The sequence below is a fragment of the Streptosporangium sp. NPDC006930 genome, from assembly GCF_040635605.1.
Lineage (GTDB): Bacteria > Actinomycetota > Actinomycetes > Streptosporangiales > Streptosporangiaceae > Streptosporangium.
This window is the reverse complement of the sequence record NZ_JBEYID010000006.1, coordinates 1-115,343: the sequence shown is the minus strand read 5'-3', so window position 1 is coordinate 115,343 and position 115,343 is coordinate 1. Positions and strand designations below refer to the sequence as shown.

Genomic DNA, 115,343 nt, shown 5'->3' with positions numbered 1-115,343 from the left:
CGTCATGGTGATCACGCTAGGGAGGGGTTAGGACAGGACCGGTCCTAGGAGTACGGCAATCTGGGGGCATGTTGGAGACATCGGCCCGGTTGCTCAGACTGCTCTCGCTCCTGCAGACCCATCGGGAGTGGGCGGGCGCGGAACTGGCGGAGCGGCTCGGCGTGACCACGCGAACCGTACGCCGTGACGTCGGGCGGCTGCGCGAGCTGGGCTATCCCGTGCACGCCACCGCGGGCGCGCCCGGCTACCGGCTCGGCGCGGGCACGGACCTGCCGCCGCTGCTGCTGGACGACGACGAGGCGGTGGCGGTCGCGGTGGGGCTGCGAACGGCGGCCGGGAGCTCGGTGTCGGGGATCGAGGAGACCTCCGTGCGGGCGCTGGCCAAGCTGGAGCAGGTGCTGCCGTCCCGGCTCCGGCAGCGCGTGCACGCGCTGCGGTCGATGACCGTGCCGATGGGACGGGCGGGTTCGGCGGTGGACCCGGCGTCCCTGAGCGCGATCGCCGCCGCCTGCCGCGACCACGAGACCCTGCGGTTCGACTACCGGACGCACGACAGGCAGGAGAGCGTCCGCGCCGCCGAGCCCTACCGGCTCGTCCATTCGGGGCGGCACTGGTATCTGCTGGGCTGGGACACCGGCCGGGCCGGCTGGCGCACCTATCGGATCGACCGCCTGAGCCTGCGGACGCCGAACGGGCCGCGATTCGTGCCTCGCGACCCGCCCGACCCCGACCTGGCGGCCTACATGTCCCGGTCGATCTCCAGCGCGCCCTATCGGTACCAGGGTCGTTTCACGATGTACGCTCCGGCCGAGGTCGTCGCCGAGCACATGCCGGCCACGATGGGAGCGATCGAGCCGATCGACGAGCGGTCCTGCACGTTGTCCAGCGGCTCGAACGACCTCGACGAGCTCGCCGTCTGGGTCGCGCTGATGGACATCGGCTTCGAGGTGCACGAGCCGCCCGAGCTCGTCGACCGCATCCGCGCCCTCTCCACCCGCCTCGCCGCCGCCACCCCCACCTGATGGGAGTCGGCTCACTGTAAGCAGCCCGTTATCGAAGTCCCCCGGCTCGGCGGGGTCCGCGATCTACCCTGGTGCACAGCCACGCAGACCCCCACTGCCTTGGAGATCCTTAACGTGCTAGAAGGCCGTTGGACCACGATCACGCCTTCCCAGTACCAGCACGAGCGCGAGGCCCTGGAACACGTCCGCTCGGGGCTGCCCGACATGGATCCGTACCGTGCCTGGTCGAACTTCACCTTCACCGCCAACACCGGGCACGTCCGCGAGGTCGACCTGTTCGTGGCCGCGCCCGCCGGGCTCTTCCTCATCGAGATCAAGAGCCTGCACGGGCGGCTCGGCGCGAGCGGCGCCAACTGGGTACAGACGACCGGCAGCCGCACCCGCTATTTCGACAACCCGCTGCACCTGGCCGACTCCAAGGCCAAGCAGCTCAAGTCGCTGCTGCAGCAGGCCGCCGGGCACCGGGTGCGGATCCCCTACATCCACGCCGCCGTCTTCCTCTCCGTGCCCTCACTGGAGGTGGAGCTGCCCGACCAGCACCTCACCGGGGTCTACGGGCCGGAGAACGGCCGGCTGCCGAAGATCCTGTCGGACCTGCTCACGGCGGCACCCCGCGACCAGCGCCGCCGCATCACCCCGGAGATCTCCCGGCCGCTCGGCGGCTGGCTGCACAAGGTGGGGATCGCCAAGAGCCGCTCCCACCTCCAGGTGGGAGCCTGGGAGCTGGAGCCGCGCCCGTTCGACGCCGGGCCCACCTGGGAAGACCACCTGGCCACGCACCGCGACATCGACGCAGAGAAACGCCGCATCCGCATCTACCTGGTCGAGCGCAACGCCGACGAGGACATGCGGGCCAGCATGGGCCGGGCGGCCCGCCGCGAGGTGCTGGCCCTGCACGGCATCAGTCACCCGGGCATCGTGCGGGTCGACACCCTGGAGCAGCACGAGATGGGCCCGGCGCTCATCTTCCGGCACGACCCGCGCGCCATGCGCCTGGACCACTACATCGGCGAGTACGGCCCGCGCCTCGACCTGCTCACCCGGCTCAACCTGATCCGCCAGCTCGTCGAGGCGGTGTCGTACGCCCACGGGCGGCACCTGCATCACCGGGCGCTGTCGGCGCGCAGCGTGCTGGTCACGCCGGGCCGCGCGCCCAGGGACGCGCGGGAGCAGGGCTGGCTCAACCCGCAGCTCCAGATCAGCGACTGGCAGACCGCCACCCGGGGTGAGGGCACCGACGGCTCGACCCCGGGGATGAGTTCCAGCAGCCATGTCGGCCAGCACATGGAGGCGTCCGCCCAGGCGTACCTGGCCCCGGAGCTGAACACGCCGAGCCCCGACCCGGTGGCGCTCGACGTGTTCGGCCTGGGCACCCTGTCCTACCTGCTGCTCACCGGCCTGCCCCCGAGCGACCGTCGGGCCGACCTCCTGGCCCGGCTGTCGAAGGAGAACGGCCTGCGCCCCTCGACGGTCGCCGACTCGGTGACCGGGTTCATGGACGAGCTGGTCCAGGCCGCCACCGCACCGGTGCCCGTACAGCGGCTGACCAGCGTGGCCGAGTTCCTGGAGATGTTGGAGGTCGTCGAGGACGAGGCGACCGCCCCCGAGTCGGTGCACCCCGCCGACGAGCAGCCGGGAGACGACCTCGATCCGCTGGAGGCCAGGCAGGGCGACGTGATCGGCGGCGAGTGGCGGGTGGAGAAGCGGCTCGGCACCGGCTCCACCTCCCGTGCCCTGCTGGTGACGAACCTGCGGAGCGAGAAGCTGGAGGTGCTCAAGGTCGCCCTGTCGGACGAGAAGGCGGCGAGGCTGGACCACGAGGCGTCGGTGCTGCGCGACCTGCGCGACGACTCGCGCGTCATCAAGCTGGTCCGCCCCGAGCCGGTCCGGATCGGCGACCGTACCTGCATCGTGCTGGAACACGCGGGCGAGCACACCGTCGCCCGCAAGATCCGCGAGCAGGGCGCGCTCACCCCCGACGAGCTGGAGACCTACAGCGACTACCTGTTCGGCGCGCTGGACTTCCTGGAGGGCGAGGGCGTCACCCACCGCGACATCAAGCCGGACAACATCGCGATCAGGGTCCGCCCGAACCGTACCCGCCAGCTCGTCCTCTTCGACTTCTCGCTGGCCGGCATCTCGGTCAGGGAGATCGAGGCGGGCACCCCGTACTACCTCGACCCCTTCCTCGGTACGGCGAAGCGGACCGTCTACGACGCGCACGCCGAGCGGTACGCGCTCGCGGTGACCCTGCACCAGATGGCCTCCGGTGAGCTGCCGGCCTGGGGCGACAACGCGACCGAGCCCCGTTACACCGAGGGCCCGCCCACCCTGGCCGCCGAGGCGTTCGACCCGTCCGTCAGGGAGGGGCTGGTCGAGTTCTTCCTGCGGGCGCTGCACCGCGAGGCACGGCAGCGGTTCGAGTCGCTCAAAGACATGCGCAACGCCTGGTTCCAGGTGTTCCGGCGCTCGGACGCGGTGCCGCCGGTGGGTTCCGGGCACCCGGGCGACCTGCCCGCCGAGGAGGTCACCGCGGAGGAGGCGCGGGACGCCGCCGCGCTGGCCGCCACCCGCGCGACCGTGCTGGAGACCGCCGGGCTGACCTCCCGCGCGGTGTCGACGGCGCACCGGCTGGGCGCCACCACGGTCGGCGACCTGCTGAGCCTCCCTTCCAAGACCCTGTTCACCCTCCCCGGTCTCGGCGCCAAGACCCGCCAGGAGCTCCAGCGCCGGATCCGTGACTGGCGGACCCGGCTCGACGAGAGCGAGCCGATCACCACCGGCGAGCGGGTCGCCGCCCGCGAGGAGGCCGCCGCGCTGGACGGCGACGACGAGGTGGTGCTCAGCCGGATCGGCCTGGACACCGTCGCCGCCCTGCTCGTCCCCGAACGGCACAAGAACGGCCGCAACGCGGGCGAGGTGGAGGCCATCCGGCTGCTGCTGGGGCTGCCCGACTCCACCGGTGCGCTGCCCGGCCTTCCGCCGTGGCCGCGTCAGGAGGCGGTGGCCACGGCGGTCTCGGTGACGAGGGGCCGGGTCGCCCAGATGCTCACCCGGCAACGCGACCGGTGGTACACGGAACCGGTGATCCGCAGCGTCCGGGACGAGGTGCTGGAGCTTCTCGCCCAGAGCGGCCGGGTGATGGCGGTGGCCGAGCTGGCCGAGGCGGTCCTCGCCGCCCGGGGTTCCAGCCGCACCGATCCGGCGCTGCGCCGGGCGCTCGCCCTGGCCGCCGTACGGGCGGCGGTGGAGATCGACCCGGTCGTGAAGGAGCCCGAGGAGCCCCGGCTGCTGCTCCGCCGCCACGACGACCGCCACGGTGACCACAGCGGTGACCGCCGCGGTGACCGGCAGGGCGAACGGGCGGGTGACCGGCTGATGGTGGCGCTGGAGGTCGGGGCGGACGACTCCCCCGACACCCCGGCGGCCACGGCACTGCTCGACTACGCCGACGCGCTGGGCGAGGCGGCCGACCGGCTGGCCGCCCAGGAGGTGCTGCCGACCTCGGCGGCGGTCCTTCGCGAGCTGCGGGCGGTACCCGTTCCCGGCCAGGCCCCGGTGCTGGAGGACCGCCGCCTGGTCCAACTCGCCGCCGCGGCCTCGCTGCGGGCCGCGGCCACCTCCCGGCTGGAGATCTATCCGCGCGATCTGGACCCGGTGCGGGCGCTCCGGCTCACCCAGGCGGGCGTGATACCGCTCGGCGGGGGCGACGGGCATCCCACGGGGCTCAGACCCGAGCAGGTACGCGAACGGGTGCGGGCCCGTTTCCCCGCGCTCGCCCCGCTTCCCGGCCATCCGCGCCTGGACACGCTGCTCCGCGACGCCGGTTTCGACATCCGCTGGCGGGACGGCCGGTACGTCCCGCCGCAGTCGCCGGACTCGGTCTCCGGCACGGTCATCCGGCGCCGGTCCACCCGCACCGGGGCGTCGCGCTGGACGGCGGCCACCCCCGAGCTGGCCGAGGCGCTCCGCACCGAGGAGCGGCTCACCTCGGCCGGGCAGGGCGGCTTCCGCGCGCTGACCGTGGGCCTGACCGGGTACGAGCGGGGCCGCCGTGAGCTGATCGGCCGCTTCGCCGCCCTGCCGGTGAACGTGACCGGCCTCTTCGTCGCGGCACTGCACGAGCTGATCGATCCCCGGCCGCTGCCGACGTGGCAGACCGTGCTCGGTGCCGACCTGGCCGAGCCGGGCAGCAGGGGCGCGCTCAAGCTCGCCGAGTACGCCCGCGACGCCTGGGCACTGGTCGCTCCGCGCCTGGACGCGCTGCTGTCGGACACCCCGTTCCCCGACGCCCCGCCTCCGCCGACCTCGAATCCGGATTCCGGGCGTCGAGAGGCCGGGCACGCCGGTCCTGGGCCCTCCGGCTCCGGGCGCGCCGCGGGCCCGCTGTTGCTGCACGACGCCGCTGCCGCCGCCAGGTACGACGGGCTGGGGGTGATCCGGCGCCTCGCCGGCCGGGCACGGGCCGGTGGGTCGCCGATCTGGCTGCTCTGCCCGATGACCGACCCGAACCGCTCGCCGAACCTGGACGGGGCGCTGACCCCGGCCCAGCTGCCGAACGAGTGGATCAAGCTGCCCGACGCCTGGGTGGCCAACCAGCACCGAAGTGGAGCGAGAGCGTCGTGATCGACCGCAAGGCACTGCTGGCCGACCTGCAGAAGCAGGTCAGGGCACTGGAGAAGGACCTGCGGGACCAGGTGGAGACCGCCTCGGAGATCGTCGGCACCGGTGACGGCACGGCGAGGAGGGTCCGCGACCGGCTGGACGCCGAGTACCGGCTCGCGTTCCGGCTGGGCCGTACGGCGGCGACCTGGGCCGCGTGGCGGGACGAGCGGGTCACCCAGGCCGCGGCGGCCTGGGTGCTCGGCACGGTCTTCGTCCGGTTCTGCGAGGACAACGGGCTGCTGACCTCGCCATACCTCGCCGGTCCCTCGCCCGAGCGGATGGTGCTCGCCGAGGAGGCGCAGGAGGAGTTCTTCCGGGTCAACCCGGCCGAGACCGACCGGGGCTGGCTGCTCGCCGCGTTCGCCGAGATCGCGGACTCCCAGGCCGGCGCGCTGCTCTTCGACCGCAGGCACAACCCGCTCTACCAGATCCCGATCTCGCACGACGCGGCCAAGGAGCTGATCGGCTTCTGGCGACGGCGCGGCGAGGACGGGGTGCTCGTCCACTCCCTCGCCACCGAGGACTGGGACACCCGCTTCCTCGGCGACCTCTACCAGGACCTGTCCGAGGCGGCCCGCAAGACGTACGCGCTGCTGCAGACCCCGGAGTTCGTCGAGGAGTTCATCCTCGACTACACGCTCACCCCCGCGATCGCCGAGTTCGGCCACGACGAGATCCGGATGATCGACCCCACCTGCGGGTCCGGTCACTTCGTGCTGGGCGCCTTCCACCGGCTGCTGGACGAGTGGACCCGGCACGCGCCGATGCGGGACAGGCGCGAGCTGGTACGGCTGGCGCTGAAGGCGGTCCACGGGGTGGACCTCAACCCGTTCGCCATCGCGGTCGCCCGCTTCCGGCTGTTCATCGCGGCGCTGCGGGCCTCGGGCTTCACCACCCTCGCCGAGGCTCGAAGCTACGAGTTCCCGCTGAACCTCGCCATCGGCGACTCGTTGATCAAGGCCCGCCAGCTCGCGCTGCCCACCATGGAGTCCGACGCCGCGATCCTGCACGGGGTCAGCGAACAGGGCAGGCTCTTCGCCGCCGCCAACGAACAGGGTGACCTTTTCTCACAGACCTACGAGGAAGAGGTCGCCGACCTCCCGAGAGACGAACTGGCCGAGTTCGCGTATGCCACTGAGGACGTCCACGAGTTCCCGGGCATTTTAAGGGAAGGCAGCTATCACGTCGTGGTTGGCAATCCGCCCTACATTACAGTTGGAGACAAAAAGCTCAGCAAACTGTACAAAGACCTGTATGACACATGCTCGGGCGAGTATTCCCTTTCCATTCCATTCATGCAGCGCTTCTTCGACTTGGCTCAACGCCAAGGCCCAGACGGCCGCAGCGCGGGATACGCCGGCCAAATTACAGCCAACTCGTTCATGAAGCGCGAGTTCGGCGAAAGGCTCGCAAAAGATTTTTTGCCCGACAGGGTTGAATTGACTCATGTCATAGACACTTCAGGCTCTTATATTCCAGGACACGGAACACCCACTGTCATTATAGTAGGTCGGCGAGCCAGCAAAAGCCGTCGATCGACCGTTAGATCTGTTAGATCCGTGAACGGCGAACCAGGAGCGCCGGAAGTCGCTAGCAAAGGTTTAGTGTGGCGCGCAATTGTTGATCAAATTGAGGAGCCAGGATCATCCAGCGAATGGGTTAGCGTCGGTGACCTAGACAAGAAAAGATACTTTCGTCGCTTTCCGTGGATTCTTCAAGATGGAGGTCTAGAACTTATAGAACTCCTAGAGAGTGCATCGCGGAAGCGACTGGGAAAACTGGTCGCGAGGATCGGATTCTTCGGGGACACGCACGCAGACGAGGCATTCAGTCTACCTAAAAGAATCACTAACATCGCAGCCGAAGAAGAATTTATGGCGATCCGGACCAGCCGAGGAGACGACGTCCGCGACTGGGTGATCAACGACCATGAGTACATAATATTTCCTTATGACGACCAGAAGGAGCTAATTAGCTCTAAAGACTTTCCGGCACAGCTTAATTACCGTCTTTGGCCCTACAGAGCAGTACTGGAAGGGCGGACCATCGGAAGCGGATCAACCTACCAAAAAAAAGGGAAAGCTTGGTGGTCTTGGCACCAACTCCCCAAAGACAGTGACACGCATGAATGGTCCCTCCCGTTTGCGTGGGTCGTAACTAACAACCAGTGGACACTAGACCGCACCGGTCAAGCATTTTATCGGTCCGTTCCCGTGATCAAGCTCAGCAAGAAGGCCACTGAAGAAGAGCACGTGGAGTTATTGGCGATCCTCAACAGCTCTACCACCTGTTTTTGGCTCAAGCAAGTTAGCCAACCCAAAGGCGGGAGTGGCATTGGGAGGGGCGTGCAGGACGAGGCTTGGGAAAACCGGTTTGAGTTTACGGGAACAAAGCTGGAAGAATTTCCAATTCCACCTATACCGCCAGTGGAACACGGGCGATTGCTGGATGTCCTAGCTCAACAACTTTCTTCAGTAAGTCCAGATAAGGTAGCGGCAAAAACACCGACTCGGGAGCGGTTAAGGCTCGCACGCGATGAGTGGCATTCAATCCGAGCGCAGATGATCGCTTCCCAGGAGGAGTTGGACTGGAAGGTCTACTCGCTCTACGGGTTGCTGGACGACGAGATGGCCGCTCCGGCGGAGGTCGTGCCGAAGTTGAAGCTTGGCGAACGTGCCTTTGAGATCGTGCTGGCTCGGAAGATGGCGCGAGGGGAAGCAGAGACGCAGTGGTTCGTGCGGCATGGTTCGACGCCGATCACCGAGTTGCCCGAGCACTGGTCGGCCGAGTACAAGGCCGTGGTGGAGAAGCGGATCGCGCTGATCGAGACGGATCGGAACATCGGGCTGATCGAGCGGCCCGAGTGCAAGCGCCGCTGGGCCACCGAGGGATGGGACTCCCTCCAGGCGAAGGCCCTGCGCAACTGGCTGCTGGATCGGTGTGAGGCGCGGGAGCTCTGGTTCCACTATCTGGACGGGATGGAGCAGCCTCGGATGCTCAGCACCGCGCAGCTCGCCGACCTGCTCCGGCCCGATGTGGACTTCGTCTCGGTCGCCGAGCTGTACGCCCCCGGCAAGGACCTGGAGAAGGTGGTCGCCGAGCTGGTCGCCGACGAGCATGTCCCCTACCTCTCGCAGCTCCGTTACAAGGACTCCGGCCTGAGCAAGCGCGCCGACTGGGAGGACGTCTGGGATCGGCAGCGCCGGGAGGACGCGGCCCAGGCCGTCGCGGACACGGCCAGGCAGGCGGCCGAGGAGCAGCACAAGGTCATCGACGAGATCGAGAAAACCGAGCGCGAGCGGGCAGCGGACGAAAGGGCGGGCGAGGGAGCGGAGCGCGAGGCGAGCGGGGTCGCGAGCGAGACGGAGCGGGAGCGGGCCGCCGCCGAGTGGGCCAGGCTCAAGGCCGAGCAGGCCAGGGCCGAGGCGGAGGTGAAGAGAATCCGGGACGCGATTCCGGTGCCGCCGAAGTACGGTTCGGGTGACTTCCTCAAGGTCTCGTACTGGCGTAACCGCGGCAAGCTCGACGTGCCGAAGGAGCGGTTCATCTCCTACCCGCACGCGGGCCGCGACGACGACCTGGTGCTCGGCTGGGCCGGCTGGGACCACAAGGAGCAGGCTCAGGCTCTCGCCACCGTCATCGTCGACCGGGAGCAGAACCACGGCTGGGGCGCCGACCGGCTGACCCCGCTGCTCGCCGGGCTTCGCGAGGTGCTGCCCTGGGTGCGCCAGTGGCACGACGAGTTCGACTACGTCTACGGCGCCAGCCCTGCCGACATCTACGAAGGCTTCCTCACCCAGACCCGCGACCGCCTGCACCTCGGCGACGACGACCTCACCACCTGGCGCCCCCCGAAGACGACCCGCCCTCGCAAGCAGCCCTGACCAGGCTCACGGGAGATGAGACATCGGTACCTCTCGTCCGCCGGCCACGGCCGAGAGTCCTCCCATGTTTCGCAGGTGTAGTTAGAAGTCGAACTCGCCCTTCTTGGCCCCGTCCACGAACGCGTCCCACACGCTCGCACTCACCACGAACGGCGCCCGCTCCGGAGCCTCGGTGTCCCGCAGCCCCACCCGACCACCCGACAACGGAGCCACCTCCAGGCAGTCACCCTGATTGGACCCGCTCTTGGTCGCCTTACGCCAGGCCGCGCTCTTCAGCTCATCACTCAGGTTCACGGTCTCTCCGCCTCTCCACTGCGGATAACGGTGCACGGGGAAGCTCCCAGCAACGACCGGGAGCTTCCCCTACGGCAGGGAGCGAGGATCAGAAGTCGAACTCGCCCTTCTTGGCCCCGTCCACGAAGGCGTCCCACACACTCGCACTCACCACGAACGGCGCCCGCTCGGGGGCCTCGGTATCCCGCAGCCCCACCCGACCACCCGACAACGGAGCCACCTCCAGGCAGTCACCCTGATTGGACCCGCTCTTGGTCGCCTTACGCCAGGCCGCGGTCCTCAGTTCTTCGCTCAGGTCCATGATTTCTCTGCCTCTCTAATCAACGCGATGGACAGATGCTGAGGTTGCGCCTCAGCTCGCAGGGCGTCGTATCTGCTGTGTATAGCTTCAACGTCTTCCGGGCGATCTGTCACGTGACCGTCGGTCGCAGAATCGATATATACCGTATCCGCGCTTCCCGGGAGATGTGCGATCACGAATCCGCCGAGAATCCCTGTCGTCACCCCCAGTTCTGTGGGAACGACCTGGATACCGATTCGCGGGGACTCTACCGCCTCCACGAGACGTTCGAGTTGGCGACGCATGACCTCCTTGCCACCGATAGGACGATGAAAAACATTTTCATCCAATATCGCACGAAACAACGGCGAGTTGGCGCGAGTGAAGATTTCCTGCCGCTCCATGCGAGCGACGACAGCCTTCTCTACCTGCTTGTCAGTTATGCCGGGCTCTCCGCGAATAACCGCTCGCGCGTATTCCTCTGTTTGGAGGAGTCCTGGAACGACGAGCGGTTGCCAGGTGTGCAGCGTGTGCGCCTCCTGCTCGATGTCCAGCCACCCCCGGAACCACCGAGGGCTCGCCGAGCGGGTGACGTGCTCCCAGAGCCGGACGAGCTCCCCGCCCGCGCCCACGGCCTCGTCGTAGTGCTCCATGAAGCTCCGGCCTGCCCTGCGCTGCCCTCGCTCGATGAAGCCGATCAGACTCGCGCTGAAAGGGATGACCTCCGCCAGGCGCTCTATGGAGACGCCGGTTCTATTTCGGTATTTGCGAAGTTCGGCCCCCAAAAGAACCAGAGGCTTTGCAGAAGGGTCGGGTTCATAGAAAGCGGACATTTCAGCTCCGTCCTGTGGGGGCGCTACTCCGCCAACACAAAAAAACACAGTCCACTACAAAGTGTCCTGGAGGTGTGTAGGGAGTTTCGATACCCAACGTAGCCGGTCGAGGGCACCCTGTGAAGAGAACGGAAGGCGCGAGAAAACCATCGGATAAGCCCTCTTACCACATGCACCAAAAGACCTCGGCAAACCTGTCGCCAAAATAACGGGCTATGTCCGGAAAAGAAGGCGAGAAATGACGCCGAGGTGCCGGATCATGCGACATCGACAGGTAGTTCACGCATCCGCCGGATACAGACCTGTCACCACTCAGCAAGCCCTGACCGGACGGCCGGAAGTCGCCTGACGCAGGGATGAACGCCGGGGCAACACCGCTCCCGCCCCGGAAACACAGTCCTCACCCCAGAAACGAAAGCGGGACCCGCCACGGCATCGCACGCCGGGACGAGCCCCTCGACCGGACAGTGGAGGTCCGATCTGATGCATCACCCTAGAGGAAACCCCCGCCCCATCAGGGTCCGTTGGCACGCGGACCGGCCGCCGATGCCGCTCGGTTGCCGCTGGTGCGGTCATCCCCCGTACGCGCACGAGGCCGCCAGCCTGCCGCACCGCGCCCACCACCACTGGGAGCAGCCCACCCCCGCGCAGGTCCACGCCCGGATGACCGTCCGCCGCCGCCTCAACCTCTCCAGCCGCCCACCCGTCTCAACGCCCATCCGCACGATCCCCGGCCCCACACCTCCCGTCGTTTCCCCGGTGCGGCTCCCGGAGGTCTCCCCCGGCCGACACCGGCGGCCTGAGTCGTCCGGCGTCACGGTCGCCGCGGTGCCGTACCGGCGAGGACGGCCGCCGGGTCCCCGCACCCCCGGCAAGCACACCCCGTACCGACAGGGGGCGGCGGTATGAACGGACGCGAGCCACAGCCGCAGCCCCGGCAGGGCGGGAGGCACCGGCGCGGGGCCGTCACCGAGCGGGTCTGCTCCCGCCCCTGGGATCCGGCAGAACGCGCCGCCGCCGAGCAGCTCGACCAGATCGAGCCCGCCTGGATCGTCTGGTACGGCACCGGCACCCGGGACTTCCACGCCGTCGCCGTCTGGCCCGTCGCCGAACCCCTGATCGTGCGGGCCCGCACCGCCGACGAGCTACGCGCCCTGATGCGTGAGGCCGAAGACACCACACCGCCGTCCCGAGGAGAGGCCATGCCCGAGACCCCTGACACACCGCACCCCACGGACGACCCGCGCACCGTCTACTGGGACCTGCCGCACGACCTGCCGATCGTCGGCAAGGCCCGCGCCATGGCGAGCGAGACCCTCGCCGCCTGGGCGCTGCACCACCTCGTCGACGACGCCGTCCTGGTGGTCGGCGAACTGCTCGCCAACGCGATCGTCCACGGCGAGCCCGTGGTCCGGCTCTCCCTGTGGGCCGACGCCGACGAGTTCCAGATCCAGGTCACCGACCGGGGCCCCGGACAGCCCCGCCACCTCACCCTGGACCCCGAGTCCCTGCACGGCCGCGGGCTGGCCATCGTCAAGGCCCTCGCCCACGACACCGGCGTCACCCCCCTCCCCAACCGTCCAGGCAAAACCGTCTGGGCCCGCTGGCGTCTCTCCGTCGGCGACCGCTGAGAGCGCGGCCCCGAGCCCGAACGACCTCCGCCCGCCCGGCCGGCCCGCCGCGGCCCGCCGGGGCCGATCGCGGTCACCTACGCCTGGGCGGAGAGGCGCACGAATACCGACCGACACATAAGACATCTCTACCTATTAACCAATAAATGCGACAGCGTTTGATCTCGCACAACGAGGCCATGATGTATCATCGGCCGATGACCGAAACGGTTGATCTTGTAAATGGCGAAGGGCACGTGGTCAAGCGAGCAGTTCCGCGCCAGGACGCCGGTCGTTACGAAGGTCTTTATCTCTCGATTGTCATCGTGGTCATATTCAACGGAATCGGCCAGATACTCATTCATCGACGCTCCCTGTCCAAGGATGTGAATCCGGGGGACATCGACCATGTCTGCGGTGCGGTGGTCTCCGGAGAGACCCCTCACCAGGCCGCACACCGGGAGACCCGCGAAGAGCTCGGAGTCTCACTGCACAGCCTTCACGTGCTGCACCGGGGAATCAATCCATACGATCGTTACCGATATCTGTTCATAGGCGAGACGAACGAGAGTCCGCGTCGGGACGAAATAGATCCGGCAGAGGTCGATTGGGTGGGTTATGAGCATCCGGCGGCGCTCATCGCCAAACGAGAGTCGGGCGAGCTCACCTTCATCGACGGTTTCTTCGACGATCTGGACGTCGCGCTGCGATTCTTCGCCGAGCGTCGTGCCCCGCAGGCCGTTCCCGTGCCCGGAGCGCTCGACTCCCGTCCGTCCTCTTCCATCCGGACGCGTGACGGTGCGACACGGTGGGGGGCGCCGGACGTCACGGCCCCGTCGATCGTGCACGACCGCCTCCACAACGATGTGTTCACCGGTCGTTGAAGGGCCGTCTGCTCGAAGGGGCGGCTGGTTACACTTGGGCCGTGATCCCGCCCATCCCGTTGGAACTCGTCGAATCGGTCCAGAGCGGGGATGTGGTCGCTTTCTGTGGTGCGGGACTTTCCGCCCTCGGCGGCCTGCCCACCGGATCCCAGCTGGCACGCGCCCTCGCCTCCCGCCTGGACGATTTCGACGGCAACCCCGATGATCTGACGGAGGTTTCCACCACCTACTCCGCCCTGCGGGGGAGACACGCTCTCCTGTCATTTCTTCTCGATCGTGTCGAGCATGTGCCGGCCGCCCCCACCGGCACGCATCGCACACTGTGCGGGCAGCCGTTCGCCGCCTTCGTCTCGACGAACTGGGATCATTTCATCGAGCAGTCGCTCAGCTCACTGGGCATCGCGCACAGCGTGGTCGTCACCGACAGCGAGTTGCCCTTCATCCGTTCCGGGTCGGTGCCGGTGCTGAAGATCCACGGAACGCTGACCCGGCCGGACACGATCGTGGTCACCGATCGCGACTACTACGACCTGTTCTCCGTCCAGCCGGGAATCGCATCGGTGCTCAACGGCTACTTCGCCACGAAGACGCTGCTGTTCCTGGGCTACGGACTGAACGACCCCGATTTCAAGCGGCTCTACTACACGCTCGGCCGCCGCTTCGGCCCGCTGCAGCGGCGCGCCTACGCGGTTCAACTGCGTCCTGCCGCGACGGCCGTGAGCGTCTGGCACGAACAGCGGCTCGATGTCATCGACCGGGACGCGAAGGACTTCGCCGCCGAACTCGCCAGGGCGACCGGACTGCCGTCATAGGACGAACCCCGCGGAGTTTCGTGGCACGTCCGCGGGGTGAAGAAACGCGGACACGGCGTTGGTCAGCATGAAGGCGTCCTCGGAAAGCGCGATCATGCCCGTCCGCTCCTCCAGCACTCCTGACCGGCAGAGACGGCGCGTCTTGTCCCGAAGCTCCCCGAGCCGGAGGCTCTCCACGGCACCCGCCTCCACCAGGGGCACGGGCGTCCCCGAGCGAAGCCCCACGATGATCCGGCGGATCTCGACATCCTCGGCCGTCAGCCGGAACACCGTGTTCAACCGATCGTCGATCTCCGTCCAGGAGACGTGAGGCGCCGACAACACCCGTTTGTAGCCGTCGACGTCCCGTCCGCGCTGGACGAACCCACCCGGCAGGAAGGAGTAACTGCCCGAACCGAAGCCCAGGTGGCGAAACTCCCTGCACCTGTGCACCGTCCAGCGGTGCCGGTGCTCCTCGCCGCGGACGAACGTGGTCCCCGCCCCCGGAACGTAGCCCATGCCGTAAAGCCCCTGCTGGATCGTCCAGAGTGCTTCGATCACCGCGTCGGCACTCGGCATCTCATACTGCCTGCGCCGCAGCACGGGGATCTCCTCCACGTCCCACAGCTGGTAGACGCTCACACTCGGAAGTGAGAACCCCAGCTCTCGAAGGTCGTGGACAGCCTCCAGGATCTCCATGGCCTGGCCCGCCACCGTGCACTCCTCCCGCGGGTAGCCCAGGATGAAGTCGACGTTGTAACTGGGAAGAAGGCCGTCCGCGGCCCTCAGCAGCTCGATGACCGCCTGCTTCGTGCTACCGCGTCCCATTCTTCGCAGCGCGTGGTCTCTCCACGCCTGTACGCCGACGCTGATCCTGGTAATGGGCAGGCGGGTCCGCGTGGCGAGTGCCCCCAGGAACGAGGTCCAGTAGGCGGCATCACGACCGGCGTCGGGGGCACACTCGATCGTGGCCTCCACCGGTACGCCCCGCGGCGCGAACACGGCGGCCCGGTCAAGGAGCCTGTTCAGCTGCTCGACCCGCAGAACGCTCGGCGTCCCGCCTCCGATGTAGAGGGCGGACATCCGCGGAGACCCCAGAGTCCCGAGGTGGTCACCGAACTCGCCCAATTCCCTGAGCAGCGCCGAAAGGTAGCTCTCCAGTTCCTCGTCGTCACGAAGGAGACTCCTGTGCAGGCTACAGAAATTGCAGTTGATCCGGCAGAAGGGAATATGCAGGTACATGCTGAAGTCGGCGAACTCACCGAGGACACGGCGGTCAAGGCCCCCCGGGGTGCTCAGTTTGCGAGCGAAATAGGGAGGAGGGTAGGTGTAGGTGAAATTGTGGAACGACGGAGCGACGGCCGATGAGATTTCGCGCAGTTGATCTCTATGCCACAACCGATTCTCCGCTCAGGGCTCCTGAACATCAATCGTCGCCCGCGGGCTGTGTGGCGTCAAGGGCGTATGGAGACCGGTAACCGGAGAAAAACGGAAGGGATTCCCTGGCGAACGTGAGAGTCATCTCCGGCCACAGACCGCTCAATAGTTTTCGGTGGCCACCACCGGTTCCCAGAGATCACGAGATCGCGCGTCCGACTTTCCCGGACACCAGCTCTCGAAGACACACCGATTCGGGGTGGGGAACGCCAGGTAGGAGTGAAAGGAGTCGTTCTCGACCTGTCGGCTCACGCAGAGCGGGGCGTTCCTGCAGCAGCTGCGAGCGTGTGCCCACAGCAGCACGTCGAAATCAAACATGGGCATACCCGCGAGCCCCGGCAACTCGCTGCACACCCGCATCGAAACCTCCCGGACGACCGTTTCCACGGCGGGGCTCACCGTTTGCTGGTCGCGGAGCCGACGGGCGATGTCGTCGTCCAGAACCGTGATGCAGCCCGTACGGAGCAGGATTCGCATCCGGTGGTAGTCGATCATCGGCAGAATATTGTGCTGATCCGCTATCTTCCATCGGCCGGAGAAGTGAACGGTCATCAGGAAGGCACTGCTCTTTTTGTGCAGGGGATCCCGGAAGGCGGACAGCCGCGCCAACAGGGCGTAGACGCCGCTGTCACCGCCGACGGTGTGCTCGGCCTCCTCAAGCAGGAGACTCACGCTGCCCTCGAAGGCACGCAGCAATTCCGATGAGGTGGTGCGGAGTATCTCCGCACGTCGGGACAGGTCGGCGAGCTTGACCTCCGCCTTTTCCGCATGCTCGACGAGGATGGCCGTGAGCCCGGCCTCCGTGATGTCCTCCATCGCCTCGGGGCTCAGCGTTCCCGGGCTCTCGGCCGCCTGCCGGGTGAAGGCCCTGAGCAGAAAGTCCCAGCCCTTGTAGTAGTGTCCCGAGAAATATCCCGCCAGGCCGCCCTTCGTGGCGTGGCATATGGCGGACGCCCATAGATACGCCAGAAAGGCGGTCTCGTCCTCGACCTCCACCCGCGGGGTCAGCTGCGCGGAGAAGTCCGCGGCCAGCGGTAGCCGCCCGAGAGTTCGGGCCAGGAGCCTGATCCTGTTCTCATCGATGACGACAGTGCCCGTCTCCATTGCATGCGCCATGAGTGGCCTCCCAGTTCACGCTAGGCTGATTCCGGACGATCGCCCTCGGTTTTCAAAGGGAATACGCCATGCGGAATCCCACGTATTCGTTACGGGTCTCCGGGGCGAGGGAGTATTTATTGCTGACCGCGCTGGCCCCTTCCGCGGAGCCCGCCCACGAGCCACCGCGGGCACATTTGTGCTCTCCCTGCTCCGGACCGGCCGGATTGTGTGTCCGGTCGATGTCATGCTGCGGCGCCCACCAGTCCTGCACCCAGTCGAAGGTGTTTCCACACATATCGGCGACCCCGTAGGGACTGTCACCACCCGCCGGGGAGTATTGCCCGATCGGAGTGGTTTGCCCGGGGCCTCCGATTCGCGTGTTTCCTTTCTTCGGGTCATGGTCGTCGCCCCACGACCATAGTCGTTTCACCTTGCCAACGGGATCCCAACCTGCCGCCATCTCCCACTCCGCCGCGGTCGGAAGCCGGACGGAAATTCCGGATTCACCCCTGTACCAGCGACAGTAGGAATTTGCCTCGTGCCAGCTCACCTGGGTCACCGGATGCTCCGTGATGCGTTTCGGCGGCGCCTCACCGCGCCAGTGTTCCGGCGAGCGGAGCCCGGTGGCCCGGATGAATTGGAAATATTCGAGATTGGTGACGGGAAAGCGCTGGATGGCGAAAGGCGATACATAGGCACGATATTCCGGCCGAGAATGCTCGAATCTACCGTCGTCCGTACCGAACACGAACTCCCCGCCCGCTATCGTGACGAACATGTCGACCACCGGCGGTGGATGCTCCTCCGTGGCGAGCATCCTGGCGGCGGTACGGCGGGTCGCCGGATAGTCACTGTTCAGGGCGCGCTTCAGAAGTTCGTGTCCTGCGGGGGCCGGCGTTCCGGACAGCCAGTGCAGCACGGCCAGCTGAAGCCCGGGATCGGGGGCCGCCACGATCCGGTGAAACTCCTGCCAGATGTCGAGGCCGGAGGTGACGGCCCTCTCGGCCCACCAGCCGACGTCCTCATCACGGTCGAGAGCGGCCAGCAGCATCAGCCGTGCCTGGCCGGGTGTGAGGTCGAGCTCCTCCCGATGTCTCTCGATCGTGGTCCACTGGATCTGGCCCGGCAGGACTCCCAACCGGTCGAAGTCCATCACCGACTGATTCAGGATCTGCCGGGCGTATTTCCGCTCCACGTCCTCGGGCTCGATCCAGGCCCAGATCTTGCCGGCCAGGATGTCGTGGGCCAGTTCGTACAGCCGGTCACGTCCGTGGATCGGCCGGACGACACGCCTTTTCGTGAGCTCCTGCAGGGCGTCCTGCAAGGTCTCGGCGGAGATGCCGAGGCGACGCGTCATGGTGTCGCGTTCGATCTCCTTGGCGGTCATCGCCGTCTTGGTCTTGTCGGCCGAAACCATGCACTTCAGCACGGCCTTCGCCGTCTCCCTGCGGTCAGGATCGAGATCCTCCAGCGTGTGGTCGAGGTATTCGGCGAGAATCCCCGGGGTTCCGCCCAGCCGTTCGTAGGTGGCGAGCCGGAGCACGCCGGAATCCGGAGAACCGGCCCGGTGGAGCATGTGGCAGACGATCTGGAGATGCGCCGGATCGACCCCACCGTCGTCCAGGTCACGGAGAAGCCGGTCGAGCAGGTCGGCCTCCGTCCCTATGCCGAAACGCCGCTCCGTGGCCGAGAGAAACTCCGTGGCCTGGGCGTGGGACAGCCGCCGCACCCAGTAGCGATTCTTGAAAACGGCGTCCATGGGTGGTTCGAGTTCCAGCAGGCAGTGCAGGAAGTCCTCCCTGATGACCACGACCACGCGGAGGTCGAGCAGGTCACCGGTGAGGCATTCGTCGAGCTGCCGGGCGAACTCCGCGCGTGAGTCCGGGCCCACCCGGATGAAGAACTCCTCGAACTGGTCGATGACGACGACCGTCGGCCGGTCGCGAAGCACCGCTCGCAGCTCGCCGTACAGGTTCTTTCCCTCCGAGGAGTCGTCATCCCGAGGGCGTATGGCGGAGAGGATCTCCGTCGCCGGATGCTGGAGTGCCCGGACGGTGTAGGTGTCGAACCCCTGGGCGTGCAACCTCGGCACCAGGCCCGCGTTTATCAGCGAGGTCTTCCCGACACCGGACACACCGGTGATGAGCACGAAAGGGCTGCTCGCGACCATCGCCGCGATGAGCGCGGAATCCGCGTCGCGCCCGAAGAAGACCTCGGCGTCCCCTTCCGTGAAGTAGTCGAGGAACTTGAACGGTTTCGTCCGTGTCCGGGGCTGCTCAGCGGTCTGTACCCGGAGCGAGCGTCCACGCGGGGCTCCCTCCTGCGCCAACCGCGCCAGTGACCGGCGCACCGGACCTGAGACGAGGTCGTACCCGCGGTGGCGCCACACCGCGGCCGACGCCTCCGATTCCTCCTCGGCCAGGATGTACCGACGCCGGGAGTATGTCGGCGAGGTCTGCAGCAGGGTGTGGACCATTTCCAGAAAGGGATCGTCCAGGCGGTATCCGACGAAGAGCAGCGTCTTGGTCACCAGGATTCCTCGCACGATGATGCCGACCTGGTCGATCGCCGTCGAAAGCCACATCAGCCGGTCCTGACTGACGACGAGTGAATCCGGCTGGGAGACGCAACCGGCGAGTTTGATGAGCCAGGGAGGGTGATCGTCTGTCGCGTAGGCGGCGTTGACGGGATCGGCGATCACGGTGTGCTGATTGCGACCGGCTGCACTCAACGCCATTTCAGCGCTATACGAGACACTTGTGGATATAAGTGCCTCTGTAGCCAGTTTCGCGGCGAGTACGAGTTCCTCACCGACTTGTGGGTTCGTGACCCCCAGTTCCTCTCGAATCAGCCGGCCCAAGGCATGTCGCCCGCGCAGCGCCTCGTATTGCGAGGCGAGGATCGGAAGGTCGCGGTGGGTGAGATGCCGAGGCGCATCGCCACCGAGCCTGCGGGCGAGTGCCGTCACCATCTGCTCAGGAGTGGCCGGCCCCCTGGGTCGCCCCGTGTTCAGCCCGTCACCGACGACGGGCACGACCTCTCCGGCGGCTGCGGCCTCCAGGAGTTCCGCCGGAAATCTTCGCATATGACACCACCGGCCCGTCAGTACGCGAAAGTTCACAAACCGCACTACAGCGACAAAGTCCCTGCTCCGGATAGTTGTGAGGTGCACACCCGGCGACGATTCTGACTAGGCGCACGATATCACCCGCTCTCTGGGAGTTACCGGCAACCGGACATAACACTCCAGCGAATGACCTTCCCCGCGGCGTCATCCCACGGATACCTTAATGAGTTCAAGAAATCGCCTGTCGCAGGTCAAAACAAGTGAGGGACATGACAACGCCACACCAGCCGCCGTTGCTTCGGGAGTTCATCGACATTCCCGAGGGGATGAGCGACAGCGATTTCGTGCTCAAACTCGCCGAAGGGGTGACCGACGCCGAGTCGACGCTTCGCGACTACGTCATCACCGAGGACCTGGTCGCGAACTTCGATCGAGCTCTCGGGCTGATCAAGGCGGCGGTCACCGGGCACAGCTCGAAGGCCGCCTACCTGCACGGGTCGTTCGGCGCCGGTAAATCCCACTTCATGGCCGTGCTGCACGCGCTGCTGCGCGGAGAGAAGACCGCGCGTGAGCGGGTGGAGTTCGCCGGGCTGCTGGCCAAGCACGACTGGCTGATCGGCAGGCGCTTCCTGCTTGTACCGTTCCACCTGCTCGACGCCAAGTCGCTGGAGCACCGGGTGCTGGGACGCTACGTCGACTACGTCCGCTCCCTCGAACCCGACGCGCCCATCCCCTCCGTACACCGCACCGACGCCCTGCTGGCGCAGGCGGCCCACCTGCGGGCGCGGATCGGCGACGAGGCGTTCATCCAGGGGCTCCCCGGTGGCGACGAGGTCGACGAGTGGGGCGACCCCAGGCCGTCCTGGACCTCCGAGCAGCTCGACTCCGCCTTCGCCGGGTCCCACGTCGACGCCTCCGACGGCCACGACGAGCATCCGATCGTGCTCACCGCCGAGGACGAGCTCCGGCGCAAGCTGGTGAACGAGCTGCTGCAGACCTGGAACACGGGGTTCTTCACCAACGCCAAGGAGGACGCTGAGGGGTTCGTCTCCCTGGACCGGGGTCTGCTGGAGATCAGCAGGCACGCCAAGGACCTCGGCTACGACGCGCTCATCCTCTTTCTCGACGAGCTCGTCCTCTGGCTCACCAACTCGGTGGGCGATCCGAAATTCGTGTCCCGCGAGGTACAGAAGATCACGAACTTCGTGGAGTCCGGCGACGCGACCCGCCCGATCCCGGTCATCAGCCTCATCGCCCGCCAGCGCGACCTGCGCGACCTGATCGGCGAGGAGGTGGTCGGCGCCGTCGAACTGGGCTTCCAGGACACCCTCGACCTGGCCAAGAGCCGTTTCGACACCATCACGCTGGAGGACCGCAACCTGCCGGTGATCGCCCAGCAGCGGTTGCTCACCGCGAAGGACGACGCGGCCGCCGCCGCACTGGCCCGCGCGTTCGACCAGACCAGCAAGGTCAGGCGCGAGGTGTGGGACACCCTGCTCGGCTCCGGCAACGCCACCGGCGCCGACATCGACGCCTTCCGCAGGACCTATCCCTTCAGCCCCGCCTTCATGGACACCCTCGTCCACATCTCCAGCGCTCTCCAGCGCTCCCGTACGGCGCTGAAGCTGATGCGGCGGATCCTCATCCGCCGCCGTGACGACCTGCGGCTGGGCGACCTGATCCCGCTCGGCGACCTCTACGACGTGATCTCCGAGGGCGGCGACGAGCCGTTCACCCAGAAGCTCAAGGTCGAGTTCGAGGCCGCGCAGAAGCTGTACGACACCAAGCTCCGCCCGTACCTACTGGGCCGCTACGGCGACCTCACCGAGGACGAGATCGCCAGGGTGCGGCGCGGCACCGAAACCGAGCCCCGGCTGGCCGGGCGGGTGCGGGCGTTCACCGGCGACGACCGGCTGATCAAGACGCTGCTGCTCTCCGCGCTCGCGCCGACGGTGCCCGCGCTGCACAACCTGACCGCGAGCCGCCTCGCCGCCCTCAACCACGGCAGCGTCACCAGTCCGATCTCCGGTGGCGAGGTCGGGCTGGTGGCACGCAAGGTCGAGGAGTGGGCGGGCCAGTTCAACGAGATCAAGTTCGCCAAGGCCGACGATCCGGGGGTCGGCCTCGAACTCGTCGGCGTCGACATCGACTCCATCCTGGACAACGCCCGCAACGCGGGAGCCGACACCACCGGCACCAGGAAGAACCTGATCATGAAGCTCCTGTACAGGGAGCTGGGCGTGACCGAGACCGAGCAGTACGGCGGCGACCGGTTCGACCTCGCATGGCGCGGCAGCAAGCGGTCCGTGGAGGTCGTCTTCGGCAACATCCGCGACCACGACGACCTCAGGGACGACGCCTTCCACCCGGCCGACCCGACGAGCTGGCGGGTCATCGTCGACTACCCGTTCGACGAGGGCGACTACACCCCCGCCGACGACCGCAACCGGGTGCAGATCATGTTCGCGAACGGCTTCCGCGACCGCACGCTCTGCTGGGTGCCCGCCTCCCTGTCCGCCGAGCGCACCCAGGACCTGCGCAGGCTGGTGACGATCGAGTACGCCCTGCACGGCAAGCGGTTCGACGAGGTCGCCAAGGATCTCAACCCCACCGACCGGCACCGGGCCCGCCAGACCCTCACCGGCCAGGGCGTCGTGCTCTCGAACAAGCTGGCCGAGACACTCCGGCAGGCGTACGGCCTGACCGGCAAGCAGCAGGGCGACGTCGTCACCGGCTTCGACGACCACCTGCTCTCGCTGTCGGAGGAGCTGAACCCCCGCCTGCCCTCCGGCGCGTCCCTGGCGGACGCGATGGCCGGCCTGGCCGGGCAGATGCTGACCTGCCAGTTCCCCGCCCACCCCGACTTCGACCCCGACCACGTCGGCGGCGCCGCCGTGGTCAAAGCGGCCGACACCAGGCTGGTGCTCGACTACGTCCGCAAGGCCGTCGAGGCGTCCGACGGGCGGGTGGAGGTCGACAAGCCGCATCGCGCCACGATGCGCCGCATCGCCAACCCGCTGCTGCTCGGCGAGATGCACGAGGCCGCGTTCGTCCTCGGCTCGCACTGGCGCGGCCACTTCAACCGGTGCGCGGCACAGGACCGGGTGACCGGCGACCTCAAGATCCCTGTGCTGCTCGACTGGATCGACCGGCCGGAACGGCGTGGCCTGGACCGGCTCGTCGCCTACCTGGTCATCGCCTGTTTCGCCGAGCAGACCGACCGGTCCTGGACCCAGCACGGCGGCCCGGTCAATCCGGAACTCGCCCAGATCAGGGACGACATGGCGCTCCGCGAGGAGAGCCTGCCCGACGAGAAGGTCTGGGAGACCGCGCGCCGGCGGGCGATGGAGATCTTCGGCCGGAACCCTCCCGCCGCGCGCCGGGCACGGCTGGCCGGGCTCTTCGCCCGCGAGCTCTCCGACGACGCGCGCCGCCACCGCGACGCGGCGCACACCCTGGTGGCCGAGCTGGAGAACCGCGGGGACATGCTCGGACTCGACCTCGACGCGAGGGAGGGGCGGCTGCGGACCGCCCGTCAGGCCGCCGACCTGCTCGACGGGCTGGGGTCGCGACACGGCAAGCTGGAGATCATCGAGCAGCTCGCGTCCGCCGACGTCGGCGAGGCCCCGCAGCGGGTGGGCAAGAGCATCAAGAGCGCGGCGGCGGTGGTGACCGCCCTGCGTACCGCCCGCTGGGACAACTTCGCCCACCTCGCCGACCTGGGCGAGCCGTTCAGTGCCAGGGCAGAGCTGATCGTCGGCGAGCTGCGCCAGGCGGCTCTCGCCGACGAGCTGACCCTCCCGCTGGCCCCCGCGCTGGCCCGGGCGGGCTCGGCCGCGGGAGACCTGATCCGCGAGGCGATCCGCCGCCGTGACCCCGTCCCGGACCCCGTCGGTCCCGGCCCCGTCCCCAACCCCCCGCCCGGCCCTCGTCCGGAGGTCATCTACAGCGGGCCGGTCTCGCGGCTGGAGGAGCGGTTGTCGCGGCTGCTCACGGACGCCCGTACCCTCGCGGAGGCGAACCCCGACCTGGAGCTGAGACTCACCGATCTGCTCACCCAGGCGCGCGCCCTCGCGAAGGCGGATCCCGGCGCCGACGTCGAGATCTCCATGCGATCGGTCCCCCGCCGGTGAGCCCGGCCTCGGTCGCCTCACGGCCGCTGCCCATCACGATCGCCGCTCTGGAGCAGGAGGTCGCCCGGCTGCTGCGCAGGTACGCCAAGAGCGACCAGCGGGTGCTGCTCATCCGGGCCGCCCCCGACTGGGCGGGTGCGGACGAGATCACGCTGAACGGCCGGACCGTACGCATCGCCGCGTGCGTGTCGCCCCTGGCGGTCATGGAGCAGGTCACGGCCCACCTGGATCGCGACGGCGGCGAGGGCGACGGCGACGACGGCTCTGTGCTGGTCGTGCTCACCGACGCGGAGGAGAGCACGCTCGGAGTCGGTCTGCTGAGCAGGGTGATCCGGCAGCGGATCTTCGTCGTGGAGCCCTGGCGGCTGGTCGAGGAGAGCTTCGGCGCCCAGCGGACGGACCCCCGGCTGGTGGCGGAGGGCTGGGCTGCCGAGGCCCTGATCGACGCGATGCCCCCCGGCGGGTGGCCACGACTGACCGGCGCCATGCTGACCCGGGAGATCGCGCTCGGGCAGCTCGCGGCCCGGCGGCTCCGCCTCGACCGGCTGGGCATCGGCGCCGACGAGCTGAGCGCCGCCGCGCTGCTGCTCTGGAGTTCGGACCCCGCCGCGGTGGAGGCGTTCTGCGGCCTGCGGGAGACCGAGCGCGAGGGTCTGCGGTCGTGGCTTCGTGAGACCACCGGCAGCACCGTCGACGTGCTGTTCCAGCTCGTGGACGGCGGCCACGCCGCCGACGCCCTCGCGCTGGGCCTGGTCTGCGGCGCGCTCTGGAACCCCTCAGCGGAGGGCGTCGCGCAGCGTGCCCAGGGAGGCGCGCTCGCCTACATCTCGGCCGTGAGCGCGGACACGTCCGCGCGCGGTGGCCCGCACCCCTCGGTGGAGGACGCGAGCATCCGCGCCTTCGCCGCCACCGCCGAACGTTTCGTGGCCTGGCTGCTCCGCGACGGGGGTGACGCGGGCGAGGCACGCCTGGCGCACGCCACCCTGGAACGGGCCGAGGACCTCGTCGTCCAGTTCGGCGCCAGGGCCGCCGCCCGGCACAGCGACCTGCTCGGCTCCGGCTTCGAGGACAGGCTCGACGACGTCGCGTCCGCGCTGTCGGCGGCGCTCGAAAAGCGCTCCGCACCAAGCCTGGCGGTGCTGGCCGACACGGTCGCGGGACTGCGGACGCACGTGCTCGCCAGGGCGGAGAGCCACCGGGTGCGCCGCGCCGAGATGGCTCAGCGACTCCTCCAGTGGCTGGTGCGGCCACATGTCACGGCCGAACGGGTCAGCGGCGTCGGCCCGGCCGTGCAGGCACAGATCGACGAGTGGGGCTGGGTCGACCGTGCCCGCGACGACCTCTGGCTCGGTGAGCCGCACCACAGACCTCTGAAGGAGGCGTACCGAAGACTCCACGACCTCGTCCGCACCCGGGGACACGAGCTGAACAGGGCGTTCGCCGCGAAGCTCTCCGCCTGGACCGCCACGGGACCCGGTGACCTGCTCACCGTCGACACCGTGCTCCCGCGCGTGGTGGCGCCCCTCGTCGCGGACAGATCCGACCGGGGCCGTCCGCTGCTGTTCGTCGTCCTGGACGGGATGAGCGCCGCCGTCGCCACCGAACTGGCCGAGGAGCTCCGCGAGCGGAACTGGGAGGAGTACGACCCGGTTCCGGACTCCGGAGGCCGGGCACGCAGGCGCGCGGTGGTGGCGGCGATCCCCACCATGACCAGGGTCTCCCGGGCCAGCCTGTTCGCCGCCCGCCTCGTCACGGGGGACGCCGCCGAGGAACGCAAGGCATTCGAGAACCACCCGTTCTGGAAGGGCCGGAAGGTCCGGCTGTTCCACAAGGGCAGCCTCTCCGGCTCCGCGGGCGAGTCCCTGGGAGAGGAGCTGACCACTGCGCTGGAGGACGTGTCGACACATGTCGGCGTGGTGCTGAACACGATCGACGACACGCTGGACAAGGGCAGGGGGCGGATCGACGACGCGTGGGGGGTGGCCGACGTCGGCATCCTGCGTACCCTGCTGCACCACGCCCGGCTCCAGGGCAGAGCGGTCATCCTGACCAGCGACCACGGTCACGTACTGGAGCGGGGCGGCACGCTGCGTACCGTCCCCGATCCCCGCTCGGCCCGCCACCGCGACGCCGGAGCGCCGGTCGGCGAGGGCGAGGTGGAGCTCGCCGGTCCGAGGGTGGCGGGTGGGCGTCTCGTCGCGCTCTGGGACCCCTACCTTCGCTACCTGCCCGGTAAGGCCGGTTACCACGGCGGTGCCTCGCTGGCCGAGGTCACGGTCCCGCTGCTCGCGTTCCTCCCGCTCGGCTCCTCGGTGCCCGACGGGTGGCGGGCCCTGCCCGACCAGCGTCCCGAATGGTGGTCGCTGGAGGCGGCACCCTCGCCACCCTCGCCACCCCCGCCACCCTCGCCGTCCCCGGTGCCGCAGGCCCCCGCCGGACCCCGTACCAAGGGCAGGAAGGCCCCGCAGGTCGCACAGGGCCCGACGCTGTTCGACGACTTCCAGGACTTCGAGGAGGTGGCGGGCTCGGCCGCGGTCGACGAACCCGCGGCCTCGAACCCGAACGAGACCCTGGTGACCGAGCTGCTCGCGACCGAACTGTTCGCGGCGCAACACCAGATGACGCCGCGCAGGGTGCAGAAGGCGAAGATCCACGCCGTGCTGCTCGCCCTGCTGGACACGGGCGGCCCGCTCCCCCTTCCCGTCGTGGCCCAGAGCGCGGGGGAACACACCGTGCGGGCGGCGGGGTTCGTCGCCACGCTCCAGCGGATCCTCAACGTCGACAACTATCCGGTGCTCTCCATCACCGACAATGGCCGGAGCGCCCGGCTCGACGCACATCTGCTGAGAGAGCAGTTCGGGCTCGGAAACCCGAGGAAGTGAGAGGACGGCCGTCGTGACAGCAGACGTGTCGGTGAGTGCCGTCCGGCGGCGCGAGGTGATCGACGCGCTCCGGCAGGGTGCCGTGCCACAGGCGGGTCTCGACCTGCTCGCGGTCGGCCTCGGCCGGTTCGGCGACACCGTCGGCGACGAGCTGGACACCCTGGCCTCCGGCGGCTCGGTCTTCAAGGCGGTCAGGGGTGAGTACGGCTCGGGGAAGACCTTCTTCACCCGCTGGCTCGCCGAGCAGGCCAAGCGCAGGGGTATGGCGACGGCCGAGGTCCAGGTTTCCGAGAACGAGACCCCGCTGCACCGGCTGGAAACCGTCTACCGGCGACTGACCGAACGCCTCTGCACGGCGAGCTACCCGCCCAGCGCCCTGCGGCCCGTCGTGGACGCGTGGTTCTACGTGCTCGAAGAGGACGCGCTCACCGCGGGCGCCGACCCCTCGGAGCTCGGGCAGGCGGTCGAGGACCTGCTCGCCGAGCGGCTGGCCGGGGTGAGCCGGTCGGCGCCCACCTTCGCGGCGGCCCTGCGCGGCTACCGGGGCGCCTCGGCCGCCGGGGACGCGGCGACCGCCGACGCGATCCTGGCGTGGCTGGGCGGCCAGCCGAACGTCGCCGCCGCTGCTCGTCGCACGGCCGGTGTCCGAGGCGATCTCGACCACTTCGGCGCGCTGGGCTTCGTCCAGGGGCTGCTGACCGTGCTGCGCGACTCAGGTCACCCCGGCCTGGTGCTTGTGCTGGACGAGGTCGAGACCCTGCAGCGGGTGCGGTCCGACGCCCGGGACAAGGCGCTCAACTCGCTGCGGCAGCTCATCGACGAGGTCCACTCGGGCCGCTTTCCCGGCCTCTACCTGCTGGTCACCGGGACGCCCGCCTTCTTCGAGGGACCGCAGGGCGCGCAACGGCTGGCGCCCCTCGCTCAGCGGCTGGCCACCGACTTCACCGGAGATCCGCGCTTCGACAATCCCCGGGCCATCCAGATACGGCTGCCCGGCTTCACCCTCGGCTCCCTCGGCGAGCTGGGAACCAGGGTCCGTGACCTCTACGCCGCCGGAGCCTCCGTACCCGGCCGGATCGTCTCGGTCGTGGACGACGGCTACCTGGCGGACCTCGGCCGCGCGGTGACGGGAGAGCTGGGCGGCCGGGTGGGGGTCGCGCCGCGCCTGTTCCTGCGCAAGCTCGTCGACGTGATGGACCGCGTCGACCAGTTCGAGGAGTTCGACCCCCGGCGGCACTACGCGCTCACCCTGGCCGCCTCGGAGCTGACCGAGGTGGAGCGGAACGCGATGTCGGCGGACAGTGTGGAACTGGACCTGTGAGCGATCCGGTGCGTCCCCCTTCGGCCCTCTCGGAGCCGACCGACATGGAAACAGAGCCGTGAGCGACCCGGCGCCTCTGCACCCCACTCTGGTGCACCATCTCGTCAACACGCTCGGGTGGCCGTCGCTGCGCCCCCTCCAGCAGCAGGCGCTGGGGCCGCTCGCCTCGGGGCAGGACGCTCTGCTGCTCGCGCCGACGGCGGGAGGCAAGACCGAGGCGGCCGCGTTCCCGCTGCTGTCGGCGATGGCCGCGCAGCACTGGACAGGCATCTCGATCCTCTACGTGTGCCCGATCAAGGCGCTGCTGAACAACCTGCTGCCCCGGCTGGAGCGGTACGCGGAATGGCTGGGGCGCCGGGTCGCCCTCTGGCACGGCGACGTCACCTCGTCCAGGCGGGCCGCGATCCTGCGCGACCCGCCCGACATCCTGCTCACCACGCCGGAGTCCCTGGAGTCGATGCTCGTCAGCACCAAGGTGGACCACCCGGTGATCTTCGCCGGGCTGAGGGCCGTCGTGGTGGACGAGGTACACGCGTTTGCAGGTGACGACCGGGGCTGGCATCTGCTGTGCGTCCTCGAACGACTCACCCGCATCGCGGGACGTCCGATCCAGCGTGTCGGTCTGTCCGCGACGGTCGGCAACCCCACCGAGTTGCTGGCCTGGCTCCAGGGATCGAGCCGCGGGAACCGTACGGGAGAGGTCATCTCGCCATCCGGCGAACCGTCCGGGAACTCTCCGGATTCGATCGCCCCGTCCCCGCCCACTCACGACCCGTCCGCTTCTTTCGGTCCGTCCTCAAGCCCTCCGACCTGTCACGACTCCCTTTCCGTCCCGCCCGGGGGTTCTCCCTCCCTCGCCGATCCGTTCGGAGGCTCCCCCGGCGGCCCGCCTCCGGGTGATGTCGAGCTCGACCACGTGGGCTCCGTCGCGAACGCGGCCAAGGTCATCGCCGCACTGCACCGAGGGGAGAAAAGGCTCGTCTTCTGCGACTCCCGGCAACTCGTCGAGGAACTGGGCACCCGGCTGCGTACGCTGGGTGTGACGGTGTTCCTCTCCCATGCCTCGCTGTCCGTCGAGGAACGCCGCCGGGCCGAGCACGCCTTCGGCGAGGGCCGGGACTGCGTCATCGTCGCCACCTCCACCCTCGAACTGGGCATAGACGTCGGCGACCTGGATCGGGTCATCCAGATCGACGCGCCCTCCACCGTGGCCTCCTTCCTTCAGCGTGTCGGCCGTACCGGGCGGCGCCCCGGCTCCACGCGCAACTGCCTCTTCCTCGCCCTCGACGAGCAGGGACTGCTCCGGGCCTCGGGACTGCTCCGCCTCTGGGGACGACACTGGGTCGAGCCGGTCACGCCTCCGCCCGAACCTAGGCACATCGTCGCGCAGCAGTTCCTCGCCCTGTGCCTGCAGGAGTATCGGATCGGAGACCGTACCTGGCCCGAGTGGTGGCCGGGCCTCGAACCCTTCGGCGCCGAGGCGGCACCGATCCTGCGGCACCTCGTCTCGGCGGGGTTCGTCGACACCGACGGCGGCATGCTCTTCATCGGTCCGGCCGCGGAAAAGGCGTTCGGGCACCGCCATTTCATGGAACTCACCACCGTTTTCACGGCGTCACCGCAGTTCACGGTCCTGCACGGCCGTGCCGAGATCGGCCGCGTCGACCCGTCGCTGCTCTGCGACCACCGCGAGGGACCCCGGCTGCTCCTGCTCGCCGGCCGGAGCTGGCAGGTCACCTGGATCGACTGGAGACGCCGCCGTTGCTTCGTCGATGCGGCGGAGCACGGCGGGCGCGCCCGATGGCAGTCGGGCGGCCTTCCACGGGGGACGTCCTTCCAGCTCATGCAGGCCATCCGGGAAGTGCTCCTGGGCGCGACCCCTCCCGTACGGCTGACCCATCGCGCCGTCGACGCGCTGGCCGGCGCGCGGGAGCGGCATCTGGACGTCGTCCACCCCGGCGGTTCGGTCATCGTGCGCGGGGACGACGTGCGCTGGTGGACCTGGGCCGGGTATCGCGCCAACCTGACCCTGCGGAGCACGCTCGCCTCGGTGGCCGACCCCAAGCAGCAGGTAACCGACGCCTGGTTGCGCCTTCGGACAGACGTATCCAAGGAAAGCTGGACCTCCGCCCTGCGGGACTCGGCCGAGGGACTGTGCCTGCCGGAACCCGACCCCGGAGCGCTGGAGGGCCTGAAGTTCAACACCGCCCTGCCCGCACGACTCGCCGAGCGCACCCTGGCCGCCCGCCTGGCGGACTTCGACGGAGCCCGCGCCATCTTGAACCAGCGGCACCGTTTCTCCGTCTCCAGCGGTTGAGATGTTGCGGCAACGGGTGTTCCGACCGTCGGCGGTGATGACGATCTGGTCACGGGTCTGTTCACCGAGCACCACCGTAAGTACGACGTCGAATGCCGCGGCGAGCGCGGCCGGACGATCCTCTTCCGGCCCATCGGGACGACAGGGCCGCACACCGCGAACCCACCCGGAAAATCATCACTATATGTCCATAAATGTCCTAATAGCGAGCATTAGTCAATGGATGCGTTGACTACTGGTTGATTAAAACTGAAACACATGGTTCGAGAGTGACTGTCTGTTCTTGACCGTAGCCATGGTGCTACGGTGTCTGCCTGTTCACGCTCTGCTGTTGAAACGGCACCGCATGGCCGTCCCGCCCGACAGGGAACAGCAGGTTCGACGCGGCCTTGTCATGCCCTGCCGCCACCCCCGAGGACGCCGATGTCAGTAGATGTACCCCACCGGGCGCGGAAAAGGTTTTCACCGAGGGAACTGGTGGTCCTCGCCGCTCTCGGCACCATGGTCATTACGGCCTGCGCGTGGTTGTGGGCGATATACGCCGCCCCCTATGAGGCCAGAGGGCTGATGGCGCTCGTCGGCGGGGTCTCGGCTCTGCTGCTGTCCGGCGCCGTCGCCGCCGCCGTCCACTACGCCGGCACCGGTCGCCGGCTGCGTGAGCAGGCCGAGTGGGCCGGCGCGCGGTTCACCTGGCTGGAGCGGGAAACGCTGCGAATGGCCGAGGAGTCGCTGCCCTCGCTGGGACGTCAGGTGCGCGACGGCGCCTCGGTCGCCGACGCGCTCTCCCAGATGCCGCAGCCTCCGGAAGGCCCGCTGCGGCACCTGCTCGGCTCGGCCGGGCACGAGCTCGAACTGCTCGAACGCGAGCGCGCCGTCGCCCAGGCCTCCCGTGAGACGACCGAGGACGAGATCTCCCGGCTGATCGACGAAACGCTGCCGGAACTGGTCAGGCGGATCCAGACGAACCGGATGGCGGTGAACTCCGCGCTGGCCGAGATACACCAGCCGGAGCACGAGCCGCTGCGCGACCTGCTGCGCGAAACGGCGCGGCAGCTCTCCGAGAGCGAGCGCAGGGGCACCGCCGTGATGGCGGCGTGCGCCGGGGCTGCGGCCCGGGTACAGGCACAGGCCACCAGCCTGCTCGCCCGGCTGCGCGAGCTGGAGGAGCAGTACGGCGAGCACGAGGAGGTGTTCGCCGACCTGCTGGACCTGGACCACCGCATCTCCCAGGTGAGCCGGCTGGCGGACAACGTCGCGCTGCTGAGCGGCGGCCGTTCCGGGCGGCGATGGACCCGGCCGATCGTCATGGAGAGCGTCCTGCGCGGCGCGATGGGCCGCATCGGCGGCTACCGGCGCATCCGGCTGCACTCCACCAGCACCGCCGCCGTCGCGGGATACGCGGCCGAGGGCGTGATGCACGCACTGGCCGAGTTGATGGACAACGCCGCCACGTTCTCGGCGCACGGCACCGAGGTCCACGTGTACGTGGACGAGGAGGACGCCGGTGTGGTGATCACGATCGAGGACAGTGGCCTGGGGATGCGCCCGCGCGAGCGGCAGCACGCCGGCAGGATCGTGTCCGAGCCGCTCGACATGCGGACGCTGTCCGGTACCCGGCTGGGCCTGGCGGTCGTGGGACGCCTGGTCGACAAGTACGGGATGACGGTCAGCTTCCGGTCGTCCGCCCGCGGTGGCATGGGGGTCGTGATGCTGATCCCGCGCCTGCTGATCACGCAGCCCCTGCCGGTCACCGTGCCGCCCGACGCCGAGGCGTTGATCCGCCGCCCCGTGCGGGCCACCGTACAGGCCACTGCGCAGGCCGCCGTGCGGACCACCGCGCAGGCCACGGCGTCGGCTACCGTGCCGGCACCGGCCGTACCCGCGCAGGAGGGGCCGGCCGACGAGTCAGAAGATCTGCTGCCCAGGCGGCGCCGGGGGCAGACGCTGGCCGAGGCGACCAGGGCTCGGCAGGCGTCGCCGGCCAAGCCCGTGCGCGAGGGGCGTGACTCGGCTGCGAGGTTCGCCGCGTTCCGCCAGGCCGGCGGCCGTGGGCCTACGTCCCCTCCGGCCCCTTCCCCGGCCCCGGGCGACTCTTGACACGTGTCCGCCGACCACCGGACATCTTTGGATTCACAGATGAGGAGGCAGGGGCCGTCCCTCCCGGGCCCGCGCCGAAGGGGCACCCCGTCGTTTCTATGAGCACAACCGACGCTTCGAACACCACCGATCGTGACTTCGACTGGCTACTGGAGAACCTCAAGAAGAAGACCCCGGGGATCAGGCATGTGCTGGTGCTGACCAGGGACGGCCTGAAGATGAGCTTCACCGCCGGTCTCGGCCGGGACGGGGCCGACCAGCTCTCCGCCCTGGCCGCCGGGATCCAGAGCCTCTCGCTGAGCGCCTCCGCCGAGTTCGGGGACGGCATCGGAGCGGGGCAGGCGATGGTGGAGTTCGCCGGCGGACTGCTGCTCATCGTGCCGGCCGGGGACGGTGCCCACCTGGCCGTGGTCGCCGACGAGGACGGCGAGGTGGGGCTTATCGCGCACAACATGAACGAACTGGTGGAGCAGATCGGGGTCTACCTCACCGCGGCACCGCGGCAAACGCAGAGTGGCGACGACCGCGGATGACACGGCGAGCCATCGACCGCGAAGACCCCGACCGGCTCTACACGGTCACCGGAGGGCGTACCAGCGCCGACGAGAAGACCTTCGACTCCGTCTCCCTCATCGTCAGCGAGTGCACCCCCACCCCCGGTATGCAGTCCGAGCACATCAAGATCCTGCGGATGGCCCAGCGGCCGACGGCGGTGGTGGAGATCTCGGCGGAACTGCGACTGCCGGTCAGCGTGGTGAAGATCCTGCTATGCGACCTGCTGGACACCGGTCGCATCACCGTCCGTCATCCGTCGACCGCCGTACAGGCCGGACGACCGGATCCAGAAATCCTGAGGCAGGTGCTCGTTGCACTCCACAACCTCTGACCAGATGGCGGCCGCCGTGCGAACGCCACTACGCACCACCGCCGCGGACGCCCTGAAAATCGTGGTCGTCGGCGGGTTCGGGGCGGGAAAGACGACCTTGGTCGGCTCGGTGAGCGAGATCCGCCCGCTGAGCACCGAGGAGGTCATGACCCAGGCGAGCGTGGGCATCGACGACGCCAGCCAGGTACGGAACAAGTCGACCACCACGGTGGCCTTCGACTTCGGCCGGATCACGCTGAACGCGAGCAAGGTGCTCTACCTGTTCGGCGCGCCCGGTCAGCAGCGGTTCTGGTTCGTGTGGGACCAGTTGTTCGCCGGCAGTCTGGGCGCGGTCGTCCTGGTGGACGCCCGCCGCCTGGAGGACTCCTGGTACTCCATCGACCGGCTGGAGCACCACCGGACCCCGTTCGTCGTCGCCGTCAACCGCTTCGCCGACGGGCCCACCCTGGATGCGGTGCGCGAGGCGCTGGCACTGTCGCCCGAGGTCCCGCTCATCGACTGCGACGCGAGAGAGCGGTCCTCGGCCAAGCACGTGCTGATCACGCTCATCGAGCACCTCACCCGCACCTACGACCAGTCGCCCGCCCGAGAGAGCATGCCGTGACGAACTCCCCTCCCCTGCCCGACTCCACAGACCCGTCGGCCGCCTCGCCCGGATCGCAGAATCCCGAGCGGAGGCGGGAGTTGCTGGAGGGATACGCCGACCACGCCAATGCCGTACCCCTGTACGGGGCACTGATCGGCGACGACCCGACCGCGCTGTTCCAGGAGATGCGCCGCGAGCACGGCCCCGTCGTCCCCGTTCTCCTCGACGGCATCCCCGTCTGGTACGTGATCGGTTACCGCGAGCTGCACCATGTCGCCAGCCAGCCGCAGTTGTTCGGCCGCGACTCCCGGCGCTGGAACCTGAAGGATCACCTCCCCCCGGACTGGCCGTCGCTCCCGCAGGTGACATGGCAGCCGTCCGTGATGTACTCCGAGGGGGCCGAGCACCAGCGGCGGATCGGCGCCGTCAGTGACGCGATGGACGCCGTCGACCGCACCGAGCTGGCCATGATCTGCGAGCAGATCGCCGACCTCGCGATCGACGAGTTCGCCGGGGACGGCGAGACCGACCTGATCTCCCGGTACGCCTACCGGATCCCGGCTCAGGTCATCACCCGGCTGTTCGGGCTGGCGGAGACCGACCTGCCGGAACTGGTCGAGGACGTCAACTACGTGTTGAGCGGAGGTGAGGAGGCCCCCTCGGCGATTGCCCGAATTCTGGACAAGCTAGGCCGGCTCATCGCCGACAAGCGCACCCTGCCGGGCCACGACATCACCTCGCGCGTACTGGCACACCCCTCGCGGCTCACCGACGAGGAGATCGTCATGGATCTGATCGTCGTGATGATCGCCTCCCACGACAGCACAGCCAACTGGATCGGCAGCGCCCTGCGGCTGATGCTGGTGGACGACCACTTCTCGATGAGCCTGCAGGGCGGCCGCAGCAGCGTCGGCGAGGCGCTGAACGAGGTGCTGTGGAAGGACCCGCCCACGCCGAACCTGCCCTCACGCTGGGCCGTGCAGGACTGCGAGCTGGGCGGGCGGCGCATTCGCCGGGGCGACATGCTGGTGCTCGGCGTCACCGCGGCCAACGCCGATCCGCAGGTGCGACCGGCCGCCCATGCCGACTCCGGCGCCAACCGTGCGCACATGTCCTTCGGCCACGGCGAGTACGGTTGTCCCTTCCCCGCGCCCGAGCTCGCCGAGATCATCGCCAAGACGACCGTGGAGGTCCTTCTCGACCGGTTGCCCGACGTCTATCTCACCGTGAAACCGGACGCGCTGCGATGGCGCCCTTCGCTGTGGGTTCGCAGCCTGGAGGCCCTGCCCGTACGGTTCAGCCCGATCGTGCCGACCGGCCACCTCACCTGAGAGGCTCCCAGGTGAGGCCGACGGACGGGATCTCCGCCACGGCGAGCCAGGCGAGGCCGACGGCGACAAGGCCGAGCAGCAGCCAGGCGACGGGGTGTCCGAGGTTGAGCGTCCAGCTGGAGGAGCCCAGGCGAGCGTGGACGAGAAGGGCGGGGTCGCGCCGGTTGGCATAGATCGTGCCCGCGAGGAACCAGTGCCGGTCGTCGTCGCGCTGCGCCATCCCCGTGTCCTCCTCCTGCTCGCCGGGCAGGGCAGGCAGGCGGTGTCCCGCCTGGCCTACCCTCGTCTCCCACACCAGCCATCCGCCCAGCACGGCGACCAGCGGCAGGCCCCCCGCCACCAGCCACACGACCGTGTCCGCGACGATCCCCCACTGCCGCAACGCCCAGACGAGCAGGCTCAGATTGAGGCAGGCGGCGGACAGCAGCGACAAGGCGGCCACGCCGCGCAGGTAGACGCGGTAGCGGCGAGCCGAGGACTTGGGCCGGGCCGCGTCGAGGTCGGGCCGGGCACGCAGGACGATCAGGATCACGACGACGACCAGCAGAGTGGCCCCGGCCTGGAACAGCACGGGTTCGAACCATCCTGCCGGGGTGCCGGACGACCACCGGCCGATCCCCGCGGTGAGCAGCACGACGGCGAGGGCGGGCGATCCCCAGGCCCACGGCACGCGGACCGGATCTGTGCGGAAGGTCGTGTCCATGGTGATGCCCTGACGCCGCTCGCCCGCCCATCCTCCGCCGCTCTTGGCGGCGCGGACCTTGAGATGCGCGCGGTAGTACAACAGCAGATCGGCGACGACCAGTGCCCCGAGTGCCGCCGCGGACCACCCTGTGAGGATCGAGACCGCCGCGGCGACGGCGCCTCCCACGAGGACCAGGCGGGTGTAGGTGCGCCGCTGAGTGACGATCGCCGGGTCGCCCGCCCGCTCGGCGGTCACCCGTACCCCGAACGGCAGCGTCGACCGCGCCAGCGCGGGCAGCACCAGCATGAGGCAGGTGGCCAACATCATCAAGGCCAGGTCCGCGGCGAGAAAAGGCGTCATGGCCGTGTCCCGAAGCCGGCGACGATCGCCTCGCAGCGTCGGATCACGTCGTCACGGTCCAGGCCGTGAACGGTGGCTTCCGCCAGGAGTACTCGCATTCTCTCTTCCCAGTCTTCGGTGAATCCGGCCTCCGGCGGGCCGGTGTCGGCATCCCTGCGGATGACCGCGCCGCTCTTGCGGTTGATCCGGATGACGCCCTGCTGTCGTAGCAGGTCATAGGACTTGTTCACAGTATGGAAGTTGATGCCGAAGTCCGCGGCGAGCTGCCGCGTCGACGGTAGGGGGTCGCCTTCGCGCGCCTGCCGGCGGGCGATCGCCTCCACCACACGGTCCCTGATCTGCTGGTAGATCGGGATCTCGCTGTCCAGGTCAAGGGTGAGGTGCACATCGACATACTATCTGATATACAACTAATAGAACAGATACAACTTGTCGAGGAGGCACCATGATCCAGATACGGATTCACGAAGGAACGCTGAGCGTGCGCTTCGCCTCGTGGGCGCGACCGTTCGTCAGGACCGACCAGGTGGACGTGCCCCTGGAGGCGATCGCCGACGTGCACCACCTCGACCGGCCGCTCGGCGCCGCCAAGGGGCTGCGCTCAGGGCTGGTGGTCAGCGGCTACGTCAAGGTCGGCACGTGGACGTCCTTCGGCGGCGTCAAGCGGTTGGTGGCCGCCCGCCGAGGCGTTCCCGGCGTGCGGGTCGTCCTGAAGCACAGGGTGGCGGGCGTCGACGAGCTGATCCTCGGCGCTCAGGACGCCCAGGAGATCCGGCGCCGGTTGACGCGGGTGCGGCGATGAGCATCGAGGTACGCGGCCTGACCAAGGCGTTCGGCCCGGTGTCCGCCGTCACCGACCTCACCTTCCGGACCGCCCCCGGCACGGTGACCGGCTTCCTCGGGCCGAACGGCGCAGGCAAGACCACCACCATGCGGATGATGCTGGGGCTGGTCACACCCACCTCGGGCACCGCCACCATCGAAGGAAAGCGCTACGCCGACCTGACCAGGCCGTCGGCGACCGTCGGCGCGGTGCTGGACGGCTCCGGCTTCCACCCCGCCCACACGGCCCTGCACCACCTGCGGATCTACTCCCGGATGGGCGGGTATGGCAGAGCCCGCGCCCTGCGGGTCGCCGACGTGACCGGGGTGTCGGCCTTCGCCGACCGCACCACCGGCACCCTCTCCACCGGCATGCGCCAGCGTCTCAGCCTGGCCACCGCTCTGCTCGGCGACCCCCGTGTGCTCCTGCTGGACGAGCCGGGCAACGGCCTCGACCCGGAGGGCATCGCCTGGCTGCGCGCTTTCCTGCGTGACCTGGCCGCCGAGGGCCGCACCATCCTGATCTCCAGCCACGTCCTCGGCGAGATCGAGCGGACAGCCGACCACATCGTGGTGATACGTCAGGGACGACTGGTCACCGCGGGCCCCATCTCCGAGCTGTACGGCAAGGCGGCCGTGCTTGTCCGGTCACCGCGGGCGGACCTGCTCAGAAGTCACCTCACGGTCCCCGCCGAGGTCCTTGGACCGGACACCCTGCGCATTCACGACATGACCGCCGCGCAGGTCGCGGCCGTCGCGGCGGATCACGGCATCGCCCTGCACGAGATCACCCCCGAACGCCCCACCCTTGAGCAGACCTTCCTCGATCTCACCGGAGACCATTGATGATCGCTCTCATCGCGGCGGAATGGAGCCGCCTGACCGGCACCAGACTATGGCTGTGGGGGCTGCTGGCCGCTCTCGGCAGCGGTGCCTTCACCGGGATGCTCGCGTTCGTCGGGCCGGAGAACTTCACCCCGCCCATGCCGGGCCTGGAGACGGCCGAAGGCGTGCACATCGTGCTCGGCCTGCTCGGGTTCACCATGTTCGTCCCCGCGCTGCTCGGAACGGCCGCGGTGACCGCCGAGCATCGGCACCGGACCATCACCACCACGGCGCTGTTCGCCCCCCGGCGATGGACCTGGCTGGTGGCCAAGCTCCTCACCTACACCGGAAGCGGACTCACCTACGGTCTCATCGCCTGCACCGCCGCCGCCGGTGCCCTCTTCTCCGCGGCGGCGCTCAGGGGTGTCGTACTCGGCCTGCCCACGAGCACCGTCCTGGCACTCCTGGCCCGTATCGCTCTGGCCATGGCCCTCTACACCCTGCTCGGAGCCGCGGTGGGGGCGATCCTGCGCAACCAGGTGGCGGCACTCGTCACCGTCGGCGCCTACCTCTACATGATCGAGATCGTCCTCATGCTCATCCCGGGCGTCAAGGCGGCCTACCCTTACCTGCCCGGTGGCGCGACCGCCGCGCTGACCGGATTCACCTACCTCGCCGACGCCATCGCCGACCAGACCGATACATCGGCCGCCGTGTTGCTCTCCGCGCCGGTCGGCGCCGCCGTACTGCTCGCCTATGCCCTGATCGCCACCGCCGTCGCCGTCGCGGCACCACTCAGGCGAGACATCACCTGAAAGATCTACCGGAACACCTGGTGATCCATCCGCCCGCACCCCTGTCCGCTCGCACCTGTTTACATCTGTTTACGCCCATGCATTCCGGTCAGAAAAAGGTGACCGATCACTGAAATCCATTGGATATGTCGCGAATCATCGTCGGGCACTCGCGATATAGGCCTACAAAGGATCGTGGTGCGGGCGTAACCTGATCGCCAGACGATCGGCCGGACACTGACACGAGCAGGTGGCGCGTTGAGTGACGAGGCGACTCGCGTGGCAGGGAAACTCGCAATGTGGCTGTCAGGGCTATTTGTGATCGTTGCGCTGCCCGTCGGAGTCATAAACCTGTTTCTCCCCCGGCCGATACCCGTACCACTCGATCTCGTGGCCGGATATCTCCTGGGCACCTTGGCGACCTTCATCGGGTATGTCTACGGGCGCCTCGAAAACATCCGCGACAGGCAGGAGAGGCTGCTCAGGCAACCGGCGAGGGGAATCGAGGTCTTCACCACCAGCGAGGAGTTTCTTGAGAAGCTGGTCGGCATCACCGTCGGGGCCACCACCGTCAGCACCCTGAACCTGTCGCCGCCCAAGGGAGAACATCCCGGTCTGGACAAGTATTTCACGGAGGTTCACAACAGCATAAAAAGTCGCCGGAGCCCGCTCAAGAGTTTCCGCAGCATAGCCAGTGTGGACACCCTGCAGAAGTCGTTGTGGCTCGCCGAGCGGAGTTGCGAGTTACTCGCCACCGGGCGGGTCTCCTTCGCGGTGTTCGACCAGGACTACATCGGCCCTCTGCCCCATCCACTCAGCCTGCACATCACCTACAAGGAGGGCCGGGTGAACGTTTTCATATTCCCGCCGGTCGACCTGACGGGATCGATGGATTCGGTGCTGATCTCCGATCCGGTGCTGGCGAAGATCATGCTCGACTACTTCAACATGCTGTGGCATTTCTCGCCGAAGATAAACGAGGGAAAACAGGTCCGGGCAGCCGGTCTGGAGCGATTGGTCAAACTCAATCCCGACATTGAGCACAGCGTTCACTACCAGACACTCAAGAAGGCACTCAACTCGTGAACAACCTCAGAAGCAGACTGGACTCACAGGACGTCCTGCTGGGCACTTTGATCACTCTGGATTCCCCGGAGGTGGCACTGCTGCTCCAGAAAGCCGGGTTTTCCTGGTTCTTCCTTGACCTCGAACATTCAGCCATACTCGATCTGAAGAGTACGCAGAGAATCATCGAGGTGCTGCAGCCCGCGTCATATGCCGTGATCCGGGTTCCCGACGACTCGGAGACATGGATCAAACACGCGCTGGACACGGGTTGCGACGGAATCATCGTTCCCCATGTGTCAACCGCCCAGCAGGCCAGAATCACCGTGGAGCGAGCGAAATATCCCCCTGCGGGCAGGAGAAGCGTCGGCATAGCGAGGGCTCACGGTTACGGAACGAGTTTCGCGAGATATCTGGAGACCTCGGGCGAGAGCGTGGCCGTGATCGCTCAGATAGAAGACACGGAGGGCGTCGAGAACATTCACGACATCCTGAACGTACGAGGCATCGACGCGGTCTTCGTCGGACCGTACGACCTCTCGGGCAGCATGGGGATCCTCGGTGACCTCGCCAACCCCCTGCTCACCGAGATGATCGACCGCGTCCGCACCGCGTGCGAGGAGAGCGGGGTCCCCCTGGGCATCTTCTGCCCGAGCACCGCCGCCGCGAGAAAAGAGGTCGATCACGGCGCGACGCTGATCGCCGTCGGGTCGGACACCGGCTACGTCTTCGCCGGAGGTTCCGCCGCGTTGACGGAGCTACGACAGAAGGGGTGACCACTTGTTGATCAGATCGCCCTCACTGGAGCAATCCCTGGGAGACCTCCTGAGTGATCCGGCCGTGCTGGCCCTGCAGGTGCCTTCCTATGTATCGGACCGGATATGCGAACACGCCCGATTGAATGCGATCCCATCGGTCCTGGAGAGTTCGCTCCAGAGAATATACAGAAGTCAGGTCAAGGCCTTCTCCGAGACCGTGAGCGGTGAGGCCGACGGCTCGGAGGAATACCTGAGGCGGTCCCGGTCGGTCCTGCGCTCGCTCAGGGAGGCGTTTCTTCCCTTCGCGAATCCGGCGGACGTGTTCAGGGCGGAGATCGACGAGATCTGGCCGGGTGGCGCGGGTCTCCTGAAATATCATGACCAGCCCCTTGTCTTCGGAATGATGAGAAGCTGGGAGGCGGGAATGTCCGCCTTGCCGCACTTCGACATCATCGGCGAGGCCGGCCCGACCCTCCGCGGCAGGTTCCGGTTCACGGAACAGTTCGGGGTGAACCTGTATCTGGAGGCCCCGGAGGACGGCGGAGAACTACATGTCTGGGACCTGACCTTCGAAGGGGTCAAATCTTGGAATATCCCCTCCATATCAGGGACGTATGGCTTCGATGCAGAAAGCCTGCCTTCGCCTGACATCACCATAAAGCCAGGCGTCGGCGACCTGGTCATCATCAGGTCAACACGACTCCATGCGGTGAAAGAGACGACACAGGGGCGGCGTGTCAGCATTTCAGGATTCTTGGGGAGGGAGCAGACGTCGGATATCCTGCGCCTCTGGAGCTGACCTCATGAAGCCACGGCACCAATCGATGGGCAATTCATGTATAACAGTCATCACGGCCTTTCCGCAACGATGTCGGCGCACGATCAGAATAATTCATGGAGCCTGGACGATATGGCTCCAGCCAGCCTGTTCGACATGAGCGGAAAAGTCGCCCTGATCACGGGAGCCGGTGGCGGGGTCGGAGGATGGTTGACCGCGGGGCTCGCCGCGGCGGGGGCACGTGTCATCGTCAGCGATGTCAGTGTGGAACGCTGCGCGGATCTCATATCCCTGCTGGAGGCGGGGAAGGCGGAATTCGCGGTGGCGCCGGCCGATCTGCGGGACCCACGCGCCCCTGAGAATCTCGCGGACGCGGTGAAGAAGGAATTCGGCGCCCTCCACGTGCTGGTGAACGCCGCCGCCATCAACACCAGAGAGCCCATAGCGAACGTCACCCCCGAACTGTGGACCGAGATTTCCGATGTGAATCTGAAGGCGGCGTATTTCCTCGCCCGCGAGGCGATGCTCGTCATGCGGGCGACGGGGGGCGGCTCCATTATCAACGTCACGTCGATCAACACGGAGATCGGGCTCGAAGGTGTCTCCGTCTACGGCGCGAACAAGGCCGCCCTGGCACAGGTGACCAAGACGATGTGCATCGAATGGGCCCGATACAACATCAGGGCGAACTGCATATCCCCCGGGTTCCTGATGACCTCGCTGTCCCGGCCCCTCTGGGAGGACGCCGACCGCGCCTCCTGGATCCTGGAGCGCTGCCCCCTGCGCAGGCCGGGGATGCCCTCGGAACTGGTCGGGGCGTGCCTGCTTCTCGCCTCGGACGCGGGGTCCTTCATCTCCGGGACGAGCATCCGCGTCGACGGCGGGCTCGTCGCCGGAAGCCCGTGGAAATCCGTGCCCGGCTGAGCACCGCCCCGTTGAGTCCGAGTCCTCCGTACGCCACCCGGAACGTGCCTGGGAAGGCGGGAGGATGGAAACTTTCATCGAAGGGGGCGGGGGCATCCGTACTGCTTTCGGCACCAAAGGTGTTTCTCACCTGCGGGAAACCGCCATGGAAAGGAAAGCGTACGTCGGACGCGAACCCGCATCTCCACTCTGTGATTGAAAATTTCGGCTAACAAATTTAACTTTCGGCGACAAGCGTAAGACGTCGAACGCCGGGGCCACGACGGTCAGGGGGCTCCGGCGATCGGCCATGGCCGAAAGGAGACCGACGATGTCCGACAGCGATGTTCCACGCCGGACCGACCGGGGGCCGGGGAAGAGTCGGATGAGGACGGCCCTGCGAGTGGTGTGCGCGGTCCTTCCCCTCCTGCTCGGCTTCGCGCTCACGACCTCGCCCGCGTCCTCCGCCTCCCTGGTGGAGGTCACCGGCTTCGGGACGAACCCCAGCAACCTGCGGATGCACCTCTACGTCCCGGACCGGGTGGCGCCCCGTCCCGCCATCCTGCTCGCGGTGCACTACTGCACCGGCTCCGGCCCAGCCTTCTACTCCGGCACGCAGTTCGCCTCGCTCGCCGACCAGTACGGGTTCATCGTGATCTACCCGTCGGCCACCCGCAGCGGAAACTGCTTCGACGTCTCCTCCTCCGAGGCGCTCAGGCGCGGCGGCGGGAGCGACCCGGTCGGGCTGATGTCGATGGTGAACTACGTCCAGCAGCGTCACAACGGCGACCCCTCCCGGGTCTACGTGACCGGCGCCTCCTCAGGCGCGATGATGACGGAGGTCATGCTGGGCCTGTACCCGGACGTGTTCAAGGCCGGGGCGGCCTTCATGGGAGTGCCCTTCGGCTGCTTCGCCAGCTCCTCCGGATGGAACAGCGAGTGCGCCAACGGCACGATCGTGAGGACCCCCCAGGAGTGGGGCAACCTCGTACGGGCCGCCTATCCCGGATACACCGGCGCCCGGCCCCGCGTCCAGCTGTGGCACGGCACCGAGGACTCCACCCTGCGCTATCCGAACCTGGGCGAGGCGGTCAAGCAGTGGACCAACGTCCACGGTCTGAGCCAGACGCCGACCTCCACCGACACCCCCCGGCAGGGCTGGAACCGCAGCCGCTACGCCGACTCCACCGGCACCGTCAAGGTCGAGGCCTACAGCCTGCCGGGTGTCGGGCACAACCTGCCCCAAGGCGGGATGGCCGAGTCCGCGATCCAGTTCTTCGGCCTGAACACCCCGACCCCGACCCCGACGCCCACCCCCACCCCGACGCCCACGCCCACGCCCACTCCGACCCCGACCCCGACGCCCACCCCCACGCCCGGCGGCGCCTCCTGCCGGGTGACCTACAGCGCCAACAGCTGGAACACCGGCTTCACCGCCAACCTGACCGTCACCAACACCGGCACCTCGACGATCAACGGCTGGGAGCTGAAGTTCACCTTCCCCGGCAACCAGCAGGTCACCCAGGGCTGGAGCGCCACCTGGTCGCAGTCCGGCCAGGTCGTGACCGGCCACAACGCCTCCTACAACGGCACCCTGACCCCCGGGCAGTCCGCCGGAATCGGCTTCAACGGCGCCTACAGCGGCACCAACGCCGCCCCCGGCTCCTTCACCCTGAACGGCTCGACCTGTAGCTGACCTCGGGGACACGACATCGGCTGCCTCCGGAACCCGGAGGCAGCCGATGTCGCACATGTCACCGGTTGAGTAGGGGACTACTCACGACACGAACCCCCACGAGCCCTACCTTCGCCGCAAGAACGGACGATGGGGGGACACCATGCATCTCGTTCCGCTGGCGCCAGACGCGCTGGACAGGCTGGAGGCACGCTTCCACGAGCTGAGGATCGCCGGGATCCTGCCCGAGCACCTGACGTTCGAGGACTACTACGCGGTGTGGCGCTCCGAGCGTCGGGGACCGCGCGCGGCGGGGCTGGACGACGGCAGCGTCACCCCACAGGCCCCCGACGCGAGCCTGATCAGCCGGCCGCCCAGGAAGCTCAGGGGCGTCGTCAGGACCCTGGTGCTGCTCGTCGACTTCGACGACCGGCCGCACGACCCCGCCCACGACGCGGCGCACTTCGAACGGCTGCTGTTCGGCACCCAGCCGGGCAGCATGCGCGACTTCTACCGGAAGGTGAGCGGCTTCGACGGCGGCCCGGAAGGGCGGGGCATCGACGTGCAGGGCGAGGTGTTCGGCTGGTTCCGGCTGCCGCGGACGCTCGCCTTCTACGCCAACGACAAGTCGGGGATGGACGAGCGCAACTTCCCGCGCAACGCCCAGGGCATGGCGCGCGACGCCGTGCTCGCCGCCCTGGAGGCGGGCGTCGTCTTCGACCCCTCCTACGACGCGCTCGGCGAGAACCGGGTCACCGCGCTCTTCGTCGTGCACGCGGGTCCCGGCGCCGAGACCTTCTCCGACGCCGCCGGGCTGCAGTTCATCTGGAGCCTGAAGTGGACCGTCGGCGAGCAGCCGATCACGGTCGGGCCCGGTCTCCAGGTGAGCACCTTCCTCACCGTTCCCGAAGACTGCAACGTCGGCGTCTGCGCCCACGAGTGGGGGCACCTGGCCGCGCGCTGGGCCGACTACTACGACACCGACCGGGCTCAGACCGGCGTCAAGTCGCACGGGCTGGGCAACTTCTGCCTGATGGCGGCGGGGTCGTGGGGCAACGGGGGCGTCACGCCCGTCTTCCCGACCAGCATGCTGCGCATGTTCCACGACTGGGTCACCCCGCGCCTGGTCACCGAGACCACCCGCGGCATCACGCTGCGGCCGGCGGCCGAGGGCGGCGACTTCGTCGTCGTCCACAACGACCGGACGATGACGAGCACGCAGTACGTCGTCGTGGAGTACCGCCGCCGGCGGGGGCAGGACGAGTTCCTGCCCGACCAGGGCATCGCCGCCTACGTGGTGGACGAGGCCGTTCCCAATGTCGACGACGAGCGGCGCCTCGCGATCGAGCTGATGCAGGCCGACGGCCTGCGCCAGCTCGCCAGGCCGGGCAGCCTGGGCAACAGGGGCGACGCGAACGACCTGTACCCCTCGCAGGGCAACGCGAGGATCGGCAGGGACACCTCACCGGCGCTGAACCTGCCCGAGGGCAGGTGGACGGGCGTGACCATCGAGGTCTCCGGCACACCGGGCGACGACGAGATGACGATCGACGTCATCGTCGCCTCGTGGCCGCGCGACTCCGTGACCACGTGGCCCGCCATGGCTCTGAACGTGGATGAAAGCCCACAAAAACCAACAACGTAAACCAAAAGTGCAATACGCCTTTGGACCCGCCGAGAGACTCACCGATCGCTACTCTTCGCAAGGAAAAGTCAACGGTGAGTAAAGAAGGTGCTCATGGGGCGAAGACTGATGGTGATGGCGGTCGCGGGGGCGGGGGTGGCCGTCGTCGCCGGGGCGGCGCTGTTCGTCTCCGGCGAGCAGGGGTCGCAGGCCGCGGGGGCCGCCCTGCGAGCGCCCGCGCGGGAAGACCCGCTGACCGGCCAGGAGGTCGCGCAGGCCACCACGATCGCGTCGGCGGGATCCAGATCACACATGGCCGCCGGCCGGATCAAGCTGCTCTACGTGGAGCGCGACGACGACAAGGACGCCTCCGACCGGCGCCGCGCCGACGCGTACCTCTACGACTACGGCAGCGACAGGCTCATCGTGCGGACCGTCGACCTCGGCCGGGGCAAGGTCGTACGGGAGACCGTGGCGCGGGGGGTGCAGCCACCGCCGTCGAAGGAGGAGGAGACGACGGCCGCCGCCCTCCTGCTCGCCCACCCGGGATACGGCAAGACCGTGCGCGAGGCGTACACCAAGGCAGGGGGCGGACCGCTGAGGTCGGCGGCGGAGCTGGGGCTGCGCGGGCTGATCTTCACCCCGTACGGCGAGCGCGGGTCAGCCAAGGAGTGCGACGTCCACCGGTGCCTGCGGCTGTTCGTCCGGTTGCCCGACGGCACCTGGCTGGACACCAGCCGGATGGTCGTCGACCTGTCCGCCAAGAAGATCCACACCCTGGAGTGGTAATCCGTGTTCCTCCGCCTCACCCTTTCCTGCGCCCTGCTCGCCGGAGGGCTCGCCGCACCGCCCTCCGCGCCGAGAGCACCAATACCGCCGCTGCCGCCACAGCTCACCTCCTCCGGCGCGGCGCCGCCCTCCGGCCCGCCGACGGCACCGGCGGCGACGGGGACCGGCGCGCGGCCCGCGGCGGCCCCCTGCAACGCGCCGTACCGCGTCGACAAGACCCTGCCCAACGGGGCACGCTGGCAGCTCTGCTGGGAGATGCGCAACGTCGAGGGCCTCACCCTGACCGGGATCGTCTACACCCCGAGAGGCCATCGGCCGATCACCGTGCTGCGCAGCACCTCGCTCGCCCAGATCCACGTGCCGTACGACAGGGGCAGGCCCCGCTACCACGACATCGGCTCGCTGGGATATGCCGCCATCCCGCTGCGGGCCGCGGACTGCCCGCTGGGCGAGCGCCGCGAGCAGTTCGTCTGCGTGACGACGAGGGCGCGCGGCCACGCGTACCTCAAGGCGGTCCCCGATCAGCTGAACATGACGGCCCAGGGGCGTGACCTGGTGGTCTTCGCCGCCTTCCAGGTCGGCTGGTACACCTACCTCGCCGAGTGGGCCTTCTCCGACGACGGCGCGATCACCCCGCGCGTGGGGGCCACGGGGTCGCTCGCCGGGTTCACCACCACGCCCGAGCACGGCTGGCCCATCGGGGTGGGCGCCACCGGGTTCGAGGCGAACCACACCCACAACATCTTCTGGCGCCTGGACTTCGACGTGGCGGGCCGGGCGGACGACGTCGTGGAGCAGTACGACTTCGGCGGCTCCGGCACCGCGACCCGCAAGATTCAGCGGACGGTGTTCGGGACGGAGACCAAGGCCGTCAGCAGGCCGATGCGCTGGTGGCGGGTGGTCGACAGGAAGGTGCGCAACGCCGACGGGCACCGTGTCTCCTGGGAGATCAACAACTCCGACACCGCCCAGTACCGGGGTCCGGCCGACGAGGCCTTCACCCGGGCCGATCTCTACGTCACCGACTACCGCTCCTGCGAGCGGCTCGCGACGGTCAACCCGTCTCCCGGGTGCGCCCTGTCCGTCGACCGCTACACCAACGGGGAGCGGCTCACCGATCCGGTCCTGTGGGTCAACGTCGGCTACCACCACGTCCCCCGCGACGAGGACGCCGACCCCATGCCGAGCCACTGGCAGGGGTTCCGCATCACCCCCCGCGACGTCACCGCCAAAAACCCGCACTGAACTGCTACTTTCTGCTGCTTTATGCAGTTTTTGATCGCACGGAGCGGCACCGGGTGGTGTTAGGTGACGTGATCATTGGAATCGGCCGGTTCAACCGGGACGCCGCCGCCGATGATCGGATACGGTCGGCGAACAGCGTTGTGATGGCCCCCACATGACCGACAATCGTGACTTTTCCCTCCTTTGGCTCCGCACGTTTCCCAATACGCATGGTGATAGCGGACATGGGCATGGGTTCGGTCACCCGAGTAGGGCAAGGTAGGGGCTATCGATCTACGGGAGTAAAGCCATGAGCGCGCACTTGGACCTGGACCGGCTCGCGGGCGGAGCACATCATGATCCGCACTCGATCCTCGGGTCGCACCTGGGTCCCGAGGGCGTGACGATCCGGACGCTGCGCCCCATGGCGCAGCAGGTCCAGGCGCTCGTGGACGGCAAGTCCCACGACATGAAGCACGTCGCCCACGGCGTGTTCGCGGTCACCCTGCCCGGAGTCGACAAGATCCCCGACTACCGCCTCCGGATCGCCTACGCCGGCGCCGAGCCGTACGAGACCACCGATCCCTACCGGCACTGGCCCACCCTGGGCGAGATGGACCTGCACCTCATCGGCGAGGGACGCCACGAGCGGCTCTGGGAGGTCCTCGGCGCGCGGGTGATGCGGCACGAGGACGTGGACGGCACCGCCTTCGCCGTCTGGGCGCCCAACGCCCGCGGCGTGCGGGTCATCGGCGACTTCAACCACTGGGACGGCGCCGCGTACCCCATGCGCTCGCTCGGCGGGTCGGGCGTGTGGGAGCTGTTCGTCCCCGGCCTCGGCCCCGGCGACCGCTACAAGTTCAGCATCCTCGGTGTGGACGGGGTCTGGCGGGCCAAGGCCGACCCGATGGCCCGGCGCACCGAGCTGCCCCCCGCGACCGCGTCGGTGATCGAGAAGTCGGAGTACGTCTGGCGGGACGACGAGTGGATGCGGCGCCGCGCGGAGGGTGACGCCCTGCGGGAGGCGATGAGCGTCTACGAGGTGCACCTCGGCTCGTGGCGCCCCGGCCTGTCCTACCGCGAGCTCGCCGTCGAACTGGTCGACTACGTGGTGGACATGGGCTTCACGCACGTGGAGCTGATGCCGGTGGCCGAGCATCCGTTCGGCGGCTCCTGGGGTTACCAGGTCACCTCCTACTACGCCCCGACGTCGCGTTTCGGCTCCCCCGACGACTTCCGCCACCTCGTCGACGCCCTGCACGAGGCGGGCATCGGGGTGCTGGTCGACTGGGTCCCCGCGCACTTCCCGATGGACGACTGGGCGCTGGCCAGGTTCGACGGCACCCCGCTGTACGAGCACGCCGACCCCGCGCGGGGCGAGCACCCCGAGTGGGGCACCTACATCTTCGACTTCGGTCGCAGGGAGGTGCGCAACTTCCTCGTCGCCAACGCCGTGTACTGGCTGCGCGAGTTCCACATCGACGGGCTGCGCGTCGACGCGGTCGCCTCGATGCTCTACCTCGACTACTCGCGGCGCGAGGGCGAGTGGACGCCCAACGAGTACGGCGGCAGGGAGAACCTCGACGCGGTCGCGTTCCTCAAGGAGATGAACGCGGTCGCCTACCGGGAGGCGCCGGGCATCGTCACCGTCGCCGAGGAGTCGACCGCCTGGCCGGGCGTCTCCCGCCCCGTGCACCTGGGCGGGCTCGGTTTCGGGTTCAAGTGGAACATGGGCTGGATGCACGACACGCTCGCGTACCTCAGGCACGAGCCGGTCTTCCGCCAGTACCACCACCACCAGATGACGTTCTCGCTGATGTACGCGTACTCGGAGAACTTCGTGCTGCCGCTCTCGCACGACGAGGTGGTGCACGGCAAGGGGTCGCTGCTCGGCAAGATGCCCGGCGACGAGTGGCAGCGGTTCGCGAACCTGCGGGCGCTGTTCGCCTTCATGTGGGCCCATCCGGGCAAGCAGCTGCTGTTCATGGGTGGTGAGTTCGGCCAGGGCTCCGAGTGGTCGGAGGAGCGCGGGCTCGACTGGTGGGTGCTCGACTTCGACGGGCACAAGGGGGTGCAGCGGCTGGTGCGCGACCTGAACCGGGTCTACAAGGAGTCTCCGGCCCTGTGGAGCGTGGACGCCTCCCCCGACGGCTTCCGCTGGATCGACGCCGACGACGCGCTGGGCAACGTCTTCTCCTTCCTGCGCCACGCCGAGGACGGCTCGGTGGTGGCGTGTGTGGCCAACTTCTCCGGCGCACCGCACGAGAACTACCGCCTCGGGCTGCCCTTCCCCGGCGAGTGGGAGGAGGTGCTCAACACCGACGCCTACGACTACGCGGGCAGCGGCGTGGGCAACCTCGGCGCCGTCCAGGCCACCGAGGAGCCGCGCCACGGTCTCCCGTACTCGGCCACGATGCGCGTCCCGCCGCTGGGCGCCCTCTGGCTGCGCCACCCCGGTGCGCTCGAACCCGCCGCGGACCAGCGCGCGGAGGAGATCGTCGAGGCCGCGGAGCAGGAGGTCGCGCGGGAGCAGCGGCTTGAGGTCGTACGGGAGGCGGCCGAGACCACCGAGTCCGAGGGACCCGGGGAGCGCCGGGAGGCCGAACCGGCCTGACCGAACTCCCCCTCCGCAGAGCCCAACAGACCAGGTGAGAACGGGCCGGTCGCGCGATTCGCGCGACCGGCCCGTTTTCGCGCTCTATGCTTCCGGCACCCTCGCCACAGCTCGTTCGGCCGAAAACCTTAAATCGGCCTTATATCAACGAACAAGGCATTGACCGTCGGCGTACGAGAACCTACGCTCAGGTAATTAATAGGAAACTTTCCTATGAATACGGGGACTCGGCACTCTCTGACCTGGAGCGACCCTTGCGACGAATTACCATCGGCTCCTTCATCGCGGCGGCGGCGCTGCTGGTTCCCCTGGGGATCGGCACCGCGACGGCCGCCACACCCGCCACCGCCACCTACACGACCACCTCGAACTGGGGCTCAGGCTTCGAGGGCAAGGTCGTCGTGCAAGCCGGGACCAGCGCGCTGACCAGCTGGAAGGTCGAGTTCGACCTCCCCGCCGGGACCTCGATCACCACGTCCTGGGACGCCGACCTGACGAAGAGCGGCAACCACTACACCTTCGTCAACAAGTCGTGGAACGGCGCGCTCGCCGCGGGCGCCTCGACGAGCTTCGGTTTCAACGGCGCGCCCGGCGGGATCACCAGCGTGCTGAACTGCAAGCTCAACGGCGCCGCCTGCAACGGCACCGGGCCGACCGCCACCCCGACCCCGACCCCGACGGTCACGCCCACTCCCACGCCGACCCCGACCCCGACGGTCACCCCCACCCCGCCTCCCCCCGGCGGTAAGAAGATCGTCGGATACTTCACCCAGTGGGGCGTCTACGCCCGCAACTTCCACGTGAAGAACCTGGTCACGAACGGCTCCGCGTCGAAGCTCACCCACATCCTGTACGCCTTCGGCAACACCACCGGCGGCCGGTGCACCATCGGTGACTCCTACGCCGACTACGAGAAGGCCTACACCGCGGCCGACAGCGTCGACGGCGTCGCCGACACCTGGGACCAGCCGCTGCGCGGCAGCTTCAACCAGCTCCGCAAGCTGAAGAAGGCGTACCCGAACATCAAGGTCATCTGGTCCTTCGGCGGCTGGACCTGGTCCGGCGGCTTCACCCAGGCCGCGCAGAACCCGGCCGCGTTCGCCGACTCCTGCTACAACCTGGTCGAGGACCCGCGCTGGGCCGACGTGTTCGACGGCATCGACATCGACTGGGAGTACCCCAACGCCTGTGGCCTGACCTGTGACAGCAGCGGCCCGAACGCCTTCAAGAACATCATCTCCGCGCTGCGCACCAAGTTCGGCGCCAACGCCCTCGTCACCGCGGCGACCACGGCCGACGGCTCCAACGGCGGCAAGATCGACGCCGCCGACTACGCCGGCGCGATCAACAACCTGAACTGGCTCATGCCGATGACGTACGACTACTTCGGCGCGTTCAACCCGCAGGGCCCGACGGCTCCGCACTCGCCGCTCACCTCCTACACCGGCATCCCGCAGGCCGGGTTCAACTCCGACGCGGCGATCCAGAAGTTCAAGGCCAAGGGCATCCCGGCGAGCAAGCTGCTGCTGGGCATCGGCTTCTACGGCCGAGGCTGGACCGGCGTGACCCAGGCGGCTCCCGGCGGCTCCGCCACCGGCGCGGCCCAGGGCACCTACGAGGCCGGGATCGAGGACTACAAGGTCCTCAAGACCAAGTGCCCGCCCACCGGCACCGTCGGCGGCACCGCCTACGCCTTCTGCAACGGCAACTGGTGGAGCTACGACACCCCCTCCACCATCACCGGGAAGATGACCTACGCCAAGAACCAGGGTCTGGGCGGGGCGTTCTTCTGGGAGACCAGCGGCGACACCACCAACGGTGAGCTCATCACCGCGATCTCCAACGGCCTCAAGTAATATTTCGACCACTCGGCCCTCCGAGCGCGCTACGCCGCGGGGGGCCGAGCTTTTCTCCACTCGGCCCTCCGTGCGCGTCGCGCCGCGAGGGCCGAGCTTTTCTCCGAAGATCCTCCAAATCTGGGGCAAAGTATTCACTTGGCGCATACGGCTGCTTAGACTCCGAAACGCCCTTTTGATCCCCCCGGAGGACGCGTGCGACTTCGAGCTGTCGTGGCCATGGCGTTGGTCTTCACCCTCTCGCCCGCCATACCCGCCCTCGCCGAGGACGTACCGGCGCCCCCAGCGGTCTCCGCGAGCGAGAGCCCACCCGTGGCCCCGGGCGACGGATCCGGAACCGAGCCCGGAGCAGGGGAGACGGGCGGTCAGGAGCCCTCCGCCGACACGCCGATCTCACCCCCCGCCGACGCGACGCCCCCGCAGCCGAAACTGGAGGAGGGACTCGCCTCCGACACCGACGGCGCCCGGGTCATCGTCGAGCTGGCGGCCCCCGCCGAGGCGGCCCCGGTCGCCGGGGAGGCACGGCAGCTGCCCGACGCCGAGGTCGTCCTCGAACCCGCGGACACCTCGTTCATCGTGGTCGAGGGCACCGGCGAGTCGCTCGCGAAGCTGGCCGAGGACCCGCGCGTCCTCTCCATCCGCCGCGACCGCGTCTACTCCCCCACCTCGCTGGGCTCGCTGAGTTCCGGCTCGCTCGCCACGAGCCTGCAGGTGATCGGCGCGGACAAGGCGCACGCCACCGGCACCAAGGGCGCGGGCCAGACGATCGCGATCATCGACACCGGGATCGACGCCGGCCACCCCGACTTCGGCGGCAAGGTCGTGGAGCAGGCCTGCTTCTCCGCCACGGACGAGGGCGCGCAGTCCCTGTGCCCCAACGGGCAGACGAACGACCCCGGATCCGCCGACGCGAACACCCCCGCCTGCGTCCACGAGAGCGTCAACCTGTGCGACCACGGCACCCACGTGGCGGGGATCGCCCACGCCGTCGCGCCCGACGCGGACATCGTGGCGATCCAGGTCTTCAGCAGGTTCAACAACTGCGACGACGAGGGCGGGGTCTGCCTGAGCGCGTTCGAGTCCACGCTCCTGCTCGCCCTGGAGCACGTCGCGAAGCTCAAGGACGGCGGCAGGAACATCGCCGCGGTGAACCTCAGCCTCGGCGGCGGCCTGTACGAGGGAAGCTGTGACGCCGAGCCGGACCTGGCGGCGATGAAGAGCCGCGTCGACGACCTGCGCGCCAAGGGCGTGGCCGTCGTGGCCGCGGCCGGCAACGAGGGCGTGCCCGGCGCCGGGGCGCCCGGCTGCTTCTCCGCCCCGGTGACGGTGGGCGCGACGGGCGACGACGACACCGTCCCCCACTGGTCCAACTACGGCTCCGGACTCGACCTCTTCGCCCCCGGCCTGGAGATCGAGTCCGCGGTGCCGGGCGGCGGCCACCAGGTCTACAGCGGGACCTCGATGTCCACCCCGTTCGTCACCGGCGCCATGGCGCTGATGGCCCAGAAGGCCCCGAACACCCCGGACGCGCTGGAGGCCGCGCTGAAGACCGCGGGCCGGCAGGTCACCTACGACGGCGTGACCACCCCCCGCCTCGACCTGAACGCCGCGATCGCCGGAGGCACCCCGGGTGACCCCGTCACTCCCCCCGGCCCCGAGGTTCCCAGCGACGACCCCGGCCCGGAGACCGGCACCGACCCGAGCCCGGAACCCAGCCCAGAACCCAGTCCCGAGCCCAGCTCCGGTCCCCCTCCGTCGGCGCCGCCGAACGACCCGGTGCCGACGCCGATCCCGCTGCCGACGGTGACGGTCACCGTGACCGTGACCGTCCCCCCGCCGGCGACGCCCACGGTGTGCACGCGCGGCAAGTCCACCAAGACGCTGAGCGCCGCGCAGTGGGCGGTTGAGGTCACCCGGGGCAAGGGCAAGATCAAGGACGCGACGGTGAGCTGCTACCTCGGCCTGGTGGCCAAGGCGAGCAAGGTCTTCTCCGAGGTCACGCCCGCCTCCACCCTGGGCGGCGCGTACAAGGTGCTCAAGCCCGCCAAGAAGACGGCGCGGGCCAAGCTGGAGAGCGAGCTGCTCGCCGCCTGGCTGAACTGGGCGAACGGCGGCGTGAACTTCACCGCGAAGATCAAGGAGACGGCCACGCTGAAGACGGTCCTCACCTCGGTCGAGAAGGCACGCCTGAAGGGCTCCTCCCCCGCCGCGTCCACCACGATGCTCAAGAAGCAGGTGAACGCCCGCCGAGCGTGACCCCGGTAATCCAGGTAGGCCCCGCAGGCACCGGACCTGCGGGCCTACCTGGACCGGAAGGCCCGTGGACCACACCGGCGGACCCGCAGGCCACGCAGACCCCTCGGGCTCCACGGTCCTGTCTTATGCCAGAAAGCGGGCGAGAACCCGACGAGCCGCATAAGCCCGGTATGTGTCGCTTAGGGTGAAGGGCATGGACGCGACCAAGGTGATCATCGATAGTGTCGAACGGTTCAAGCAGCGGCGTACCGCTCCCCTGATCCTTGAGCTCGACCTCACCGAGGGCCTGACAGACGGCAGTCCTCCGGCCGACCCGCTGAGCGCCATCATGGCGATGCGCAAGACGAGCCTCACCGACGTGCTCGCCGGACTCAAGCGCGCCAGGAAGGACGACCGGGTCAGGGCACTGATCGTCAAGATCGGCACCCAGCCGCTGGGCCTCGCGATCGTCCAGGAGCTCCGCCAGGCTGTGATCCACTTCCGGGCCTCGGGCAAACTGACCGTCGCGTTCGCCGAAACCTTCGGCGAGATCGGCGGGGGCACCGTCCCCTACTACCTGGGCAGCGCCTTCGAGCGGGTCTACCTCCAGCCCTCCGGTGACGTCGGGCTGACCGGCGTCGCGATGGAGCAGCGCTTCCTGCGGGGTGCCCTGGGCAAGATCGGCGTGGAGTACCAGATCGGCCAGCGGCACGAGTACAAGACGGCCGCCAACACCTTCACCCAGGACCACATGACCGAGGCCCACCGCGAGTCGATGAGCCGCATCACCGAGTCGATCACCGAACAGGTCGTGGCGGGCATCGCCGAGGGGCGCGGCCTGGAGCCGGCCAAGGTACGCGAGCTGATCGACCAGGGCCCGTTCATCGGCGCCGAGGCCGTCGAGGCGGGACTCGTCGACCGGCTCGCCTACCGCGACGAGGTCTACGACGAGGTCAAGGAGTCCGCCGGCGACGGCGCGCTCCTGCTGTACGTCGGCCGCTACGCCAAGTCGCTGTCCGCGAAGAAGCTCCCGCACCCCGGCGAGCAGGTCGTCGCGCTCGTCCGCGGCAACGGCGCGATCCGGCTCGGCCGCAGCGGTCGCAGCCCGCTGGGCGGCGGTGGCGCGATGGGCTCCGACACCATCTGCGCCGCCCTGCGCGCGGCCCGCAACGACGACCATGTCAAGGCCGTCGTCTTCAGGGTCGACAGCCCCGGCGGCTCGTACACCGCCTCCGACGCCATCTGGCGCGAGGTCGTGCTCACCCGCAAGGCGGGCAAGCCCATCATCATCTCGATGGGCGACCTCGCCGCCTCCGGCGGCTACATGGTCTCGATGGCCGCCGACGTCATCGTGGCCCAGCCGGGCACGCTCACCGGCTCCATCGGCGTTTTCGGCGGCAAGGCGGTCATCGGCGGGCTGCTGGAGAAGATCGGCGTCACCTCCGAGACCGTCGGCGAGGGCGCCAACTCCGGGATGTTCTCCCCCACCAACGCCTTCTCCGAGGCGCAGTGGGCGCGGATCAACGCCTGGCTCGACCGGGTCTACGACGACTTCGTGAACAAGGTCGCCGAAGGTCGCGGCCTGTCGCGCGAGCGCGCCCACGAGCTGGCCAAGGGCCGGGTCTGGACCGGCGCCGACGCCCTGGAAGGCGGCCTCGTCGACGAACTCGGCGGCCTGGAGGACGCCCTCGCCATCGCCCGCAAGAAGGCGGGCCTCGCCGTCGACGCCCCCGTACGCGTCTACCCCAAGCTCAACCCCCTGGAGCGGCTGCGCCCCGCGGAGTCCAGCGAGGACAAGGCCGCCGCCCTGGCCAGGGTCCGCCTGGAGTCGTGGGGCCCCCTCGCCCACCTCGCCGGCGAGCTGGGCCTGCCCTCGTACGGCCCGCTCATCCTGCCGGGCACCTGGACGATCCGCTGATCTTCCTCGTCCATCCCCGTGAGAGCCGCCCCGTCCGAACGGGGCGGCTCTCACGCGTACGGAACCTGTGAGAAAGGAGCGAGCGGGATCAGCGGTAGCGGCTCCGGTAGCGCGCCAGCGGCAGCACGGACGCGTCGACGTACTCGACCCCGAGGACCTTCGCGATGAACAGCGTGTGATCCCCGGCCGGAACGACCTTCACCGTCTCGGCCTCCAGCGCGGTGACACCACCGTCCACCACGAGGGCCTCACTCAGCGCACCCCGGTGGTGCGGCGTACCCGCGAGCAACAACCTCGCACCCGGACGGCCCGCCGTGGCGAACCTGCTCGCGATCGCCTTCTGCCCGGCCGACAGCACACTCGCGGCCCAACGGTCCCGCCTGAGCAGCAGCTCGTTGAGATATCCGGTGCTGTCCAGGCTCACCATCACCAGCCGAGGTTCCAGCGACAGCGAGGTGAAGGTGGAGACCGTCACCCCCACGTCGTCGCGATCGTCCTTCACGGTGACGATCGTCACCCCGGTCACCACCTGGGCCATCGCCTCGACGAACTCGTTCATCCGGCCATCATCCCGGACCCCGAACGACCACCTGGCCCGGCCCCATGTCCTCCGGATCGCATCCCCCACGACCTCCCCGTCGCCGCCCTCCACTCGCGAGACGCCGACCGGCCCGGAGACGAGCCCCCTTTCGAGCCACCCGGCACGAGACCGCCGGACAGGCGCCCGAACGCTACGGGTCGGCGCCCGAACGCTGCCGGTCGACGCTCGATCCGGTGCCGAGTCGGCCGGACGGCCGCCCCCTGGCATCATGGTCATCGACCGACGCGACGGGAGCGGTTCCACATGCATGTCGAGACACACGGTCCTGCCGACGCCCCGCCCGTGCTCCTGCTGCACGGTGGCGGTGTCGCCGGTTGGATGTGGGAGCCGGTGCGTGAGCGTCTCGCCCGCGACCACCGGCTGATCGTCCCGGACCTGCCCGGCCACGACCGCAGCGCGGACGAGACGTATCACTCCCATGCCCAGACCGTCGAAGCCCTGACGAAGCTCCTCCACGACGTGGGCGGTCGCGCCTCCGTCGTCGGGTTCTCCCTGGGCGCGCAGCTGACGGTCCTGCTCGCCGCGCACCGGCCCGAACTCGTGGAACGCGTGGTCGTGGTCAGCGCCCAGGCCAAGCCCATCGCGGCCACCGGCTTCACCCTCGGCCTGCTCGGCGCCACCGCCGGGCTCGCCCGGCAACGACGGTTCGCCAAACTGCAGGCCAAGCAGCTGTTCATCCCTGACCCGCTGCTCGACGACTACGTCCGCACATCCGCGAGCATCTCGAAGCAGACCCTGCTCGCCGCCGTCGGCGAGAACCTGCGCTTCACCCCACCGCCCGCGTGGTCGCGCTTCCCCCGCGAGGCGCTGATCCTCGCCGGTGGGCGTGAACGGGCCCTGATGCGGGATTCGGCCCGCGTGCTGCACGAGGCCCTGCCGGGCAGCGAGCTGGAAATCGTGGCGGACTGCGGGCACGGCATCCCGCTACAACGACCCGACTGGTTCGCGGACCGCGTACGCGACCGGCTCGGCGCCTGACCGGCCGTCGAGCCACACCCTGGGCGCTCGATGATTCTTCGCCCAGGTGCGGATGCGCCGGTTCTTGTGCGCCGACAGGTTGTCCAGGATCACGGAGATCGGGCCGCCCTCGGGGCAGGCGGCCCGGGTCTCCGACCTGCTGCCGCTTCGCAGTGGGTCGAGGCGCTCATGTCATCCGCGTCAGTGGACCGATTCGAGATGCCCGGCGCCCAAGTGGGCGGTGAGGAAGCGGGCGGCGCGGTCGAGTGCGGCGTCCGCCTCATCGAGGCGGCCGTAGTGGTGCTGGAAGACGTGAGGGAGACCGGCCCCGACTTCGAGCGTGACCTCGACATCGTCGGCGCCCGCGCGACCGGCCAACCGGACCGCGTCGTCGAGCAGCACCTCGTTCGTCCCGACCTGCACGAGTAGCGGCGGCAGTCCGGTGAGATCGGCGAACACCGGGCTGGCCAGGGGATGCGCCCGGTCGCCTGCGCCGACATAGAGATCGGCGTAGGCGCGCACGTCGGCCTCGGTGAAAATGGGGTCGGCGTCCTCCTTGGAACGGATGCTTTCTCCGGCGAGGGTGAGGTCGACCCAGGGAGAGAAGACGACCACGGCGGCCGGTTGCGGCAGCCCGGCCTCCCGGGCCGCGAGCAGCGTGGCGATGCTCAAGCCGCCACCGGCGGAGTCACCGGCCAGGACGAGATCGCGTGGATCGGTACCCGCCGCCAGCAGCTCACGATAGGCCGCGAGCCCGTCGTCGACGGCCGCGGGGAAGGGGTGTTCAGGCGCCAGCCGGTAGTCCACCGACATCGCTCGCAGCCCGGCGCGGCGGGCCAGTTCGCCGACCAGCCCCGCATGGGTATCCGGTGAGCCGACGACATAGCCGCCGCCGTGCAGGTAGAGCAGCCGCCCGCGACCGGAGGCGTTGGGCGGTTCCAGCTCCAGGGTCGGCCGCCCGCCCAGGACGGTCCTACGGGTGATGACGCCCTCCGGCGCCGGACGGGTGAGGGCTGCGATGAAACCGCTGCGCTGCTCCTCGACGGTGGGCCGCGTCTCGCCGCGAGGGGCGGAACGGAGCAGGGTGTCCAGAGCGTCGCGCTGCTGTTGGGACATGTCGGGCCTCCATGGGTTGAGGTGCCAGAATGGATTCCTGGGAATCCATCTTCCTGAGCTCAACCAGATTCCAAGGAAGATGATTCCCAGGAATCTATCGGAGGTTAATGTGAGCCACGTCACTCCGATCTTCACCGACCTCGTCCGCGTCGAGACCCGGCTCTACAACGCGGTGAGCGCCCGACTGCGCGCCGAACACGGGCTGGGATTGGGACAGTTCGAGTTTCTGGAGATCATCGACCGCGTGCCGGGATGCCGCGTGCTCGACATCGTCAGCGAGCTGGCGATCACCGTGGGAGCCGTGAGCAAGGCCGTCGACCGACTGGTGGCGGCGGGCTGGTGCCTGCGAGTCGCACACCCCCAGGACCGCCGCTCGTCCGTCCTTCGCCTCACCCCCGAGGGCGAGAAGCAGCTGGCCGCTTCCCGCCCCACCGTCGAAAGCGAACTCATCTCGCTGACCGCGACGGTTCCCCCTGACGCCCTGGCCCTCATCGCCTCAACCCTGGCCACCCTGCGCGCGACCCTCGAAGCGGGCTCCCACGGCCAACCGGGCTGAGGAGACATCCGCCCACACCCTTGGAAGTAGGCGACCCCGCAGGCGCACCGATAGGTGGTCGGCAGCCGGTCCGGCCGCCGTGATCGATGAGCCTTCGGCTGTGCTACGAATCACATCGCTCCATCACCTTCCCGTCGCCGCTTTCAACCCGCGAGAAAACATCTCCAGCCACTCCAGCACCACCGTCACCACCTTCGGCCCGCCCCAAAACCACAAGTTCAAGCTCTCCCCTCCCCTCCCGACCCTCGCGAAGACCGCCATATCGCGCCGCTCGTGAACCGCGCTTTCAGAAAAACTCAAGGCAAAGCACCCCAGGCGAACCGTGAGCCACCATCCCCTCTCCCTACGTGATCGTTTCGGCCTCTCCCTCTCCGCAACCGAACGTCACCGTGAGAACGCGGTCCCGGCACAACGCATTTTCAAACCCGAAATCCGTGTCCTATTTAGCCTGTCTTACACATATTGCGGAGATAAAGGTTCTATGGGTAATTTCTGATCGTTTGCTGTTAGCACGCTCCGAACCGTCGACCTCAGCCCCACTACGGGCCTGATGGCGGGCTGGGGTAACGCGGGAGCGATCGGCCCTCGCGCTGACTTGTTCGGAGGGTGACGGCGTATGCGCCGGAGTCTGTCATGGTCGTTTTCGGTCGTCGTGAGAACCTGGACGGCGGTGGCCGTGCTGGTAACGGCGCTACCGGGCCTGCTGCTGTTCCAGGCGTTTCCGGTATCCGCCGCGACGCTGCAACCACCCGCGCTCTTTCACGGCACCCCCGACACACCTGACCAACTGACCGGTTCTGCGGCGGGTTTTCCGTCCCTGGTGGAAACGGAACGCACCACGACAAAGGTGCAGGTGAAGTCCCTGACGGCGGAAATCGCCCCGCCGAAAGCGGCCCTGCCACCCGAAGGCCGGTTCGTCAATGAGCCACAACCCTCCACGACGACGGCCCCGCCCTCTTCCAGGAAACAGCGGAAGCAGGCCGAGTCTCCAGCGCGGACATCGGCGGCCATGCTGGCGGCGCCCCCGTGCGGGGGCGTTTCACCGTGGCGGTCCAATTACTCGGTCGCACAAGGGGAGCGCGTCTCCTCGGCCGGCCGGATCTGGGAGGCGCTGCAGGCGATTTCCGGGATCGTGAACACCACACCCCCCGAGAACAGCTTCTCGTGGGTGTGGGCCGACCGGGGAGCATGTCCGCTGCCTCCCGCCCCAACGGTCACCTCCATGTCCCCCGCCAACGAGGCACTGGTGATGACGCTGCAGCCGACGCTGTCGGCGACGGTGACATCGTGGGACGGTGGCGTAGCCAGCTTCGACTTCCTGGTGTGTGACAACCCGTCGATGTCGGGCGATTGCGTGTACTCCGATGACTACGACGATGTCTGCTGTGGACTGTCGGGCCAATGGACGCTACCCGAAGGGTTGCTGGCGTGGGGCAAGGAGTACTGGTGGCAGGTGTACGTCACCGACGCCTCCACCATCGGCGGCCAGGGACGTTACTCCTCGACGCGCTCTTTCACGATGGGGGTGCGCCAGCCGACGATCACTTCCAACCTGTCGACCCGGGGAATCAACGGCCAGGAGTTCTACCAGTCCACCGGTAACTACACCACGACCTTCACCGACGCGACGGTCAGCACTGCGGGGCCGCCCCTGTCGGTGGTGCGCTCCTACAACAGCATGGACCCCCGACGCGACGGCGCGTTCGGAGCGGGCTGGTCGACCCGTTTCGACATGCGGGTCGTGCCGGAGACGATCCGGGGCTTCGAGGCGCTTCTGGTGACCTACCCCGATGGGCGTACGGTGCGCTTCGCCGACAAGGGAGACGGGACCTTCCAGCCACCGCCGGGCACGTACGCCACCCTGGCGACGGTCACCGGGGGCGGCTGGCGACTGATGGACAAGTCGTCGACCTCCTACGTCTTCGATGCCCAGGGGCGGCTGCTGAGGGTGACCGATGACCGTGGCCGCAGCCAGGAGATGACCTACGGCACCGACGGCAAGCTGAGCACGGTCACCGCGGCCGGCGGCAGGTCCCTGTCGTTCACCTGGACCGGAGCGAACGTCACCGCGGTGTCCACCGATCCTGTGAACGGATCCCCGCTGACCTGGACCTACGCCTACACCGGTGACCGCCTGACCAGGGTCTGCGCGCCGACGAGCGCGTGCACCGACTTCGAGTACGGCGCCGGATCGCTGTATCGCAGCTCGGTCCAGGACGCCGACCCGTTCGGCTACTGGCGGCTGAGCGACACCTCCGGCAGCGCGGTCGACCTGGGCTGGGGCGCGGGCTCGGCCTCCTACTCCGGAGCGACGCGGGGGCGTCCGGGAGCGCTCGCCGGCAGCACCGACACCGCCGTCGATCTGACGAGTTCGGGGTATGTGGAGGTGCCCGCAGGGCTCATGCCACGAATCCACCAGCAGGGAACGGTCGAGCTGTGGTTCAAGTCCACCGGAACGGGCCGCCTGCTGTCCTCGGGGCAGTTCGGCACCCTGGATCCGATGATCCAGGTGGGCACGGACGGCAAACTGCGCGCCTCCCTGCGGCCGACCTCCTCCCCCATCATCTCCCCCGCCGCGGTGAACAACGGCACCTGGCATCACCTGGCTTTCACCCTCACCGGAAACAAGCAGACCCTCTACCTGGATGGCCTGCCCGTCGGGACGCTGACCCAGCCGGTGGCCACTGAGGCCCGTGACACCACCAGGATCGGCGGCGGCCTGGCCGGTTCCATCGACGAGCTCGCGGTCTACGACCGGCCACTGAGCGCGGACGAGGTCGCGGCACACTTCGCCGCCCGCGTCGAGTCCCCGAACAAGCTGGCCAAGATCACCCTGCCGTCGGGGCGAGTGTGGGCGACCAACACCTACGACTCGGCGTCCGAACGACTCAAGACGCACGTCGACTCCAACGGGGGCACCTGGCAGATCGGGGCCCCGGCCTACAACCGGACGACTGGCGAGTCGACCGTGACGGTCACCGACCCGCGCAGCGAGACACTGAAATACGTCTACGACGCCTGGCGTGGCTACCGCCTGGTCAGCCAGACCGACCAGCTCGCCAAGGTCACCAAAGTCGCCTACGACACCGGCGGCTTCATTAGCAAGATCACAGACCCGAACAATAACGTAACTGAACATTTCAACGACAAACGCGGCAACCTCCTCAGAATCAAGAAGTGTCGGACGACAAGCAGCTGCCAAACCGATCACCACGCGTACTACCTGAATAACAACAACCAGTTCGACCCCCGCAATGACCGGCCGATCGCCTCGCGGGACGCGCGGTCGTCCAGCGCCACTGACAACACCTACGCCACCAAGTGGGAGTACAACCAGCACGGCGAGATACTCAAGCAGACCACCCCGGCCACCCCAGACTTCCCGAACGGCCGCTCCACCAGCACCACCTACACCGACGGCACCGAACCCGCCATCGGCGGCGGCACCACACCCGCAGGCCTGAACAAGTCCAGCAAGGATGCCAAGGGCAACGAGACGACCTACCGTTACAGCGTCGCCGGTGACCTGGTCGAGCAGACCAGCCCGTCCGGACTGATAGCGAAGTTCGCCCATGACACGCTGGGCCGGGTGACCTCGCGAACCGAGGTATCGGCGGCTCATCCCACCGGTGTCACCACGACGTTCACCTACGACGGGCTCGGGCGCCCGCTAACGCAAACAGCCCCTGGGGTGAAGAACGAGGTCACCAACGTCACCCACACCACCAAGACCACGCTGACCTACGACGCGGACGGTAACAAGCTCACCGAGACGTTCTCGGATCTAACTGGTGGTGACCCGGAGCGCACCATCACTTATACCTACGACACCAGAGGACGAGCGGAGACGCTCACCAACCCCGAAGGCGGTGTGACCAGCTCCACCTGGGACGTCACCGGCGCCCTGACCTCGGCGACCGATCCGATGGGCAGCGTCTTGACCTACGCCTACACCAAACGCGGCGAGCCGGCCTCCGTGACGCTCAAGAACTGGATCGGCAGCCCGGTCGCTCCGCAGGCCGCTCGCGACGTGGTGCTGCAGGCGCTCTCCTACGATCCCGCTGGACGCTTGGCGGGTCAGGTCGACGCGATGGGTCGTAAGACCTCCTACACTTATTTCGCCGACAACCGTCTGTCCGAGATGATCGGTGACGACGTCCGCCTCAACGGCTTGACCAGCCCGGACGATGTGGTGTTGCAGTCAAATGAGTACGACCCGGCCGGTAACCTCGTCCGCCAAGTCAGCGATGGCGGCAAAGTCACCGTCCAATCTGTCTACGATGCCGCTGGCCGTCTTACCTCCACCACGCTCGACCCCGCCGCTCTGGGGCGTAAAACCGCTTTCGAGTACGACGCGGTCGGCAACGTCACCAAGAAGACCTTCACCGCAACCGGTACCACCCGCACCGAATCCGTCTCGTATGCCCACAACGTGTTAAATCAGGTGACCCGGCAGACGGTGGAAAACGGGGCTGAGGACCTGATCACCACCAGTGTCTACGACGACCGGGGCCTGCTGAGCGCGGCCACCGACCCGCGTGGGAACGCCTCCGGCACCACTCCTGCGGACTTCACCGCCACGATGCGCTACGACCTGGCCGGTCGTCTGGTGGAAGCCACATCACCGCAGGTGACGATCGAAAAGAACGGTGCCGCCACCGCTACCGGACAACCCACCGTGAAGTACGGCTACAACAGCGTCGGCCAGCAGACCCACCTCGTCGATGCCGAAGGGCGAACCACCACCCTCGTTTTCGACAAGGCCGGGCGGCTGACCTCGACCGTCGGCGCGTCCTACACTCCGCCGGGAGGCAGCGCGATCACCCCGACGGTGAGTTTCGGCTACGACGCGGCCGGGCGGCAGACCACGGTCACCGACCCGCGCAACCACGTCACCTCCACCGTCTACGACGCGCTGGGTCGCCCGGTCAAGGTCACCGAACCCGGCCCGTCCGGGCCGGGCGGCGCCTGGGTGGGCGAGTACAACCTGCTGGGTGAGCAGCTCGCGGTGATCGACCCCACCGGCGCCCGGAACGAGGCCACCTACGACGACCTGGGCCGGCAGATCACCGAAACCGTGATCGAGCGCACCCCCACCACCGCCGCGCACACCACCGCCCTGACCTACGACACCGCCAACAACCTCACCAAAACCGTCGCGCCCGGTAACAAGACCACCACCTACACGGTCAACGCCGCCGGAGAGGTCACCACCACCATCGCCCCGGCCACCCCTGCCACCACCACTCCGGCCAGCCGCACCACCACCACCGCCTACGACCTGATGGGCCGGCAGACCAAGGTGACCGACGCGCTCGGCAACGCCACCGAGGTCACCTACGACCTCGCCGGCCGCAAGACCTCCGCCAAGGACCTCACCGGCACCAGCCCCGTTACGGTGCTGCGCACGATCGGCTTCGGCTACGACCCGGCCGGTAACCCAACCAGCACCACCTCCGCCGAAGGCCACGTCACCCAGCGCACGTTCGACGCCGCGGGACGGCTGACCTCGCTGATCGAACCGGTCTCCGCGACCTCGTCGATCACCTCGACGTTCGGCTACGACGCCAGCGGGGCACGCACCCGCACCACCGACGGCCGCGGCAACGCCACCTGGACCACCTACAACACCCTCGGCCTGGTCGAATCCGTCATCGAACCCGCCACCACCACCCACCCAGGCGCCGCAGACCGCACCTGGACCAACCTCTACGACGCCTCCGGCAACACCACCGCCACCCTGCAACCAGGCGGGGTACGCCTGGATCGCACCTTCGACCACCTGGACCGGATGACCGCCGAGACCGGCAGCGGCGCCGCGATGGCCACCGTGAACCGGGCGGTCACCTACGACAGCGTCGGCCGCCTCACCGCGATCGGTGACTACAGCCTGGAGTACAACGACCGTAGCCTGCTGACCAAGGTCTCCAAGGCCACCAACCAGGTCGCCGCCTACGCCTACGACGCCACCGGTAACCTCACCCAGCGCGTCGACCCGACCGGCACGGCCACCTACACCTGGGACGCCGTCGACCGGCTCAACACCGCCTCCGACCCGGTGACCGGCCGCACCTGGACCTACGGCTACGACAACGCCAACCGGCTCACCAGCAAAACCTCCGCCAACCCGGTCGGCACCCAGACCTACGGCTACGACACCATGGACCGGCTCACCTCTCAGACGGTGAAGAACAACTCCGGCACCGAACTGTCGAAGATCGTCTACGGGTGGGACAAGGACGACAACCTCACCACCAAGACCACCACCGGCACCGCCGGAGCCGGAACCAACACCTACACCCATGACCGCGCCGGACGCCTCACCTCCTGGACCGCCCCCGGCGGCACCGTCACCGCCTATGAGTGGGACGCCTCCGGCAACCGCACCACAGCCGGCACCGACACCTTCGTCTACGACCAACGCAACCGCCTCACCTCCGGCGCCGGAGTCGACTACACCTACACCCCACGCGGCACCCTCGCCACCGAGACCAAAGCCGGGGTCACCCGCGATCTGGCCTTCGACGCCTTCGACCGGCTCGTCTCCGACAGTGAGGCCACCTACGGCTACGACGCCCTGGACCGGATGACCTCACGCACCGCCGGCGCCACCCAGCAGCGCTTCACCTACTCCGGACTGAGCAACGACCTCGTCACCGTCGCCGACAGCGCCAACACCACCATGGCCAAATACGGACGCGACCCATTCGGCGGCCTGCTCAGCCTGCAAGAAGGCGCAAGCCCCGCCCTCGCTGTAATGAACGATCTGCACGGCGACGTGGTGGGCACCTTCTCCGGAACCGCGCTGGTCGACTCAGTCGCCTACGACCCCTTCGGCGCCGTCACCCACCGCACCGGCACCCAGCGCAGCCTCGGCTACCAAGGCGAGTACACCGACCCCGACACCGGCAAAGTCAACATGCACGCCCGCTGGTACCAACCCGGCACCGCCACCTTCACCTCCCGCGACACCGCCACCCTCAACCCCGACCCATCAGTCCAGGCCAACCGCTACACCTACGCCAACGCCGGCCCTCTTACCAACACCGACCCCACCGGGCACAACAGCATCCCCATCCTCGGCGGAGGCTCTCAAACCGGAACCTCCGGGAGTTCAGACTGGCAGTCTTACGACACAAGCAGCTATTGGGACAAATACCTAGACCGAGATTCCTCAGGTTGGGACTTCAACCCGATAGAGATCGTCCCAGGACAGCCGTACTACTCCTGGCCTAATCAGCCGTGCTGCCTTTATCCCCAGTTCACCAACAGAGCACAGCGACTGGAATGGGAAAAACTCTGGGGTGATTACTCGCGAACAGTAATGTACACGGAGGAAGAAGCCAGAAAACTCGGCATTATGCCGAACGGCAGACCCATGCCGAAGGGCATGGAGGACGAGTTCTGGAATGCGAGCGCAGAAGCACAGGAGGAGTTCCTGCTGCTGTACAACGTCCTACAGATGTACAGCACAGAAGTCACCGACAACTTCATAGTTGGCCAGTGGTTCTCACTCAACCCCCCGACGACTTCACCATCATCGCCTGGCGCACCTCCACAGACGTTGGACGGGAGTGGCCGATGGGCAAAATGCGCCCAAAAGCTATCAAAGTCCAAATGCGACACTGTGCGCAATTCTGCGAATCAGGTTGTTCTATTGCATCAGTACAAGAAGGGGTGCACCAAAATCGCAGGATTCATGGGGATAGAATCTTGTGTATATTTGGCACAAATACTTGGGATCGATGCAAATAAATTAAATGTGAGCTCAGGGTCAAAGTTTGTGGACTCGGCACTTAAACTGCTGGAGCCGATAATCGGCCCCATGAACAAGATCTTTGATATTCTCCTCGAAGACGCAAACAACTGCGTTAAAGGCGACACAGTTTCATGCATTCTTTTCGCCGCCAACTTTACGCCCACTCCTGTTGGAAGAGTCGCTAAAGCAGTAGGAAAAATTGGAAAAGTTCTCGGAAAAACCAGCGAATCCATCTCGGCTGCCAAAAAGGTATGCAGCAGCTTTATCCCCGGCACTAAAGTTATTATGGCGAACGGCTCCCTTAAATCAATTGAAAAAATTGAAATAGGAGACCGTGTAATCGCAACTAACCCCAGGACGGGGAAGAGTGAAAAAAGGTTTGTTGCAGCACTGATTACCAGCTTTGGACGTAAGAATCTGGTTCAACTACGTGTTGACATAGATGGCAGTAAAGGCAACAAGGTCGGCCAGGTCACCGCAACAGCGGAGCATCCCGTCTGGGCCGTCGATAAAAATCGCTGGATAAATGCAGGAGAGCTTACTGCAGGAACGCGGCTGCTCTCCTCCGAAGGAGCCAGCCTGGAGTTGCTCTCCACCCATCAGTACGTACAGGATGAACAGCAAGTATACAACCTGACGGTAGAAGGCATTCACACCTATCACGTAGCCGCAGGGAACACAGGCTTTCTCGTCCATAATGCTAATCCATGCGACATGAAGTGGGTGGGCGAGCAGCTTGCTAAGAGACTAGGACAGAATCGCTTGACCATCGATAACTTGCAAACCGGCACTAGGTATACACTTGATTTGGCCGGAAAATCGCATTACGACAAGAAGACTAAAGGGTCAATTTCCACACCACACGTCAAGATCTATAAATTGCACGTGGGGCCAAACGGTAAGGGAAACTGGGTCGCTGGTGATGTTAGGCTTGCAACGTGGGCGGACATGAGAATTGCCGCCACATACCTAGCCAAACTCGGAAAGTAGAATGATGTGGCCACAAAGATGAAATTCCACGGAATGGAAGAATGGTCCGATAATTTCCCGCGAGTGGATTTTAGTACTCCAAAAGGAATTGTCGACCTTCACAATAACGCCAATTTTATTGAAATGGACTTCCACCCTTCGAAGTCGCGCATCATATTCAAATTTAAATACGCATCAGACTGGCGCTTAATCGAAGAACAAGGAATCTTTGTCAATTTAACTTTCGATGGAGTGCACGACCTGATAATACGCCAGGCGCCTGACTTTGACCCGCTAGCCGCTACAACCCTCGAATCGATTGTCCGGGATATGCAGTCCGAAGTATCAACATTTTCCGTTGATTTGGGGGATGTTTTGTGTTTTCTATCCGCAAGCTCCCTGACGCTTACATTTAGCGACACAGAAGGGGGTGCTACGATATAATGGCAAATATTTCCGAGAGGACGATAGAGGACTCGATGGAACAGCGGTCAACCCAATGGATACCGTTGACCAGTGTCGACGCGGAGGACTCAGGAAAGGTCAGCAGCATCCTCGACTAGGCCAACCGCAACTGCTGAGCCGATCTTAATTTTTGGGGCTATTAGCGTTATGCGCTGATGTAGACCAGTTTCAGATCGCTTCCAATGTCGATTGGTAAAGATCCTCAAACCTTCGGACTGCGGCGGTGTCCGCGAAGGGGCGGAGGCGGGAGCGGATGGCTTCTATGCGGTCGGTGACGCGGGCTGAGTTGACCTTGACCGCGAGGTTCAACGACTTCGCAGCGGCCTCCGTGGCCTGCTCGATCTCGCGGGCTTGGGCGTAGGCGTCGGCGAGCCAGCTCAGGTAGAGCGAAAACTCTCGGGCGCGCGTGGCGTCGTAGGTGTCGAGGCCCTGGGTGAGCAGTGGTTCGGCCTTGAGCGGGCGGCCGAGTTCGGTGAAGCATCGGCCGGCCATCACGTCGACCTCGCCTCGGTCCAGCCAGTAGACCCACTTGGGGTCCTCGTCACCGTCCCCGTGCTGCTCGAACACCCGGTCGACCTCACCGACTGCTCGCTCGGTAATCGCTGAATCTCCCGCTTTGGCGTGTGCCCAGGCCACTCGTTCCAGCAGCAGAGCACGAGTGAGCGGGGTGCTTGATCGCTCGGTGCCCTTGACCGCCGTACGGGCTATCGTGGCTGCTTGTCGGGGGTCTCCCACGTTGGCCATCTGGTAGCTCAGCGAGGACAGCAGATTGGCCGCCGTCGGCTCGTCTGCGGCGACGTGCGCGGCCTGGATGCCGTTGACGTAGTAGGTACGGGCGCGATCGTAGAGTCCGGCGTCAGAGGTCACCCATCCCGCGAGCTGGCAGAGCTCTCCCACCGCTTTCAGCAGACGGCGGCCCACATCCTCGCGGTAGGCGGCCTCCCTGACGACCGTGACGGTCGCCTCCAACTCCCTCGAGACGAGCGCATGCAGATCCGTACCCCCCATGTAGTCATCGAGGTGGCGCAGATGATCGACCCTGGTCTCGATCTTGTCGATCAGTGAATGACCGACGCGACGCCCCGAGCGGATCTCGTGGAGCTGCGGTGCCTCCACGATCAGCCACTCGTGGGCGACGCGAAGCGCGGACTCCTCCGACAGAGCCTCGCCCTCGGCGGCCAGCCCGGCAGCCATCGCCTCGTTGCTCTCTCGCGTCCAACCGTCACTGAACAGCGTCAGGCGATCACCGTTCACGCTCAGCGGGGTGATACCCAGTCGCTTGGCACGGGACAGGACCACCGCCTGGTCGAGCATCGCCAGGGGCAGATCGAGCACGATGCTCAACCACGGCAACCAGGCCAGGGGCAGCCGCTTGCCGCGCTCCCAGCGGGAGACCTCGTTGCGAGTGATCGTGGCCTGCCCGGACACCCGGGCGAGCCGGTCGGCGAGACTCGCCTGGGTGAGGCCCTTGGCCTGCCGGAACTGCTTGATCAGTTCCTCGATCGTCAGACCTTCCACGCCCCGGCTCCTTTCGCTCACCATCTGTAGGCCAGGAAGCGTCTCCTCGTAGTTGAGGCGATGTTGGCCTCCTGAATGGATCACCCAACTCGAACATCTCAAAGGATGTGCATGCGTACGCCGAGGCGGCGGATGCGTTCGCGGTAGCTGTAGCGTTCCAGGTCCAGCAGGGTCCGTACGGCCTGTCGGGCCATGGGGTGGTTGCGGATGAGGAGAGGAGCCGCCTTCTCTGCGTGTTCCAACTCCGCTGTGGCGGCCTCGCGGTGGCCGCACCAGAGCAGAGCGCGAGCGTAGTCGAGGTGGTGGTATCCGACGCGGTTGGCCTGCAGCCCCTTCGGGAGCCGAACCGTCTTTCCCCGGCTCACGGCCTGAGGGCCGTCACCGAGTTCGACCGCGACGCCGACGCCGTGGATGTCGACGTTGGTCTGGCTGGTGCACAGCTCGTAGTAATTGGTGCGCTGACGAGCCCCGAGCCGGGTGACCGCTTCTGCCGCGAGCAGGTGTCGCGACCACGCCTCGTCCGCGTCGTTCTTGCGGGCCGCGGTGATCGCGGCACACAGTTGCAGCGCGCCCCAGACGGCCAAAGCCTCCGGCCGATCCGCGGTGTACTCGTCCTCGATGCTCGCGCAGGCCGAGTCGAGCACGGTGAGCGCGTCGTTCCACGACGCACTGGCCCACAGGTTTCGCGCGCGTCGTCGCATGGCCACAGCCAAGGGGTACGGGTCTCCCGAACGTTCGGCGGCCCACTGGATCCGGCCGGTGGCCAGCAGAGCAAGGTCGGCATACCCCAGGTCGTAGACGGCCGAGTCCGCCGCCCGGTAGGCAGCCGAGAGCAGTCCGAAGGCGGCGCTGCGGTCAGGCTCGGCGTACAGGTGGGTCGCCGCCTGAAGTTCGGAGAGCAACGCCGGAAGTTGATCGGTCAGTTCCGTGTAGCGGGTTTCTATCCGTAACAGGCAGGCGCGTTCGGTCGCGGCGCGTAGTTCGGGCAGGGAACGTACCGCTCCGGTCCATTCGGGGTCGAGGTCGTAGCGCTCCAGTTGGCGGCGGATCTCGGGGATGGCCGAGTGTCCGCGATCCTGGCTGGGGTTGTCGCCTCGGTAGGGGCGCGCGGTGAGCTCGTTGGGGTGCATGCGCAGGGCGCGGGCGAGGACGTTGATCAGCGCGATGGAGTCCAGGGGAAGGCTGTCGTTCTCGACTCCCGACACCCAGGACTGGGCACGGCCGACGCGCCGCGCCAGTTCGGTCTGGGTGATGCCCGCGCGCTTACGAGCACGCCGTACACGGGTTCCCACGCTCTCCGCCGCCGGGTCCAAGTAGGCCATGAGCTCACGGTAACCCGCCGTGACCTGCTTGACCTCCCCGCGCGCCAAAGTATCAGCAGCACTGATCTCGGTATCTCTACGCGTTCATAGCGTCACCTTTCGTGAGCAACGACAGGTGTGAGGGCGACGGGGAATGCCCCTGTTCGCTGAGCGCGCCGTCCGCGATCGCAGCGGTCTTCAGGCAAGCGGCCCTCACCCACACCGGGGAAGCCGCTTTGACCTAAGACGACTACCGACATCCAGGAAACCCGAGCCCTGGAACCCCACAAAACGGCTCTGCCAGGCGAGTGACGTCGCCTGGCAGAGCCTCGTCCGCACACTGGAGGTGCGAACTATGCTCAACCCTAGTAGAGCCATCAAGATCATCCGGGTTCGATGGCACGCCGAACGACCACCCTCACCCCTGGGCTGCCGCTGGTGCGGCCATCCCCCCTACGCCCACGACGCGGCCAGCCTGCCGCACCGCCCCGGCCACCTGTGGGAACAGCCCACCGCCGCCCAGGTCCGTACCCGCATGACGGCCCGACGCCGCCTCGGCCTCTGCAAGAAACCGCCCACCCCCACCCTCACCGCCTGCCCACCGCACCGCCCCCTCACGGGCTCCTCCCCCAGCAGCTACGGACGCCACGCGCGACCGGCCTCGACAACGCCCACCCCGCCGTACGAACGACAATCACCGCCAGGTACGCGACCCGGAGCAATCAGACACCAACCATGCCGCACGGCGGTGACAGCATGATCTCCGCCCACACCACCTCCCGGCACGGACCCACGGAGGAGACCGGCACCGACCACCAGGCGCCGCACACCCCGGCGCTGCGGTTCTTCGGCTGGCACCTCTGGTACGGCAAGGCCACCGGCCGCTACTGGGCGCTCTCCCCCGCCTGGTGCCAAGAGCGCATCGGCCTGATCGAGGCCACCACCCCCGCCGAACTCACCGCACAGATACAGAACATCGAGAGCTACCACCCCAGGACAGAAAACCCGCCCCCGAACTACGAGAGCGACACGACGGAAAACGCGGGAGGTGACCGAGATGACCGCACGCCTGTTGTCCCTGCTTGTCGGCGTACTCGCTGACCGCCTCCGCACGACGACGACCACCGATGCCGTACGGTCACCGCACCTGGGACGGATCCCCGGCTGGTCGGAGTCCCTCGGCCACACCCCCGTCATCTCTCAACGGTTCACGGCCACCCCCGAGCAGGTCAGACCCGCCCGCGCCTTCGTCGCCGAACTCCTCGGCGACGACCACCCCCTCCGCGACGACGCCATCCTCCTCACCAGCGAACTCGCCACCAACGCCGTCGAACACTCCAGCGGATCACTCGATGCGCAACCGACCGACACCCAAGCCACCGACACCGGGCCGCACGACGCAGGGCCATACGATGCGGGGCCGTACGACGACACCGGACCGCACGACACAAGGCCGTACGAGTACGGCGCGGGGACGGTCGAGCGGTCACGGGAGTTCGTCGTCACGGTGGCCTTCCTCCCCCACGGCGTGCTCATCACCGTCCAGGACCCCGGCGCCTCAGAGATCCCTTGCACGAGAAAGCCCAGCCCGGAGGCCACCGGCGGCCGAGGACTCATGCTCGTCAACGACCTCGCCACTCGCTGGGGATTCCACCGCGACTCCACCGGAACCGTCGTCTGGTTCGAGCTCCGCTCGACCGACGGGTAGCCCCTGATCACGACGCCTCGCCTCGGCTAAGGCTTCCTCTCCACCGGAGTTCGCGACGATGTCCGCGCGGATGTCGCTCCATCTGGGAAAGTTCGTCATCGACTCCCCTGCTCACGCTCTCGCGGGTGATTCCCGGCGCATCGACCGGACACCACGCGGCCACGATTGCCGCCCCCGCGAACACAGAACACGAAAACGAACCGGCCCCGGACGAGACGTCCGGAGCCGGTTCGGAGAGATGGATCGTTAGAGCAGGCCGTTCTGGGTGAGCCAGTCCTTGGCGACCGCCTCGGCGTCGTCCTTGTCGACCGCGACGCGCTTCATCAGCGCGACCAGGCTGGCGGTGTCGAGCTTGGCGGAGACCGCGTCGAGGGTCGTCCGCACCGTGTCGTTCACGCCGGCCTTGTTGACCAGGGGGGCGATGTTCTCCGCGGCGAAGGCGCTCTTGTTGTCCTCAAGGGAGACCAGGTCGTTCACGATGATCTTCGGGTCGGTGGTGAAGACGTTGCCGACCTGGACGGTGCCGTCCTTGATGGCGTCGGCGGTGGCGTCGCCGGTCTTCTTCCACTCCTTGAACTCCAGGCCGTAGGTGTCCTTGAAGTTCTTCTCCTGGCGGGTCTGGAACTCCGGCGGGCCGCCCACCGAGTAGTTCTTGGCGACCTTGACCAGGTCCTCGATCGTGGTGAGGCCGTCCTTGGTGGCGGTCTCCTTGGTGACGGTCAGCGAGTTGTTGTCCTCGGCCGGTGCGGGGGTGAGGACCTCAAGCTCGGCGGGGAGCTTCTCCTTGAGACCGGCGACAACGTCGTCCTTCGACTTCGCCGTGGTCGTGTTGTCGACGAAGGCGAGCAGGGAGCCGATGTACTCCGGCAGGATGGTGAGGCCACCACTCTTGACCTGGTCGTACAGGACCTCGCGGCTGCCGATGTTGAACTTCTCCTCGACCTCGACGCCCTTGGCCGCCAGGGCCTGGGAGTAGATCTCGCCGAGCAGGACGTTCTCCGGGAAGTTGGCCGAGCCGATGACGACCTTGCCCCCCTCCGCGGGAGCGGCGGCGGACCCGGACTCGGCGGGGGCCGGGGAGGCGCTGGTGAGCGGATCTCCGCCACCGCATCCGGTAAGTGTGAGCGCCGCGGACAGGAGGATCGCCGCGGTGCTGATCAGGCGCTTCATGGTGCTATTCCCTTCCAAAACGGGGGGTAATGAAGACTATCTGATGGCCTGGCGCTCGCTCACCCCCGGGGAGACCGTTGCGCGCTGTACCAGGGTGAACCCGAGCTGAACGATCAACGCGAGCAGTGCTACGAGAACCGCTCCGCCGATCGTGCTCGGGAAATTCTTGGTCGCGAGACCGTCGATGATGAAGCGGCCGAGACCGCCCAAGCCTACGTACGCGGCCACCGTCGCGGTCGCCACCACCTGGATCGCCGCCAGGCGCAGACCCAGCAGGATGAGCGGCAGCGCGACCGGCACCAGCACCCGGCCCAGGACCTGCCCGCCCCGCAGGCCCATGCCGTACGCGGCGTCACGCAGGTCGGGGTCGACCCCTCGGATGCCCTCGTACGTGTTGACCAGGATGGGCGGCACGGCCAGCGCCACCAGCGGGATGAGCACCGGCAGGCTCGTGCCGACGCCCAGGAACAGGACGATGAGGACGAGCAGGCCGAGCGTCGGCAGAGCGCGGGCCGCGTTGGCGGTGAGGATGACGAACAGGGCGCCCCGGCCGGTGTGACCGATCAGCAGCCCCAGCGGCAGCGCGATCAGCATGGCGAGGAGCAGCGAGAGACCGGCGAACTCCAGGTGTTCGAGCAGCCTGTTGGGGATCCCGTCGGGTCCCGACCAGTTGGCCGGGTCGCCGAAGAAGTCGAGCAGCCAGTTCACGCGGCCCCCCTTACCCGCGACACCCGCGTCATCAACGACGTCAGCGACATCAACGACATCCGCCACCCGATCGGCCGATCCTCACGGACCGCGCGAGCCCCGATCCGCAGAGCCGTACAGGCCGTACGAGACACGATCAACCGTTTCACGCGGACCCCCTCGCTCTCGACCACGGGGTGAGCAGGCGCTGCGCCAGGATGAGCAGCAGGTCGGCGATCCCCGCGAGCACCACGACCAGCACGATGCCGACGACGATCGGGGTGTAGAACTGCCGCTGCCAGCCGTCGATGAACAGGTAGCCGAGCCCGCCCCTGCCGACCAGCGCGCCGACGCTGACCAGGCTGACGCTCGCGACCGTGGCCACCCTGAGCCCGGCGAGCACGACCGGTACCGCGATCGGCAGCTCGACCTGGAGCAGCCTGCGCAGCGGGGTGAAGCCCATCGCCACCGCGGACTGACGCACGTGGTCGGGGACCGAGCGCAGTCCGTCGACGACCGCGGGGATCAGCACCGCCATGGCGTAGAAGGTGAGCGGGACCATCACGGTCATCCGCGTGGCGAGGCCGGTGATCGGGATGAGCACGATGAAGACGGCGAGCGAGGGCAGCGAGTAGATCACGTTCATCACGCCGACGGTCGGCTGGTAGAGCCAGCGCCAGCGGACTCCTGCCAGCCCGAGCGGGAGCGCGATGATCAGCCCTACGAGGATAGGCACCAGCGCCATCACGATGTGGTCTTCGAGCAGGCCCTGGATCGTGGGCCAGTTGCGCCCGATCCAGTCCCAGCGGACCAGGGGCTCCTCACCCATCGACGCCCCCTGCGGGAGCGGCGGTGTCGCCGCTTTCCGTGACCTCGGCTGCGCCGCCCGCGACACCGCTGCCGCCTCCTGCGGGAGCGGCGGCGGCTCGCGACGGGCCGCCGATGCTGCTCGCCACCGTGGCCAGCGCCTCGTCCAGCGACTCGCGGGTGGCGGCGCCCACGGCCTTGCCCGTCTCGTCCACCGCGACCGCGCTGCCCGACGGGGACAGCAGCGTCGCGTCCAGCGCGGCGCGCAGCGAGTCTCGTCCGCTGACGAAGGTCCCGTACGGCGCGAGTTCGGCGTCGGCGAGGGTGCCCGACTCGGGCAGGTCCTTGACGGCGGCCCAGCCCAGCGGCCGGTTCTCCCCGTCCACCACGGCGAGCCACGACTCTCCGGTGGCACGCGCCGTGGCGGTGTCGGTGGAGGCGGGGGCGAGCAGGTCGGTGCGGAGCCGCACTCCCTCGTCCGAGACGAACGACAGCCGCCGGATGCCCCGGTCGCGGCCCAGGAACTCGCGGACGAAGTCGTCGGCGGGCCTGGCCAGCAGCGTCGCGGGGTCGTCGAGCTGGGCGAGGTGGCCTCCGACGCGGAGCACGGCGACCCGGTCACCGAGCTTGACGGCCTCATCGATGTCGTGGGTGACAAACACGATGGTCTTGTTCAGCTCGGCCTGGAGCCGCAGGAGCTCCTCCTGCAGGCTCGTACGGACGATCGGGTCGACCGCGCTGAACGGCTCGTCCATCAGCAGTACGGGCGGGTCGGCGGCGAGCGCGCGGGCCACGCCGACGCGCTGCTGCTGCCCGCCGGAGAGCTGGAAGGGGTAGCGGCCGGCCATCTTGGGGTCGAGCCCGACCCGTTCGAGCAGCTCCATCGCGCGGTCGCGCGCCTTCTTCTTGTCCCAGCCGAGCAGCAGGGGCACCGTCGCCACGTTGTCGACGATCTTGCGGTGCGGGAAGAGCCCGGCCTGCTGGATGACGTAGCCGATGCCCCTGCGCAGGGTCGGCGGGTCGATGGTCTTGACGTCGACGCCGTCGAGGAGGATCTGTCCCTCCGAGGCGTCGATCATTCTGTTGATCATGCGGAGGGATGTCGTCTTACCGCATCCCGAGGGACCGACGAAGACGGTTATCTCCCCGGTCGGCACCTCAAGGCTCAGGTTGTCCACGGCGACGGTCCCGTCGGCGTAGCGCTTGGTGACACCGTTGAATGTGATCATGCGCAACCTCTTGTTTTCGCAGGGTTACGGCTCCCCTGCCACAACCGTCCCCATGATCCAGCACAGGTCAGCCTATGCCCCTCTTCTCCGATCTGTCTTCCAGGCTTTTCCCAACCAGCTCCGGAGGAGATCCACAAGTGTATTTCTCAACAAAAGGGCATTGAGTAGTGCGGGAGGTGCCCATGACTTGACATGATTACCCACATTGCCGGAGTCCATCCCTCTGGCACCATATGTCCCAGGCCTCACAGCCGCCCCCCTCCATCACGCTCGCCGAAACACCAGAGGAACCGGTCCAGTGACCCAACCGCTCCTCGGTCAACGCTCGCGCGTCGAACTGATCGCCGAGCTCTACGACCGCCACGCAGCAGGGCTGTTCGCCTACTCCCACGACCAGTTGGGCGACGCGGACTCGGCTTCCGACGTCCTGGTGGCCGTCCTCTCCGGTGTCTCGGACACGGAACCGCCGCGCGCCGCGCTGTACGCGCTCGCCCGCCGCGAGATCTTTTTGCGCGACATCGTCTACTCGCCCCCCGCCATCGGCCTCGACCCGGCCGCCGCCCTCGTCGACCGCGTCCTGAGCGACCTGCGCACGCACCAGCGTGAGGTGCTGTATCTCTCGGGCGTGTGCGAGATGGACGCCTCCGAGCTGTCCTGGGTGCTCGACGTGGCCGTCGACACCGCCGACGAACTGACGGTGAGCGCCTGCCGCCGCTTCGCCCAGTCGCTGGGCCGCGCCCTCGCCTCGGCCAAGGTTCCCGAGCACATGACGGAGGTGTTCGGCGCCCTCGCCGTCGCCCCGGTCCGCGACGTTCTCAACCTCGCCCCCTGGGCGACTCCCCCGGCGAGACTGCGCGCCGCCGTGCTCGGGCCGAAGGCGCCGCCCGCCGCCTCCGCCGGACTGTCGACGTCGCCGCTGTTCAGGCAGCTGTGGCCGACGACGCCCGCGTGGCCGCTGCCGCTCGCGCAGACCGGTCCCCCGATCGATGCCTCGGCCTTCCCCGTGCCGGACCACATGGCGGAGGACCGCTTCCCCGATCCCTTCGCGCCGCGGGATCCCGACGCCGTCTCCACGCACGAGGCCACCACGGAGCCGATGCTCAGGCTCGGCGATTCCGTGCTCACCGCCCTGGACACCGCGGCTCTGCGGCCTCGCCGCCGCCTCCAGCGTCCCCGGCCGCGCCGGGCGGCGCCTCCGGCACCGGTTTCCGGGGACGTGCTGGACGAGCCTCCCGCGCGGGGAGATCTCTTCCGCCCGCTCAGCCCCGAGGCGCGGGCAGCCCGCGCCCACACCGACAGGCTCGTCGCCGCGGCCCCCCGCACCGAGACCTCTCCCCCCGAGACGCCTCAGGCTCCACACTCGGGGACGTCCCAGGCTCCGCACGCCGAGACCTCCCAGCCCTCGTTCGCCGAGGCTTCCCGGGCTCCGCACCCCGAGGCACCCCAGACCCCGGCTCCGCCCTCGGCTCGGGCTCCGCACGCTGAGATCTCCCGCCCTCCGCTCGGGGCTCCCTACCTTGAGACACCCCAGCTCTCGTTCGCCGAGATCTCTCTGCTCTTTCCCCCGAGGACCCCCCGCGCGCCGTTCACCGGGAGCAGCAAGAGCACCGAGGCGGCTCCGGCACCCTCCGCGGAATCCCTCAGGATGCCCTCCGCCGAGACCCTGCGGGCTCCGCTCGTCGAGTCTCCTCGGAGGCCGGAGGCCACGCCGCTCACCGGCCTCCCGCCCCACGGAAACCGCGGTAACCACGGCGACGTGCTGGACGACGGTCCCGGCGACGTGCTGGGCGGCCCCCTCGGGGACGTGCTGGACGACACACCTCCCCTGCCCGGCTGGCCCCTGCAGACCGACCAGCTCGACGCCCTCGCCGACCGCGAGCGCCGGTCCTCCTCTTCATCGCCCGCGCGAGAAGCCGATTCATCGTCCGTACGAGAAGCCGGTCCTTCTCCGGCCCGAGGAGCCGATCCCTCTTCCGTTCGAGAGGCCACTCCTTCTTCCATGCCTCCTGCGCGAGGAGGCGGGCGGCACGCGCTCGCCGGCGACGACGACCGCTCCCACTTCTCGCTTCCCGACTGGACCCCCCGGACCGACCATCTCCGCACCTCCGCCGGTCGCGCCCAGCTGCGCCTGCCCCGCTGGGTCATGCGCGAGGACCAGCAGACCGACGACGCCCCCCTGCCCTCCGCACCTCCGAACCACACTCTGACGTCGTACGAGGCGGCGCGGGCCGACACCACGCGGGACGACGCGGCGACGACCATGCCGGGGAACGGGTTCGCGGCGATACCTCCGATGCCCCCGACACGCGCGGAGACCGGCGCGGACGAGGCGGCATCCTCTCTTGCCGACCGGGCCGCGTCCCTCGAACGCAGGAGCGGCCGGGCACCGCGCAGTCACAAGGCGACGAAGAGCGCGGCCCACCACGACTGGGCCTGGGAAGTGATCGGTTTCGTCATCGCGGTGACGATCGCGATGATCGTCTTCTTCGCGGTGCCGATGATGACCACTCCGTGAACTCCTCCCCGGTCCGAAGGCCGGAGTCTCTCCCGTCGCATCACGGTTGAGCGGCGCGCGGGGGTTGACGCTTCGCGGACTCCCGTCAGCCCTTCTCGCTCAGAGCCAGTGTTCGGTGGCGGCACGCCAGGCCAGCTGCGTGCGCGTCCGTGCGCCGGTGACGTCCAGGATGTTCGAGACGCGCCGCTGCACGGTCCGCTGGCTCACCCCCAGCTGGGTGGCGATCGACGTGTCCGACGCGCCGCCGACCAGCAGCGAGACCAGGTAGAGGTCGTCGGGGCCGAGCGGGCAGCGCGTCGTCCTCTCGGTGAGCGCTCCGTCCTCGGCGATCCGCAGCAGGGTCGCCCGTTCCCAGTAGCACTCGAAGAGGGCGATCAGCGCCTCCAGCAGCTGGCCGCCCCGGATCAGTGCCGCCGTCTGCTCGGAGATCCCGTCCACCTGGACCAGGGGCAGTACGGCGGTCTCGTGGTCGACGATCGTCAGCCGCACCGGCAGCCACGACATGACCCTGGCCTGCTCGCCCAGCTTCACCCCGTACGCGATGTCGGCCGGCATCCCCTCCTCCGCCAGCAGGGGCTTCTCGTAGATCACCCGGTACTCGACCCCGCGGCGCAGCGCGGCGAACTCGGCGTGGTTCTCCTCCGAGGGCAGTACGGTCTCGTGGTCCCGGCAGAAGTGGAGGACCTCGTGGCGGGCGGTCTCCTGCAGGTGGTCGAGGCGCTCCTGGAGCGCGGCGCGGTTCGGCAGGACCTCGACCAGCCGACCGGCGTCGCGGCGGCGGACGCTGTCGCGGTACTCCTCGGAGAGCTGGTCCACCTCGCGCCGCGCCCAGTCGATCGCCTGCTGGTGGCGCAGGAGTTGCGAGCCCAGCACGATGTCGGGGGCCACGGCGGCGAACCGCCGCCTGCCGGGACCGATCGTCCTGATCAGCCCTCTGACCCGCATGGATATCAGTATCGTCTCGACCGTCTGGGCGTCGATGCCCAGGTTTCCTATGAGGTCGGTGATGTCCGCCTCCGCCGTGGCCACCAGGAACCGGTAGACGCGCTCCTCCATTGGATCGAGCCCGAGGGATTCCAACATGACGCACATGATGACATCCGAAACGCCTATAAAAGTTACATCTATCGTCTAACCGGACTTACACCACTGATGTGAATTAACCGGACGCGGGCTATATCGGATTCGGGGCGCATTCGTCCCACGGCAACGGCAATCAAGCGTCATCGGGTTGTGACAGCGACCTGTCAGGACTAGTATCACGGAAACTCTTAGGAAAGTTTCTTAAGAGAAACTTAAGGCGGGTGCCTCGAAGGCCCCCGACAACCGTTCGACCCGAACCAAGAGCTGCGCGAACCTCGATGGCGCGGATCGTCATCGCACGGGAGTCCGACCGTCCGGACGTCCCACACCCCCGGTTTCCCCCCACGGGAGCGATCATGCGGCGCACCCCCTCCTTACTCGCCCTGACCGGGCCTGCAAGGTTCTCGGGTGAGCCGCTCGCGCCCCGGTCGCGCGGCGCCTCGAACCTCCGCGGCCCCCACCGCACGAAGGAGTGATCAAGTGTTGAGACAGCGAATCATGGCCGCCCTCGCCGCCCTGGCGGTCACGGGCGTGCTGGCGGTCGCCCTCCCCGCGGCCTCCGCCTCCGCAGTGTCCTCAGTGGCCGCCCCGGCCTGCGTCGCCGCGTGGAAGTCCTCGGCGGTCTACACCGGCGGCATGACCGCCTCCCACAACGGCCGCAACTGGTCGGCGAAGTGGTGGACCCAGAACGAGACCCCCGGCACCGCCGACGTGTGGGCCGACCAGGGCGCCTGCGGGGGCGGCGGTACGACGCCTCCCCCCTCCGGCAACTGCAACCACCCGAACTGGGTCGCGGGCACCTGGTACGCCGCCGGAAGCATCGTCAAATACACCAACGGCCGGTTCTACCGCGCCAAGAACGAGAACCCCGGCTACGACCCGGTGATCAGCACCTGGTACTGGGAGCCGTACACCTGCGGCACGACGCCCACCACCCCTCCCACGAACCCGCCCACCTCGGGCTTCGTCGTGAGCCAGGCCCAGTTCAACCAGATGTTCCCGAACCGGAACTCGTTCTACACCTACAGCGGCCTCACCGCGGCGCTGAGCGCCTACCCGGGTTTCGCGAAGACCGGCAGTGACACCGTCAGGAAGCAGGAGGCTGCCGCCTTCCTCGCCAACGCCAGCCACGAGACCGGCGGCCTGGTTCACATCGTCGAGCAGAACACCGCGAACTACTCGCACTACTGCGACACGAGCCGGTCGTACGGCTGCCCCGCGGGCCAGTCGGCCTACTACGGGCGCGGGCCGATCCAGCTGAGCTGGAACTTCAACTACAAGGCGGCGGGCGACGCGCTCGGCATCAACCTGCTCGGCAACCCGTACCTGGTGCAGAACGACGCGTCGGTGGCCTGGAAGACCGCCCTGTGGTACTGGAACACCCAGAACGGTCCCGGCACGATGACACCGCACAACGCGATGGTCAACGGCCGCGGCTTCGGCGAGACGATCCGCAGCATCAACGGCAGCCTGGAGTGCAACGGCAGGAACCCGGCGCAGGTACAGAGCCGGATCAACACCTACCAGCGCTTCGTGCAGATCCTCGGCACCACCCCCGGTGGCAACCTGAGCTGCTGAGTTCCCCGACTCCCGACGCGTGACACGAAGGGCGCGGCCCACCGGCCGCGCCCTTCTCACGTCCTCTCCCCGCCCCCCTCCTCCGCGCCTCACACGGTGATGACGACCTTGCCTTTCGGGTGACCACCTCGGAGGTACCGGATGGCCTCGGGAAGCTCGCCCAGCGGGTACGTCCGGTCGACGACCGGCGTGACCTTGCCCTCCTCGACGGCCTTCCCCAGAAACCGGAGGTCCTTCTCGCTCTCCCGCAACATCAGCGCGCACAGCTTCTGCGCCACGAACGGCGAGAGCAGCATCGCCCGGAGCTGGCGGTCGGTGCCCTGCAACCACCGCCCCTTCCGCTCGCCGCCGACGATGACGAGCGTTCCCCGAGGGGTGAGGGCGCGCCGCAGGTGGGACAGCGAGCGGTTGCCCCCCGTGTCGAGGATGAGGTCGTAGCGGCGCCTCCCGTCCGCGAAGTCCTCACGGGTGTGGTCGACGACCTCGTCCGCGCCGATCGACCGGACCAGCTCCGTCTTCGCCGCGCCGCACACCCCGGTGACGTCGGCGCCGAACGCCTTGGCCAGCTGCACCGCGAACGTCCCGACGCCGCCGCCCGCGCCGATGACCAGCACCTTCGACCCCGGCTTCACCTCTCCTCCGCCGCGAAGCCCCTGCAGGGCCGTGTAGGCGGAGCCGGGAGTCGCCGCGGCCTGCTCGAAGGTGATGTTCGCGGGTTTGGGAACCAGCCTGTCCTGCCTGGCGCACGCGTACTCGGCGAAGGCCCCCTCGCAGGTGCCGAACACCTCGTCACCGACCCCGAACCGGGTCACACCCTCGCCGACCGCCTCGACGCGGCCGGCGACGTCCATGCCGAGAAGGCGGTTCTTCGGCTTGAGCAGCCCGAAGCCCGCGGCGCGGACGACGTAGGGCAGGCCCGTCGTGACGTGCCAGACGCCGTGGTCGAGGCCGGCCGCGTGGACGCGTACCAGCACCTCGCCCTCCCCCGCGACCGGTCGGTCGACGTCGCCGAGTCGCAGCGCGTCGGGCGAGCAGTAGTCGTCTCTGGCCACTGCCTTCATCGTCTTCATGGTCTTCATCGTTTTACGTCCCCTTCGGCGAGTCGGTGTCCGGATACTGGAAGACCTCGTCGAGCGGGACGCCGAACACGCGGGCGATCCTGAAGGCCATCTCCAGCGAGGGCGAGTAGCGCCCCTGTTCTATGGCGATCACGGTCTGGCGGGTCACGCCGACGCGTTCCGCCAGCTCCGCCTGCGTCATCTCCCCGTTGGCGAACCGCAGGGAGCGGATCGCGTTGGTGATCTTGGTGGGCTTGACCATGCTCAGAACCCCCGGCGGTACGCGACGATCTTCACGGCCGACGAGGAGAGGGCCGAGAGGACGAACGCCAGGTAGAGCGCGTGGGCGATCCAGAAGTGCTCGAACTCCGCCATCGTCAGGCCGAGGGCCCCCACGACTCCGATGGCGAGGACGTAGAACTCGGCTCGCATGCCGTGCCGGTGGATGTCGTCGTCGCGCTCGTCCTTCTCCACCTCACCGCGCGGGGCGGTCCCGGCGAACATGTTGCCGACCATGTTCGCGACCATCGCGGCGCCGATGGCCGTGATCATCGGCCATACGTAGTCGACCTCGGCGACGCCGACCTCCCGGACCCTACCGAGGATGATCGTGGCGTAGACCGCGAGCACGCCGATCGCGACCACGGCGTAGACCCACACCCGTTTCTCTTCCGTTGACATGCCCGCTCCCCATGTAAAACAAAGTAGACATGATGAAACGTAAAACAGAGCAGACACGATGTCAAGAATTATTAACTTCCTGCTGGTCAGAGGAGCGCACGAACGCCTCCGTGGGACGGCGAACACCACCGAGGGGCACCAGATCGCCTCACCGAAACCGGGACACCGGGAACCGAGAGCCCGGAGGCGGGAGGCGGGAGGCGGGAACAGGACACGGAACGCCGGGCGGCCGAGGCCGGCACCGGTCCGCGCCCGGCCTCGGCCCTCTCCGCAGGACCTCAGGTCACACCGGTCTCTCCACAGGACCTCAGGTCATCCCGACCTCTCCGCAGGACCTCAGGTCACACCGACGACAGGACGAGCCCGCTGGTCGGCACCCCCGTGCCCGCGGTGACCAGCACGTTCCGCACCCCGGCGACCTGGTTCGCCGAGGTGCCCCTGATCTGCCTGACGGCCTCGGCGATCCCGTTCATGCCGTGGATGTACGCCTCTCCGAGCTGGCCGCCGTGCGGGTTGACCGGGAGGCGGCCGTCGATCTCGATGCCGCCCCCGGCCACGTAGTCGCGGGCCTCGCCGCGCCCGCAGAAGCCCAGCTCCTCCAGCTGGGTGAGGACGAACGGGGTGAAGTGGTCGTACAGGATCGCCGTCTGCACGTCCGAGGGCCCGAGCCCCGACTGCTTCCAGAGCTGGCGGCCGACCACCCCCATCTCCGGCAGGCCGGTCATGTCGTCGCGGTAGTAGCTGGTCATCATCATCTGGTCGGCGCCGGACCCCTGGGCGGCGGCGGTGATCACTGCGGGCGCCTCGCGCAGGTCCCTCGCCCGCTCGGCGGAGGTGACCACCAGCGCCACCGCGCCGTCGCTCTCCTGGCAGCAGTCGAGCAGGTGCAGCGGCTCCACGATCCACTTGGACGCCTGGTGCTCCTCCAGGGTGATCGGGCGGCCGTGGAACCACGCGGCGGGGTTGGTGGCGGCGTGCCTGCGCATCGCGACCGCCACCCGGCCGAAGTCCTCGGAGGTGGCGCCGTACGTGTGCATGTAGCGCCGGGCGAACATCGCGACCCAGGCCGCGGGGGTCATCAGCCCGTACGGCACATGCCAGCTCATCTCCAGGCCCTGCGACGAGGGCTCGCCGGCGACGCGGGCGTCGGGCTGGCCGTACCTGTTCCCCGAGCGCTCGTTGAACGCCCGGTAGCAGACCACGGTCTCGGCGACCCCGGTGGCGACTGCCATCGCCGCGTGCAGCACGGTCCCGCACGCCGCGCCGCCGCCGTAGTGGACGCGGGAGAAGAACGACAGGTCGCCGATGCCCACCTCGCGGGCCACGGCGATCTCCTGGTTGGCGTCCTGGGTGTAGGTGACGAGGCCGTCCACGTCCGAGGGCGCGAGGCCCGCGTCGTCGAGCGCCGCGAACACCGCCTCGGCGGCGAGCTGGAGCTCGGACCTGCCTGACCGCTTGGAGAACTCGGTCGCGCCGATCCCGGCGACGGCCGTACTCCCTGAGAAGGAGACCACGGTGGTGAGGGCCTTTCTGTGTTTTCGCCGTTTCCGCCGTTCCCGTCGTTCCCGTCGTTCCCGCCGTTCCCGTCGTTTCTGCCGTTCCCGGCCGTTCAGGGCCGTTCTCGCCGTTTCGGCTGGTCCCGCCTCCCCGGTCTCCGCTCTCGGCAGCCGCCGGGGCGCGGTCAGCGGGCAGGGAGGACGAACCTGACGGTGCCCGAGACGTGGGCGCCGAGGCTGACCCCGCCCCGGACCTCGACGGTGAACTCGCCGTCCTCGCGGGCGACCACGCTGCCGGTGAAGGCCAGCCGGTCGCCCGCGTACGCGGGGACGCCGAGCTTGACGTTGATGCCACGGATGACGGCCTCGGGTCCCGTCCAGTCGGTGACGTAGCGCTCGACGAGACCCATGGTGGTCAGGATGTTGAGGAAGATGTCCTTCGACCCCTGCGCCCGCGCGACCTCGACGTCGTGGTGGACGGGGGTGAAGTCCATGGTCGCGAGTGCGGTCGACACGACCACGGTGGGGCTCAGGTCGATCGCGAGCTCGGGAAGCGGAGCTCCGACCCGCACCTCGTCGTCGGTAAGTGTCCGCATCACACCTCCAGGGGGACCCACATGGGCAGGATCAGCTCGTCGTCCATCCGGCGGTACGTCAGGCGCACCGGCATACCGATACCCACCCGCGAAGCGGCGCAGTCCACCACGTTGCCCACGATCCGCACGCCTTCCGGTAGTTCCACCACGGCGACCACGAAAGGCGTCCGAAGCCCCGGGACCTGCGGGTTGTGGTGGACGACGTAGCTGTAGACCTCCCCCTCGCCGCTCGCCGTCACGAACGTGCGGGCGGTCGAACGGCACGACGGGCAGACCGGTCCCGGCGGGTGGCGGAGCTCGCCGCAGTCGGCGCACTTCTGGATCCGCAGCTCGCCCGCCGTGACCCCCTCCCAGAAGAAGGCGGTGTCGGCGTTGACCGCGGGTCTCAGCGGATACGGCGGGCGGGGGAGCGCGGCTCCGTCCTCGCCGGTGGTGTGCGTGTTCTCACCCGGCCCTCCGGCCGGTTGCCAGGGCCGGAACTTCAGCACCCGGAACAGCATGTCGGCCACGGCCTCGCCGTCGGCGTACCAGGTGATGTTCCAGGTGACGAAGTAGCCCTCGCCGAGCGCCGTCCGCTTCGGGCCGGTGATGCCGGTCAACCGGGTGGCCGGAACCAGGGACTCGCCGAGCCTCACGTAGCGATGGTAGGTCTGCTCGCAGTTGGTGGCGACCACCCCGGTGTAGCCGTTCTCGTCCAGCATCGCGAGAACCGCGTCGATCGGGGTACCCGCCCGTTTCCTCCTGTTGCCGGCCACGCCGGGCATCGTCCAGACCTGGATCATCGCCGGTGGGGCCACGATCCCCCCGTGCACTCCCGCCGCGGCGGCCTCGGGGTCGGTGTAGAGCGGGTTGGTGTCGCCGATGGCGTCGGTCCAGTGCCGGATCATCGGGAGGTTCACCGGGTCCGCCTCCGCGACACCGAGCACCTCCCCCTCGGCGATCTGCCGCTCCGCCAGGGCGGTGAGCCGTTCGTGCAGGGAGGCGGGTTCGGGTGCCGGGGGTCCCGGTGGCGTCCCGGTCATCGGGGCGGCCTCGGCAGGCTCAGGCCGAGCATCGCGATGAGCTCGCGCTGGACCTCGTTGACGCCGCCGCCGAAGGTGAGCACGAGCGCGCCCTTCGCGCCACGGTCCACCCGCCTCATCAGGTCCGCCGTCTCCGGGTCGGACGGGTCGCCGAAGCGTGCCAGGACCTCGCCGACGATCCTGCCGACGTCCTGCAACCGCTCCGAGCCGTACACCTTGGTGGCCGAGGCGTCGGGGGCGCCCAGCCAGCCGAGGTCCATGTTGGCCGCGACCTGCCAGTTCAGCAGCTCGTTGGTCCTGAAGTAGGCGTACACCTGGCCGAGCGCCCTGCGTACCGCGGGTTCCTCGATCGTGCCGGTACGGCGGGCCCAGGCGAGGAACCGGTCGTAGGTGTGGGCGATGTTGCCCGCCGGGCCGAGCGTGACCCGCTCGTGGTTGAGCTGGTTGACGATCAGGTCCCAGCCCTTGTTCTCCTCCCCGACGACCATGTCCACCGGCACCCGCACGTCGGAGTAGTAGGTGGAGTTGGTGTGGTGGTTCCCGTCCATGGTGACGATCGGGGTCCACGAGTAGCCGGGGTCGGAGCAGTCGACGATCATCATCGTGATCCCGCGGTGCTTCTTCGCGTCCGGGTCGGTGCGGGCGGCGAGCCAGATGTAGTGGGAGTAGTGGCCGCCCGAGGTGAAGATCTTCTGCCCGTTCACCACGTAGTGGTCGCCGTCGCGGACCGCGCTGGTACGCAACGAGGCGAGGTCGGTGCCCGCCCCCGGCTCGCTGTAGCCGATCGCGAAGTGACACTCCCCGGCCAGGATGCGCGGCAGGAAGAACTCCTTCTGCGCCGCCGTCCCGTACTGCATGAGGGTCGGGCCGACGGTCTGCACGGTGATGATCGGATACGGCACCTCGGCGCGGGCGATCTCGTTGGCGAAGATCTGCTGCTCCAGCGGGCCGTACCCGCCGCCGCCGTACTCCTTGGGCCAGCCGAGTCCGAGCCTGCCGTCGCGGCCGAGGGCGCGGCAGTGCTCCATGTAGGCGTGGCCGAACGGGTCGGCGGAGATCCGCGCGCGTTCCTCCGCGGTGAGGCAGGACCGGAAGTACTCGCGCAGTTCGTCGCGGAGCCTCTTCTGGTCGGGGGTGAGGTCGATCAGCATCAGACGAGCGCTCCGATCGTGTCGAGCCGGGCCTCCACCCCGCCCAGCAGGTGGGCGTGGTGCTTGCCCCAGGCGAAGTAGCGGTGCAGCGGATAGGTCACGTCCACCCCGATACCGCCGTGCAGGTGCTGGCAGGTGTAGAGCGCCCGCAGCGCCTGGTCGGTCGCGGTGAGTGCGCCGACGGCCAGGTCGGCCTCGGCCTCCTCGTCCGCTCCCTCGGCGAGCCGCCACGCCCCGGACCACACGGCCACGTCCAGCGCCCGCCCCGCGATGTAGACGTCGGCGATCTGCACGGTGACCGCCTGGAACTCGGCCAGCGCCCGGCCGAACTGCTTGCGGGTCCTGATGTACTCGGTGGTGAGCGCGAGCGCGCCGGCCAGCACCCCGGAGGTGACGGCGATGTTCCCGGCCAGCGCGAGTCTTCGCAGGCCACCGGCCGCCGCACCGTCCCGCGCCCCGACGGGCTCGCCGGGGGTGCCCTCCAGGACGAGCGTGGCGGCGGGCTCGCCGGTGGAGGTCGGCACCGGCCGCAGGTCCGCCTCGGCGGGGTCGACCAGGAACAGGCCGACCCCGACCCCGGTGGCGGCGGGGACGAGGATCCTCGCGGCCTGGGCGGCGTACGGCGTCGTGCCCTTCGCACCGTCCAGCACCCATCCGGCGCCGTCCTCGCGGGCGGTCGTGAGCGGCGGGGCGCCCAGATCGCCGAAGTCACGACCCGGCTCGGAGGGGGCGACTGCCAGAGAGATATCGCCGTCGGCCAGCGGGGCGAGGGCCTCACGCTGCTCCACAGAGCCGTACCTGGTGATCACCTGCGCCGCGACCAGGCTCTGCTCGGCGGGGACCGGGGCCACGTGGGCGCCGATCTCCCGCAGGACGACCGCCATCTCCACCGGCCCGAGCCCCGCGCCTCCGGCCTCCTCCGGCAGGCAGGCGCCGAGCAGCCCCGCCTGGGCGAGGGAGCGCCACAGTGCGGCGTCGTAGGGCGCGTCCCCCTTCTCGTGGGCTTCGAGTCTGGCCGGGGTCACCTCCCTGCCGAGGAGGTCGACCGCGAGTTCGCGCAGGTCGGTCTGTGTCTCGTCGAGATTGAAGTCCACTGGCGCTCCAGGGTTTCTGTCGGCCGCGTCACCCTTCCGGAAAGTAGAACAGATTCTATTCTGTGTCCATAGTCGGCCTATGGCAACAAGTCACCGCATAACCGCCGCACCGCATATGCCATGTAAGCGCGGGCCATCTTTGTGACCGGCGAGTAACCCATCGGAGTATCCCTAAATCAGATAACGTGTTCTCATGCGTATCTCGCATGTGACCACCGACACGCCGGTCACCCCGCGCCGGACCGGCAGGCACGCCCCGAGCGGCGCCGATCCGGCCATCACCGAGGGGGCACCCGGCATGCAGAGTGAGTCGGCGCCCACGAGCGTCCGCACCAGGAGCCAGCACCAGCGGCGCAAGCGCATCGTCCAGGCCGCCGCCGCCCTCGCCTCACGAGGTGGCGTCGAGGCGATGCAGATGCGGACCGTCGCCGAGCGCGCGGGGGTCGCGCTCGGAACGCTCTACCGATACTTCCCCTCCAAGATGGATCTCGTCGTCGCCGTCGTCGGCGAGGAGATCGACCTGCTGGAGACCAGCATCGAGCGCCGCCCGCCCAGCGCCACGACGGCTTCGGGGCGGGCCGTCGACGTGCTGATGCGCGCCACCCGGGGCCTGATGCGCGAGCCCGAGCTCGCCGACGCGCTCATCCGCTCACTGATCATGGCCGATGTCGACATACCGTTCGGCGACCGCATGGCGGGGTTGCTGCTCCGCGTCGCCGGAGCCGACCTCACCGCCGAGACCGCCACCGAGGAGCAGTTCGCCCTCGCGGGCTCACTGTCCAGCGTCTGGGTGCACGAACTCATGGAGATGCTCAGGGGCCGGCGCACGTACGAGCAGATCCAGCGCCGCATCGAGATCGCCGCCGGACGCCTGTTCGCCGACTTCCAGCCCTCCGCCTCCGGCTGAGAGGCGTTCCGCGAGAAACCCCACCCCGCCTTCCACCTGAAATTAGAACCCGTTACAGTCGCTACCGAAGGCGACTAGAGCGACGTTCTGGAGTGACGCGCGGGCGGGCGGATCGGCGAGGACGGCCGTCCGGTGCGCGCGAGCTCCCAGCCGGATGGCGAGGAGATCGTTATGGGTGCGGTGATCGTCGAGGCAGTGAGAACCCCGATCGGCAGGCGCAACGGATGGCTCGCCGGGCTGAAGCCGCAGGCGGTCCTCGCCGCCGCGCTCACCGGTCTGATCGGCAGGTCGGGCATCGACCCCGCCGCCGTGGAACAGGTTTTCGCCGGGTGTGTCACGCAGGCCGGAGAGCAGGGCGGCCACGTCGGACGGCACGCCTGGCTCTACGCCGGGCTGCCGTACCAGACGGGCGTGACCACGATCGACGCGCAGTGCGGCTCCTCGCAGCAGGCGGTGCACCTGGTCGCGGCGCTCATCCAGGCCGGGGTGATCGACGTCGGCGTGGCCTGCGGCGTCGAGGTGATGAGCCGGGCGCCGCTCGGCTCCAACGTGCTGCCCGCCGACCCCCGGCCCGACGACTGGGACCTCGACCTGCCCGACCAGTTCACCGCCGCGGAACGGATCGCGCGGCGGCGCGGGCTCACCCGCGAGTCGCTCGACCGGTTCGGCGCCAGGTCCCAGCGCCTCGCCGCGGAGGCGTGGGCCCGGGGCCGCTTCGACCGGGAGGTCGTCGCGGTGACCGCGCCGGTCCTCGACCGTGAAGGTGCGCCCACCGGTGAGACCCGCGTCGTCGACAGGGACCAGGGGCTGCGTGAGACCACCGTCGAAGGGCTCGCCGGGCTCAGGCCCGTCATGGGCGAGGGCGGCCTGCACACGGCGGGCACCTCCTCGCAGATCTCCGACGGCGCGGCGGCGGTGCTGCTCATGAGCGAGGAGGCCGCCGCCCGGCACGGCCTGCGGCCCCGGGCCCGCGTCCTCGCCCAGGCGCTCGTCGGCTCCGAGCCGTACTACCACCTGGACGGACCCGTGGACGCGACCGCCAAGGTCCTGTCCTCGACCGGGATGAGCACGGCTGACATCGACAGGTTCGAGGTGAACGAGGCTTTCGCCTCGGTGGTCTTATCCTGGTCATCGGTGCACAAGCCAGACATGGAACGGGTCAATGTCAACGGCGGCGCCATAGCGCTCGGCCATCCGGTCGGAGCGACCGGTTCCCGACTGATCACCACCGCCCTGCACGAGCTTGAGCGGTCCGACTCCTCGACCGCGCTGGTGTCGATGTGCGCGGGCGGGGCGCTCGCGACCGCGACCATCCTGGAGCGCCTCTGAGCGGCGCCGATACCCTGAGGCGTCTCCCCATGGCGCCACTCACCCGAGGCGTCCCTGAGAGGCGCCGCCAACCCGAGGCGCCCCGCGTGGCGCCGGTGGGGAGCACCCCCGTTGCCCCCGCAGGTCGTACAAGGAGCACCAGCGTTGAAATCCCGCCGCAGGCCGTACAGCGAGCAGCGTCCGTTCGACACCGGTGGCGGGGTGTGGAGCGTGCCCGTCCCGATCCCCGGCAACCCGCTCGGCTACACGCTGGTCTACGCGATCGAGTCCCCGGCGGGTCCCGTCCTGGTCGACGCGGGCTGGAACGCCCCCGAGGCGTGGCTGGCGCTGCGCGACGGGCTGGGGGCGGTCGGCATCGACGTCCGCGACGTGCGCGGGGTGGTCGTGACCCACTTCCACCCCGACCACGCCGGGCTGGCCGGCCAGGTGAGGGAGGAATCCGGCGCGTGGATCGCGATGCACGAGGCCGACGCCGCGTTGATCGGCTTCATGCGGCAGTTCGAGGGCGACGCGCAGCGCGACTTCCAGGCCGACATGCTGCGCCGGGCGGGAGCGGGAGCCGTCGAGGTGGAGGAGGTGAGGGGGAACCGGCCGCAGCCGCCCGCGCTCCCCGACCGCGTTCTCACCGACGGCGACCTGATCGACCTGCCGGGGCGCAGGCTCCGGACGATCTGGACGCCCGGCCACACTCCCGGCCACATCTGCCTGCACCTGGAGGACGCCGACCGGATCTTCACCGGGGACCACGTACTGCCGGCGATCACGCCGCACATCGGGATCTACCCGTACGACCGTGCGGACGTGGATCCGCTCAGCGACTTCCTGGAGTCGCTGGAGAAGGTGAAGGGGATGGGACAGCTTGAGGCCCTGCCCGCCCATGAATGGATATTTCAGGACACGGCGGCTCGGGCGACGGAGATCCACATCCACCACGAGGAGAAGCTCCGACGGCTCGCCGCCCTGCTCGCCGAGGAGAAGGAGCCCCTGACCATCTGGGAGATCGCCGAACGCATGACCTGGAACCGCCCCTGGAAGGACTTCCCCGCCGTACTGCGCGGGATGGCCGCCGGGGAGGCCGCGGCCCACCTGCGCACGCTGGAGGTACGCGGAATCGTCAGCCGCGTGACGGGGGTGGATCCGGTGCGGTTCGCCATACACTCATAGACATCGGATGTCTGGCACGACCTGAGGACGGTGCGGAGTGGCGGTCACCGACGCCGCTATCGACAAGATCAAAGAGATGATCCTGTCTGGCGATCTCGCCCCGGGCAGCAAACTGCCCAAGGAGTCCGACCTCGCCGATCGGCTCGGCCTGTCACGCAACTCCCTGCGCGAGGCCGTCAGGGCCCTGGCCCTGATCAAGGTGCTGGACGTGCGCCAGGGCGACGGCACGTACGTGACCAGCCTGGAGCCCAGGCTCCTGCTCGACGCGATGTCGTTCGTGGTCGACTTCCACCAGGACGACACCGTGCTGCAGTTCTTCCAGGTGCGGCGGATCCTGGAGCCCGCGGCGACCGCGATGGCCGCGGAGCACATGTCCGAGTCCGACGTCACCGAGCTGCGCAAGATCCTCGACGGGCTGCCTCCCAATCCGAGCGTCGAGCAGATGGTGTCCAACGACCTGGAGTTCCACCAGCGCATCGCGGCGGGCTCCGGCAACACGGTGCTGTGCTCCCTCATCGAGAGTCTCTCCGGCCCCACCACCAAGGCCAGGATCTGGCGGGGCCTCACCCAGGAGAACGCCCAGGAGAAAACCCTGGAGCAGCACGCCGCGATCTGCGACGCCATCGCCACCCGCCAGCCGGAGGTGGCGCGGGCCTGGGCCACGGTCCACATCGCCGGGGTCGAGGAGTGGCTCCGCAAGACCCTCACCTGACGATCCCCGCGGCCGTCTCGCGCGCTTCGGTGGCCCCCCATCGCACCGGTACAGGTTGACCGGGACAGGCAGAGCAGGCGAAGCACGACAAACGCCTGACTCGGACAGGCACGAACCTGGACAAGCACAAACCTGGACGAGCACGAACAGGCGCCGGACTCAGGCGAGTGCCTCGCGGCTGCGCCGCAGGAAATCGCGCTCGGTCTCGTTGTGGGTGAGGGCGATCGCCGCTTCGTAGGCCCGCGCCGCCTCGGTGGTGCGGCCCAGACGCCTGAGCAGGTCGGCGCGGACGGCGTGGAACGGGTGGTAGTCATCAAGGTCGAGGCCCTCGACCAGGGTGAGCGCCGCCTGCGGCCCGTCGACCTCGGCCACCGCGACGGCGCGGTTGAGTGCCACGACCGGGTTGGGGACGAGAGCCAGAAGCCGGTCGTACAGCGCCAGGATCTGCCACCAGTCGGTGAGGGCCGCGGTCGGCGCGTCGCTGTGCACGGCGTTGATCGCGGCCTGGATCTGGTACGGGCCCGGCCGGTCGCGCCGCAGGCAGCGGCGGACGATGGCCTGGCCCTCGGTGATCAGGTCGCGATCCCACCGGCTCCGGTCCTGGTCCGCCAGCAGCACCAGGTCGCCGTCCGGCGTGGTGCGGGCGGCCCGGCGGGACTCGACGAGCAGCATGAGCCCGAGCAGCCCCATGACCTCGGGTTCGTCGGGCATGAGCTCGGCCAGGAGCCTTCCCAGCCGGACGGCCTCCGCGCAGAGCTCCTCGCGCACCAGCCGCTCGCCCGAGCTCGCCGTGTGCCCCTCGTTGAAGATGAGGTAGATCACGGCCAGGACGGACCTGAGCCGGTCCGGGAGATCGGCCTCGGCCGGGACCCGGTACGGGATCCCCGCGTCGCGGATCTTGTTCTTCGCCCGGACGATCCGCTGGGCCATGGTCGCCTCGGGAACCAGGAAGGACCGGGCGATCTCGGCGGTGGTGAGCCCGCCCAGGAGCCGCAGCGTCAGCGCGACCCTGGCGTTGGCCGAGAGCGCGGGATGACAGCAGGTGAAGATCAGACGGAGCCGGTCGTCGCGCACCGCGCCCTCCTCCAATGGCTCGTCGCCGGCGTACAGCAGGGCCGCCTGGGCATGGCGGTCCTGGCGGGTCGTCTCCCGCCGGAACCGGTCGATCGCCCTGTTGCGGGCGGTCGTGATGATCCACCCCGCCGGGTTCGGCGGCAGGCCGGTGGAGGGCCACAGCCGTACCGCCACGGTGAAGGCGTCCTGGACCGCCTCCTCGGCGAGGTCGATGTCACCGAGGAGGCGGACCAGGACCGCGACCGCGCGCCCGTACTCCGCACGGAACACACGGTCGATCTTCGAGGCGGGAACGCCCTCCATCCTGGACGTCAGCCGCCCGCCCCACCCTGGAACGGCCGCACCTCGACGGGGAGAAGGCCGATCGCCAGGGCGAGCCTGCGTCCCCATTCGAGCGCCTCGTCGAGGTCCGGCGCCCTGATGATCGTGAACCCGCCGAGGTGTTCCTTGCCCTCGGTGTACGGGCCGTCGGTCATGAGCGTGTCACCGTCCTTGACGCGGATCACGGTCGCCGTGTCCGGGGGGTGCAGTCCGGCGGAGAAGACCCAGACGCCGGCGGCCCGCATCTCCTCTTCCAGTGCGCCCAGGTTCCGTACGATCGGTTCCATCACGTCGGGCGCGGGAACGTCTCCGTCGGGCTGATAGATGCTGAGCAGATACTGTTTCATCGCGCCTCCTGGATCGGTGCGGCACCATGGCCGCCTTCCTACCCTTCACACGAACGGCGTCCGACGAAATCGACACCGGGCGCGACGGTCCCGCGAAATTCAACGGAGACCGGGCGGCTCAGGAGATGAGACCTTCGGCGGCGAGGTCGGTCCAGAGGGCTTCGGGGACGGGGGCGGCGGCCAGTTCCGCGTTGCGGGTGACCTCGGCGGCGGAGCGGACGCCGATCACGACGCTCGCGACGGCCGGGTGGCGCAGAGGGAAGGCGAGGGCCGCCTGGGGGAGGGTGACGTCATGACGTTCGCAGACGGCGGCGATGCGGCGGGCCCGCTCCAGGAGCGGTCCGGGGGCGGGGGCGTAGTCGTAGGTGCCCGACGGGTCGTGGGTGGCGAGCAGTCCGCTGTTGAAGACCCCGGCGGCGAGCACCGAGACGCCGCGCTCGACGCACAGGGGCAGCAGCTCCTCCTCCCCCGACTGGTCGAGGAGGGTGTAGCGCCCGGCGAGCATGACCGTGTCGACGCCGGTCTCGCGGACGAACGCGGCGAGCATCCCCGTCTGGTTCATGCCGACCCCGACGGCCTTCACGACGCCCTGGTCACGTAGTTCGGCGAGGGCCGGGTACGCCTCGGAGACCGCCTGCTCCCAGTGGTCGTCCGGGTCGTGGATCAGGGCGATGTCGACCGCGTCGAGGCCGAGTCGCTCCAGGCTCTCCTCCAGCGACCGCAGGATCCCGTCGCGGGAGAAGTCCCACACCCGGCGCATGTCCCCGGGGACGTCGAAGCCCTGGTCGTCCCGGCCGAAGGGGCCTTCGCCGACAGCCGGCACGATCAGACGTCCGACCTTGGTGGACAGGGTGTAGGAGTCGCGGGGCCTTTCCGCCAGGGCGGCGCCGAGCCGTCGTTCCGACAGGCCGAGCCCGTAGTGGGGCGCGGTGTCGAACAGGCGGACCCCCGCCTCGTAGGCCGCGTCCACCGCCGCGCGCGCCACGTCCTCACCGACCTCCGAGAACAGGTTCCCGATCGGGGCCGCACCGAAGCCGTACCTGCTAACCCGCACCGCCTGCTCCGTTCCGTTTCTGCGATCCAGCCGGGATCCCGGTCACGACTTCGGCCGGAGCCTGAGCCCCTGCATCCCGCCGTCCACGGCCAGGATCGTGCCGGTGGTGGCCGCCGCGAGCGGGCTCGCGAGGTAGGCGATCGCCGCGGCGACCTCCGGAGCGCTCACCAGGCGGCCCATCGGCTGGCGGGCCTCCAGCGCCGCCCGCTCGGCCTCCGGGTCCTGCGCCGCATCCAGCAGGCGCTGCACCCAGGGGGTGTCGGCGGTGCCCGGGTTGACGCAGTTGACCCGGATGCCCTCGCGCACGTGGTCGGCCGCCATCGCCAGCGTCAACGACTGGATCGCCCCCTTGGAGGCGCTGTAGAGCGCCCGCTGGGGAAGTCCCGCCGTCGCCGCGATCGAGCAGGTGTTGACGATCACGGCGTGCTCCGAGCGGCGCAGGTGCGGCAGGCTCGCCCGGGTGACCCGGACGATGCCCAGGACGTTGACGTCCATGACCCTGGCCCACTCCTCGTAGGGGTTGTCCTCGATCGTCCCGGCGGCGCCGATCCCGGCGTTGTTCACCAGGATGTCCAGGCCACCGAGTCGTTCGACGGCCTCGGCGACGGCCGCACGGACCGCCTCCTCGTCGGTGACGTCGGCCCTCACCTCGACGAACGGGCCACCGGAGGCGTTGATGTCGAGGGAGGCCACCCTCGCCCCCCGTTCGGCCAGCAGGGTGGCGGTGGCCAGCCCGATGCCGGATCCGCCGCCGGTGACCAGGGCGCGCATGCCGTCGAACTCACCCATCGAGAGACCTCCGTACCGTTTCGTCGCTCACGCCTGTCCCATGGTCTGCCGCTGGCGCCCGAGTCCGTCGACCTCCAGCTCCACGACCTGTCCCGCGCGCAGGTACGGCGTGCCGGGCAGGCCGAGCGCGACGCCCGCCGGGGTGCCGGTGTTGATCAGGTCACCGGGTTCGAGGACCATGAACCGGCTGAGGTAGCGGATCACCTCCGCCACGGTGAAGATCATGTTCTTGGTGTCGCCGTTCTGGAACCGCTCCCCGTCCACCCACAGGCGCAGCCCCAGGGCCTGCGGGTCGGGGATCTCGTCGGGGGTGACCAGCCAGGGACCGAGCGGGTTGAAGGTCTCGCAGGACTTGCCCTTGTCCCACTGGCCGCCGCGCTCCAGCTGGAACTCGCGCTCGGAGACGTCGTTGGAGATGGCGTAGCCCGCGACCTTGGACAGCGCCTCCTCGTGCGTCTCGACGTAGCGGGCCGTCTCGCCGATGACGACGGCCAGCTCGACCTCCCAGTCGGTCTTCACACTGTCCCTGGGGATGAGCACCTCGTCGTTGGGCCCGACGATCGTGTTGGGCGCCTTCATGAAGACGATCGGCTCGGCCGGGGTGGCGGCGTTCGTCTCCGTCGCGTGGTCGATGTAGTTGAGGCCGATGCACACGATCTTCCCGGGCCGCGCGATCGGGGCGCCGATCCGCAGTCCTTCGGCGTCCAGCACGGGAAGCTCGTCCCGCTCCAGCGCCTCGCGGACCCGAGCCACGCCCCCCGAAGCGAAGAAAGCCCCGTCGATCTCGGCTTCCGAGATTGCACGGAGGTTACCGGCCTCGTCCAGAATGGCCGGTCGCTCCTGGCCCACCGGTCCCACTCGCAGTAGCTTCACGCCGCGTCCTTTATCGATACATCGGATGTCTTGTCTCGTGATGTTGAACGACACCGAACCTCGATGTCAACCCCTCACAGATCGAAACGTCTCCTCCACCATCGAGAGGTAACCGCAGATGGAAGGGTTCGAACATGACGTCCTCGGATACACCCGATGACTTGACGCTCTGGTACGACAGGCCGGCCGCCGACTGGGAGACCCAGGCGTTACCGATCGGTAACGGCGCGCTGGGTGCCATGGTGTTCGGCGGCGTCGGCCGCGAGCGGATCCAGTTCAACGAGAAGTCACTGTGGACCGGCGGCCCCGGGGCGAACGGCTACGACTTCGGCAACTGGGCCTCCCCCAGGCCGAACGCGATCGCCGAGGTCAGGGCACGGATCGACCGCGACGGCGCGATGTCCCCCGAGGCGGTGGCGGCCAGGCTCGGGCAACCCAGGAGCGGCTTCGGCGCCTACCAGACCTTCGGGGACCTCTGGCTGGACATGCACGGCGGCCCCGGGATCCCCCCGGACACCGAGACGCCCGAGGACACCGTCACCGGTTATCGCAGGGAGTTGGACCTGCGTGAGGCGGTCGCCAGGGTCGGCTACACCGCGAGCGGGGTGACCCACTCCCGCGAGTACTTCGCCAGCCACCCCGGCGACGTCGTCGTCGGCCGGCTCTCCGCCGACAGGGGCGGCGAGGTCTTCTTCACGCTGCGTACCTCCTCGCCCCGCGACGACAGGGACGACAGACAGGTCTCGGTCTCCGAGGGTCGCCTCACCGTCAGGGGCGTACTCGCCGACAACGGCATGAGGTTCGAGGCGCAGGTACAGGTGGTCACGCGGGGCGGCACCCGCGTCGACGGCGTCGACGAGATCACCGTCACGGGCGCGGACAGCGCGGTGTTCGTCCTGTCGGCGGGCACCGACTACTCCGACGTCCACCCCGCCTACCGGAGCGCCGACCCGCACGCCAGGGTGACCGGGGCGGTCGACGAGGCCTCCCGCAGATCGTACGAGGAGCTCAGGGCCGAGCACCGGGCCGACCACCGCAGGCTGTTCGACCGGGTCGGGCTCGACCTCGGGCAGAGGACCCCGGCCGTCCCGACCGACAGGTTGCGCGCGGCCTACACCGGCGGCACCTCGGCCGACGACCGGGCGCTGGAGGCGATGTTCTTCGCCTACGGCCGCTACCTGCTGATCGCCTCCTCCAGGGCAGGGGCGCTCCCGGCGAACCTGCAGGGCGTGTGGAACGACTCCACCGATCCCCCCTGGGCGGCCGACTACCACGTCAACATCAACCTGCAGATGAACTACTGGCTCGCCGAGCAGACCAACCTCGCCGAGACGACCGAGCCGTACGACCGCTACATCCGGTCGCTGGTCGCCCCCGGCGCGAGGACCGCGCGGGAGATGTTCGGGGCGCGCGGCTGGGTGGTGCACAACGAGACCAACCCGTTCGGCTTCACCGGCGTGCACGACTGGGCCACCGCGTTCTGGTTCCCCGAGGCGGCGGCGTGGCTCACCCTGCGGATGTACGACCACTACCGTTTCTGCGGCGACATCGACTACCTGCGCGAGACCGCGTACCCGGTGATGAAGGGCGCGGCCGAGTTCTGGCTGGACACCCTCCACGCCGACCCGCGTGACGGCGGGCTGGTGGTCTCCCCCGGCTACTCTCCTGAGCAGGGCGACTTCACGGCGGGCGCCTCGATGTCCCAGCAGATCGTCTTTCAACTGCTGACCGACACCCTGGAGGCGGCGAGGACGCTCGGGGCCGACACGGCCTTCCAGGCCGAGGTGACGGCCGCGCTGGCCATGCTCGACCCGGGGATCCGGATCGGGTCCTGGGGACAGCTCCAGGAGTGGAAGGAGGACCTCGACGATCCGGGTAACACCCATCGGCACGTCTCCCACCTGTTCGCGCTGCATCCCGGACGGCAGATCATCGCCGGCACCCCGGAGGCCGAGGCGGCCAGGATCTCGCTCACCGCGCGGGGCGACGGCGGCACCGGCTGGAGCAAGGCGTGGAAGATCAATTTCTGGGCTCGCCTGCTGGACGGCGACCATGCGCACAGGATGCTCGGCGAGCAGCTCAGGGGCTCCACTCTGGACAACCTGTGGGACACCCACCCGCCGTTCCAGATCGACGGCAACCTCGGCGCCACCTCCGGCATGGCCGAGATGCTGCTGCAGAGCGTGCACGGCACGATCCACGTACTGCCCGCGCTGCCGTCCGCCTGGCCCACCGGTTCGGTCACCGGCCTGCGCGCCCGGGGCGACGTGACCGTGGACGTCTCGTGGAGGGACGGCGACGCCGACAGGGTCACCGTGCACGCCGGGAAATCCGGTCCCCTCAGGGTCCGCGCCGCCATGATCGATGGCCGCCACCACGTCGAGGACGAGCGCGGCGGGATCGTCACCCCGCGTCGCGACGGTGACGTCGTCACCGTCGACGCCGAAGCCGGCGGGTCCTACACGATCGTCAAGCTCGCCGCCCCCTGATCGCGGTCGCCGTACGGGCCCCGACTTGACGGGGCCCCCTTACCGTAATAGAACACGTTCCAGAAAGAAGAATCGCCGAGCGCCCGCTCAGGCACTCGGTAACTCGGCGTGCCCGGAGCGAAAGGCGGGAGCTCCAAAAAGTCCCGCGATCGCCACGTTCGCGATGGATTCTCGGCGAACGCGTGAGGGTACGCCGCTGACCGCACCCCCGAAATCGCGCCGATATGAACCGTGTCACGAAAGCGCCGACCGGTTCGCAGGAGGACCATTGGATATCGATCTGGTCGACCAGGATTTCTACTGGCAGAACGGCGCGCCTTACGAACAGCTGGCCTGGCTGCGGGCGAACGCGCCGGTCTACGCGCACCCCGGCGACGCCGAGCGAGGCTGGCCGGGCTTCTGGGCGGTCACCAAGCACACCGACGTGGTGCACGTCTCCCGCCGCTCCGACCTGTTCTCGTCGAGCAGGAAGCTCGCGCTCTTCAACGAGATCCCCGAGGACCAGAGGGCCCTCCAGCGGCTGATGATGCTCAACCAGGACCCACCGGAGCACACCCGGCGGCGCTCCCTGGTCAACCGGGGCTTCACCCCGCGCATGATGAACGCCCTGGAGGGGCACATCCGCGACATCTGCCACGAACTGGTGGACGAGGCCAAGGGGCGCGGCTCGGTCGACTTCGTCAGGGACATCGCCGCCCCGCTCCCGCTGTACGTGATCTGCGAGCTGCTCGGCGCCCCCGTCGCGGATCGCGACAAGATCTTCAACTGGTCCAACCAGATGATCGGGGCCGAGGACCCCGACTACGCGGCCGACCCCGAAGAGGGCACGAACGCGGCGATGGAGGTCTACGCCTACGCCAACACCCTCGCCGCCGAGCGACGCGCCCAGCCCCGCGAGGACATCGTCACCAAGCTGATCATGCCCGACGCCGCCGGGGAGACCCTCACCGAGGAGGAGTTCGACCTGTTCGTGCTGCTGCTCGTGGTGGCGGGCAACGAGACCACCCGCAACGCCGCCTCGGGCGGCATGCTCGCCTTCTTCGAGAACCCCGAGCAGTGGCGGCGCCTCGTCGCCGACCGCTCCCTCGCCCGCACCGCGGCCGACGAGATCGTCCGCTGGGTCGCCCCGGTGAACCTCTTCCGCCGTACGGCCACCGCCGACACGATGATCGGCGGGCAGGAGGTGAAGGAGGACGACAAGGTCGTGATCTTCTACAGCTCCGCCAACCGGGACGAGGAGGTGTTCGCCGACCCCGGCGTCTTCGACATCGGCCGCGACCCCAACCCGCACATCGGCTTCGGCGGCGGCGGCGCGCACTTCTGCCTGGGCAACCATCTCGCCAAGCTGGAGCTGCGGGTCCTGTTCGAGGTGCTGGCCGAGCGGCTGCCCAACCTGGAGCAGGCGGGCGAGGCCCGTCGCCTGCGGTCCAACTTCATCAACGGCATCAAGGACCTGCCGGTCACCGTCGGCTGAGGTCGGGCGACACCGGACACGACATGGGAGGGGCACCCTCCCATGTCGGAGGCACCGGAGAATCCGGCTCACACCAGTGACTCACGGTGGTGCCACCGATGCATCCGACTCGCGGTGGGGCCACTAAAAACCGGGCGAATCTCCCCGTGTCCCACCGTTTCCCAGCGCGTCCTCCTGTGTCTACCGCCCATGTCTCCCGTGCGCCTTTCCGCACCGGTCGACGGGTCACCGTAGCGGCGTCACCCCCATCCTTTAAACATTCTGTTGAATTCAAATTGTTGACAACAGGCTGTGCACTGGATCATCCTGGTCGCATGCCCGCTCATCACGACGGATCATCCGACCCCTTCACCGCTCCCGATCCGGCCCTGACCCGGACGCACCGCGAGTACGCCTCCCTCTCGCGCATCGCCGAGCGCCACGCGACCGACGAATCCCAGCGCCTTCGGCAGGTCCACCCCACGGTCCTCGGAGCCCACGAGGCCGTCAGGCTCGTTACGTTCCTGCTGAGCGGCAGCGCCCACCGCGAGGAGGGCGAGCCGGAGGTGGACCACGCCGACATCACCGCCGCCCTCACCCTTCTGCCCAGGGCCCGCGCGGAGATGGACGAGCTTGAGGCCTCGCTCCTCCTCATGGCGCGGGGCCGCGGCCTCACCTGGCAGGAGATCGCGTTCGGTCTCGGCCTCGCCACCCCTCAGGCGGCCAAGCAACGCCACGAACGCCTCGCGGACCGCACCGCCGCTCCGCCGGCCTGAGGGGCTACGCGTCAAACCCCGCGTGCCGCTCAACCGCGACGCGGCGGGAGAATCCCCGGCCCTTCAGGCCGAGGAGGAGGTCAAAGCATTTCCTCTATCAGGTCGGCCGCGCGGACGGTGCCGCCCTCGCCCCGGACCTCGTTCCTGAGCTTCGCCAGCCGAGCCGCCACCTCCGGGTCGGAGGTGAGGTCGAGCAGGGCGGCGCGCAACGCCTCCGGGGTGGCGTCCTCGGTGTCGATCCGGCGGCCGACCCCGAGTTCCACGAGCCTGTCGGCGTTGCCGAACTGGTCGGCGGCCTGCGGGACGGCGATCATCGGGACGCCGCAGTACAGGCCCTCCTGGCTGCCGCCCATGCCCGCGTGGGTGACGAACGCGTCGGCCCGCTCCAGGATCGAGAGCTGCGAGACCCAGGAGTGCACCTCGACGTTGGCGGGGATCGCACCGAGTTCCGCCCGGTCCACGAACCTCCCGACCTGCAGGACGACGTGCCAGCCGGGCAGGTCCCCGAAAGCGGCCAGGCAGGAGCGGTAGAAGTCCGGCAGGTTGGTGAAGGCCGAACCCAGGGAGACGAGCAGCACCTTCTCCGCCTCCTCGGGCCGGACCCAGGGCTCCTGGTGGGCACGGGTGGCGAAGCAGGGCCCGGTGAAGGTGATCCTGGCGGGGTCGACCCGGTCGGCGTTGGGCTGCATGACCTTCGGGATGAGCGCGAGCGCCCGTGGCGGACGGCCCCCGAAGTCGTGGGAGTCGGTGTCGCGGATGCCGTTGTCGTGCAGCCACTCGTCGAACCGCCGGTAGTGCTCGGCCCCGCCCGGAGCCTTCTTCAGCTCCTCGACCATCGGCGCCATCTCCTCCCGGTAGCCCTCCCAGGCCACGTAGGTCGGCGAGAGCTGCATCAGGGGGATGTCCCAGTTCTCCGCGAGCACCCGGGCGGTGTAGCCACCGATGTCGTAGAGGAACAGGTCGGGCCGGTCGTTGTCGTACGCGGCGCGGAGCTGCGGCAGCATCGAGATCGCGTCGCCGAGGAAGACGTCGAGCTGCGCGACCGTGTCCTCCGGCCACTCGGCGCTGTCTCCCATGGGCAGGGTCGAGGTGTACGGGACGAGTTCGGCCCCGGCACCGGTGATCACGTCGGCGAAGGAGGGGTCGTTGGCGTAGGTCACCCGGTGCCCCCGCGCCACCAGCTCCCTGATCACTGCGATGCTCGGGTTCACGTGGCCCGGCGCGGGGATGCTGACCATCGCGATGTGCGCGCGTCGGGGCATGGTTTCTCCTCTGTTGGAATTCTGCCGGGATGCCGTCGGGGGGTCCGTCGAGACCTTTGGCGTGGGATCGGTGGAATCGCCATATGCGACGAGACGTATCGTCTCGCTTATGACACAGCATTCCCCCTGTCGCACACGCTGTCAAGACGAGACGCTACGACTCGTCTATTGAATGCCCGGACCGACTCAGGACCGGGAGGCCGGAAAGAGTCACCGGCCCCCGGCAAGGCCGGCTCGGGATCGTTCGGACCGCTCGGGGTGAGGCTCGGACCGCTCGGACCTCGCGGGGAAGTGCGTTCGGACCGCCCAGGGGTGAGGATCGGGGCAGTTCGGACCGATCAGGGAGGTGCGTTCGGACCGCCGAGAGAGGTGAAGGTCAGGGCCAGGAGGAGTCCTGGTCGGGGTCGCCGCCCTCGGAGAGCAGCTTGATGTCCGACTCGACCATCATCGCCACGAGTTCCTCGAAGCCGACCGTGGGCTCCCAGCCGAGCTGGACGCGGGCCTTCTTCGGGTCCGCGCACAGCAGGTCGACCTCGGCCGGGCGGTGCAGGGTCTGGTCGGTGACGACGTACCGCTCCCAGTCGAGCCCGGCGGCGGTGAAGGCCGCCTGCACGAGGTCGCGGACGGTCTGGGTGCGGCCGGTGCCGATCACATAGTCCTCGGGCGTGTCCGCCTGGAGCATCAGGTGCATCGCGCGGACGTAGTCTCCGGCGAATCCCCAGTCGCGGCGCGCCTCCATGTTGCCCAGGCGCAGCTCGGAGGCGAGGCCGAGTTTGATCCTGGCCACGCCGAGCGACACCTTCCTGGTGACGAACTCGGCCCCCCTGCGCGGGGACTCGTGGTTGAACAGGATCCCCGACACCGCGTACATGCCGTACGACTCGCGGTAGTTCTGCGTCAGGAAGTGCCCGTACGCCTTGGCCACACCGTACGGCGAGCGGGGGTGGAAGGGGGTGATCTCGGTCTGCGGGGTCTCGCGGACCTGGCCGAACATCTCCGAGGAGGACGCCTGATAGAAGCGGATCTGGCCCGATCCCGCCGCCGTGCGCGAGGAGGAGATGCCCGAGCAGACCCGGATCGCCTCAAGCATGCGCAGCACGCCCATGCCGGTCACCTCGGCGGTGAGTTCGGCCTGCTCCCACGACATGGGGACGAACGAGATCGCGCCCAGGTTGTAGACCTCGTCGGGCTGGACCTTCTCGACAACGGAGATCAGCGAACCCTGGTCAAGCAGGTCTCCCCGGACGAGCTGGACGTCCTGCAGGAGCTTGCGGAAACGTGGGACCCGGGGGTTGGCCTGCCCGCGGACAAGACCGGAGACCTCGTAGCCCTGACCGAGCAGGCACTCTGCCAGATAGGAACCGTCCTGCCCGGTGATACCGGTGATCAGCGCGCGCCTGGCCAACGCGTCCTCCTCGCTTGCGGGGGCGGCAACCTATGCCGGGTCTTGTGCCGTTTGATGGCGAATGTACCCGCAGAGCACCCGGCAGGCACCATCCCCCTGAGGCACAACACACCTAGAACGCGTTACACCGAATCACGCTCGATAAGGCTAACTTCCCAGTTCGCACGCCGTGAAGCGCGATCTAGGGACAATTCCACATCAGGTACAACAGGGTTCGTGAATGGTAGGGTCCGAGGACAAAGGTCATCTTTCACGGTACCTGTCCCCTTTTCGGACAGGTTGAGAAGGGGGTTGCCGTGCCGGGTGCTGAATCACTGCGGGTCGCGCTGCTGTCGTACCGCAGCAAACCGACCTGCGGTGGGCAGGGCGTCTACCTGCGTCATCTCAGTCGCGAGCTGGTCGCACTCGGGCACAGTGTGGAGGTCTTCTCCGGCCAGCCCTACCCGGAGCTCGACGAGGGCGTCGTCCTCACCAAGATCCCCAGCCTTGACCTGTACCGCGACGAGGACCCCTTTCGCACCCCCGGGCTGAGCGAGTACCGCGACTGGATCGACCTGCTCGAAGTCGGCACCATGTGGACCGCCGGGTTCCCCGAGCCGCTCACCTTCAGCCTGCGGGCGTACCGCGAGCTGAAGAAGCGCGTCGGCGACTTCGACGTCGTGCAGGACAACCAGACCCTCGGCTACGGCGTGCTCGGCATCCAGAAGCTGTTCCCCGTGGTCGGGACCATCCACCACCCGATCAGCGTGGACCGGCGCATCGAGATCAAGGCCGCGACGCTGCGCAAGAAGCTCCCGATGCGGCGCTGGTACGGCTTCGTGCGGATGCAGGCCAAGGTCGCGCCCCGGCTCAGCCCGATCCTCACCGTGAGCGAGTCGTCCCTCGCCGACATCCACCGCGACTTCAACGTGCCGCAGAAGAACATGCGGCTCATCCCGCTGGGCGTCGACACCCGCTACTTCCACCCGCGCCCGGAGATTCCCAAGCGACCCGGGTCCATCGTCGCGGTCGCGAGCGCCGACTCCCCGATGAAGGGCGTCGCGACCCTGCTGAGAGCCGTGGCGAAGCTCGCCACCGAACGCGACGTCAACCTGACCGTGGTGAGCAGGCCCACCCCCGGCGGCCCGACCGAGAAGCTCGTCGGCGAGCTGGCGCTGCAGGACCGGGTCAAATTCGTGCACGGCATCTCCGACGCCGAGCTGGGCGAGCTGATCGCCACCTCGGAGATCTCGGTCGTCCCCTCCCTGTACGAGGGCTTCTCGCTGCCGGCCGTCGAGCACATGGCCTGCGGCACCCCGCTCGTCGCGAGCCGCACCGGGGCGCTGCCCGAGGTCGTCGGCGACGCCGCCATACAGGTGGCCCCCGGCGACCCCGAGGAGCTCGCCGCGGTGCTGCGCCGCCTGCACGACTCCCCCGAGGAGCGTGCCGCGGTCGGCAAGAAGGGCTACGACCGGGTCATGGAGCGCTTCACCTGGAACGTCGTCGCCCAACGGACCGTGGAGGCCTACCACGAGGCCATCCAGGCCCGCCGGGCGAAGTGAGCGACACCCTGAAACAACCGAAGTGAGCGACACCCTGAAACGACCACCTCTCACAAGGAGCGGCGAGTGCTGACTGTCGACTTCGACCGGTTGCCCGTGGGTCCGGGGACCCGAGTCCTGGACCTGGGCTGTGGCGGCGGACGGCACGCCTTCGAAGTGCTGCGGCGCGGCGCCGACGTGGTGGCCTTCGACATGGACGCCAAGGAGCTGGAGGACGTGGCGAGCATGTTCTCCGCGATGGACAAGGCCGGGGAGGTGCCGCCGGGGGCGACGGCGGAGACCGTGACCGGCGACGCGCTCGACATGCCGTTCGAGGACGGCGGCTTCGACCGGGTGATCGCCGCGGAGGTGCTGGAGCACATCCCCGACGACATGGCCGCGATGCGCGAGATCTTCCGGGTGCTCAAGCCGGGCGGCCAGGCGGCCGTCACCGTGCCGAGCTTCCTGCCCGAACGCATCTGCTGGGCACTCGACGAGGCGTACCACACCGCTCCCGGCGGGCACGTCCGCATCTACACGCTCGCCGAGCTGAGCGCGAAGCTCAAGTCGACGGGCTTCGTCATCGGCCCGCACCACCACGCCCACGGCCTGCACGCGCCCTACTGGTGGATCAAGTGCGCGGTCGGCGTCGACAACAACGACCACCCGCTGGCCAAGGCGTACCACGAGCTGCTGGTCTGGGACATCATGAAGCGCCCCGCCGCCACCAGGATCGCCGAGGCCGTGCTCAACCCGCTCATCGGCAAAAGCGTGGTGCTCTACGTCCGCAAGCCCGCGTGACCTCCGAAGGAGAGGCAGTGAGCGGCTGCATGGAGTGGGAAGAGGTCGTCCGCACCGCCCGGAGCATCGCGGCGGTGCAGGAGGCCGACGGCGGCGTCCCGTGGCCCGAGGGACACGTGGACGCCTGGAACCACATCGAGTGCCTGATGGCGATGAGCGTGGCGGGGCTGACCGGCCCGGTCCGCCGAGGGTACGACTGGCTCGTCCGCACACAGCGGGCCGACGGTTCCTGGCCGATGAAACTCGTCGGCGGCGAGGCCGTCGAGCAGGGCGGGGAGTCCAACCACGCCGCGTACGTCGCGGTCGGCGTCTGGCACGAACTCCTGGTGACCGGAGACGAGGACTTCGCCCGGCGGATGTGGCCGGTCGTCCGGACGGCGCTGGACTTCGTGGTCGGCCTGCAGACCACCCGAGGTGAGATCGTCTGGGAGCGCGCGGCCGACGGCAGGCCCGCCGCGTACGCCCTGCTGACCGGTTGCGCCTCCATCCACCAGAGTCTGCGCTGCGGTGTGCTGCTCGGCGAGCACCTGGGTGACCCACAGCCCGACTGGGAGCTCGCCGCCGACCAGCTCGGCCACGTGCTGGCCGCCCACCCCGAGGCGTTCGCCGACAAGAGCCGCTTCTCGATGGACTGGTACTACCCGATCCTGGGCGGCGCGGTGCGCGGCCAGGCCGCGGAGACACGGCTCGCCGAGGAGTGGGACACGTTCGTGGAGGCGAGTCTCGGCATCCGCTGCGTCTCCGACCAGCCGTGGGTGACCGGCGCGGAGACGTGCGAGCTGGTGCTCGCCCTCGACGCCCTGGGCGACCGGGGACGGGCGCTGCGGCTCTTCTCCGACATGCAGCACCTGCGGCACGAGGACGGCTCGTACTGGACCGGCTGGCAGTTCGTGAACGGCAAGCACTTCCCGCACGAGCGCTCGGCCTACACCGCGGCCGCGGTCGTGCTCGCCGCCGACGCGCTGGACGGGCACACCCCCGCCTCGGGCATCTTCCGCGACGCGGGCGGGTACGTGACCGACCGTCCCACCGCCGCGTGCGGCTGCAGCCACGCCCGCTCCAGGAGCTGAACCCCCGGCGGTTTCTTTGCACGGAACCAGAAACGCGGTGCTTGAAGGGCTGAATGCGGCTCACTACGTTCGGGTCCGTGACTCGGAGGGGCGGTGGGGTTCGCAGATGCGCGGCGGGATTCCTCGCCCTGGTGTCCGCGACCGCCGGGTGGAGGCTGACCGCCCTGCCGGACACCTCGGCGGTGGAGGCGTCCGCCACCTTCTCCTTCCATGCGAGACCGCTGAGCCCTCCCTCGCGGGCCGGTGACCGTCTCCTGCGGCCGGTCGCGCCGGGGTACGCGCGCCTCGGAAGCCCGGCGTCGTCGCTGGGCGCCGGGGTGGCCCTGTTCGACGTGGACGGCGGAGTCGTCGCCGACGACCTGTGCCTGGTCGATCCCCGCCGCGACACGGTGACCGTGAGGCCCGCGCCGGGGACCTCGCGCCGTTACCGGCCGTTCACGCTGGTCCCCCCCGAGCGCGGACGGCACGAGGCACCGACGGGATGCCTGCCCGCCGATCTCGACCAGGACGGCTGGGAGGACCTGATCGTCTACTACTGGGGCCGCTCCCCCTCCCTGTTCCTGCGCGTCCCCGGCGAGCCCCCGTCCGGTGCGGCCTTCCGCCACCGTTCGCTCACCGCCGAGCCGGAGATCTGGAACACCAGCGCCGCCACGGCCGGAGACTTCGACGGGGACGGCCGTCTCGACCTCGTCTTCGGCAACTACTTCCCCGACGGCGTCAGGGTGCTGGGCGGCGACAGCGGCGACCAGGCCGACCGCGACGACAGCGACGACAGCGACGACCAAGGCGACAGCGACGACGCCGTGATGCCCGACTCGCCGTCCGCCGCGGCCAACGGGGGCGGCGACCGGCTCTACCGGGCGACGGGACCCGCGCTGTTCACCGAGGCGAAGGGGGTGTTCGACGAGGTCGCGGGCGAGGGCCGGGGCTGGACCCTCGCGCTGGGCACCCAGGACCTGGACGGCGACGGACGGCCCGAACTGTACGTGGCCAACGACTTCGGTCCCGACCACCTGCTGGTCAACGAGTCTGCGCCCGGCAGGGTCCGGTTCACCGAGGCGAGGGGCACCCGACACCTGGCCACTCCCTCCTCGCGGGTCCTCGGCCGCGACTCCTTCCGGGGGATGGGGGTGGCCTTCACCGACCTCAACGCCGACGGCAGGCCGGACATCCTGGTGAGCAACCTCAGCGGGGACCCCGCGCCGCGCGAGGGCGACTTCGCCTTCGTGTCACGGCGAGGAGGGCTCCACGAGGGTCACGCGCCGTACGACGACCTCGGCGAGGAACTGGGACTGAGCCGCAGCGGCTGGTCCTGGGACGTCAAGGCCGCCGATTTCGACAACGACGGCATCGACGAGATCATGCACGCGACCGGGTTCGCCAGGGGTGAGGTCGACCGGTGGGCGCGGCTGCGGGAGGCGGAGTCGGCCAACGACCTGTTCCTCTCCCGCCCTTCGCTGTGGCCGGATCTGAAGGTCGGGGACGACCTGTCGGGACGCGAGACCAACACCTTCTTCATCAGGGGACCGGACGGCCGCTACGTGGACGTGGCGCGGCGAGCCGGGGTCGACGGCGCCGGCGGGGACGGCGGGGACGGTGAGGGTGCGGTCAGCCGGGCCTTCGCCGTGGGCGACGTCGACGACGACGGGCGGCTGGACTTCGCGGTCGCCAACCAGTGGTCCGCGTCGGTGCTCTACAGCAACCACGGGCCGACGGCCCCGTTCGTGGGCCTGCGGCTCCGCCTCCCCGCCGGTGCCTGCGGCATGGCCGGTATGGCCGGAGCGGCACACCCAGAGGGGCGGCCGCGGCCCGGACACGTGCGGCCCGGGCAAGAGACGCTCGGCGAGGCGCGAGCCCGAGTGCCATCCCAACCGGAACATCCCGGACAGGCATGGGCCGGAGCGGCACACCCCGGGCCGACGCGGCCCGCCATCGGCGCCGTCGCCACGGTGCGCCTGCCCGGCGGGGTCACGCGTAGCAGGCAGCTCTACCCCGCCAACGGCCACAACGGCGTCTCCGCACCCGAGTTGCTCTTCGGCCTCGGCGACGACCTGCCGGACCCCGTCGTCCCCGTCGAGATCTCCTGGAGAAACGCCTGCGGCGGCACACGGACCACGTCCGTGTCCCTGGAGCCCGGCTGGCATCAGATCCTGCTCGCCGACGACCGCGCCTCGGAGATCCGGCGGCCATGAACGCCGACCCGAGGCGAGAGCCGGCATCGAATCCCGACGGCCACGCCTCGAAAATCCGGCCATGAACGCCACCCGAAGGCGAGAGCCGACATCAGATCCTGCTCGCCGACGGCCACGCCTCGGAGATCCGGCGGCCATGAACGCCGACCCGAGGCGAGAGAGGGCGTTCCGGCGGCTGGCGGCGTCCCTCACCCTGATCACTGTGCTCGGGCACACCGTGCTCGGGTTCGAACAGTCCTGCCTGGCACCGGTGGTCGGCGTGCTCACCGGCGTGACCGCCGAACTCGTGCTGGAGACGGTGGAGGCGTGGTCGTGGCGACGCCCGCCCCGCTATCTCGGCGTGCCCCGCGCCCGGGTCGTCGGCCTCCTCCTGCCGTCCTACGTGTGCGGCCTGCTCTGCGCGATGCTGCTGTACGGCAACGGGCACCTGATGCCGATCGCACTCGCCGTCCTCATCGGCGTTGGCGGCACGTACGTCTTCCGCATGAAGGCACCGGACGTCTCCCGCGTGAAAGCATCGGAGACCCCGGAGCAGGGGCGAAGGGCCGAGGACGTGCCGGGGAGCCCGTTCCTGAACCCGGCGGCCTTCGGGATCGTCGCCGTGCTGCTGTTGTTCCCGTGGGTCGGCCTCGCTCCGGCGTACCAGTTCACCGCGTGGGTCTCGGGGCCGTTCGACCTGGTCGTGCCACTCGCCGTACTCGCCTGGGGCACGGCGGTGAACGCCAGGCTCGCGGGGAGGCTGCCGCTGCTCGTGGGCTGGACGGGCGGTTTCGCCCTGCAGGCGCTGGTCAGGGGCGCGCTGACCGACGTGTCGACGGTGAGCGCGCTGCTGCCGATGACCGGGACGGCCTTCGCCCTCTACGCCGGATACGTGATCGTCGAGCCGGGCACCTCCCCCGCCAGGCCGCGTGAGCAGGTCGTGTTCGGCCTCGCCACGGCGACGGTCTACGGGCTGCTGCTCCAGTTTCATGTCGTCTCCGGGCTGTTCTTCGCCCTGGTGATCGTCGGCGCGGGCCGGGGTCTGCACGCGGCCCTACCGCCCCACCTCCGCCGCACGCTCGCGGCACGCCTCCACGCGACGCTTTCCGTCAGCCGATGCCGGATCCGACCCGTTCGAGCACCCGCAGCGAGCCCTCCTGCCGGACCTCCCTGAACGCACCGGAGGCGAGGGCCCGCTGGTGGACGCGGTACGGAGCCTGCCCGCCCTGGGCCGGGTCGGGGTAGATGTCGTGAAAGACCAGGGCGCCGCCCGGCATGACGTGCGGGGCCCACCCCTCGTAGTCCTTGGTCACCGGATCCTCGGAGTGGCCGCCGTCGATGAAGAGCATCGCGAGCGGTGTGTTCCACAGCGCGGCGACGCGCTCGGAGCTGCCGACGATCGCGACGACCTCGTCCTCCAGCCCCGCGGAGGCGATGGTGGTGCGGAAGGTGGGCAGCGAGTCCATCTTGCCGAAGCGGAGGTCCATCAGCGTGGGGTCGTGGTGGGCCCAGCCCGGCTGGATCTCCTCGGAACCCCGGTGGTGGTCCACGGTGAAGACGACGGACCCCGCCTGCCGGGCCCCCGCCCCGAGGTAGACGGCGGACTTCCCGCAGTAGCTGCCGATCTCGCAGATCGGACCCCGCGGGCCGTACTCGGCGGCGGTCTCGAACAGCGCGACTCCTTCCTCGGGTGGCATGAAACCCTTGGCGCGCTGGGCGACGTACAGCAGGTCGGCCGGCATGGTGGCGATGCTCATCGCAGCAGACTACCGAGACCGAACAACATTCCGACCGCCCTTGCCCGACCTTGTGGAACATGTTCTACTTTGCACCGTGAACCAGCGCGCCCGCATCGTGATGACCGACGACGAGGTGACGGCTTTCATCGCCGAGTCTCGGAAGCTGCAACTCGGCACGATCAACCCCGACGGAACACCGCACATGGTGACCATGTTCTACGGGCTGGCCGAGGGCAAGATCTCGTTCTGGACCTACGGCAAGGCGCAGAAGACGCTCAACATCCAGCGCGACGCCCGGGTGAGCTGCCTGATCGAGGCCGGAGACGAATACTCCGACCTGCGCGGTGTCCTCGTCTACGGGGTGGCGCGCAGGATCGACGACCTTGAGGGCGTCCTCGGCATCGGCATGGACGTGACCAGACGGATGGCCGGGATGCCCGACGTTGAGGAGTCACTCACCGAGTACGTGGCCTACACCGGCCGTAAAAGGGTCGCCTTCGTGGTCGAGCCGAGTCGAGTGATCTCCTGGGATCACCGTAAGCTCGCCATTCCCGGTTAGGAGGCCCGTATGAAAATCAAAGTCGACTATCTGGTCTGTGAGGCCAATGCGATCTGCATGGGACTCGCCCCGGAGGTCTTCGAGCTCGACGACGACGACCAGCTGCACGTGCTGCTGCCTGAGCCGCCGCCGGAGATGCTGGACCGCGTCCGGCACGCGGTCCGGTCCTGTCCCAAAGCCGCACTCTCCCTTGAGGAGAACTAGGAGGACCCCCCATGCGTGGTGCGCTTCTGCATGCCGTCGGCGACGACAAGCTCGACATCCGCGATGACCTCACCCTCGCGCCGATGGGCCCGACGGATGTCCGCGTCAAGATCAGGGCCACCGGCGTCTGCCATTCGGACCTGTCGGTGATCAGCGGCGTGCTGCCCATGCCGTTGCCGGTCGTCCCCGGCCACGAGGGGGCGGGAGAGGTCGTCGAGGTCGGTGACCACGTGACCTCGGTACAACCCGGCGACCACGTCATCGTCAACTGGACCCCGGCCTGCGGCAGCTGTGCGAACTGCCTGGTGAACCAGCCTTTCCTGTGCATGACGTACGTGATGGACAGCTTCGTCAACGCCCGCTTCCGTTACGGCGGCGACACCCCGGCGTTCGGCATGGCCGGGTGCGGCACCTGGTCCGAGGAGATCGTCGTGCCCTGGCAGGGGGCGATCAAGGTCGATTCCGACGTGCCGTTCGAGGCCGCGGCCCTGATCGGCTGCGGGATCACCACCGGCGTCGGCGCGGCGCTGAACACGGCCAAGGTGAGGGCGGGCTCGACCGTCGCCGTGGTCGGCGCGGGCGGTATCGGCCTGTCGGTGATCCAGGGCGCCCGCATCTCCGGCGCCACCACGATCCTCGCGATCGACCCCCTGGAGTCCAAGCACGCCCTCGCCAAGAAGGTCGGCGCGACCCACGCCATCACACCCGACCAGCTCATGGACGCGGTCGGCACGCTCACCGGCGGCGCCGGGTTCGACTACGGTTTCGAGGCCGTCGGCAAGTCCGCCGCCATCATGACGGCCTGGCAGGCGACCCGCCGGGGTGGCGACACGATCGTGGTGGGCGCGGGCGCGATGGACGACAACGTCCCGCTGAGCGCCTTCAACCTGCTGTTCGAGGGCAAGAACATCCTCAGCTCGCTGTACGGCGGCTCGGACGTCCGGCGCGACTTCCCGTTCTTCGCCGGGCTCTACAAGGCGGGCAAGCTCGACCTGGAGAGCATGATCAGCTCCCGCATCAGGCTGGCCGACCTCAACGACGCCGTGGCGGCGCTCAGGGGCGGCGAGGTCCTGCGCCAGATCGTCGTCCTGGACTGAGAACCGTCGTCGGCCGCGTGACGGGCGTGCGAACTCGGTTCGCGCGCCCGTCACGCGGGTGACGGGGCCCGCTCACCGGGTGTGCACCCGATGGGTGGCAGGCTCCGTCATACCTCCTCGATCGCCGTCATCCGGCTCTGGTCGGCGGCGCTGCGCTCGACCGCGGCCAGCACGCGCTGGACGTTCAACCCGTCGTCGAACGACGGAGCCGGGGCGACACCGGAGGTGATCGCCTCGACGAAGTCCTTCACCTCGTGGGTGAAGGTGTGCTCATACCCCAGGCCGTGGCCCGGGGGCCACCACGCTCCCGCGTACGGGTGCCCGGCCTCGGTGACCAGCACCCGGCGGAAACCCGCCTCCTCGGCCGGCAACGCGTGATCGTGGAACCACAGCTCGTTCATCGCCTCGAAATCGAACGCCAAACTCGCCGCGGAACCGTTCACCTCGATCCGCAACGCGTTCTTACGCCCGGTCGCGAACCGGCTGGCCTCGAACGACGCCAGCGCGCCACCACTGAGACGGCCGATGAACAACGCCGCGTCGTCAACGTCGACGTCACCCATCTCCACGCCGTCCCCGCTCTCACTCGCGGCGCCGGTGCTCTCGGCCGACAGGCCGGCCGAGGCCTCGGCCAGCGGCCGCTGGGTGACGAACGTCTCGGTCAGCCCTGACACCTGCGTCAAATGCTGCCCGGTGATGAACTGCGCGGTATCGATGATGTGCGCGCCGATGTCACCCAACGCCCCTGAGCCGGCCAGCTCCTTGCG

90 protein-coding genes (1 of these 90 running past the window's edge) are annotated in these 115,343 nt (G+C 68.6%); 55 read left to right on the top strand and 35 right to left on the bottom strand.

What is annotated here, in order from left to right; translation table 11 throughout:
- Positions 1–6: the start of an epoxide hydrolase family protein gene (locus ABZ664_RS12990; RefSeq protein ID WP_362507584.1), read on the bottom strand. It extends 1,140 nt beyond the left edge of the window; the window shows 6 of its 1,146 coding nt (coding positions 1–6); its start codon is at positions 4–6; its stop codon lies off the left edge, out of view.
- Positions 7–68: 62 nt separating this feature from the next.
- On the opposite strand from ABZ664_RS12990, the gene ABZ664_RS12985 reads away from it, so the two are divergent.
- From ABZ664_RS12985 to pglX, 3 genes are all read left to right on the top strand, one after another.
- Positions 69–1,022 carry a transcriptional regulator gene (locus tag ABZ664_RS12985; RefSeq protein WP_362507581.1) on the top strand — a complete coding sequence of 318 codons (954 nt, stop codon included), beginning with the start codon at positions 69–71 and terminating at the stop codon, positions 1,020–1,022.
- Between the two features lie 114 nt (positions 1,023–1,136).
- Positions 1,137–5,648: a BREX system serine/threonine kinase PglW gene (gene pglW / locus ABZ664_RS12980; protein WP_362507579.1), complete on the top strand. Its 4,512-nt coding sequence runs from the start codon at positions 1,137–1,139 to the stop codon at positions 5,646–5,648.
- Positions 5,645–9,571, top strand: coding sequence for a BREX-2 system adenine-specific DNA-methyltransferase PglX (gene pglX, locus ABZ664_RS12975; RefSeq protein ID WP_362507576.1), 3,927 nt, complete (start codon positions 5,645–5,647; stop codon positions 9,569–9,571). The genes pglW and pglX overlap by 4 nt, the downstream gene beginning before the upstream one ends.
- An 81-nt stretch (positions 9,572–9,652) precedes the next feature.
- On the opposite strand, the gene ABZ664_RS12970 is transcribed toward pglX, so the two are convergent.
- From ABZ664_RS12970 to ABZ664_RS12960, 3 genes are all read right to left on the bottom strand, one after another.
- Entirely contained in the window at positions 9,653–9,865 is a 213-nt protein-coding gene (locus ABZ664_RS12970) for a DUF397 domain-containing protein (RefSeq protein ID WP_362507573.1), read from the bottom strand.
- A gap of 88 nt (positions 9,866–9,953) precedes the next feature.
- On the bottom strand, positions 9,954–10,166 hold the full coding sequence (locus ABZ664_RS12965; protein ID WP_362507570.1) for a DUF397 domain-containing protein: 213 nt from the start codon (positions 10,164–10,166) through the stop codon (positions 9,954–9,956).
- Positions 10,157–10,978, bottom strand: a complete 822-nt coding sequence (locus ABZ664_RS12960; RefSeq protein WP_362507567.1) for a helix-turn-helix transcriptional regulator — start codon at positions 10,976–10,978, stop codon at positions 10,157–10,159. The genes ABZ664_RS12965 and ABZ664_RS12960 overlap by 10 nt, the downstream gene beginning before the upstream one ends.
- 483 nt (positions 10,979–11,461) lie before the next feature.
- Between ABZ664_RS12960 and ABZ664_RS12955 the strand changes: the two genes are divergently transcribed.
- From ABZ664_RS12955 to ABZ664_RS12940, 4 genes are all read left to right on the top strand, one after another.
- Positions 11,462–11,887 carry a hypothetical protein gene (locus ABZ664_RS12955; RefSeq protein ID WP_362507564.1) on the top strand — a complete coding sequence of 142 codons (426 nt, stop codon included), beginning with the start codon at positions 11,462–11,464 and terminating at the stop codon, positions 11,885–11,887.
- The gene (locus ABZ664_RS12950) at positions 11,884–12,609 is read left to right on the top strand and encodes an ATP-binding protein (protein ID WP_362507561.1); all 726 of its coding nucleotides are present in this window, start codon (positions 11,884–11,886) and stop codon (positions 12,607–12,609) included. The genes ABZ664_RS12955 and ABZ664_RS12950 overlap by 4 nt, the downstream gene beginning before the upstream one ends.
- Positions 12,610–12,806: 197 nt before the next feature.
- Complete coding sequence (locus tag ABZ664_RS12945; RefSeq protein WP_362507558.1) at positions 12,807–13,472, top strand: NUDIX domain-containing protein; 666 nt, start codon at positions 12,807–12,809, stop codon at positions 13,470–13,472.
- Positions 13,473–13,513: 41 nt separating this feature from the next.
- Complete coding sequence (locus ABZ664_RS12940; RefSeq protein ID WP_362507555.1) at positions 13,514–14,284, top strand: SIR2 family protein; 771 nt, start codon at positions 13,514–13,516, stop codon at positions 14,282–14,284.
- Here the strand turns inward: ABZ664_RS12940 and ABZ664_RS12935 are convergent.
- Positions 14,279–15,457, bottom strand: a complete 1,179-nt coding sequence (locus tag ABZ664_RS12935) for a hypothetical protein (RefSeq protein WP_362508249.1) — start codon at positions 15,455–15,457, stop codon at positions 14,279–14,281. The genes ABZ664_RS12940 and ABZ664_RS12935 overlap by 6 nt on opposite strands.
- Here ABZ664_RS12935 and ABZ664_RS12930 point away from each other — a divergent pair.
- Positions 15,371–15,631, top strand: coding sequence for a hypothetical protein (locus tag ABZ664_RS12930; RefSeq protein WP_362508279.1), 261 nt, complete (start codon positions 15,371–15,373; stop codon positions 15,629–15,631). The two genes, ABZ664_RS12935 and ABZ664_RS12930, sit on opposite strands and share 87 nt — an antisense overlap.
- A 171-nt stretch (positions 15,632–15,802) precedes the next feature.
- Here the strand turns inward: ABZ664_RS12930 and ABZ664_RS12925 are convergent, their stop codons facing one another.
- Both ABZ664_RS12925 and ABZ664_RS12920 read right to left on the bottom strand, forming a co-directional pair.
- Positions 15,803–16,816 (bottom strand): queuosine salvage family protein, encoded by a 1,014-nt coding sequence (locus ABZ664_RS12925; RefSeq protein WP_362507552.1) that lies wholly within the window; start codon positions 16,814–16,816, stop codon positions 15,803–15,805.
- Positions 16,817–16,868: 52 nt separating this feature from the next.
- Positions 16,869–19,535: an SUMF1/EgtB/PvdO family nonheme iron enzyme gene (locus tag ABZ664_RS12920; protein ID WP_362507549.1), complete on the bottom strand. Its 2,667-nt coding sequence runs from the start codon at positions 19,533–19,535 to the stop codon at positions 16,869–16,871.
- A 599-nt stretch (positions 19,536–20,134) separates the two neighbouring features.
- On the opposite strand from ABZ664_RS12920, the gene ABZ664_RS12915 reads away from it, so the two are divergent.
- From ABZ664_RS12915 to ABZ664_RS12875, 9 genes are all read left to right on the top strand, one after another.
- Positions 20,135–23,998 (top strand): hypothetical protein, encoded by a 3,864-nt coding sequence (locus tag ABZ664_RS12915; protein WP_362507546.1) that lies wholly within the window; start codon positions 20,135–20,137, stop codon positions 23,996–23,998.
- Positions 23,995–26,880, top strand: a complete 2,886-nt coding sequence (gene pglZ, locus ABZ664_RS12910) for a BREX-2 system phosphatase PglZ (RefSeq protein WP_362507543.1) — start codon at positions 23,995–23,997, stop codon at positions 26,878–26,880. The genes ABZ664_RS12915 and pglZ overlap by 4 nt, the downstream gene beginning before the upstream one ends.
- Before the next feature lie 13 nt (positions 26,881–26,893).
- Positions 26,894–28,201 carry a BREX system ATP-binding protein BrxD gene (brxD, locus tag ABZ664_RS12905; RefSeq protein ID WP_362507540.1) on the top strand — a complete coding sequence of 436 codons (1,308 nt, stop codon included), beginning with the start codon at positions 26,894–26,896 and terminating at the stop codon, positions 28,199–28,201.
- 58 nt (positions 28,202–28,259) lie between these two features.
- Positions 28,260–30,518 (top strand): DEAD/DEAH box helicase, encoded by a 2,259-nt coding sequence (locus tag ABZ664_RS12900; RefSeq protein WP_362507537.1) that lies wholly within the window; start codon positions 28,260–28,262, stop codon positions 30,516–30,518.
- Between the two features lie 477 nt (positions 30,519–30,995).
- On the top strand, positions 30,996–32,615 hold the full coding sequence (locus ABZ664_RS12895; protein WP_362507534.1) for an ATP-binding protein: 1,620 nt from the start codon (positions 30,996–30,998) through the stop codon (positions 32,613–32,615).
- A 98-nt stretch (positions 32,616–32,713) separates the two neighbouring features.
- Complete coding sequence (locus ABZ664_RS12890; RefSeq protein WP_362507531.1) at positions 32,714–33,148, top strand: roadblock/LC7 domain-containing protein; 435 nt, start codon at positions 32,714–32,716, stop codon at positions 33,146–33,148.
- A complete protein-coding gene (locus ABZ664_RS12885; RefSeq protein ID WP_362507528.1) occupies positions 33,145–33,501 on the top strand; it encodes a DUF742 domain-containing protein in 357 nt (118 codons plus the stop codon). Before ABZ664_RS12890 ends, ABZ664_RS12885 begins: the two co-directional genes overlap by 4 nt.
- A gap of 4 nt (positions 33,502–33,505) precedes the next feature.
- On the top strand, positions 33,506–34,105 hold the full coding sequence (locus tag ABZ664_RS12880; protein WP_362507525.1) for an ATP/GTP-binding protein: 600 nt from the start codon (positions 33,506–33,508) through the stop codon (positions 34,103–34,105).
- Entirely contained in the window at positions 34,102–35,418 is a 1,317-nt protein-coding gene (locus tag ABZ664_RS12875; RefSeq protein WP_362507522.1) for a cytochrome P450, read from the top strand. The genes ABZ664_RS12880 and ABZ664_RS12875 overlap by 4 nt, the downstream gene beginning before the upstream one ends.
- Here the strand turns inward: ABZ664_RS12875 and ABZ664_RS12870 are convergent.
- Positions 35,411–36,463, bottom strand: coding sequence for a hypothetical protein (locus ABZ664_RS12870; protein WP_362507519.1), 1,053 nt, complete (start codon positions 36,461–36,463; stop codon positions 35,411–35,413). The two genes, ABZ664_RS12875 and ABZ664_RS12870, sit on opposite strands and share 8 nt — an antisense overlap.
- On the bottom strand, positions 36,460–36,849 hold the full coding sequence (locus tag ABZ664_RS12865) for a GntR family transcriptional regulator (protein WP_362507516.1): 390 nt from the start codon (positions 36,847–36,849) through the stop codon (positions 36,460–36,462). The genes ABZ664_RS12870 and ABZ664_RS12865 overlap by 4 nt, the downstream gene beginning before the upstream one ends.
- Positions 36,850–36,908: 59 nt before the next feature.
- On the opposite strand from ABZ664_RS12865, the gene ABZ664_RS12860 reads away from it, so the two are divergent.
- The 15 genes from ABZ664_RS12860 to sppA all read left to right on the top strand — a co-directional run bounded on the left by ABZ664_RS12860 (position 36,909) and on the right by sppA (position 56,343).
- Complete coding sequence (locus ABZ664_RS12860; RefSeq protein ID WP_362507513.1) at positions 36,909–37,265, top strand: hypothetical protein; 357 nt, start codon at positions 36,909–36,911, stop codon at positions 37,263–37,265.
- Positions 37,262–38,131 carry an ATP-binding cassette domain-containing protein gene (locus ABZ664_RS12855; RefSeq protein WP_362507510.1) on the top strand — a complete coding sequence of 290 codons (870 nt, stop codon included), beginning with the start codon at positions 37,262–37,264 and terminating at the stop codon, positions 38,129–38,131. Before ABZ664_RS12860 ends, ABZ664_RS12855 begins: the two co-directional genes overlap by 4 nt.
- Positions 38,131–38,925 (top strand): ABC transporter permease, encoded by a 795-nt coding sequence (locus tag ABZ664_RS12850; protein WP_362507507.1) that lies wholly within the window; start codon positions 38,131–38,133, stop codon positions 38,923–38,925. Before ABZ664_RS12855 ends, ABZ664_RS12850 begins: the two co-directional genes overlap by 1 nt.
- 237 nt (positions 38,926–39,162) lie before the next feature.
- Positions 39,163–39,990 carry a hypothetical protein gene (locus ABZ664_RS12845; RefSeq protein WP_362507504.1) on the top strand — a complete coding sequence of 276 codons (828 nt, stop codon included), beginning with the start codon at positions 39,163–39,165 and terminating at the stop codon, positions 39,988–39,990.
- Positions 39,987–40,745, top strand: coding sequence for an aldolase/citrate lyase family protein (locus tag ABZ664_RS12840; protein WP_362507501.1), 759 nt, complete (start codon positions 39,987–39,989; stop codon positions 40,743–40,745). Before ABZ664_RS12845 ends, ABZ664_RS12840 begins: the two co-directional genes overlap by 4 nt.
- A gap of 64 nt (positions 40,746–40,809) precedes the next feature.
- Entirely contained in the window at positions 40,810–41,526 is a 717-nt protein-coding gene (locus ABZ664_RS12835) for a 2OG-Fe(II) oxygenase (RefSeq protein ID WP_362507498.1), read from the top strand.
- A gap of 111 nt (positions 41,527–41,637) precedes the next feature.
- On the top strand, positions 41,638–42,429 hold the full coding sequence (locus ABZ664_RS12830; protein ID WP_362507495.1) for an SDR family oxidoreductase: 792 nt from the start codon (positions 41,638–41,640) through the stop codon (positions 42,427–42,429).
- A gap of 364 nt (positions 42,430–42,793) precedes the next feature.
- Positions 42,794–44,104, top strand: coding sequence for a PHB depolymerase family esterase (locus ABZ664_RS12825; protein ID WP_362507492.1), 1,311 nt, complete (start codon positions 42,794–42,796; stop codon positions 44,102–44,104).
- A 142-nt stretch (positions 44,105–44,246) separates the two neighbouring features.
- On the top strand, positions 44,247–45,728 hold the full coding sequence (locus ABZ664_RS12820; protein ID WP_362507489.1) for a M6 family metalloprotease domain-containing protein: 1,482 nt from the start codon (positions 44,247–44,249) through the stop codon (positions 45,726–45,728).
- Positions 45,729–45,821: 93 nt separating this feature from the next.
- Complete coding sequence (locus tag ABZ664_RS12815; protein WP_362507486.1) at positions 45,822–46,496, top strand: hypothetical protein; 675 nt, start codon at positions 45,822–45,824, stop codon at positions 46,494–46,496.
- 3 nt (positions 46,497–46,499) lie between these two features.
- Positions 46,500–47,741, top strand: a complete 1,242-nt coding sequence (locus ABZ664_RS12810; protein WP_362507483.1) for a copper amine oxidase — start codon at positions 46,500–46,502, stop codon at positions 47,739–47,741.
- A gap of 289 nt (positions 47,742–48,030) precedes the next feature.
- A complete protein-coding gene (gene glgB, locus ABZ664_RS12805) occupies positions 48,031–50,334 on the top strand; it encodes a 1,4-alpha-glucan branching protein GlgB (protein WP_362507480.1) in 2,304 nt (767 codons plus the stop codon).
- A gap of 254 nt (positions 50,335–50,588) precedes the next feature.
- Positions 50,589–52,190: a glycosyl hydrolase family 18 protein gene (locus tag ABZ664_RS12800; protein WP_362507477.1), complete on the top strand. Its 1,602-nt coding sequence runs from the start codon at positions 50,589–50,591 to the stop codon at positions 52,188–52,190.
- Positions 52,191–52,385: 195 nt separating this feature from the next.
- Positions 52,386–54,446 (top strand): S8 family serine peptidase, encoded by a 2,061-nt coding sequence (locus tag ABZ664_RS12795; RefSeq protein ID WP_362507474.1) that lies wholly within the window; start codon positions 52,386–52,388, stop codon positions 54,444–54,446.
- Between the two features lie 193 nt (positions 54,447–54,639).
- The gene (gene sppA, locus ABZ664_RS12790) at positions 54,640–56,343 is read left to right on the top strand and encodes a signal peptide peptidase SppA (RefSeq protein WP_362507472.1); all 1,704 of its coding nucleotides are present in this window, start codon (positions 54,640–54,642) and stop codon (positions 56,341–56,343) included.
- 88 nt (positions 56,344–56,431) lie between these two features.
- Here the strand turns inward: sppA and ABZ664_RS12785 are convergent, their stop codons facing one another.
- Positions 56,432–56,902, bottom strand: coding sequence for a flavin reductase family protein (locus ABZ664_RS12785; RefSeq protein ID WP_362507469.1), 471 nt, complete (start codon positions 56,900–56,902; stop codon positions 56,432–56,434).
- Positions 56,903–57,187: 285 nt separating this feature from the next.
- Here ABZ664_RS12785 and ABZ664_RS12780 point away from each other — a divergent pair, with 285 nt between their 5' ends.
- Positions 57,188–57,922 carry an alpha/beta hydrolase gene (locus ABZ664_RS12780; protein ID WP_362507466.1) on the top strand — a complete coding sequence of 245 codons (735 nt, stop codon included), beginning with the start codon at positions 57,188–57,190 and terminating at the stop codon, positions 57,920–57,922.
- Positions 57,923–58,102: 180 nt separating this feature from the next.
- Here the strand turns inward: ABZ664_RS12780 and ABZ664_RS12775 are convergent, their stop codons facing one another.
- Positions 58,103–59,017, bottom strand: a complete 915-nt coding sequence (locus ABZ664_RS12775) for an alpha/beta hydrolase (RefSeq protein ID WP_362507463.1) — start codon at positions 59,015–59,017, stop codon at positions 58,103–58,105.
- 109 nt (positions 59,018–59,126) lie between these two features.
- On the opposite strand from ABZ664_RS12775, the gene ABZ664_RS12770 reads away from it, so the two are divergent.
- The 3 genes from ABZ664_RS12770 to ABZ664_RS12760 all read left to right on the top strand — a co-directional run bounded on the left by ABZ664_RS12770 (position 59,127) and on the right by ABZ664_RS12760 (position 68,745).
- On the top strand, positions 59,127–59,573 hold the full coding sequence (locus ABZ664_RS12770; protein WP_362507460.1) for a MarR family winged helix-turn-helix transcriptional regulator: 447 nt from the start codon (positions 59,127–59,129) through the stop codon (positions 59,571–59,573).
- 670 nt (positions 59,574–60,243) lie between these two features.
- On the top strand, positions 60,244–68,322 hold the full coding sequence (locus ABZ664_RS12765) for a LamG-like jellyroll fold domain-containing protein (protein WP_362507457.1): 8,079 nt from the start codon (positions 60,244–60,246) through the stop codon (positions 68,320–68,322).
- 6 nt (positions 68,323–68,328) lie between these two features.
- Complete coding sequence (locus tag ABZ664_RS12760) at positions 68,329–68,745, top strand: hypothetical protein (protein WP_362507454.1); 417 nt, start codon at positions 68,329–68,331, stop codon at positions 68,743–68,745.
- A 189-nt stretch (positions 68,746–68,934) separates the two neighbouring features.
- Here the strand turns inward: ABZ664_RS12760 and ABZ664_RS12755 are convergent, their stop codons facing one another.
- Both ABZ664_RS12755 and ABZ664_RS12750 read right to left on the bottom strand, forming a co-directional pair.
- On the bottom strand, positions 68,935–70,284 hold the full coding sequence (locus ABZ664_RS12755) for a helix-turn-helix transcriptional regulator (protein ID WP_362507451.1): 1,350 nt from the start codon (positions 70,282–70,284) through the stop codon (positions 68,935–68,937).
- Positions 70,285–70,382: 98 nt separating this feature from the next.
- Complete coding sequence (locus ABZ664_RS12750; RefSeq protein ID WP_362507448.1) at positions 70,383–71,606, bottom strand: helix-turn-helix transcriptional regulator; 1,224 nt, start codon at positions 71,604–71,606, stop codon at positions 70,383–70,385.
- Positions 71,607–72,341: 735 nt separating this feature from the next.
- Between ABZ664_RS12750 and ABZ664_RS12745 the strand changes: the two genes are divergently transcribed.
- Together ABZ664_RS12745 and ABZ664_RS12740 are read left to right on the top strand one after the other, a co-directional pair.
- Positions 72,342–72,686 carry a hypothetical protein gene (locus ABZ664_RS12745; protein ID WP_362507444.1) on the top strand — a complete coding sequence of 115 codons (345 nt, stop codon included), beginning with the start codon at positions 72,342–72,344 and terminating at the stop codon, positions 72,684–72,686.
- Complete coding sequence (locus tag ABZ664_RS12740) at positions 72,643–73,293, top strand: ATP-binding protein (protein WP_362507441.1); 651 nt, start codon at positions 72,643–72,645, stop codon at positions 73,291–73,293. The genes ABZ664_RS12745 and ABZ664_RS12740 overlap by 44 nt, the downstream gene beginning before the upstream one ends.
- Before the next feature lie 246 nt (positions 73,294–73,539).
- Here the strand turns inward: ABZ664_RS12740 and ABZ664_RS12735 are convergent, their stop codons facing one another.
- The 4 genes from ABZ664_RS12735 to ABZ664_RS12720 all read right to left on the bottom strand — a co-directional run bounded on the left by ABZ664_RS12735 (position 73,540) and on the right by ABZ664_RS12720 (position 77,186).
- The gene (locus ABZ664_RS12735; RefSeq protein ID WP_362507438.1) at positions 73,540–74,463 is read right to left on the bottom strand and encodes an ABC transporter substrate-binding protein; all 924 of its coding nucleotides are present in this window, start codon (positions 74,461–74,463) and stop codon (positions 73,540–73,542) included.
- Between the two features lie 36 nt (positions 74,464–74,499).
- Positions 74,500–75,171 carry an ABC transporter permease gene (locus ABZ664_RS12730; protein ID WP_350947516.1) on the bottom strand — a complete coding sequence of 224 codons (672 nt, stop codon included), beginning with the start codon at positions 75,169–75,171 and terminating at the stop codon, positions 74,500–74,502.
- Positions 75,172–75,316: 145 nt separating this feature from the next.
- Positions 75,317–75,979, bottom strand: a complete 663-nt coding sequence (locus ABZ664_RS12725; protein ID WP_362507434.1) for an ABC transporter permease — start codon at positions 75,977–75,979, stop codon at positions 75,317–75,319.
- Positions 75,972–77,186, bottom strand: a complete 1,215-nt coding sequence (locus tag ABZ664_RS12720) for an ABC transporter ATP-binding protein (protein WP_362507431.1) — start codon at positions 77,184–77,186, stop codon at positions 75,972–75,974. Before ABZ664_RS12720 ends, ABZ664_RS12725 begins: the two co-directional genes overlap by 8 nt.
- 298 nt (positions 77,187–77,484) lie before the next feature.
- Here ABZ664_RS12720 and ABZ664_RS12715 point away from each other — a divergent pair, with 298 nt between their 5' ends.
- A complete protein-coding gene (locus tag ABZ664_RS12715; protein WP_362507428.1) occupies positions 77,485–79,701 on the top strand; it encodes a hypothetical protein in 2,217 nt (738 codons plus the stop codon).
- Positions 79,702–79,800: 99 nt separating this feature from the next.
- On the opposite strand, the gene ABZ664_RS12710 is transcribed toward ABZ664_RS12715, so the two are convergent.
- A complete protein-coding gene (locus ABZ664_RS12710; RefSeq protein WP_362507424.1) occupies positions 79,801–80,784 on the bottom strand; it encodes a helix-turn-helix domain-containing protein in 984 nt (327 codons plus the stop codon).
- Positions 80,785–81,264: 480 nt separating this feature from the next.
- Here ABZ664_RS12710 and ABZ664_RS12705 point away from each other — a divergent pair, with 480 nt between their 5' ends.
- Positions 81,265–82,362, top strand: a complete 1,098-nt coding sequence (locus ABZ664_RS12705; RefSeq protein ID WP_362507421.1) for a glycoside hydrolase family 19 protein — start codon at positions 81,265–81,267, stop codon at positions 82,360–82,362.
- 89 nt (positions 82,363–82,451) lie between these two features.
- Here the strand turns inward: ABZ664_RS12705 and ABZ664_RS12700 are convergent, their stop codons facing one another.
- The 8 genes from ABZ664_RS12700 to ABZ664_RS12665 all read right to left on the bottom strand — a co-directional run bounded on the left by ABZ664_RS12700 (position 82,452) and on the right by ABZ664_RS12665 (position 89,460).
- A complete protein-coding gene (locus tag ABZ664_RS12700) occupies positions 82,452–83,432 on the bottom strand; it encodes an NAD(P)-dependent alcohol dehydrogenase (RefSeq protein ID WP_362507418.1) in 981 nt (326 codons plus the stop codon).
- A 13-nt stretch (positions 83,433–83,445) separates the two neighbouring features.
- Positions 83,446–83,682 carry a helix-turn-helix transcriptional regulator gene (locus tag ABZ664_RS12695; protein ID WP_362507415.1) on the bottom strand — a complete coding sequence of 79 codons (237 nt, stop codon included), beginning with the start codon at positions 83,680–83,682 and terminating at the stop codon, positions 83,446–83,448.
- A gap of 2 nt (positions 83,683–83,684) precedes the next feature.
- The gene (locus tag ABZ664_RS12690) at positions 83,685–84,101 is read right to left on the bottom strand and encodes a hypothetical protein (protein WP_362507412.1); all 417 of its coding nucleotides are present in this window, start codon (positions 84,099–84,101) and stop codon (positions 83,685–83,687) included.
- 341 nt (positions 84,102–84,442) lie between these two features.
- Complete coding sequence (locus tag ABZ664_RS12685) at positions 84,443–85,615, bottom strand: lipid-transfer protein (RefSeq protein ID WP_362507409.1); 1,173 nt, start codon at positions 85,613–85,615, stop codon at positions 84,443–84,445.
- Between the two features lie 167 nt (positions 85,616–85,782).
- Entirely contained in the window at positions 85,783–86,193 is a 411-nt protein-coding gene (locus ABZ664_RS12680) for a MaoC/PaaZ C-terminal domain-containing protein (RefSeq protein ID WP_362507406.1), read from the bottom strand.
- On the bottom strand, positions 86,193–87,215 hold the full coding sequence (locus ABZ664_RS12675) for a bifunctional MaoC family dehydratase N-terminal/OB-fold nucleic acid binding domain-containing protein (protein ID WP_362507403.1): 1,023 nt from the start codon (positions 87,213–87,215) through the stop codon (positions 86,193–86,195). The genes ABZ664_RS12680 and ABZ664_RS12675 overlap by 1 nt, the downstream gene beginning before the upstream one ends.
- Positions 87,212–88,366: an acyl-CoA dehydrogenase family protein gene (locus ABZ664_RS12670; RefSeq protein ID WP_362507400.1), complete on the bottom strand. Its 1,155-nt coding sequence runs from the start codon at positions 88,364–88,366 to the stop codon at positions 87,212–87,214. The genes ABZ664_RS12675 and ABZ664_RS12670 overlap by 4 nt, the downstream gene beginning before the upstream one ends.
- Positions 88,366–89,460 (bottom strand): acyl-CoA dehydrogenase family protein, encoded by a 1,095-nt coding sequence (locus ABZ664_RS12665; protein ID WP_362507397.1) that lies wholly within the window; start codon positions 89,458–89,460, stop codon positions 88,366–88,368. Before ABZ664_RS12665 ends, ABZ664_RS12670 begins: the two co-directional genes overlap by 1 nt.
- A gap of 298 nt (positions 89,461–89,758) precedes the next feature.
- On the opposite strand from ABZ664_RS12665, the gene ABZ664_RS12660 reads away from it, so the two are divergent.
- From ABZ664_RS12660 to ABZ664_RS12645, 4 genes are all read left to right on the top strand, one after another.
- Complete coding sequence (locus tag ABZ664_RS12660) at positions 89,759–90,367, top strand: TetR family transcriptional regulator (RefSeq protein ID WP_362508246.1); 609 nt, start codon at positions 89,759–89,761, stop codon at positions 90,365–90,367.
- Positions 90,368–90,538: 171 nt separating this feature from the next.
- Positions 90,539–91,696 (top strand): steroid 3-ketoacyl-CoA thiolase, encoded by a 1,158-nt coding sequence (locus ABZ664_RS12655; protein ID WP_362507394.1) that lies wholly within the window; start codon positions 90,539–90,541, stop codon positions 91,694–91,696.
- Positions 91,697–91,840: 144 nt separating this feature from the next.
- Complete coding sequence (locus tag ABZ664_RS12650; protein ID WP_362507391.1) at positions 91,841–92,860, top strand: MBL fold metallo-hydrolase; 1,020 nt, start codon at positions 91,841–91,843, stop codon at positions 92,858–92,860.
- Positions 92,861–92,897: 37 nt separating this feature from the next.
- Positions 92,898–93,572, top strand: coding sequence for a FadR/GntR family transcriptional regulator (locus ABZ664_RS12645; RefSeq protein WP_362507388.1), 675 nt, complete (start codon positions 92,898–92,900; stop codon positions 93,570–93,572).
- A 159-nt stretch (positions 93,573–93,731) separates the two neighbouring features.
- On the opposite strand, the gene ABZ664_RS12640 is transcribed toward ABZ664_RS12645, so the two are convergent.
- From ABZ664_RS12640 to ABZ664_RS12620, 5 genes are all read right to left on the bottom strand, one after another.
- Positions 93,732–94,916 (bottom strand): RNA polymerase sigma factor, encoded by a 1,185-nt coding sequence (locus ABZ664_RS12640; protein ID WP_362507385.1) that lies wholly within the window; start codon positions 94,914–94,916, stop codon positions 93,732–93,734.
- 41 nt (positions 94,917–94,957) lie between these two features.
- Positions 94,958–95,314: a YciI family protein gene (locus tag ABZ664_RS12635; RefSeq protein ID WP_362507382.1), complete on the bottom strand. Its 357-nt coding sequence runs from the start codon at positions 95,312–95,314 to the stop codon at positions 94,958–94,960.
- A gap of 118 nt (positions 95,315–95,432) precedes the next feature.
- Positions 95,433–96,368, bottom strand: a complete 936-nt coding sequence (locus ABZ664_RS12630) for an aldo/keto reductase (protein WP_362507379.1) — start codon at positions 96,366–96,368, stop codon at positions 95,433–95,435.
- A gap of 42 nt (positions 96,369–96,410) precedes the next feature.
- A complete protein-coding gene (locus ABZ664_RS12625) occupies positions 96,411–97,157 on the bottom strand; it encodes an SDR family oxidoreductase (RefSeq protein WP_362507376.1) in 747 nt (248 codons plus the stop codon).
- Positions 97,158–97,184: 27 nt separating this feature from the next.
- Complete coding sequence (locus tag ABZ664_RS12620; protein WP_362507373.1) at positions 97,185–98,030, bottom strand: fumarylacetoacetate hydrolase family protein; 846 nt, start codon at positions 98,028–98,030, stop codon at positions 97,185–97,187.
- Between the two features lie 161 nt (positions 98,031–98,191).
- Between ABZ664_RS12620 and ABZ664_RS12615 the strand changes: the two genes are divergently transcribed.
- The 3 genes from ABZ664_RS12615 (at position 98,192) to ABZ664_RS12605 (ending at position 102,748) form a co-directional block, all read left to right on the top strand.
- Positions 98,192–100,519, top strand: a complete 2,328-nt coding sequence (locus ABZ664_RS12615; protein ID WP_362507370.1) for a glycoside hydrolase family 95 protein — start codon at positions 98,192–98,194, stop codon at positions 100,517–100,519.
- 268 nt (positions 100,520–100,787) lie between these two features.
- The gene (locus ABZ664_RS12610; protein WP_362507367.1) at positions 100,788–101,993 is read left to right on the top strand and encodes a cytochrome P450; all 1,206 of its coding nucleotides are present in this window, start codon (positions 100,788–100,790) and stop codon (positions 101,991–101,993) included.
- 314 nt (positions 101,994–102,307) lie between these two features.
- A complete protein-coding gene (locus ABZ664_RS12605) occupies positions 102,308–102,748 on the top strand; it encodes a DNA-binding protein (RefSeq protein WP_362507364.1) in 441 nt (146 codons plus the stop codon).
- 80 nt (positions 102,749–102,828) lie between these two features.
- Here ABZ664_RS12605 and ABZ664_RS12600 read toward each other — a convergent pair whose 3' ends face one another.
- Together ABZ664_RS12600 and ABZ664_RS12595 are read right to left on the bottom strand one after the other, a co-directional pair.
- Complete coding sequence (locus ABZ664_RS12600) at positions 102,829–104,010, bottom strand: macrolide family glycosyltransferase (RefSeq protein WP_362507361.1); 1,182 nt, start codon at positions 104,008–104,010, stop codon at positions 102,829–102,831.
- A gap of 376 nt (positions 104,011–104,386) precedes the next feature.
- A complete protein-coding gene (locus ABZ664_RS12595; protein WP_362507358.1) occupies positions 104,387–105,415 on the bottom strand; it encodes a GDP-mannose 4,6-dehydratase in 1,029 nt (342 codons plus the stop codon).
- Positions 105,416–105,711: 296 nt separating this feature from the next.
- On the opposite strand from ABZ664_RS12595, the gene ABZ664_RS12590 reads away from it, so the two are divergent.
- The 5 genes from ABZ664_RS12590 to ABZ664_RS12570 all read left to right on the top strand — a co-directional run bounded on the left by ABZ664_RS12590 (position 105,712) and on the right by ABZ664_RS12570 (position 112,151).
- Entirely contained in the window at positions 105,712–106,956 is a 1,245-nt protein-coding gene (locus ABZ664_RS12590; protein WP_362507356.1) for a glycosyltransferase family 4 protein, read from the top strand.
- A gap of 66 nt (positions 106,957–107,022) precedes the next feature.
- The gene (locus ABZ664_RS12585) at positions 107,023–107,736 is read left to right on the top strand and encodes a methyltransferase domain-containing protein (protein ID WP_362507354.1); all 714 of its coding nucleotides are present in this window, start codon (positions 107,023–107,025) and stop codon (positions 107,734–107,736) included.
- A 17-nt stretch (positions 107,737–107,753) separates the two neighbouring features.
- A complete protein-coding gene (locus tag ABZ664_RS12580; protein ID WP_362507351.1) occupies positions 107,754–108,806 on the top strand; it encodes a prenyltransferase in 1,053 nt (350 codons plus the stop codon).
- Positions 108,807–108,883: 77 nt separating this feature from the next.
- Positions 108,884–110,998, top strand: a complete 2,115-nt coding sequence (locus tag ABZ664_RS12575; RefSeq protein WP_362507348.1) for a CRTAC1 family protein — start codon at positions 108,884–108,886, stop codon at positions 110,996–110,998.
- Positions 110,999–111,134: 136 nt separating this feature from the next.
- Positions 111,135–112,151, top strand: coding sequence for an enediyne biosynthesis protein UnbU (locus ABZ664_RS12570; protein ID WP_362507345.1), 1,017 nt, complete (start codon positions 111,135–111,137; stop codon positions 112,149–112,151).
- Here ABZ664_RS12570 and ABZ664_RS12565 read toward each other — a convergent pair.
- Positions 112,087–112,734, bottom strand: a complete 648-nt coding sequence (locus tag ABZ664_RS12565) for a class I SAM-dependent methyltransferase (protein ID WP_362507342.1) — start codon at positions 112,732–112,734, stop codon at positions 112,087–112,089. The genes ABZ664_RS12570 and ABZ664_RS12565 overlap by 65 nt on opposite strands.
- Positions 112,735–112,810: 76 nt before the next feature.
- On the opposite strand from ABZ664_RS12565, the gene ABZ664_RS12560 reads away from it, so the two are divergent.
- Genes ABZ664_RS12560 through ABZ664_RS12550 form a run of 3 tightly spaced genes read left to right on the top strand, consistent with a single transcriptional unit; the run spans position 112,811 to position 114,576 of the window.
- Positions 112,811–113,275 carry a pyridoxamine 5'-phosphate oxidase family protein gene (locus ABZ664_RS12560; RefSeq protein WP_362507339.1) on the top strand — a complete coding sequence of 155 codons (465 nt, stop codon included), beginning with the start codon at positions 112,811–112,813 and terminating at the stop codon, positions 113,273–113,275.
- Between the two features lie 9 nt (positions 113,276–113,284).
- The gene (locus ABZ664_RS12555) at positions 113,285–113,479 is read left to right on the top strand and encodes a ferredoxin (RefSeq protein ID WP_362507336.1); all 195 of its coding nucleotides are present in this window, start codon (positions 113,285–113,287) and stop codon (positions 113,477–113,479) included.
- Positions 113,480–113,490: 11 nt separating this feature from the next.
- A complete protein-coding gene (locus ABZ664_RS12550) occupies positions 113,491–114,576 on the top strand; it encodes a Zn-dependent alcohol dehydrogenase (protein ID WP_362507333.1) in 1,086 nt (361 codons plus the stop codon).
- A 107-nt stretch (positions 114,577–114,683) separates the two neighbouring features.
- Here ABZ664_RS12550 and ABZ664_RS12545 read toward each other — a convergent pair.
- On the bottom strand, positions 114,684–115,343 hold a 660-nt coding region (locus ABZ664_RS12545), incomplete at its 5' end, for a Gfo/Idh/MocA family oxidoreductase (protein ID WP_362507330.1).

Coding starts and splice junctions, on each gene's coding strand:
- ABZ664_RS12880 (WP_362507525.1), top strand. CDS start 33,506: ATGGCGGCCGCCGTGCGAACGCCACTACGCACCACCGCCGCGGACGCC.
- ABZ664_RS12985 (WP_362507581.1), top strand. CDS start 69: ATGTTGGAGACATCGGCCCGGTTGCTCAGACTGCTCTCGCTCCTGCAG.
- ABZ664_RS12920 (WP_362507549.1), bottom strand. CDS start 19,535: ATGGCGTTGAGTGCAGCCGGTCGCAATCAGCACACCGTGATCGCCGAT.
- ABZ664_RS12735 (WP_362507438.1), bottom strand. CDS start 74,463: ATGAAGCGCCTGATCAGCACCGCGGCGATCCTCCTGTCCGCGGCGCTC.
- ABZ664_RS12655 (WP_362507394.1), top strand. CDS start 90,539: ATGGGTGCGGTGATCGTCGAGGCAGTGAGAACCCCGATCGGCAGGCGC.
- ABZ664_RS12555 (WP_362507336.1), top strand. CDS start 113,285: ATGAAAATCAAAGTCGACTATCTGGTCTGTGAGGCCAATGCGATCTGC.
- sppA (WP_362507472.1), top strand. CDS start 54,640: ATGGACGCGACCAAGGTGATCATCGATAGTGTCGAACGGTTCAAGCAG.
- ABZ664_RS12745 (WP_362507444.1), top strand. CDS start 72,342: ATGATCTCCGCCCACACCACCTCCCGGCACGGACCCACGGAGGAGACC.
- ABZ664_RS12855 (WP_362507510.1), top strand. CDS start 37,262: ATGAGCATCGAGGTACGCGGCCTGACCAAGGCGTTCGGCCCGGTGTCC.
- ABZ664_RS12635 (WP_362507382.1), bottom strand. CDS start 95,314: ATGAAACAGTATCTGCTCAGCATCTATCAGCCCGACGGAGACGTTCCC.
- ABZ664_RS12825 (WP_362507492.1), top strand. CDS start 42,794: ATGAGGACGGCCCTGCGAGTGGTGTGCGCGGTCCTTCCCCTCCTGCTC.
- glgB (WP_362507480.1), top strand. CDS start 48,031: ATGAGCGCGCACTTGGACCTGGACCGGCTCGCGGGCGGAGCACATCAT.
- ABZ664_RS12925 (WP_362507552.1), bottom strand. CDS start 16,816: ATGGCGCATGCAATGGAGACGGGCACTGTCGTCATCGATGAGAACAGG.
- ABZ664_RS12680 (WP_362507406.1), bottom strand. CDS start 86,193: ATGCGGACACTTACCGACGACGAGGTGCGGGTCGGAGCTCCGCTTCCC.
- ABZ664_RS12915 (WP_362507546.1), top strand. CDS start 20,135: ATGACAACGCCACACCAGCCGCCGTTGCTTCGGGAGTTCATCGACATT.
- ABZ664_RS12600 (WP_362507361.1), bottom strand. CDS start 104,010: ATGCCCCGACGCGCGCACATCGCGATGGTCAGCATCCCCGCGCCGGGC.
- ABZ664_RS12775 (WP_362507463.1), bottom strand. CDS start 59,017: ATGTCCCAACAGCAGCGCGACGCTCTGGACACCCTGCTCCGTTCCGCC.
- ABZ664_RS12660 (WP_362508246.1), top strand. CDS start 89,759: ATGCAGAGTGAGTCGGCGCCCACGAGCGTCCGCACCAGGAGCCAGCAC.
- ABZ664_RS12750 (WP_362507448.1), bottom strand. CDS start 71,606: ATGGCCTACTTGGACCCGGCGGCGGAGAGCGTGGGAACCCGTGTACGG.
- ABZ664_RS12625 (WP_362507376.1), bottom strand. CDS start 97,157: ATGGGTGAGTTCGACGGCATGCGCGCCCTGGTCACCGGCGGCGGATCC.
- ABZ664_RS12695 (WP_362507415.1), bottom strand. CDS start 83,682: ATGGTCAAGCCCACCAAGATCACCAACGCGATCCGCTCCCTGCGGTTC.
- ABZ664_RS12870 (WP_362507519.1), bottom strand. CDS start 36,463: ATGACGCCTTTTCTCGCCGCGGACCTGGCCTTGATGATGTTGGCCACC.
- ABZ664_RS12570 (WP_362507345.1), top strand. CDS start 111,135: ATGAACGCCGACCCGAGGCGAGAGAGGGCGTTCCGGCGGCTGGCGGCG.
- ABZ664_RS12690 (WP_362507412.1), bottom strand. CDS start 84,101: ATGTCAACGGAAGAGAAACGGGTGTGGGTCTACGCCGTGGTCGCGATC.
- ABZ664_RS12860 (WP_362507513.1), top strand. CDS start 36,909: ATGATCCAGATACGGATTCACGAAGGAACGCTGAGCGTGCGCTTCGCC.
- ABZ664_RS12725 (WP_362507434.1), bottom strand. CDS start 75,979: ATGGGTGAGGAGCCCCTGGTCCGCTGGGACTGGATCGGGCGCAACTGG.
- ABZ664_RS12785 (WP_362507469.1), bottom strand. CDS start 56,902: ATGAACGAGTTCGTCGAGGCGATGGCCCAGGTGGTGACCGGGGTGACG.
- ABZ664_RS12955 (WP_362507564.1), top strand. CDS start 11,462: ATGCATCACCCTAGAGGAAACCCCCGCCCCATCAGGGTCCGTTGGCAC.
- ABZ664_RS12565 (WP_362507342.1), bottom strand. CDS start 112,734: ATGAGCATCGCCACCATGCCGGCCGACCTGCTGTACGTCGCCCAGCGC.
- ABZ664_RS12720 (WP_362507431.1), bottom strand. CDS start 77,186: ATGATCACATTCAACGGTGTCACCAAGCGCTACGCCGACGGGACCGTC.
- ABZ664_RS12815 (WP_362507486.1), top strand. CDS start 45,822: ATGGGGCGAAGACTGATGGTGATGGCGGTCGCGGGGGCGGGGGTGGCC.
- ABZ664_RS12550 (WP_362507333.1), top strand. CDS start 113,491: ATGCGTGGTGCGCTTCTGCATGCCGTCGGCGACGACAAGCTCGACATC.
- ABZ664_RS12960 (WP_362507567.1), bottom strand. CDS start 10,978: ATGTCCGCTTTCTATGAACCCGACCCTTCTGCAAAGCCTCTGGTTCTT.
- ABZ664_RS12830 (WP_362507495.1), top strand. CDS start 41,638: ATGGCTCCAGCCAGCCTGTTCGACATGAGCGGAAAAGTCGCCCTGATC.
- ABZ664_RS12950 (WP_362507561.1), top strand. CDS start 11,884: ATGAACGGACGCGAGCCACAGCCGCAGCCCCGGCAGGGCGGGAGGCAC.
- ABZ664_RS12780 (WP_362507466.1), top strand. CDS start 57,188: ATGCATGTCGAGACACACGGTCCTGCCGACGCCCCGCCCGTGCTCCTG.
- ABZ664_RS12820 (WP_362507489.1), top strand. CDS start 44,247: ATGCATCTCGTTCCGCTGGCGCCAGACGCGCTGGACAGGCTGGAGGCA.
- ABZ664_RS12945 (WP_362507558.1), top strand. CDS start 12,807: ATGACCGAAACGGTTGATCTTGTAAATGGCGAAGGGCACGTGGTCAAG.
- ABZ664_RS12965 (WP_362507570.1), bottom strand. CDS start 10,166: ATGGACCTGAGCGAAGAACTGAGGACCGCGGCCTGGCGTAAGGCGACC.
- ABZ664_RS12885 (WP_362507528.1), top strand. CDS start 33,145: ATGACACGGCGAGCCATCGACCGCGAAGACCCCGACCGGCTCTACACG.
- ABZ664_RS12700 (WP_362507418.1), bottom strand. CDS start 83,432: ATGAAGACGATGAAGGCAGTGGCCAGAGACGACTACTGCTCGCCCGAC.
- ABZ664_RS12850 (WP_362507507.1), top strand. CDS start 38,131: ATGATCGCTCTCATCGCGGCGGAATGGAGCCGCCTGACCGGCACCAGA.
- ABZ664_RS12670 (WP_362507400.1), bottom strand. CDS start 88,366: ATGCTGATCGACCTCACCCCCGACCAGAAGAGGCTCCGCGACGAACTG.
- ABZ664_RS12605 (WP_362507364.1), top strand. CDS start 102,308: ATGCCCGCTCATCACGACGGATCATCCGACCCCTTCACCGCTCCCGAT.
- ABZ664_RS12710 (WP_362507424.1), bottom strand. CDS start 80,784: ATGTTGGAATCCCTCGGGCTCGATCCAATGGAGGAGCGCGTCTACCGG.
- ABZ664_RS12740 (WP_362507441.1), top strand. CDS start 72,643: ATGACCGCACGCCTGTTGTCCCTGCTTGTCGGCGTACTCGCTGACCGC.
- ABZ664_RS12890 (WP_362507531.1), top strand. CDS start 32,714: ATGAGCACAACCGACGCTTCGAACACCACCGATCGTGACTTCGACTGG.
- ABZ664_RS12675 (WP_362507403.1), bottom strand. CDS start 87,215: ATGACCGGGACGCCACCGGGACCCCCGGCACCCGAACCCGCCTCCCTG.